The 115,343-nt window shown below is 48.3% G+C and carries 99 protein-coding genes, 2 tRNA genes and 3 riboswitches (1 of these 104 running past the window's edge); of the genes, 8 read left to right on the top strand and 93 right to left on the bottom strand.

Annotated features, from left to right (window positions below; genetic code table 11):
- Positions 1-623 carry the 5' portion of a LysR family transcriptional regulator gene (locus H9L42_RS06200; RefSeq protein ID WP_187302520.1) on the bottom strand. 244 nt of this gene lie to the left of the window's left edge, so the window shows 623 of its 867 coding nt (coding positions 1-623); its start codon is at positions 621-623; the stop codon falls past the left edge of the window.
- Positions 624-752: 129 nt separating this feature from the next.
- Here H9L42_RS06200 and H9L42_RS06195 point away from each other — a divergent pair, with 129 nt between their 5' ends.
- Entirely contained in the window at positions 753-1,604 is an 852-nt protein-coding gene (locus tag H9L42_RS06195) for an aldo/keto reductase (RefSeq protein WP_187302519.1), read from the top strand.
- 149 nt (positions 1,605-1,753) lie between these two features.
- On the opposite strand, the gene H9L42_RS06190 is transcribed toward H9L42_RS06195, so the two are convergent.
- The 9 genes from H9L42_RS06190 to H9L42_RS06150 form a co-directional block, all read right to left on the bottom strand.
- Positions 1,754-2,686: a TDT family transporter gene (locus tag H9L42_RS06190; protein ID WP_187302518.1), complete on the bottom strand. Its 933-nt coding sequence runs from the start codon at positions 2,684-2,686 to the stop codon at positions 1,754-1,756.
- Between the two features lie 64 nt (positions 2,687-2,750).
- On the bottom strand, positions 2,751-3,746 hold the full coding sequence (locus H9L42_RS06185; RefSeq protein ID WP_187302517.1) for a lipoate--protein ligase: 996 nt from the start codon (positions 3,744-3,746) through the stop codon (positions 2,751-2,753).
- Positions 3,747-3,818: 72 nt separating this feature from the next.
- Positions 3,819-5,435, bottom strand: coding sequence for a DUF975 family protein (locus H9L42_RS06180; protein WP_187302516.1), 1,617 nt, complete (start codon positions 5,433-5,435; stop codon positions 3,819-3,821).
- A 255-nt stretch (positions 5,436-5,690) separates the two neighbouring features.
- Positions 5,691-5,954, bottom strand: coding sequence for a hypothetical protein (locus H9L42_RS06175; protein WP_187302515.1), 264 nt, complete (start codon positions 5,952-5,954; stop codon positions 5,691-5,693).
- Between the two features lie 41 nt (positions 5,955-5,995).
- Entirely contained in the window at positions 5,996-9,436 is a 3,441-nt protein-coding gene (locus H9L42_RS06170; protein ID WP_187302514.1) for a pyruvate carboxylase, read from the bottom strand.
- A gap of 77 nt (positions 9,437-9,513) precedes the next feature.
- On the bottom strand, positions 9,514-10,320 hold the full coding sequence (locus tag H9L42_RS06165) for a mechanosensitive ion channel family protein (protein WP_187302513.1): 807 nt from the start codon (positions 10,318-10,320) through the stop codon (positions 9,514-9,516).
- An 8-nt stretch (positions 10,321-10,328) separates the two neighbouring features.
- Complete coding sequence (typA, locus tag H9L42_RS06160) at positions 10,329-12,209, bottom strand: translational GTPase TypA (protein ID WP_187302512.1); 1,881 nt, start codon at positions 12,207-12,209, stop codon at positions 10,329-10,331.
- A 526-nt stretch (positions 12,210-12,735) separates the two neighbouring features.
- Positions 12,736-13,122 (bottom strand): hypothetical protein, encoded by a 387-nt coding sequence (locus tag H9L42_RS06155; protein WP_346726289.1) that lies wholly within the window; start codon positions 13,120-13,122, stop codon positions 12,736-12,738.
- A 68-nt stretch (positions 13,123-13,190) separates the two neighbouring features.
- The gene (locus H9L42_RS06150) at positions 13,191-13,634 is read right to left on the bottom strand and encodes a helix-turn-helix domain-containing protein (protein WP_187302511.1); all 444 of its coding nucleotides are present in this window, start codon (positions 13,632-13,634) and stop codon (positions 13,191-13,193) included.
- A gap of 87 nt (positions 13,635-13,721) precedes the next feature.
- Between H9L42_RS06150 and H9L42_RS06145 the strand changes: the two genes are divergently transcribed.
- Both H9L42_RS06145 and H9L42_RS06140 read left to right on the top strand, forming a co-directional pair.
- Entirely contained in the window at positions 13,722-14,822 is a 1,101-nt protein-coding gene (locus H9L42_RS06145) for a serine/threonine protein kinase (RefSeq protein ID WP_187302510.1), read from the top strand.
- A gap of 73 nt (positions 14,823-14,895) precedes the next feature.
- Complete coding sequence (locus H9L42_RS06140; RefSeq protein ID WP_187302509.1) at positions 14,896-15,426, top strand: N-acetylmuramoyl-L-alanine amidase family protein; 531 nt, start codon at positions 14,896-14,898, stop codon at positions 15,424-15,426.
- Positions 15,427-15,695: 269 nt separating this feature from the next.
- Here the strand turns inward: H9L42_RS06140 and H9L42_RS06135 are convergent, their stop codons facing one another.
- The 20 genes from H9L42_RS06135 to H9L42_RS06040 form a co-directional block, all read right to left on the bottom strand.
- Positions 15,696-16,877: a molybdopterin molybdotransferase MoeA gene (locus tag H9L42_RS06135; protein WP_187302508.1), complete on the bottom strand. Its 1,182-nt coding sequence runs from the start codon at positions 16,875-16,877 to the stop codon at positions 15,696-15,698.
- 130 nt (positions 16,878-17,007) lie between these two features.
- Positions 17,008-19,080 carry a fibronectin type III domain-containing protein gene (locus tag H9L42_RS06130; protein ID WP_187302507.1) on the bottom strand — a complete coding sequence of 691 codons (2,073 nt, stop codon included), beginning with the start codon at positions 19,078-19,080 and terminating at the stop codon, positions 17,008-17,010.
- 16 nt (positions 19,081-19,096) lie between these two features.
- Positions 19,097-20,428 (bottom strand): DUF4129 domain-containing protein, encoded by a 1,332-nt coding sequence (locus H9L42_RS06125; protein WP_187302506.1) that lies wholly within the window; start codon positions 20,426-20,428, stop codon positions 19,097-19,099.
- Positions 20,425-21,702, bottom strand: coding sequence for a DUF58 domain-containing protein (locus tag H9L42_RS06120; RefSeq protein ID WP_187302505.1), 1,278 nt, complete (start codon positions 21,700-21,702; stop codon positions 20,425-20,427). Before H9L42_RS06120 ends, H9L42_RS06125 begins: the two co-directional genes overlap by 4 nt.
- Positions 21,699-22,706 carry an AAA family ATPase gene (locus H9L42_RS06115; protein ID WP_207734930.1) on the bottom strand — a complete coding sequence of 336 codons (1,008 nt, stop codon included), beginning with the start codon at positions 22,704-22,706 and terminating at the stop codon, positions 21,699-21,701. The genes H9L42_RS06120 and H9L42_RS06115 overlap by 4 nt, the downstream gene beginning before the upstream one ends.
- 23 nt (positions 22,707-22,729) lie before the next feature.
- Positions 22,730-23,512 carry an ABC transporter ATP-binding protein gene (locus H9L42_RS06110; RefSeq protein ID WP_187302504.1) on the bottom strand — a complete coding sequence of 261 codons (783 nt, stop codon included), beginning with the start codon at positions 23,510-23,512 and terminating at the stop codon, positions 22,730-22,732.
- On the bottom strand, positions 23,509-24,636 hold the full coding sequence (locus tag H9L42_RS06105; RefSeq protein ID WP_187302503.1) for a FecCD family ABC transporter permease: 1,128 nt from the start codon (positions 24,634-24,636) through the stop codon (positions 23,509-23,511). Before H9L42_RS06105 ends, H9L42_RS06110 begins: the two co-directional genes overlap by 4 nt.
- A complete protein-coding gene (locus H9L42_RS06100; protein ID WP_187302502.1) occupies positions 24,620-25,846 on the bottom strand; it encodes a FecCD family ABC transporter permease in 1,227 nt (408 codons plus the stop codon). Before H9L42_RS06100 ends, H9L42_RS06105 begins: the two co-directional genes overlap by 17 nt.
- 21 nt (positions 25,847-25,867) lie before the next feature.
- Complete coding sequence (locus tag H9L42_RS06095; RefSeq protein WP_187302501.1) at positions 25,868-27,628, bottom strand: TroA family protein; 1,761 nt, start codon at positions 27,626-27,628, stop codon at positions 25,868-25,870.
- Between the two features lie 69 nt (positions 27,629-27,697).
- A riboswitch (molybdenum cofactor riboswitch) is annotated at positions 27,698-27,822 on the bottom strand.
- Between the two features lie 205 nt (positions 27,823-28,027).
- Entirely contained in the window at positions 28,028-28,894 is an 867-nt protein-coding gene (locus tag H9L42_RS06090) for a class I SAM-dependent methyltransferase (RefSeq protein WP_187302500.1), read from the bottom strand.
- Between the two features lie 57 nt (positions 28,895-28,951).
- Positions 28,952-29,073: riboswitch (molybdenum cofactor riboswitch) on the bottom strand.
- Positions 29,074-29,335: 262 nt separating this feature from the next.
- The gene (locus H9L42_RS06085; RefSeq protein ID WP_187302499.1) at positions 29,336-29,761 is read right to left on the bottom strand and encodes an aspartate carbamoyltransferase regulatory subunit; all 426 of its coding nucleotides are present in this window, start codon (positions 29,759-29,761) and stop codon (positions 29,336-29,338) included.
- 12 nt (positions 29,762-29,773) lie between these two features.
- Positions 29,774-30,697 (bottom strand): aspartate carbamoyltransferase, encoded by a 924-nt coding sequence (gene pyrB, locus H9L42_RS06080; RefSeq protein WP_187302498.1) that lies wholly within the window; start codon positions 30,695-30,697, stop codon positions 29,774-29,776.
- Positions 30,698-31,345, bottom strand: coding sequence for an orotate phosphoribosyltransferase (gene pyrE / locus H9L42_RS06075; RefSeq protein WP_187302497.1), 648 nt, complete (start codon positions 31,343-31,345; stop codon positions 30,698-30,700).
- An 11-nt stretch (positions 31,346-31,356) separates the two neighbouring features.
- A complete protein-coding gene (gene pyrF, locus H9L42_RS06070; protein WP_187302496.1) occupies positions 31,357-32,058 on the bottom strand; it encodes an orotidine-5'-phosphate decarboxylase in 702 nt (233 codons plus the stop codon).
- Positions 32,059-32,074: 16 nt separating this feature from the next.
- Entirely contained in the window at positions 32,075-32,986 is a 912-nt protein-coding gene (locus H9L42_RS06065) for a dihydroorotate dehydrogenase (protein ID WP_187302495.1), read from the bottom strand.
- The gene (locus H9L42_RS06060) at positions 32,980-33,711 is read right to left on the bottom strand and encodes a dihydroorotate dehydrogenase electron transfer subunit (RefSeq protein ID WP_187302494.1); all 732 of its coding nucleotides are present in this window, start codon (positions 33,709-33,711) and stop codon (positions 32,980-32,982) included. The genes H9L42_RS06065 and H9L42_RS06060 overlap by 7 nt, the downstream gene beginning before the upstream one ends.
- 3 nt (positions 33,712-33,714) lie before the next feature.
- Positions 33,715-34,974 (bottom strand): dihydroorotase, encoded by a 1,260-nt coding sequence (locus H9L42_RS06055; RefSeq protein WP_187302493.1) that lies wholly within the window; start codon positions 34,972-34,974, stop codon positions 33,715-33,717.
- 114 nt (positions 34,975-35,088) lie between these two features.
- Positions 35,089-36,738 carry a plasmid pRiA4b ORF-3 family protein gene (locus H9L42_RS06050; RefSeq protein ID WP_187302492.1) on the bottom strand — a complete coding sequence of 550 codons (1,650 nt, stop codon included), beginning with the start codon at positions 36,736-36,738 and terminating at the stop codon, positions 35,089-35,091.
- A gap of 150 nt (positions 36,739-36,888) precedes the next feature.
- Positions 36,889-38,334: a basic amino acid/polyamine antiporter gene (locus H9L42_RS06045; protein ID WP_187302491.1), complete on the bottom strand. Its 1,446-nt coding sequence runs from the start codon at positions 38,332-38,334 to the stop codon at positions 36,889-36,891.
- Positions 38,335-38,585: 251 nt separating this feature from the next.
- Positions 38,586-39,356 carry a dimethylarginine dimethylaminohydrolase family protein gene (locus H9L42_RS06040; protein ID WP_187302490.1) on the bottom strand — a complete coding sequence of 257 codons (771 nt, stop codon included), beginning with the start codon at positions 39,354-39,356 and terminating at the stop codon, positions 38,586-38,588.
- A 135-nt stretch (positions 39,357-39,491) separates the two neighbouring features.
- Between H9L42_RS06040 and H9L42_RS06035 the strand changes: the two genes are divergently transcribed.
- Positions 39,492-40,142: a GntR family transcriptional regulator gene (locus H9L42_RS06035; RefSeq protein ID WP_187302489.1), complete on the top strand. Its 651-nt coding sequence runs from the start codon at positions 39,492-39,494 to the stop codon at positions 40,140-40,142.
- Positions 40,143-40,151: 9 nt separating this feature from the next.
- On the opposite strand, the gene hypE is transcribed toward H9L42_RS06035, so the two are convergent.
- The 8 genes from hypE to H9L42_RS05995 all read right to left on the bottom strand — a co-directional run bounded on the left by hypE (position 40,152) and on the right by H9L42_RS05995 (position 47,036).
- Positions 40,152-41,132, bottom strand: coding sequence for a hydrogenase expression/formation protein HypE (gene hypE, locus H9L42_RS06030; RefSeq protein ID WP_187302488.1), 981 nt, complete (start codon positions 41,130-41,132; stop codon positions 40,152-40,154).
- A gap of 15 nt (positions 41,133-41,147) precedes the next feature.
- The gene (hypD, locus tag H9L42_RS06025; RefSeq protein WP_187302487.1) at positions 41,148-42,182 is read right to left on the bottom strand and encodes a hydrogenase formation protein HypD; all 1,035 of its coding nucleotides are present in this window, start codon (positions 42,180-42,182) and stop codon (positions 41,148-41,150) included.
- 4 nt (positions 42,183-42,186) lie between these two features.
- On the bottom strand, positions 42,187-42,396 hold the full coding sequence (locus H9L42_RS06020) for a HypC/HybG/HupF family hydrogenase formation chaperone (RefSeq protein WP_187302486.1): 210 nt from the start codon (positions 42,394-42,396) through the stop codon (positions 42,187-42,189).
- 3 nt (positions 42,397-42,399) lie between these two features.
- Positions 42,400-42,882, bottom strand: a complete 483-nt coding sequence (locus H9L42_RS06015; protein ID WP_187302485.1) for a YbaK/EbsC family protein — start codon at positions 42,880-42,882, stop codon at positions 42,400-42,402.
- Positions 42,872-45,067 (bottom strand): carbamoyltransferase HypF, encoded by a 2,196-nt coding sequence (hypF, locus tag H9L42_RS06010; protein WP_187302484.1) that lies wholly within the window; start codon positions 45,065-45,067, stop codon positions 42,872-42,874. Before hypF ends, H9L42_RS06015 begins: the two co-directional genes overlap by 11 nt.
- Positions 45,054-45,752, bottom strand: coding sequence for a hydrogenase nickel incorporation protein HypB (hypB, locus tag H9L42_RS06005; RefSeq protein WP_187302483.1), 699 nt, complete (start codon positions 45,750-45,752; stop codon positions 45,054-45,056). Before hypB ends, hypF begins: the two co-directional genes overlap by 14 nt.
- Before the next feature lie 42 nt (positions 45,753-45,794).
- A complete protein-coding gene (hypA, locus tag H9L42_RS06000; protein ID WP_187302482.1) occupies positions 45,795-46,136 on the bottom strand; it encodes a hydrogenase maturation nickel metallochaperone HypA in 342 nt (113 codons plus the stop codon).
- Between the two features lie 108 nt (positions 46,137-46,244).
- Complete coding sequence (locus tag H9L42_RS05995) at positions 46,245-47,036, bottom strand: response regulator transcription factor (RefSeq protein ID WP_187302481.1); 792 nt, start codon at positions 47,034-47,036, stop codon at positions 46,245-46,247.
- Between the two features lie 120 nt (positions 47,037-47,156).
- Between H9L42_RS05995 and speB the strand changes: the two genes are divergently transcribed.
- The gene (gene speB, locus H9L42_RS05990; protein WP_187302480.1) at positions 47,157-48,044 is read left to right on the top strand and encodes an agmatinase; all 888 of its coding nucleotides are present in this window, start codon (positions 47,157-47,159) and stop codon (positions 48,042-48,044) included.
- Positions 48,045-48,229: 185 nt separating this feature from the next.
- Positions 48,230-48,574, top strand: a complete 345-nt coding sequence (locus H9L42_RS05985; protein ID WP_187302479.1) for a helix-turn-helix domain-containing protein — start codon at positions 48,230-48,232, stop codon at positions 48,572-48,574.
- Positions 48,575-48,711: 137 nt separating this feature from the next.
- Here the strand turns inward: H9L42_RS05985 and nifJ are convergent, their stop codons facing one another.
- The 37 genes from nifJ to H9L42_RS05800 all read right to left on the bottom strand — a co-directional run bounded on the left by nifJ (position 48,712) and on the right by H9L42_RS05800 (position 89,988).
- Positions 48,712-52,236: a pyruvate:ferredoxin (flavodoxin) oxidoreductase gene (gene nifJ, locus H9L42_RS05980; RefSeq protein ID WP_187302478.1), complete on the bottom strand. Its 3,525-nt coding sequence runs from the start codon at positions 52,234-52,236 to the stop codon at positions 48,712-48,714.
- A gap of 360 nt (positions 52,237-52,596) precedes the next feature.
- The gene (gene tuf / locus H9L42_RS05975; RefSeq protein WP_187302477.1) at positions 52,597-53,790 is read right to left on the bottom strand and encodes an elongation factor Tu; all 1,194 of its coding nucleotides are present in this window, start codon (positions 53,788-53,790) and stop codon (positions 52,597-52,599) included.
- A gap of 43 nt (positions 53,791-53,833) precedes the next feature.
- Positions 53,834-53,910, bottom strand: a tRNA-Thr gene (locus tag H9L42_RS05970).
- Between the two features lie 73 nt (positions 53,911-53,983).
- Entirely contained in the window at positions 53,984-54,595 is a 612-nt protein-coding gene (gene sigH, locus H9L42_RS05965; protein WP_187302476.1) for an RNA polymerase sporulation sigma factor SigH, read from the bottom strand.
- A complete protein-coding gene (gene rlmB / locus H9L42_RS05960) occupies positions 54,576-55,313 on the bottom strand; it encodes a 23S rRNA (guanosine(2251)-2'-O)-methyltransferase RlmB (RefSeq protein WP_187302475.1) in 738 nt (245 codons plus the stop codon). The genes sigH and rlmB overlap by 20 nt, the downstream gene beginning before the upstream one ends.
- A 1-nt stretch (position 55,314) precedes the next feature.
- Entirely contained in the window at positions 55,315-55,800 is a 486-nt protein-coding gene (locus H9L42_RS05955) for a dihydrofolate reductase (RefSeq protein ID WP_187302474.1), read from the bottom strand.
- Positions 55,801-55,809: 9 nt separating this feature from the next.
- Positions 55,810-56,640 (bottom strand): thymidylate synthase, encoded by an 831-nt coding sequence (gene thyA, locus H9L42_RS05950; RefSeq protein WP_187302473.1) that lies wholly within the window; start codon positions 56,638-56,640, stop codon positions 55,810-55,812.
- A gap of 12 nt (positions 56,641-56,652) precedes the next feature.
- Positions 56,653-56,871 (bottom strand): hypothetical protein, encoded by a 219-nt coding sequence (locus H9L42_RS05945; RefSeq protein WP_187302472.1) that lies wholly within the window; start codon positions 56,869-56,871, stop codon positions 56,653-56,655.
- Positions 56,819-57,244, bottom strand: coding sequence for a Mini-ribonuclease 3 (locus H9L42_RS05940; RefSeq protein ID WP_207734929.1), 426 nt, complete (start codon positions 57,242-57,244; stop codon positions 56,819-56,821). The genes H9L42_RS05945 and H9L42_RS05940 overlap by 53 nt, the downstream gene beginning before the upstream one ends.
- A gap of 23 nt (positions 57,245-57,267) precedes the next feature.
- Positions 57,268-58,668, bottom strand: coding sequence for a cysteine--tRNA ligase (cysS, locus tag H9L42_RS05935; RefSeq protein WP_187302470.1), 1,401 nt, complete (start codon positions 58,666-58,668; stop codon positions 57,268-57,270).
- Positions 58,655-59,314 (bottom strand): serine O-acetyltransferase, encoded by a 660-nt coding sequence (gene cysE, locus H9L42_RS05930; RefSeq protein ID WP_187302469.1) that lies wholly within the window; start codon positions 59,312-59,314, stop codon positions 58,655-58,657. The genes cysS and cysE overlap by 14 nt, the downstream gene beginning before the upstream one ends.
- A gap of 135 nt (positions 59,315-59,449) precedes the next feature.
- On the bottom strand, positions 59,450-60,511 hold the full coding sequence (locus H9L42_RS05925; protein ID WP_187302468.1) for a peptidoglycan DD-metalloendopeptidase family protein: 1,062 nt from the start codon (positions 60,509-60,511) through the stop codon (positions 59,450-59,452).
- Between the two features lie 140 nt (positions 60,512-60,651).
- The gene (locus tag H9L42_RS05920) at positions 60,652-61,452 is read right to left on the bottom strand and encodes a PHP domain-containing protein (protein ID WP_187302467.1); all 801 of its coding nucleotides are present in this window, start codon (positions 61,450-61,452) and stop codon (positions 60,652-60,654) included.
- Positions 61,437-61,985, bottom strand: a complete 549-nt coding sequence (locus tag H9L42_RS05915) for a DJ-1 family glyoxalase III (protein WP_187302466.1) — start codon at positions 61,983-61,985, stop codon at positions 61,437-61,439. The genes H9L42_RS05920 and H9L42_RS05915 overlap by 16 nt, the downstream gene beginning before the upstream one ends.
- 100 nt (positions 61,986-62,085) lie before the next feature.
- Positions 62,086-62,946 carry a carboxylating nicotinate-nucleotide diphosphorylase gene (gene nadC / locus H9L42_RS05910; protein ID WP_187302465.1) on the bottom strand — a complete coding sequence of 287 codons (861 nt, stop codon included), beginning with the start codon at positions 62,944-62,946 and terminating at the stop codon, positions 62,086-62,088.
- On the bottom strand, positions 62,918-64,231 hold the full coding sequence (locus H9L42_RS05905; protein ID WP_187302464.1) for an L-aspartate oxidase: 1,314 nt from the start codon (positions 64,229-64,231) through the stop codon (positions 62,918-62,920). The genes nadC and H9L42_RS05905 overlap by 29 nt, the downstream gene beginning before the upstream one ends.
- Before the next feature lie 16 nt (positions 64,232-64,247).
- The gene (nadA, locus tag H9L42_RS05900; protein ID WP_187302463.1) at positions 64,248-65,156 is read right to left on the bottom strand and encodes a quinolinate synthase NadA; all 909 of its coding nucleotides are present in this window, start codon (positions 65,154-65,156) and stop codon (positions 64,248-64,250) included.
- 227 nt (positions 65,157-65,383) lie between these two features.
- On the bottom strand, positions 65,384-66,310 hold the full coding sequence (locus tag H9L42_RS05895) for an ABC transporter permease (protein WP_187302462.1): 927 nt from the start codon (positions 66,308-66,310) through the stop codon (positions 65,384-65,386).
- A gap of 3 nt (positions 66,311-66,313) precedes the next feature.
- On the bottom strand, positions 66,314-67,390 hold the full coding sequence (locus H9L42_RS05890) for an ABC transporter permease (RefSeq protein WP_187302461.1): 1,077 nt from the start codon (positions 67,388-67,390) through the stop codon (positions 66,314-66,316).
- A complete protein-coding gene (locus tag H9L42_RS05885; protein WP_346726288.1) occupies positions 67,390-68,910 on the bottom strand; it encodes an ABC transporter ATP-binding protein in 1,521 nt (506 codons plus the stop codon). The genes H9L42_RS05890 and H9L42_RS05885 overlap by 1 nt, the downstream gene beginning before the upstream one ends.
- Positions 68,911-68,999: 89 nt before the next feature.
- Entirely contained in the window at positions 69,000-70,118 is a 1,119-nt protein-coding gene (locus H9L42_RS05880; RefSeq protein ID WP_187302459.1) for a BMP family ABC transporter substrate-binding protein, read from the bottom strand.
- Positions 70,119-70,225: 107 nt separating this feature from the next.
- Positions 70,226-70,798 carry a xanthine phosphoribosyltransferase gene (locus H9L42_RS05875; RefSeq protein WP_187302458.1) on the bottom strand — a complete coding sequence of 191 codons (573 nt, stop codon included), beginning with the start codon at positions 70,796-70,798 and terminating at the stop codon, positions 70,226-70,228.
- 10 nt (positions 70,799-70,808) lie between these two features.
- Entirely contained in the window at positions 70,809-71,480 is a 672-nt protein-coding gene (gene lepB, locus H9L42_RS05870; protein WP_187302457.1) for a signal peptidase I, read from the bottom strand.
- A gap of 16 nt (positions 71,481-71,496) precedes the next feature.
- The gene (locus H9L42_RS05865) at positions 71,497-73,104 is read right to left on the bottom strand and encodes a coiled-coil domain-containing protein (protein ID WP_187302456.1); all 1,608 of its coding nucleotides are present in this window, start codon (positions 73,102-73,104) and stop codon (positions 71,497-71,499) included.
- A gap of 270 nt (positions 73,105-73,374) precedes the next feature.
- Positions 73,375-73,450, bottom strand: a tRNA-Ala gene (locus tag H9L42_RS05860).
- 51 nt (positions 73,451-73,501) lie between these two features.
- Positions 73,502-73,762, bottom strand: coding sequence for a DUF2321 domain-containing protein (locus tag H9L42_RS05855; protein WP_187302455.1), 261 nt, complete (start codon positions 73,760-73,762; stop codon positions 73,502-73,504).
- Positions 73,763-73,951: a DVU_1557 family redox protein gene (locus tag H9L42_RS05850; protein WP_187302454.1), complete on the bottom strand. Its 189-nt coding sequence runs from the start codon at positions 73,949-73,951 to the stop codon at positions 73,763-73,765.
- Positions 73,929-76,268 (bottom strand): pyridine nucleotide-disulfide oxidoreductase/dicluster-binding protein, encoded by a 2,340-nt coding sequence (locus tag H9L42_RS05845; protein WP_187302453.1) that lies wholly within the window; start codon positions 76,266-76,268, stop codon positions 73,929-73,931. The genes H9L42_RS05850 and H9L42_RS05845 overlap by 23 nt, the downstream gene beginning before the upstream one ends.
- 179 nt (positions 76,269-76,447) lie before the next feature.
- The gene (locus H9L42_RS05840; protein WP_187302452.1) at positions 76,448-79,396 is read right to left on the bottom strand and encodes a molybdopterin-dependent oxidoreductase; all 2,949 of its coding nucleotides are present in this window, start codon (positions 79,394-79,396) and stop codon (positions 76,448-76,450) included.
- Between the two features lie 163 nt (positions 79,397-79,559).
- A riboswitch (molybdenum cofactor riboswitch) is annotated at positions 79,560-79,685 on the bottom strand.
- A gap of 157 nt (positions 79,686-79,842) precedes the next feature.
- Positions 79,843-83,145, bottom strand: coding sequence for a PD-(D/E)XK nuclease family protein (locus H9L42_RS05835; RefSeq protein ID WP_187302451.1), 3,303 nt, complete (start codon positions 83,143-83,145; stop codon positions 79,843-79,845).
- Positions 83,146-83,168: 23 nt separating this feature from the next.
- Complete coding sequence (locus tag H9L42_RS05830; protein WP_187302450.1) at positions 83,169-84,620, bottom strand: nitronate monooxygenase; 1,452 nt, start codon at positions 84,618-84,620, stop codon at positions 83,169-83,171.
- A 13-nt stretch (positions 84,621-84,633) separates the two neighbouring features.
- Positions 84,634-85,059, bottom strand: a complete 426-nt coding sequence (gene fabZ, locus H9L42_RS05825) for a 3-hydroxyacyl-ACP dehydratase FabZ (RefSeq protein ID WP_187302449.1) — start codon at positions 85,057-85,059, stop codon at positions 84,634-84,636.
- A gap of 8 nt (positions 85,060-85,067) precedes the next feature.
- Positions 85,068-86,300 carry a beta-ketoacyl-ACP synthase II gene (fabF, locus tag H9L42_RS05820; RefSeq protein ID WP_187302448.1) on the bottom strand — a complete coding sequence of 411 codons (1,233 nt, stop codon included), beginning with the start codon at positions 86,298-86,300 and terminating at the stop codon, positions 85,068-85,070.
- Positions 86,301-86,326: 26 nt separating this feature from the next.
- Positions 86,327-87,067, bottom strand: coding sequence for a 3-oxoacyl-[acyl-carrier-protein] reductase (gene fabG / locus H9L42_RS05815; RefSeq protein ID WP_187302447.1), 741 nt, complete (start codon positions 87,065-87,067; stop codon positions 86,327-86,329).
- 10 nt (positions 87,068-87,077) lie between these two features.
- Positions 87,078-88,067 carry an ACP S-malonyltransferase gene (locus tag H9L42_RS05810; protein WP_187302446.1) on the bottom strand — a complete coding sequence of 330 codons (990 nt, stop codon included), beginning with the start codon at positions 88,065-88,067 and terminating at the stop codon, positions 87,078-87,080.
- Complete coding sequence (fabK, locus tag H9L42_RS05805; RefSeq protein WP_187302445.1) at positions 88,012-88,977, bottom strand: enoyl-[acyl-carrier-protein] reductase FabK; 966 nt, start codon at positions 88,975-88,977, stop codon at positions 88,012-88,014. Before fabK ends, H9L42_RS05810 begins: the two co-directional genes overlap by 56 nt.
- Before the next feature lie 18 nt (positions 88,978-88,995).
- Complete coding sequence (locus tag H9L42_RS05800; RefSeq protein WP_187302444.1) at positions 88,996-89,988, bottom strand: 3-oxoacyl-ACP synthase III family protein; 993 nt, start codon at positions 89,986-89,988, stop codon at positions 88,996-88,998.
- Between the two features lie 177 nt (positions 89,989-90,165).
- Here H9L42_RS05800 and H9L42_RS05795 point away from each other — a divergent pair, with 177 nt between their 5' ends.
- Complete coding sequence (locus H9L42_RS05795) at positions 90,166-91,722, top strand: ABC-F family ATP-binding cassette domain-containing protein (RefSeq protein WP_187302443.1); 1,557 nt, start codon at positions 90,166-90,168, stop codon at positions 91,720-91,722.
- A 73-nt stretch (positions 91,723-91,795) separates the two neighbouring features.
- Here H9L42_RS05795 and H9L42_RS05790 read toward each other — a convergent pair whose 3' ends face one another.
- Positions 91,796-92,440 (bottom strand): HAD family hydrolase, encoded by a 645-nt coding sequence (locus tag H9L42_RS05790; protein WP_187302442.1) that lies wholly within the window; start codon positions 92,438-92,440, stop codon positions 91,796-91,798.
- A 433-nt stretch (positions 92,441-92,873) separates the two neighbouring features.
- Positions 92,874-93,302: an Hsp20/alpha crystallin family protein gene (locus H9L42_RS05785; protein ID WP_187302441.1), complete on the bottom strand. Its 429-nt coding sequence runs from the start codon at positions 93,300-93,302 to the stop codon at positions 92,874-92,876.
- A 418-nt stretch (positions 93,303-93,720) separates the two neighbouring features.
- On the opposite strand from H9L42_RS05785, the gene H9L42_RS05780 reads away from it, so the two are divergent.
- Positions 93,721-93,963, top strand: a complete 243-nt coding sequence (locus H9L42_RS05780) for a helix-turn-helix domain-containing protein (RefSeq protein ID WP_187302440.1) — start codon at positions 93,721-93,723, stop codon at positions 93,961-93,963.
- A gap of 88 nt (positions 93,964-94,051) precedes the next feature.
- On the opposite strand, the gene yaaA is transcribed toward H9L42_RS05780, so the two are convergent.
- From yaaA to secA, 16 genes are all read right to left on the bottom strand, one after another.
- Entirely contained in the window at positions 94,052-94,807 is a 756-nt protein-coding gene (yaaA, locus tag H9L42_RS05775; RefSeq protein ID WP_187302439.1) for a peroxide stress protein YaaA, read from the bottom strand.
- Positions 94,808-95,260 (bottom strand): peroxiredoxin, encoded by a 453-nt coding sequence (locus H9L42_RS05770; protein WP_187302438.1) that lies wholly within the window; start codon positions 95,258-95,260, stop codon positions 94,808-94,810. It lies immediately after the preceding gene.
- A gap of 1,097 nt (positions 95,261-96,357) precedes the next feature.
- Complete coding sequence (locus tag H9L42_RS05765) at positions 96,358-97,356, bottom strand: hypothetical protein (RefSeq protein WP_187302437.1); 999 nt, start codon at positions 97,354-97,356, stop codon at positions 96,358-96,360.
- 85 nt (positions 97,357-97,441) lie between these two features.
- Positions 97,442-99,355 (bottom strand): DUF1430 domain-containing protein, encoded by a 1,914-nt coding sequence (locus H9L42_RS05760; RefSeq protein WP_187302436.1) that lies wholly within the window; start codon positions 99,353-99,355, stop codon positions 97,442-97,444.
- A 17-nt stretch (positions 99,356-99,372) separates the two neighbouring features.
- The gene (locus H9L42_RS05755; protein WP_187302435.1) at positions 99,373-99,981 is read right to left on the bottom strand and encodes an ABC transporter ATP-binding protein; all 609 of its coding nucleotides are present in this window, start codon (positions 99,979-99,981) and stop codon (positions 99,373-99,375) included.
- Positions 99,978-101,240 carry a sensor histidine kinase gene (locus H9L42_RS05750; RefSeq protein ID WP_187302434.1) on the bottom strand — a complete coding sequence of 421 codons (1,263 nt, stop codon included), beginning with the start codon at positions 101,238-101,240 and terminating at the stop codon, positions 99,978-99,980. The genes H9L42_RS05755 and H9L42_RS05750 overlap by 4 nt, the downstream gene beginning before the upstream one ends.
- A gap of 158 nt (positions 101,241-101,398) precedes the next feature.
- Entirely contained in the window at positions 101,399-102,106 is a 708-nt protein-coding gene (locus tag H9L42_RS17260) for a LytTR family transcriptional regulator DNA-binding domain-containing protein (RefSeq protein WP_187302433.1), read from the bottom strand.
- A gap of 291 nt (positions 102,107-102,397) precedes the next feature.
- Complete coding sequence (locus tag H9L42_RS17435; protein ID WP_465270649.1) at positions 102,398-102,715, bottom strand: hypothetical protein; 318 nt, start codon at positions 102,713-102,715, stop codon at positions 102,398-102,400.
- A 17-nt stretch (positions 102,716-102,732) separates the two neighbouring features.
- Positions 102,733-103,248 (bottom strand): helix-turn-helix domain-containing protein, encoded by a 516-nt coding sequence (locus H9L42_RS05735; RefSeq protein ID WP_187302432.1) that lies wholly within the window; start codon positions 103,246-103,248, stop codon positions 102,733-102,735.
- 118 nt (positions 103,249-103,366) lie between these two features.
- Entirely contained in the window at positions 103,367-104,065 is a 699-nt protein-coding gene (locus H9L42_RS05730; protein WP_207734928.1) for a response regulator, read from the bottom strand.
- Positions 104,040-106,715, bottom strand: coding sequence for an ATP-binding protein (locus tag H9L42_RS05725; protein ID WP_207734927.1), 2,676 nt, complete (start codon positions 106,713-106,715; stop codon positions 104,040-104,042). The genes H9L42_RS05730 and H9L42_RS05725 overlap by 26 nt, the downstream gene beginning before the upstream one ends.
- A 104-nt stretch (positions 106,716-106,819) precedes the next feature.
- Complete coding sequence (locus H9L42_RS05720; RefSeq protein ID WP_187302431.1) at positions 106,820-107,146, bottom strand: hypothetical protein; 327 nt, start codon at positions 107,144-107,146, stop codon at positions 106,820-106,822.
- 194 nt (positions 107,147-107,340) lie between these two features.
- Complete coding sequence (locus tag H9L42_RS05715) at positions 107,341-108,492, bottom strand: sodium ion-translocating decarboxylase subunit beta (RefSeq protein WP_187302430.1); 1,152 nt, start codon at positions 108,490-108,492, stop codon at positions 107,341-107,343.
- 127 nt (positions 108,493-108,619) lie between these two features.
- A complete protein-coding gene (locus H9L42_RS05710; RefSeq protein ID WP_187302429.1) occupies positions 108,620-110,878 on the bottom strand; it encodes a Tex family protein in 2,259 nt (752 codons plus the stop codon).
- Between the two features lie 10 nt (positions 110,879-110,888).
- A protein-coding gene (gene prfB / locus H9L42_RS05705) for a peptide chain release factor 2 (protein ID WP_187302428.1) occupies positions 110,889-111,993 on the bottom strand; the annotation gives its coding sequence in 2 pieces (ribosomal slippage) (positions 110,889-111,917 and positions 111,919-111,993; 1,104 coding nt in all).
- Between the two features lie 287 nt (positions 111,994-112,280).
- Positions 112,281-115,034: a preprotein translocase subunit SecA gene (gene secA / locus H9L42_RS05700; RefSeq protein ID WP_187302427.1), complete on the bottom strand. Its 2,754-nt coding sequence runs from the start codon at positions 115,032-115,034 to the stop codon at positions 112,281-112,283.
- Positions 115,035-115,343 lie beyond the last annotated feature (309 nt).

Here is a 115,343-nt window from a genome sequence, read left to right as displayed (position 1 = left end):
TTGGGGAGCTTCTGGCGGCATAACTCGTACCAGAAGCCTATCTTGGTATACAGCAGCAGGTTCTGCCCGTCAATTTCCTGAAGATACAGCTGTTCTTTCGCGGAAAGGGGATGGTTTTCCGGCAGCTGCAGCATCAGATGTTCCTCTCGGTAAGCTTCAAAATACAGCTCTTCTCCCTCCGGCTTTTCATGGAGGACAAGGATCTGATACTGATTCTTCTCCAATCCCGCGAGAAGCTCCTCATCGCTGTTTCGAATTTCGGAGGCTATGGTCATGCCGCTGTAAACTCGCGAAAGAATCGGCACCAGATCCGCCACGGGAACCGGAGCGCAGGCTCCCAGGGTAATGGTTCTGCGGCTCTGATCCAGCAGACGCACCCGCTCGATCATCTCCCTCTCCTGTTCTAAAATTTTAGCCGCGCAGTCGGCCGTCAGCTTTCCGTTCTCATTCAGGGCGATCCGGTTTTTCGTACGTTCAAACAGTGGGACACCCATGAGTTCTTCCAGCTTCTGCATGGAATGGCTGAGGGCGGGCTGGGAAACATGCAGCTTTTCCGACGCCGCGGAAAGGGTTCCGCACTGGGAAAAAGCCAGCAGCTGTTCTAATAAGTACATCTCGATCATAGATGACCTCCTGATTTCACTATTCATTTCAATTATAGCACGTTTTTCAATCCGTATTGTGCTTTTTTATCGGCAGGCGGTAAAATAAGGGCAGAAAACAGGAATAATAAACTTAGGGAGGTATTGAAAATGGAATATGTAACACTGAATAATGGAATAAAAATGCCGCAGGAAGGATTCGGAGTTTTTCAGGTTCCGGATCCCAGGCAATGTGAAGAAGCGGTGCTGGACGCGATAAACAGCGGTTACCGTCTCATCGATACAGCCGCTGCCTACATGAACGAAGCCGCTGTCGGGCAGGCGATTGCCAAATGCGGCATTCCCCGGGAGGAACTGTTCATTACTACCAAACTGTGGGTGCAGGACGCCAGCTATGAAGGCGCGAAGCAGGCAATCGAGACTTCTTTGAAAAATCTGGGACTGGATTATCTGGATCTGTATCTGATTCATCAGCCTATGAAGGATTATATCGGCGCTTACCGCGCTATGGAAGAAGCCTATAAAGACGGAAAGCTGAAAGCCATCGGTGTCTGCAATTTCTATCCCAACCGCTTGGCGGATCTGTGTGAAACTGTAGAGGTTATCCCGGCAGTCAATCAGGTAGAGCTTCATCCTTTCTTCCAGCAGGAAAACGCTCTGGCTCTGATGAAGGAATACGGCGTGCAGCCGCAGGCCTGGGGTCCTTTCGCGGAAGGAAACCACGGAATCTTCACCCACCCGGTTCTGACGAAAATCGGGGAAAAGTACGGAAAAAGCGCCGCTCAGGTGGCTCTCCGCTGGAATACGCAGCGCGGCGTTGTCGTTATTCCGAAATCGGTCCATAAAAACCGCATGGAGCAGAACATCGACATCTGGGATTTCTCCCTCAGCGATGAGGATATGCGGGAAATCGCCAAGCTGGATCTGGGACACAGCGAAATCGTAGACCACAGCGATCCGGGCTTTGTAAAAATGCTGCACGGCATGAAAATCCACGACTAAAAGGCGCCCCGCGCTGCCGCAAATTCCGGCAGGCAGGAATACAGGCCGTATCTCCTGCCTGCTGTTTCTTTGTCATCAGCAGTATGGATGCTCCGGCGGCCTGCGCACTGCACGAACACATGGATTTGGAAAAGATTCCTTCTGTGCTTTCATTCTTTCGTACTGCCGACCCGCAGAAAAAAAAGAAGATAACGGGTGCACACATAAGCTAACAGGAGCACCGCAATTCCGGTCTGTGCCATCGCGATGATGCTGACCACTTCTTCTAACCCACCTTGTCCTGCCAGATAGCCTGCAGTCGCTTTGGATGCTGCCGCGCTGATAACAAATGGAAAGGAAAAGGCGGCGTAGCTTGGAAAAAACGGAAGTTTCAGGCATCGCAGAAGATACAGAAACGCAATCAGATACGAAAGAAGCCCCGCCAGATACAGGACTGCCACCATTCCGCAGGAAGATGCGGCTTCCAGTGACAAATAGCCTGTCAGACAAATATTGGGCGGCGCGGCGTAAATGCAAAACAGCGGCTGGAGGGGCTGCGGCACTTTTGGATACCGGATATAGCGCAGCGTTACCGGTATCAGGAGAAGAAAAAAGCTGAACAGGCTGAACCAAAACGTCGCTGCGCCGATCCTGCTCTGTTCGAATGGCACTGATGAAATCGCCGCAGCCACAAGTCCGACGTATACAATAAAGTAACTGGGCACCATGCTTTCGAGTTTAAAGTTCAGAATAAACCGTTTTGTAAAAAATACCATGATGACAAGCTGCAGAATAATCGCTGCCAGCCAGATGCACATAGCCGCCGAAAACGCAAGTGGCGCGATATAAGTGCTCAGAATCATCAGCGCCATGGGAAAGGTTGCCGATATTCCCGCCAGCGCCGGATTTTTCAGTTCTTCCTTCAGCACATTGGCAAAGCAGATTCCTTTCAGCAGCATGAAGAACAGCAGCACCGCCGCCAATGCCCCACAGAGACCTTTTAATTCTCCGATTCCGTAAGTTTGCAGCAAATTGCCTGAAGACGCCAGTCCCAGAGCCAATCCGCAGACAGGCAGCGGAAATTGTTTGATAAACTGTTTCATAACGTGTTCCCTTTCCTGATCATTTACAACAATTCTCTCAGCTTTTTCCACGCTCCATCGCATTCTACACGATCACATCCGCCAGTTCTTCCGCCGTCACATCTCCCAGATAGCTTCCAAGCTCCGCGTTCTGCAAAACAGCCAGAATTCCTTCCCTGTCATAGGAAACGCCCGCGAACATGGCTTCCAGTTCTTCAATGTCTTTGCTGGCAAAAAAGTCCCCTGTGATTTTCACTTCCTGAATCCGATGCTCTGAAATAGCAAAATGGAATTCCACCTGTCCACATCGGAAAAAATCCCCTCTGACAATGTCCGCCCTGGGAGAACGTCCAAAATTCCACCCATCGGTGGCGAACTTTTCTTTCTGCAGCAGCTCGATTTCCCGTTTCTGGTCTTCGGTCAGTTCCACGGTTTTTAAGTCGTATTCCCGGCCAAACCAGTCCAGCAGCAGCTTCTTAAATTCAAGAACGGTCATATCCTTTCCGCCGTTCTGCTCGAAAAAAAGCGGCTTTAGATTGGTGACCCGGCTGCGCACCGACTTGGTGGCCTTTGATTTGAATTTTCCGGCTTTTACGTTCAGAGCGTCCGCTACATCCTCCATATGTACATCAAACATCAGGGTCCCATGGTGCAGCAGCTTGTGTCCGCTGAACTGTTGGGCGTTTCCGGAAAATTTTCTGCCGCCTGCCAGAATATCGTTACGTCCGGTCTGTTCGGCGTCAATTCCATAAGATCGGAGCGCCTTTACGATAGGCGTGGTAAAGGTTTTAAAATCCACTTTCATCTCCACATCGGGAATGATAAACGAATAATTCAGGTTTCCCAGGTCATGGTAAACCGCGCCCCCACCGGTATTTCGCCGCACGACTTTAATGCCTTTTTCCCGAATATAATCATAGTTGATTTCCTCTAAAGTGTTCTGAAACTTTCCCACAATCACAGAAGGACCGTTCTGCCAGAGCAGCAATATTGGTTCGTCATACTTGGTTTTTGCAAATACATATTCTTCAAAGGCCAGATTATAGGTAGGATCATGACTGTTATTTTCGATATAAATCATAACATAATATCTCCTTTTTATTTTTTGAACACGCGGCAAATGGTCCTCTCATTCTCACATATAGGTCTTTGTCTACTGCAGCTCCAAAGGCTTCCCGCCCTCCGGCAGTTTTTTTTCCACATGATGCTCATAGTCGGTAATTCCCTTTCCGCTATTGGGCGACATGATAGAGTAAACGGTATCGGCAATAAATATGACAATCAGGGCCACACAGAGCACGGTCATAATCCTTTTGGGAATCCTCTTGAAAATTTCATCAAAGAGCGGAGCCAGCAGGTAAATCATCGCGCATCCGCCCAGTCCGAATACAATCACGCCTTCCGCGCAAATCCTGCCCTGGAGATTAAGGAAATAGCCGGTGTAATTCCACCAGTACATGTGCTGCGTCTCCCACAGGAACCAGGCTACCATATATTCCACAAAACCGCAGACCCCTACTGCCGCCAGGAATAAAAGCAGCGGCTTGTCCGCCAGGCGTTTCAGCAGTACCAGCACCAGAACGCCTCCCGCTCCGTAAATCGGCAGCCACGGGCCGTGAAAAAAACCGCGATTTACAAACTCACCGTCGCCGAACAGATGCAGAGATACTTCCCAGAGCCATCCGACAAAGGAGAATGAGAAAAACATTAAAATGATAGATGATACCGAATAGGTTCTGTGATAATCCAGCTTCAGCCATCTCTTCGTCTGCTCCCTGTACAGCGGATAGGTTTCAACCGGATACTCAGAAGATACCGCCTGCGTGGGTTCCACATACAAGGATGGATCATTGAGAAACGATGCCAACGGCATTTTTTGTTCAATCGCTTCTTTTCTCAGCCTGTAGTACAACTCTCCATATATCATATCTACATAAGGGTTGATAAACAGCCATCTCAGCAGTCCCAAAGTCAGAACGTTCAGCAGACGCCATCCGATCAATGACAGATCCAGTAAAAACGTTCTGAATTTGTTTCCATTCATCATCTGCCGGGAAAGCAGGAATGCGGATTTATGATCAATATCCGGATTTTCCGCCAGAATATACGGGATCATTTTATAGGAGTAATTTTTTATAAAGCCGCCGATAATCGTCAGATCCCAAAGGAACTGGAACACCGATTTTTTGAACATAACGAAAGAAACCCGCCGCCATCTGCGGACACGCCACGGAAACATCAGCCTCCCGAAGCGGCTGTCCGGATAACAGCGGTTTTCCATAATAAAACGACACTGCCCTACCAGCAGAACATTTACGATTAGAACATAAAAAAACGCCATCAGCACCACGCCTGCCAGAATAATCATTCCCTGTCCAAAGCGGTCTTTAAACGCCATGTTATTGATACTGTTCAGAATCCCGTAAAAAACGGATCGATCCTCTGTCACCCGGTTATACACCTTGGCCAACACTCCCTTTTTGGGCGTATAGCGATTTCCAAAAAAGGTAAGTACCTTTGCCTCTCCATCCTCAACAACAACGCTTCCCGTGCTGAATACCCAGTCATTGATTACATCGGAGTTGGTGGTCGCGTAGAGCCGTCCGCCCATGGTATCGCCCGCGAAATGAACCACCGCGCGATCTAAATGGGAATCAACCTTCATGCCGCCCACGATAAAGGCAATCAGTAAGCTGATTCCCAAAATACGCCAGTAATTCTTCTTCATTGTCCGGAAAGCATTCTTTTTTACATCTTTTCTCTGCCACATTGTCTGCTGTCTCCTTTATTAAATACACTTGCAATTTAGATGCGTCTTCCTCAACGCCTTTCATATTCAAAGTTGGATATCCGCCTGATCATTATAGCATATCTATTGGTTTATGAGTGGATTCTTTTAAAACTTTTGTTCTAAACTGTTTTCCGGAAAGCATCATCCCAGAGGTGCCCATTACGCTGTAACTCCGTGTTCATATAAAAATCTCCCCGCCGACACAGCCATCCTGTCATTGGGGAGATTTTTGTATCATCTTTTTTTCTTCTTATGATTGTGGTTCGGTTTCGGTCTGCTATTTTTCATTGCCGCCTGTTTTTCCGCTTCCCTCTGAGCCGCCTTTTTCTTGCCCTTCGCCCGCAGGAGATTCCAGCCCACATAGATGAAGGCCATGGAAATGCTCAGCACCGCCATATTCGAGGCGGTATCGGCAATCCCCAGAATCCTGGCCATGAAAAGACCGCCGATCAGGAAGATCCAGAAATAGATAAATTTCGCAATGATGCCATCGCCCATAACAAACTCCTTTTCTTAAAACCTGCCCAAAAGCCGCGCGTTTACTTCAGCTTGGCAACCAATTCGCCCGCTTTCACCTGCTGGCCTTCTTTTACGTAGATCTTATCGACCTCGCCGGCCATCGGTGACAGAATATTGGTTTCCATCTTCATAGCCTCAATCACCGCGATCGGCTGTTTTTCCTCTACTTTTTCGCCTTCTTTTACCAACACCTTCAGGATGTTGCCCGGGATATTGGCGCCGATTTCCGACGGATCTTCCGCGTTGGCGTAGAGAATCTGAGAAGATGTAGCGACGATGCTCGCGTCCTTATCCTTGATCCGTACCGCGCTGCGGTTTCCGTTTACTTCAAAGACAACGTCGCGGAAGCCTTCTTCATCCGTATCTCTGGCGTTAATCAGCTTGATCACCAGTTCTTTTCCTTCGGCGATCTTCACTTCGCAGGTCTCGCCTTCCGACAGGCCATGGAAGAAGATATCGCTTCCCATGAGGCGGAAGTTTCCTTCCTTCTTCAGGCTCTTTACATAATCCTCGAATACTTTCGGATAGAGAGCATAGCTGAGCGCCTCTCTTTCGGTTCCTTCCAGTCCCAGTTCATCCTGCAGCTTTTTCTTGATTCCATCGAAGTCTTCCGGCGGAAGCAGTTCTCCAGGTCTGCAGGTAATCGGATCTTTTCCGTGAAGCACCAGCTTCTGCAGTTTTTCCGGGAAACCGCCCTCCGGCTGTCCCATCATTCCTTCAAAGTAGGATACGATGGAATCCGGGAAGTCAATGTCCTTCGCCTTTTCGTAAATGTTTTCCGGCGTCAGGTCGTTCTGCACCATGAAGATGGCCATATCGCCCACTGCCTTGGAAGACGGCGTTACTTTGACGATATCGCCCAGCATTTCGTTAACCGTCTTATACATGTCTTTCACTTCTTCAAATTTATGTCCCAGACCAAAGCTTTCCACCTGCGGTTTGAGGTTGGAATACTGACCTCCCGGAATTTCATATTTGTAAATTTCCGCGGAGCTTGCCAGCAGTTCGGACTCAAAGCTCTTGTAAACCGGTCTTACCGCTGCCCAGTAATCGGAAATCTTCTGGATTCCGTCCGGATCAATTCCCGTTTCGCGCTCTGTATTTTCAAGAGCCGCGACTACGGAGTTCAGCGCCGGCTGGCTGGTCAGTCCTGACATGCTGTTGAACGCGGCGTCCACAACATCCACTCCCGCGCTGGCCGCCATCAGAATCGTCGCGATTCCGTTTCCGCTGGTATCGTGGGTATGCAGATGGATCGGAATGCTGATTTCCTGTTTCAGCGCGTCGATCAGCTTTCTCGCCGCCATCGGTTTGATCAGTCCGGACATATCCTTAATGCCCAGAATATGAGATCCTCTCTTTTCCAGCTCTTTCGCCATCTTCACATAGTAGCTGAGGTTATATTTTTCTCTGCTGTCATCCAGAATATCTCCGGTGTAGCACAGGCACGCTTCCGCGACCTTGCCCTGGTTGAGAACTTCATCCAGAGCCACTTCCATGCCTTCGATCCAGTTGAGGGAGTCAAAGATACGGAAGATATCGATTCCGGAATTGGCCGATTCCTTGACAAATCTGCGGATGACATTATCCGGATAGTTCTTGTAGCCTACGCCGTTGGCGCCGCGGATCAGCATCTGGAACAGGATATTCGGCATCTTCTTGCGCAGCGTATCCAGCCGTTCCCACGGAGATTCTTTCAGGAAACGGTAGGATGTGTCAAAAGTGGCTCCTCCCCACATTTCCAGGGAAAAGAGATCTTTTCCGTAGTACGCGACCGCCGGCGCGATTTTTTCCATGTCCACGGTTCTCACTCTGGTAGCCATCAGGGACTGCTGCGCGTCACGCATGGTTGTATCGGTCAGCAGCAGTTTTTTCTGTTCCAGAATCCATTTCGCCAGTCCTTCCGGTCCCTTCTCATCCAGGATCTGCTTTGTTCCGGTCAGGCCGTCAATCACATCCTGTTTGATTCTCGGGAACACCGGCACGTCGAATTCCGGCTTGATTCCTTTATTTTCATTGACAAATTTTTCTCCCAGGAAATTCAACACCTTCAGTTCCTTATCTTCCCTGGCGCGAATATTGAGAAGTTCCGGATTATCCGCGATAAAGCCCGTATCACACTGTCCCGCCCGGAACGTCGGGTGGTTCAGCACGTTGAGCAGGAAAGCGGCGTTAGTCTTAACACCTGTGATCTTCATTTCCCGCAGGGCGCGGATCGCCTTGTTTGTCGCATCCTTAAAAGATCTCGCCCAGGAGGTTACTTTTACCAGCAGGCTGTCGTAGTACGGAGAAATGGTCGAATCCGTGAAAGCGTTTCCTCCGTCCAGACGAATACCAAATCCGGAAGCGCTGCGGTACATGGTAATCACACCGGTATCCGGCGCGAATCCGTTAATCGGGTCTTCGGTTGTGACACGGCACTGAATCGCGTAGCCTCTCGGCCGGATGGTATCCTGGCCCTTGATATTTACTTCGTCGGAATCCAACTTGTATCCTTCTGCAATCAAAATCTGCGACTGAACGATATCAATTCCTGTCGTCATTTCCGTTACGGTATGTTCTACCTGGATTCGCGGGTTCATTTCAATAAAGTAGTGATCTCCATTTTTATCAACCAGGAATTCCACCGTTCCCGCGCTGCGGTAATTGACCGCGCTGGCGATTTTCAGCGCGTCCGCGCAGATCTTTTCTCTCTGTTCATCGGAAATGCAGATCGCCGGAGTGAACTCTACGACTTTCTGATGTCTTCTCTGAATGGAACAGTCTCTTTCATATAAGTGAACCAGATTTCCATAATTATCTCCCAGCACCTGTACTTCAATGTGCTTTGGACGTTCCAAGTATTTCTCTATGAAAATATCGTCAATGCCGAAGGCTTTTTTGGCTTCGCTTTTGGCGCTGCGAAACTGTGGCAGCAGTTCTTCCGGCGTCCTTACAATCCGCATTCCTCTTCCGCCGCCGCCTGCCGCCGCTTTGAGCATAACCGGATATCCGCAGAATTCCGCGTATTTTACCGCCTCTTCCTCAGTCCGGATCGCTTCTTCCACGCCTGGAATCGTCGGAACGCCTACTTTATTGGCCACGATCTTGGACTGGATCTTGTCCCCCAGATGTTCCATCATCTCATATGTAGGTCCGATGAATACGATTCCCGCTTCTTCACAGGCTCTGGCAAAAGCCACATTTTCAGAAAGGAATCCATATCCCGGATGAATCGCGTCTACGCCTTTCGCTTTTGCCAGCTCGATGATTTCATCAATCGCCAGATAAGCGTCTACCGGTGATTTTCCCTTTCCTACTCGATAGGATTCATCTGCTTTTGTCCGGAAAAGCGTATTTTTATCTTCTTCAGAATAAATCGCTACGCTTCTGATACCAAGTTCTTTGCAGGCTCTGAATATTCGGATGGCGATTTCTCCTCGATTCGCCACCAGTACTCTTTTAAACTTTCTGTTTTCCATATTCGGAGTCTCCTTTCTTTATCCTCATATTTTATTTTTATCATTTCTCGCGGATTTCCGCTACAATTAACACAGTTTCACTCTTTTTCCCGGATATGCACGTCCATCTGGGGGAAGGGAATAGTAATGCCCGCTTTATCAAAAGCCAGCTTTACATTTTCTTCTAAAAAGTACTTTACATCCCAGTAATCATCGGTTTCGCACCAGACTTTCAGATCAATGGACACGCAGTTGTCATTCTGTCCCGCCACGCCGATAATCGGAGGCGGATCGGTATGAATCAGCGGGTTCGCTTCCGCGATAGACGCCAGAATATCTTTTGCCTGCTGAATGTCGTCATTATACCCGATGCCAAAACAGCAGTCCACCCGCCGCTTACTTTCTTTTGTATAGTTAATCAGCACTGACGTATTGACCATGCCGTTGGGAATGGTAATAACCTTGTTGTCATAGGTCTTCAGATGGGTCACAAACAGGTCAATATCCCGCACTTTACCGGTCGTTCCGTTGATGTCAATAAAATCGTCCTGGGCAAAGGGCTTGTTGATCAGAATCATAATGCCCCCCGCCACATTGGCCAGGCTGTCTTTCAGCGCCAAGGCAATGGCTGCTCCGGCTGCCGCCAGAACCGTAATCAGGCTGCTCATTTTGAAACCGAACCGTTCCATAATGGTGAGAGCCAGAATGATCCACATCACGATTCTCAAAATTTTTAAAATGAATCGGTACAGCACCGGATCCAGGGAAGTTCGGTCCAATGCTTTGCGCGCGATGCGTATGATAAATTTTATTACAATCCATCCTACCGCCAGAATCACAATCGACAGCCCCAGGTTTATCAGCTGATCGATTGTCTTCTCGGTAATACCAAGCTCGTTCAGCATAAGACCTCCTAATCAATCCTTCTTCCGCTTCTTCTACGATCCAGTTCTTTTAGTAGTTTCTTACGGAGACGGATATCATCAGGAACAATTTCCACCAGCTCGTCATCGGCGATGAACTCCAGAGCTTCCTCCAGAGTAAAGGTTCTCGCCGGCGCCAGTTTGATGTTTTCGTCGCTTCCCGCGGCCCTCATATTAGTTGCCTTCTTTGCCTTGCATGGGTTTACTACCATGTCATCGCCGCGGCTGTTCATACCTACAATCATGCCTTCATAAACCTTTGTCCCCGGCTCGATGAACATCTGCACCCGCTCGCTGATATTAAACAGCGCGTACGGGGTCGCCACTCCTTCTTCCTGGGCGATAGCTACACCGTTGGTTCTGTGGGGGATCTCCCCTTTATATTCATCAAAGCTGTCAAAACGGCGCACCATGGTTCCCTCACCTCTGGTATCGTTAATAAATTCTGTCCGATATCCCAAAAGGCCTCTGGTCGGAACCAGGTATTCCAGTCTGGTAAACCCGTTTTCCGCGGCCATTTCTTTCATGATGCCCTTTCTCAGGTTCAATTTAGAGATGACCGATCCGGAATACTCGTCCGGCACGGAAATCACCACTTCCTCAATGGGTTCCAGTACTTTGCCTCTTTCATCTCTGTGCATAATGACTTCCGGCTTGGAAACCGCCAGTTCGTAGCCTTCCCTTCTCATGTTTTCAATGAGGATGGAAAGGTGCAGCTCCCCTCGCCCGGATACTTTGAAGCTGTCTGTGGAGTCGGTTTCTTCCACCATCAGTCCCACATTGACCTCCAGTTCCCGGTTCAGCCGTTCTTTGATATGGCGGGAGGTTACAAACTTTCCTACTTTCCCCGCGAACGGACTCTTGTTTACCATGAAATTCATGGACAGCGTCGGCTCCTCAATATGAATCATCTCCATCGGCTGAGGATCGGTTTCATCGCAGATGGTTTCTCCGATGGAAATATCCGCGATTCCGGAAACCACCACAATATCGCCGGCCTGGGCTTCGTCTACCGCGACCCGCTTCAGTCCCCGGTAGATGAATACCTGATTGATTTTTCTCTGTACCAGCTGTCCGTCGCCTTTTGCCACAACCACGTTCTGGGCGGCTTTCAGGGTACCTTTTGTGATTCTTCCGATTCCCAGCCTTCCGATGTAATCATCGTAACCCAGGGTGGAAATCTGAAGCTGCAGCGGTTCTTCCGTCCGATCCGGATAAGGCTGCACGTGGTTGATAATGGTATCAAACAGCGGCGTGATGTCCAGACCGTTCATGCCCTTGGCGCTCTTTTTCGTTTTCTTGTCCTCCGGGCCGATATCGATTCCCTCCGCGTCTTTCGGATCGTAGACAACGATTCCCTGTCTCGCGATTCCGTAAAGAATCGGGAAGTCCAGCTGTTCGTCATTTGCTTCCAGATCCATAAACAGCTCGTAGACCTCGTCTACGACTTCTTCGATTCTCGCGTCCTTTTTATCAATTTTATTAATTAAAAGGATCGGGTTGATTCCCTGCTCCAGGGATTTTTTCAGTACAAAACGCGTCTGAGGCATCGGTCCTTCGCTGGAATCTACCAAAAGGATAACCGTATCGACGGTTTTCATGATTCGTTCCACTTCGGAAGAAAAATCCGCGTGTCCCGGTGTGTCTACAATATTAATTTTTACATCTCCGTGCATAACTGAACAGTTTTTTGAATAAATAGTTATTCCCCGTTCCCGTTCGATGTCATCGCTGTCCATGACACAGTCCACGACTTCCTCGTTGTCCCTGAAAACGCCGCTCTGGTTGAGAAATGCGTCTACCAGTGTGGATTTTCCCGCGTCAACGTGAGCGATCACCGCGATGTTGATAATTTTCTGTCTTTCTGCCATTTCTGTATTCCCTGCTTCCCTTTATCCATGTTTCATTTATAATCATACATAAAATTGTAACCGTATAATTTTATCATATAATTTCGGAAATTGCAAGTTTTGGCGAATAGTCCGGGTTGGAATCGGGCGCGGTTCGCAGTCTCCTTGAAAAGCCGGAACACGCGCGAACAAATGGCCGCATATTCCAGGCGAAAGGCGCGGCGCGCGAACAAGCTTTCCTAAATAGAGGGAAAAGGTGCATTTTTCTTCTATATTTCGGGAAGTGGCTCGGATTTACAGGCCCGATTGTATAATTTTATCCATAATATGGTATTTTTTAACGAAATTCTGCATCTTTTATTATCAAGGAGCGAGAATGTTCGCGTTTGAAAAACTGCTTTGGATACCTTATCCTTAAATGCAATAAAGCGAAGCTGCGCAAATGGCAGTCTTCGCTTTATACTGTGTTTCGTCAGCTCTTTTAATCCTGTAAAATTTTATATTGAATTTCTGCTTTTTTCAACGCAGTCACAAGGAAAGAAAAAAGCTAATTTTGTTTTCGTTTCCGTTCCACCAGTGTCCCAATAATAAACACCAGTCCAAACGCCACGCACACACCTGCCCAGATATTCAGATCCGTGTAACTTCCCGCGTTTGTAAATCCCAAAATAGCGGCGAGCAAATAAAATCCCCCTGCGGTAAAGGCGCCTCCTCCGCTGCTATTTCTTGTAACCACGCCGATAATTCCCGCTGCCAGCATGCAGATCGCTACCATCAGCCCAGCAGTTCCGCTGACTTCCCCGCTTTCCTCCAGGGTATTACTAACACCTGCCGCACAGGACTGAAAAATAACAAATAAACACAAAACCATCGAAATAATTCCCAGCACTAACTTGGCCGTCTTCATTAAGATATCCTCTCTTTCTTTTTTCATAATTAACTCTATCTTAAAGAACTCGGTCGTCTTGTTGTTGTGCTGCCAGCACGATTCGTCTTTTCTGCCTATATATCCAGAGAGGCCACCCCCTTTTCTTCCAGCATCAGATTCACTTTCAAAACATCTCCAATCTCCCTGTTCAGAGCTACTGCAATCCATATATCCCGTTCATCTTTCGCGTAGAGGATTCCCGCGCCGGCTATCTTCAAGGCACGATTTGTCTCAGAAAAAGAAAGCTTGGCCGCAATACAGATTGCGAGGATTTTATCTCTTCCCGGATTGCTCCTGCGCCCATTCAGAATCTGATACACGTAATTCCTACTGATTCCGCTTGCCGCAATTACCTCTTTTAGCTCCAGATTCTTCTGCGCAATCATTTCATTCATATAGGAAGAAAATGTTTTTCTGCCGTTTCCGCCCGTGTGTTCATTCACAAACTGCCGCGCGCCGCTTTCGCTGTTTATCTGGCGGAGCATATTTTCCAGCCGCCCGGTTGTTTCATATTCCATCTTAAATTCACCCTTTGTTGTACGATCTCTTTCTTCAAACTATGATATAATGGTTTCAGTGAAAAATCAATGTCAGGAGGTCGTTTTATGAAACCGGAAGACGCATTGAACCTCTCTTTTTATCGGGAGGTCGCTGTAATTGAAGAAAAAGAAAACACCCGGATTCTGCTGGTTCAGCATGTGGAGAATCGAGATTTTTTTGTTAAAAAGATTCTTACCTCCTATGATCCCAGCGTTTACCGGATGCTACAGGCACGCCATTTTTCCGGTATTCCTCAGATTTTTTACTGTGTGGAAGAAAATGGGACACTTATCCTCATTGAAGAATATATAAAGGGGTCATCCCTTTCCAAAATCTTAGACAGCAGCGATTTCTTTAGCGAAACAGAGGCAGCCGCACTTATTGTCCGCTTATGTGATATCCTGTCTCCTCTGCACACTTTAAATCCTCCTGTTATTCATCGTGACATCAAACCGGCCAATATTCTAATCAGCTCTGACGGCGTACCCAAGCTGATTGATTTTAACGCGGCAAAACAGGTCCAGTCAGAAAAGACCAGAGACACAATTCTGATGGGTACCGCCGATTACGCGGCTCCGGAACAATATGGATTCCGTCAGTCTGATCCCCGTACGGATATTTATGCCCTTGGTGTCCTGCTCAACCGGATCCTTATTGGAAAAGTGCCCAGAGACGCTCTTTACCAAGGAACTTTAACCGGCATTATCAGGCGCTGTACAGAGCTGAACCCGGACCGTCGGTACCAATCCGCAGAGGATTTAAAAAGGTCTCTTCAGCACGCAGCAAAAAAAATCGATTCCTGCCGTGCGGTTCAGGATGAGAAAGCACGCAGCTTTCTGCCTCCTGGATTTCGAAAAAGTAGTTTTCCCTGCCGCCTGCTTTCAGCCGCAGGATACTTTTTTGTGCTGTATCTTTGCGCATCACTGACTCTGGAAGAACCCATTCCCACCTCCCAGCTATATCTGAACCGTATTTTTACAGGGATTGCCTTTTTCGCTCTCATTGCCTTTTTGGGGAACTACCGGGGGATTCAGCGTTTTTTCCCTCTAATGAAACGTTCGGGTCTTATACGGCTCCTCGGATACCTGATTGGCATAATCCTAATCCTCTTTTGCGTGTTTGGGGTCCTTGTATTCCTGGAGTCCATCTTCTGGCCCGCCTCCTGAACTGCTGTTTCGCGGCGAAACACCTTTCTGCCCTTCCATGCATAATTTAAAAGAAAAAAGGAGGATTCCTCTCATGCCCAGCGTGTACCTCAGCCCCTCCCTACAGGATCATCATATCTATGTGTCCGGCGCCGGAAACGAAGAATACCATATGAATCGCATCGCTGACGCTATGGCTCCCTTGCTGCGTGAAAAGGGTATTTCCTTTGCGAGAAACAGCCCCTATGATACCCTGCCGCAGATTATCGCCCGTTCCAACGCGGAAAATCCGGATCTTCATCTCGCTCTCCATTCCAACTCAGCGCCTGAGAATCTATCCGGGCTTATTCAGGGACCAGATATCTATTACTTCGCGGGAAGCTCTCAGGGGGAAAAAGCCGCAAAGCATTTCGCGGAGAACCTAAAAAAAATCTATCCAACTCCCGCTCTGGTAGCCGTCATCCCAAACGCGTCTCTCGCAGAGTTAAAAAAGACAAAATCCCCCGCAATTCTCGCGGAATTAGCCTACCATGACAACGAAGAAGACGCCCAATGGCTGGTTCGTCATACCGAAGAAATCGCGCAGGCCCTGGCCCTTTCGCTTGTGGAATTCCTGCACCTGTAAATAAAATAATCGAATAAAAGACGCCCCGTCGGTGCGGGGCGCGAACATTTCTCAAGTCTTGAATATTTGGTTGCGATTGATATCCATATTTTTCTATATGTTTGAATATAATGGTCAAATTCCTCAAAAAAGAAAGAATTTCAAAAGATTATTCCCAAACTTTCGCTAAAAAACGCAATTTTCGATTGCTTTTTAACGGTTTGGTCGCGGGGCGCGTCCTTGGGTTCAAACTTTCAGGGATTTGTTCGCGCGGCGCTCTTTCATCTGCGCTAATCCAGCCATTCCACTTCGATGATCTCGCCTTTTTTCAGACCTCCTTTTCCCAGCGAGGACACAAATATTCCGTCTGACGACATAGCGTGCCGCCTTCCTTTTTCACCGCGCTCATGAGACTTCGCAAAATACGTTCCGTCCTTTTCACTCAGTTCTATAAAGACCAGTCGCTCCAAAAAGGGCGGCGCCGGAAGGTCTTCTAAAAGTTCCGCCTGAACCACCGGACGCTTTGGAAGAGGGATACCCAACCATCTGCAAACGATGCCACGTATCATCCAATCCAATCCGTAAAAAGCGGCCATAGACGGACCCGGTATATTAATCACCGCTTTTCCCTCAATCACTGCTACGCCCATCGGCCGTCCCGGAACCGCGGCGACTCCGTGACACAGCAGCTTTCCTTTAGAGCGCAACAGTCTTGTGTTGAAATCTTCTTTCCCTTTGGAAGAGCCCGCGTTGATAATCACAATGTCACATTCGGAAAGGGCCTTGTCCAGAGCCTGGGACAACTCGTCCTGGCGGTCCTTCACAATGGGATAACAGATCGGCTCCGCTCCCATTTCCCGCAGCATGGATTTTGCTAAAATGCTGTTACTGTCAATATTCTGTCCTCGCCGCGGCGTTGTTCCCGCGGGAATCAGCTCGCTTCCTGTAGGAATAAAACCAACCCTGGGCTTGCGTATCACCGGGACCTGACACACGCCGCCGGATGCCAGGGCTGCTAAATGTCTTCCCTGAAGCCGCGTACCCTTTTCTGCCAGAAGCTGACCTTCCCACAACATAGAGCCCTTTCCCAGAACATGCATCCCTTTCTCAATTTTCACATCCGCATCCAGAGAAAGTCCGCCCTGCTCCAATATCGTGACCCGTTCGATGGGAATAACCGTGTCATAGGCGTCGTCAAAGTCGTCTCCCGTATCCGCGCGTACATATTCCCTTCCTTCTATCCAGCCTGATGTATCCGGAATTCCCTCCGAGAAATCATCGTATCGCACCGCGATTCCATCCATTCCTGACGCCCGTACAACTGGGATGGAAAAAGCAGCATATTGGTTTTCCGCAAGCACGTATCCCTCCGCGTCGTCCAGTTCCACAAATTCTGTCTCCGGCCGCGGCGCCCAGTTTTCCAGTAATAAATCCATTGCTTCGTTTCGTTTTTTTAGTTTGCTGAAGTCCATAAGTTACCTCTCTTTTCCATTCTAAATCGAACAAAAGGGCTGCGGCAACTGATTATATTTCCTGTTGCTGCAGCCCTCACACAGCTCTGCCGGACTAACTTTGCTGTTTATCTTATCAAATTGTTACAACTTACCGCTTAATCTTCGCTGATTTTTTAACCTTGCTGTATGCTCCATAAACCTTCTTGCCGTTAATCTTTTTGTAAGCTCTTACCTTTACATAGTATCTCTTACCTCTCTTCAGCTTTTTGAAGGTTTTGGAAGTGGTCTTATTTCTGGTAACATTAATCACTTTTCTATTCTTTGTGGTCGCTCTGTTGGTTCCCACTACTACCTGATAGCCGGTCGCCATAGTCTGACGTTTCCAAGTCACCGTCAGGCGTCTGTTCTTCTTCACCTTTGTCTTTTTCATGCTCGCCTTTTTCGGTGAAATGTTAAAGTAAGCTTTCTTTGTATCCGTGTAATTCCCGATTCCTGTTACTGTAATGGTCGCTCTTCCCGGTCTCAAATTATTGGAGTAAGTTACCTTATAGTCTGTTCCGTTTCTCAGCGTCTTTGCTCCCAGAACTACCTTTACATTTGGCTTTTTCCGCTTTCCGGTGTAAGCGCTGGCTTTAGATGGGACTCCTGTGATAGTCGCATTGCGGATGGAAGTTTTAGTTGGAGTTGTCGGAGTTTCCGCTTCCTTGATTCCAAGGTTTTCAGTCGGAACCAGTTTTGGATTGGTCTGCTTGATGGAAGAAGCATGAGCGCTGTAGTATGCGAAGCCTTCGTCCACCATCTGTTCAATTTTATTACTGTCATAACCAGCTGCCGTTACTCCCTGTGGAACATCCACGCCTGTTTCGTTGAAGTTAGCGTTAATCAACGCGTTAAGGTTTGCGCTATCTGTGTGCCAGAAGTTCTCATAGATATACATAGCTCCATGATACATATTGACTGTTTCCGGATACAGCGAACCCAGTATTACCGGTATTCCCATAACATTTTCTACTGAGTTCATGACAATTCCAAAGATTCCATCAGGTGCAGTCGTGAAAAAGGAAACATCTTTCAGATCCTCATCCGTCCAGCCATCTGCCCTCAGCTTCTCCGTCATTCCCTCTTCTGTAGTCGGTGTATTACGCTGACCAATTGTGATAATCACATCCGCCTGTTTTAACTGTTCCGCAGTCAGATAATAAACAGGGGCGCCTTCACTGCCTTCATCTTTAACGTTCAGCACATTTACCAGATTGTCAGACACATTTTCTGCATATTCCGCAGCTCTCTGTGAATCTGCGGTTCCCTGGGAAACGTCACTTGTAAAAGCTGCATATCGGTTATTCAGCCCTTCTGTACCAGAACCAGCAGCGTCGATTACCGCAACCTTCTTTTTCTGAATCTCACCGGATGCAATCTTGCTCATTACATAAAGCTGGAGCCCCTTCTGCAGGCGTTCATACTTTTTCGCGATTTCCATCGGATCGCCGTATCTTCCATGCTTTCCTTCCACTTGGTTCATGGCTTTCGCCAAATCATACATCGTTTCCGTCTGATTTACAATAGATCCGGATTTTGCCTGCACCTGAATCGGATTATAGTTCGCATCGCCTTCTTTTGCATCCTTCGCCCGAATATCTTCAATCAGGCTGTTATAATTTTGAGTATCGTTTCCAATGCCATAGAGGATTTCCGGTCTCCGATCCAGGGTATAGGATGTCCCCAGCTCCTCAATAATCGTTGTATCTGCAGAAGTTGGTCCCATTTGCTGCGGAATCAGATATACAGCATCGTTCGATTTTTCTTTATTATTTGCATCAGCATAAAGATTATAAAAATAGTTCCACAGATAGGGATCCGGATTGGATGTCAATTTGGACCCGAAGATCGTCAAATTCAGTCCGGATTTTGCGTTTTCCAGTTTTTGGGCAGCTGATAAGCCTGCTGAGTTTTCACCCTCTCCATATGCGCCACCTTCTTTATCAAAATCCGATCCTCTTTCGGTCACCAGATTTCCGCCCAGATAATGCACGGCTGTCGTTGCTGCCGCATGAGCGCCTATTTTGATAATATTATTATCTACCTCCATTGGTTCCGTCGGCACTAAGCTGTCATCGATGGTATACGCGCTCGCGGAAAGCGGCGTAATCAGCGTTGCCAGCATGGCAACCGCTACAACCAGCGCCAACACTTTTTTTCTCGATGTATGTACGAGATTCATTTTTTTCTCCTTTCCGTTATAAATAGAAAAACTTTAGTATATATTTAAACCTTCCCAGGTACTGCCGGCAGTTCTTATAAAATACCTGATAAAAGTTCAAATAACTCTGAAACTCCGAATCACTGATGTCCTCCTTACCATAACTGGCGCGGACGTAAAGAGCCGTCAGTTTTCGGAAATCCGTATCTCCGGCGGTAAAATGCTGAAGCGGGCTTCCGGCTTTCTCCACAAACTGGAACAGCGTATCCTCCGGCGCTTTGCGGATCTTCATGCGCCGCAGCCGTTTCATATAATACTGATACATTTCCACCACTTTAATCCGGTTATTTTCCGGTTCCAGCTTCTGCATCCAGCGCTTTCTGGACCAGATTTTGGCGAAAATCGCTCCCGCGATAAGAAGGAGCAGCAAAATCGGGAACAGCACCCATAAATGGGTTTTCTTTAAATAGTTCACCACATTGAAAGCCGGATCTTCACGGCTGTCCAAGCGGTTGGGATCTTTCTGATCCTTATTCTGCACTTCCCGTTTCTGGTTGTTTCCCTCAGCTTGTTCCTCTTTCTTTTCCTTCTCTTCTTTCGCCTTGCGCTCCTGATCGCTGGTGTTTTTCGTCGTCTTATCATAATCCGGCAAGGCGCTTAAGTCCGCGATTCCCACTTTCTGCAAAGTTTCCAAAGCCATATATTTGGTAATCAGCTTCAATTCCCTGGCCTGTGGATCGAAGGCTTTAGCAATTCCGTAAAAAATTCCGGTTCCCAGCAGGGTCAGCACCAGACACAAGGCAATGGAGAATATAAACATCCTGCCAAAAGCGGTTCTCACGGTCTGCGATTCCAAAACACTTTTATAGTAATTCTTGTACAGCAGCATGGCGCCGCAAGCCAGAATAAACAGAAACAGTGCAATCAGATGATTGCTCCTGTATAAAAACTGGATCATCGCCAGTGTGAACGCCCCTGCTATAAAAAGGGCCGCAGTCCCTGTCCTGGTTCTGGTAAGCAGGAACACAATGACAGTCGCAATCACAGAAATAATAAAGTACAGGTATGGATTGCCTTCCTGATCGTGGAAAATATTTGCCCCTCCGCTGCTCTGCCTGGCAATGATCAGAAAAGCAACGGCCATCACCACAAACGCGCCTGCCGCGATAAGCACGCTCCTGCGATTGTAGCTCCCCGCAAAGAGCAGGGCACACAGCGCACAGGACATCCCGATCAGCAGCACATAATTATCCTGCAGATTATCCGATATATAAAATCCGCTGAAAATCGTCCGGTTCACACAGCAGCACATCACCGCGCAAAAAATATATTCCCATACCGAATATCGCAAGTAGCGGGTAAAACTCATATTTTTTCACCTCCGCCCAGTTCCTTTGCCGAGGATAGAATATAAAAGACAATTTTGGCATTGTCCAGAATTCTCAGAGGCCGCAGGAATTTATCCCTCTCCTCATCACGCATAGAATCCGGTACAATGGCAAACAAAATCGGATTTTTCTTCCTGTTTTTCAGTTCTAGCAGCACATTGGTCATTTCCTCGGTAATATTGGCGCTGCAGAATGCGATATTCCCATGGGAGTATCTGGCGTTTCCTTCTTCCCGCAGCAGATCCAAAGCTTTTCGCTCGCCTTTTTCAGCGACACTGATCTTTGGCATATCACCGATCAGCTCCATCAGATCTGTAATATAACCGGCGCTGAATTTCTTCTTTTCCCCATGGCGGCTATTATAAACAAGTTCATATTCAAGCCCGGTTTCTTTCGCATAGTCCGCTACCGAAAGCCCGATTTCCACAATACTATCAAAAATGGACATGAGGGTTTCCCTGTCATAGGACGGCGAATAAAAGTCCAGTATAATGGAAAGCCCTACGGTGCCATAGCTTTCAAATTGTTTTGTCATATAGGTCTCTGTTCTGGCGGACAGCTTCCAATGGATCGTTTTGATCGGGTCGCCCCATACATATTCTCTGACTCCCGCATAATCGCTCCCATCAATGACAGTCGGCACAATCATCTTCTCGCTTTCCGTAAGCGCGGAATTAGAAATTTTCAGACTTGCCACATCGAAAATCTTTGGCTTGACATTCACCTGATAGTCATTTTTGTTTTCAATGGTATGGGAGAAAAGTCCCAGCAAATCGAAAATCTGTATTTTTTTCAGACCCGCGCTGTAGCTTCCGATATGATCAAAACGCACGGAAAAAGAGAAATTCCGTTCTTCAAAGGGAGCTAAGGTTATCACCTCTTCCGTAACGGTATCGTCTGCTCCAAACAAATCGGAAATGTAAAAGCTGGGCTTCAGCCTTGTAAAAATCAATGGCGACTTGTTCTTCAGCTTTACGGTAAAATCGACGCTGGTCCCTCTCTGGCAGTTGGATAAATCCGATAGTTCGTCATAGCTCAGTGACCGCTTCAAAACCTGCAGATAGCCATAGGAAGCAGCCACCATCAAAAGGGCGACAATTACCGGCAGGTAACCGAAAATCGAATTGAGAAAAACAGCCGGTATAACCAGAACGACCAGAGCCATGACACAAAACAGCACCAGAAGAATTCGCTTTTTCTGTTCCTTTTTCAGATTCAGGCGGAAGCGTTTTATTCCTATCTTCTTTTTCTTCATTTGATTGCCTGCTTCAGTTGGACTCCCGCACCGGTAGACTCTCCTACTGGAACGACTACACTGTTTAAAATATCGTCCAAAATCATCTGGGATGTTTTTCCCGCGATCTTTGCCTCATGGGAAAGGGCCACTCTGTGGCAGATGACATAAGGAGCCAGGTATTTTACATCGTCTGGAATCACATAATTTCTTCCTTTGTACATGGCATACGCCCTGCACAGGTTGTAAAGGGCAATGCATCCACGGGGACTGCTCCCCAGCTGAATATCCGGATGGGTTCTTGTAGATGTTACAATTTCCACAATATAACGCACCACCATAGGGTCCACATAAACCCGTTCTGCATCCTGCTTCAGCCGGACCACATCCTGCCCCGAGATGACAGCTTTAATTGCCTGCTTTGCTTTTTTCCCCATTGCCACGACTTTCACTTCCTCATCGAAAGAAGGATATCCGATGGATACTTTAATAAGGAAACGGTCGATCTGCGCTTCCGGAAGAGGGTAGGTCCCATAGGATTCCAGTGGATTCTGGGTAGCCAGAACCATAAAAGGTTCCTGTAGTTTATATGTTTTGGAATCTACCGTGATCTGCCGTTCTTCCATGACTTCCAGAAGACTGGACTGAGTCTTGGCAGAAGCACGGTTGATCTCGTCCGCCAACACGATATTACTGATCACCGCGCCCGGACGAAATTCAAATTCTCGTGTCTTCTGATTGAAAATAGAAAATCCGGTTACATCTGACGGCATGATATCCGGTGTAAACTGAATTCTCTTAAAATGGCAGGCGATCGATTTGGAAAGGGCGGATACCAGACTGGTCTTGCCCACGCCGGGAACGTCCTCAATCAGTACATGTCCTCCCGCAATCAGAGACAGAACGACCAGCTCCACAACGCTTCGCTTACCGATGATGACAGTCTCAATATTTGCCACTACACCGGCAATCTGCCTGGCGTCTCTCACTAACTCCTGCTCGCTTAATCTTGTTTGTACATTCATTTTTTCCTTTTCTTCCTCCCGCATTAAAATGTCGGTGCGCACATGCGCACTCTTTGCCCGTTTTCATCTACAAACTGAATAATTTTTACATCAACTTTATATGCTTCCTTCAAATTTTTTCTAGTAATAATCTCCATTGCGTCACCGAATTTAACCGGCGCGCTTCTCTGGAGGAGCGCCACCTTTGAGCGGCACATAAACGCCTGATCCGGACTATGTGTTGTCATAATGACGCCGTACCCCTTTTCCTTTAACTTCACAATTTGCCGCATGACACGAATCATATTGCCATAATCGAGGCTCGCTGTCGGTTCGTCCAGCACTAACATGTCCGGTTCCTGAGCCAGGGCCCTCGCAATCATTACAAGCTGGCGCTCTCCTCCGGAAATGTCAGTATAGACTTCGTCCCTGAGATGGCGAACACCCATATCTTCCATGGCCTGCTCGGCAATCTGATAATCCTGTTTTTTCGGTTGGCCGAAATAGCCAACGCTGTTCATCCGTCCCAGTAATACCACATCCTTCACATAATAAGGAAACGGCGGTACATGAAACTGGGACACATAAGCCAGGTGCTTCGCCAGCCGGGCAGGTGACCAGCGAGCAATATCCTCGCCGTCAATCCGCACTTCGCCGCCCAAAGGCTTTAAAAGCTTTAAAATCGTTTTAAAGAGCGTCGTTTTACCGACTCCGTTGGGTCCCAGCAGACAGCAAATCTCGCCTGTATTGACTTCAAAATTAATCTGCTCCAGTATCTCCTTTTCCTCGCTGTACCCGCAGGCAAGATTTCTCAATTCCAGCTTCATTCCCAGGTCCTCCTCTGCGAAAATAGAATCAGAACAAAAATAGGCAGGGTCACAAATTCCACCACTGTCCCCACCGGAAGCCCGTCGCCTCCGAATTTCACCATAGACGCCACATCCCGGCAAAGCACCAACAACGTACCTCCAATCAGTAAATTGCCCCAAAAGGTCCTGCGAAACTCTGCCCCGAAAATGCCTCTGCTGATAAAAGGTACAATTAAAGACACCATCCCCACAGAACCACAATGCACCATAGCCGCGGTAATCATCAGTGTTCCTAAAAGCAATGCTATAATCTTGAGCCTTCCAACTGAGATCCCCATGCAGGAAGATTCCTCGTTGTCAAAACTGATCGCGTTAAAACTGAAGCGCATCAGATAGACCGGGACCAGACTGATCACAAGGGCCAGGAGTAATGCCAAGAAGGAAACCGGTTCGATATTCACACTCATGGCTTTGGAAATTTGCTGGTATAATAGCAATTCTTCATTTTCCATGCTGACCGTATAATAGCTAATGGCAGCTCCCACAATCTGTGAAAGCACTGCGCTGACAAGCAGCAGGTCAAAGACGGAAAACTTCTTTTTCCCGCTGGAGAGTTTACCTGCGAACATAACCAGCGCCAGCATACAGACAGCTCCGATATAGCAGTATTCATATTTTTCCAGCGGCATGCTCAGCGCCATAGCGCCATAATTGTTAATCAAGATCAGAATTCCCAGCTGCACACCGGTGGAGACTCCCAGCATCGTCGGCGCCGCAATTGGATTACGGAACACACTCTGAAAAAGCATCCCCGAAAGCGCCAGCAGCATGCCGCACAAAAAGGTAATTACTGTAATCTTGAGGCGCCCCACGCTTTCCGGATAGGTGTCCATATCCCGTAGCAAGGAAAAACGCTCCAAATAAATAGGCCAGTTGAATGCCTTTCCCAGATTGAGGTGAATCCATGTCTTCAGGTTGACAAAAGTTTCAACCGGGGATACAAAACCAACTCCAATATGGCGGACACACAGAGACACAAGCAATACAGCTACTGTTATCAAAATCAGCAGTTTCATTTTCCTTCGATAATCTTTCTGATCTCCGATTCTGATTTTTTCCGCGTCTTTAAGCCCAATCTGCATTGCGTCCACTCCTAAACCGAATTAACATTGCTAAGAAAATCGCTCCTCCCACTACGCTAGTCATAACATTTATATTGGATGTATATCCGACAATACCAGCAACATGGTAAACGATCGTCATACACAGCGCCCCCATCAGGGCGGAAGCCGGCATCAGATATCGGAAATCGGACCCGGTAATTCTCCTTGTCATATGGGGTACAATAAATCCGACAAATCCGATCATTCCGCAGAAAGAAATGACAATCGCCGTCAAAGCCGTCACAATTCCTACCATCAGATTTCTTGTAAACTCTACCCGCATCCCCATGCTCCTTGCCTCATCCTCGCCGAAAACCAGCAGGTTCAGCTTTCCCCGCAGAACCATCATCGCCGTGATCCCCGCCAGAATAGGGATACCCACCATTGCCAGATGCTCCAGGGTAAAAGTATTATCAAAGGTACCCATCATCATATAACGGAGCGCCGTTGTCTTCGTATCATCGGTATGACGCAGCAACATATAATACTGAACCAGTTCCAGTACACCGCCAATTACGGAGCTGAATACCGATCCACACAGAATTAGCGCCAGAGAGGACAGCTTACCGCGCCCTGCTAGTTTTGACAGACTGACAATCAGCGCCACCGTGCCCAAACAGCCTGCAAGAATAAAAAAGCTCTGAGCGTAGCGTTCCAGTAGGTTCATTTGCTGGAGTTGCTCATGCACCTCCAGATAAGTGGTAATAGCCGGTCCTTCTTTCATAAAAAAGAGGATATAAATCGATCCGCCCAGCACGCCGCCGGTCTGGACACCCAATGTAGTTGGCGAGGCCAGCGCATTTCGGAAAGAACCCTGATAGACGGTTCCACTGACCGCCAGCGCCGCTCCTACCAGCGCCACTATCAGATAGCGATAAACGATATATTTCATCCAGGAATGAGTATCACCGCCAAGCCAGTTTCCCAGTTCCTCAATATTCGCCTTTGTCTGATTCACATACCAGGCCGGCGAGAGATTAATATTATTGGCAAGTACGCCGTTAGGCAGCATCACAGCCAGAACAAAGGCGACCAGCAGGCAGATCAGCAGGATCACCTGTGTCCGCTTTCGTTTTTCCATCTGAAAGCGCCGTTTCTGCTCGTCCCGGAATATATTCCGATCCGCTTCTGTTATCTTCATCTGGATTTTCGATTCAGAAGGGTTCTGTTGTTTCTTCGGTTCTGTCATAATCTGTTTTTCGCTTTCTGTTTATTTTCCGTTCAGAATATCATTCAGTTCGCTTTCTGACAGGGTATGCCCATAAAAGCGGGAATAAAAATCGCTGATTTTATCCCGCACTTCGCTTTCTGAGTACTCTCCGCTGAACTTCCAGGCCGCCCATACGCTTTCCAACACGCTTTCAATGGATCCTTTCGACCAGCTGCAGACACCTTCCGGGTTCACGTAGATGTCATAGTCTCCTTTCGAAAAGGAGCGAATCAAAGTGCCGTTGCTTTCAAATCCAATATCGGTCTCATTTCCAACCTTAATACGATCCCGTTTTTTCCACATTTCTGAAGATTCAATACTGGATTTTACAGATTCACTTTCTACGATAATCGCCGGGAATTCATTCTGTCCGCTAGCCTGTTCTCCCAGGCTCACATCGATGTCTCCTGCTTTTGCCCGAAGGAAACTCTCCGTCCGTACATTATAGATACTCAGTGAGCTTCCATTAATCTCCGGATTCTGCCCGTTAATAACCAGTGGGATGGCTGCATATTCGTCTTCTGATCCTCTTGAAAAGCGCGCTCCGTTGTTGCAGACGCCCGCCACGCTGAGATAATAGCTGAGCGGACTGTTGGAATAGCCCTTCGGCGCTACCGCTACTCCCTTCTCTTTATAGATCACACTGCCGCCTTCGCTCATTTGAAAGGTTGCAGAGCTATCCCAGTCAGATACATACAAGGTATAACTACCCTCCGTTGAAGCATTGCTGACCCTCTTGAGGCCACTTACAGAAAGATCGTTGTTAAAATCAATATTATTCCAAGTAAATAACCCCGTCTTTCCTGTTACCTCATCCACCAAATTCTGGCAATAGTCAATATACTCGGCGGCTTTTTCTTTGGCGTTAAGGCCTCCGCGCTTACTACGGTCGCCGATCAGGTCTCCCATCATTGTAACCGCGTTTTCAATATTATCCGCCGTATTCATACGCGGAATCGCCATATAGTAAATTCCTGCCTTCTGCAGTTTTTTTAGTTGCTCATCACTGAAATTGCTTTCGCCCCCCATGCCAATGCACACATCCGGTTTCATACGCAACACTTCCTCGAAGCTACTGTCACTCATGGGAGTCGTCCCATCCCCGCTCCAAAGCTGTTTCGCATTACCGATGCCTTGACCGGAGAATACACTCTGCGCCAGACTGTTGTTAGCGAAGCTTTCCGAAGTTCCTGCCAGAATATCACTTCCTCCCAACATCTGGACCAAACCAGCACCGCTACCTGCTACTACAACGGAATCGACTTTTTCCGGCTTTTTCACTTGGTTTCCAGATTCATCGTTAATTGGCCTTTTATTGGGATCTTTGGAAGCGCCACCTCCATTCTGGCCTTCGGCTGCTTCCCCTTCCCCTTTTCCCTTTCCGTCTTTTTTCTTTTTCTTGTTTGACTTGCCGTCTTTCGCTTTCTCGTCGCCAACTTCTTTCGCTGCTTTTCCCTCATTTTTGCCGGTTCCTTTTTTGGCTGCCACCTTTTTCTGATCCGCATCCCGTTTACTTTTATCGATCTTTTTCTTTGACAGATTCGGATCCTTTTCCTTGTTATTTTCATCATTATTAGCAACCTTTGTCAGATTATCATAATCGATATCCTCCGATGCCTGGTCATATAGAATCTCCTGAATCACTTTACTTTCCCGGCATCCTGACAGGGAAAACAGCATAAAAAACGCTAGCAGCATAACTGCTGCCCGCAAGACGAATTTCTCTGCCCTGCCTGACCCTGTACTTTTCTTCAAATTCATCTTTTCATCACCCAATTCCTAAATCAGTACAACAAAAAGGACTCTCCCACATCCGTGAAAGAGCCTTACTATCTACTTTAAAACATTCCTTTCCAAATGATGCGGGAGGCAGCTCCGTTTCCAGAACTACCCATCGACGCGGATCCATAAGCTTTTCACTCTCCAGGCTTTCGCGTTCGGAATTTTCCTAATTATTTATTCCATATTTCTCTAAAACTTCCATACTACAAAGAGTATTTTATCACATTTTTTCTTCCGTTTTCGTTTCCATACGAACATTTTTGAAGAAAAAACATCTTTTTCTTCAAACTTTCTCCCTAGTTCGACCTTCTATTCATCACTTTTTCCTTCCAAAAAAACCGACTCAAGGACTCTTTCCATTCAGCCGGTTTTCTTTTCCTATTCCTGTACCTCCGGCTTCCACCAAAGAACGATACTCTTTGTTTTTGCCAGGAAGGTAACGCTGCCGTCCTGGTTTTCTGTCAGGAATTCATCGGTATTCTTTTTGAAAATCGGAAGCTTTTCTTCCGCAAGCTCCGGCCAGAGTTTGCGCAGTTCTTCATAAGCCTGTTGCCTGTTTTCAAAGGTTCTGGTAAATCCGTCCTCCACAATATTCAGATTCGGGTCAAAGCCCAGATCGTACACCCGGTTGTACCACAAATTGTTTCCCAGACGCCGATCACGATGCTGAGGCGGCCCCGGCATAGGTCTTTCTTCGGTTCCTTTAAACAGCTTCCCGACAATCCCGGGGATACTTGGGTATCCATGGGCCCAGATTACAATCGCTACATATTTTTCCGCCAAACTGGAAAGCCGCGCCAGATCCTGCAGAGCGACCGTTCTGGAAGCAATGACAATATCAAATTTTCCCAAGGTGGAAATATCTTCTGTTTCCCAGTCGAACAATTTCGTCGTTACATTATCCAGCCCCGCTTCTCTGGCGTTTGCCGCGCAGAATTCCAACATCTTCGGAGACGCGTCCAAAGACATAACGGATTTTGCACGCTTTGCCATCGGCACGGTGATTCTTCCCGGTCCGCAGCCCACATCCAGAACCGTATCCTCTTTTGATGTATCAAAACAATTAATCTGGTTCAGCGTAAACTCCGCTTCCATCTTAGCCATCCGGTTATAAAATTCCGCCTGATTGTCCCAACCGCCATATCCCCTTTTCGGACCTCTGTCACCAGAGTCTTCCGCCCGTTTAGGCGGCGCGGGCATGGCAAGCTTGGCCAGTTCTTCCCAGTTGATAAATGGTTTGCTCATAATTCCTCCTTAAAACAGAAAAGAGATCCTTTTCCCGTTATTCTGAGAAAGAACCTCTGATTTTTTTGCTTCATTCCTTTCCAAAACACGGGAGGCAACGCCGTTTCCCGCGCTACCCATCGACGCTCGGCCATAGATAGGTTCTCCACAGGCCTCTGCGTTCGGAATTGTCATTCTGTTTTTCTTATCCCGTGCTTATTATAGTCTTCTAAATTCCGTGAATCAAGACAAAAATCTCATTTTTTTACAAATTCTCCATAGAAAAATCCGCCGAATTTAAAAATCACTCCGCAGAAAAAAAGAAAAAATGTGTCCGCACAATCTCTTTTCAGAGAATGGCCACACAATTGCAGTCCACTTTGGAAGCTCCGTCTTTTTTCCTAATGCGAAAAGACATGGGAACCTCCAAATTCCGCTCCCATGCCTTTGTCTTTTGAGAAACTATTTATATTCCTTATGCTCCACATCGCAGTAAGCGCAGCGGTAAATCTTCTTTTCCCGATCCGCCAGCTTAAAAATATGCGTAATTTCCTGCTCCGTGGAAGTGATGCATCTGGGGTTTTTACATTTAATCACATCGGTCAGAGTCTCCGGCAGTTCCAGATGCTCCTTTTTCTGCAGCTTTCCGTCTTTAACCCGGTTAATGGTGATATTGCTGTCTATGTAGCCCAGCATTTCAAAATCCAGTTCAATCTCATCGTCAATCTTGATGATGTCCTTTTTTCCGTATTTGCTGCTGCGTACATTCTGGACAACCGCCACGCTGCAGTCCAGCTTATCCAGCCGCAGGTAGTTATAAATCTCCATGCTCTTTCCCGCTTTGATATGGTCCAGAACAATTCCTGTATTTACGCCGTCAATATTCATTCCTCGTACCTCCTATTTGATTCCCAGTAAATCCAAAATCAGCGCCATCCGGATATGTTTGCCGCACAGAGCCTGTTCAAAATAGCAGGCCCGCGGATCATCGTCCACCTTTACGGAAATTTCGTTTACCCTCGGCAGCGGATGCATGATAGTCAGATCCGGCTTGGCGTTTTCCAGCTTCTCCATATCCAGAATATAAGTGTCTTTCAGCCTTACATAATCCTCTTCATTGAAGAACCGTTCTCTCTGCACTCTGGTCATGTACAGCACGTCCAGCTCCGGCATGACTTCTTCCATGCTTTCTACCTCACACCACTGCGCTCCCGCTTCCCGGAGCTTTTCCCGGATGTATTCCGGAACACGCAGTTCTTCCGGCGAAATGAGCACAAACTTCACATTCGGATAGCGGAGCATGGCTTCGATCAGGGAGTGAACCGTTCTTCCGAACTGCAGGTCTCCGCACAGTCCCAGTGTAATGTTGCCCAGTTCCCCTTTCTTTCTCTTAATGGTCAGAAGGTCGGTCAGGGTCTGGGTCGGATGGAAATGTCCGCCGTCTCCCGCGTTGATAATAGGAACTGTCGTTCTTCTGGAAGCGACCAGCGGCGCACCTTCCTTCGGGTGGCGCATAGCGATAATATCCGCGTAGCAGCCTACGGTCCGCACGGTGTCGCTTACACTTTCGCCCTTAGCCGCGGAGCTGGAGGACGCTTCGGAAAAGCCCAGCACACTGCCGCCAAGTTCCAGCATAGCCGCTTCAAAGCTGAGTCTTGTTCTGGTACTCGGTTCAAAGAACAGCGTGGCCAGCTTTTTCCCTCTGCAGATTTCCGTGTAGTCATCGTGATTTGCCACAATATCATCCGCCACCTCGATGAGATGATCGATTTCCTCCACAGACATGTCCAAAATACTGATTAGATTACGAATTGCTTCTGCCATTTATTTGTCTCCTTTCATCCATCCCTCATCCGAAGGGTTATCCCGGAACGCGATTAAGCGTTCCACATCCTCTTTTTTAATATAGCCTTCCTCTGCCGCCACTTCCACTAACGTGTCCAGATCGCAGAGGCTGATATTCTGAATGTCCGCCGCGGCCATACGCTCTTTTCCCTTTGCCATCCCGTAAGTAAAGATGCTGGCGATTCCCAGAACCTCCGCTCCCGCTTCCCGCAGAGCTTTTACGGTATCCAGAACCGATCCCGCCGTAGAAATCAGATCTTCAATGACAACCACTTTCTGTCCTTTTTCCAGCTTTCCTTCAATCTGGTTGGTACGCCCGTGATCTTTGGCGGAACCCCGCACATAGCCCATAGGCAGCCCCATGATGTGACCGGTAATCGCCGCGTGAGCGATTCCCGCCGTGCTGGTTCCCATCAGCACTTCACATTCCGGATAATGCTCCCGGATGGTTTCCGCCAGGCCTTCCTCCACTTTAATCCGTACTTCCGGCGCCGTCAGCGTCAGGCGATTGTCACAGTAAATCGGGCTTTTGATTCCGCTGGCCCAGGTAAAGGGCTCGTCCGGGCGCAGGAAGACCGCCCCGATGGATAAAAGACCTTTCGCGATTTCTTGTTTTCTGTCTGCCATTTTCCTACCTCCTATGCGTTCACAAATTCACTTACACAACGTTCATAGGCAGCCACCGGATCCTCCGCCTGGGTAATGGGCCGCCCTACTACAATATAATCGGATCCCAGCTCCTTTGCTTTGGCCGGAGTGGTTACTCTCACCTGATCCCCCTTGCTGGCGTCGTCAAAGCGCACCCCCGGCGTTACGGTCAGAAATCCGCTGCCGCAGGCTTCATGGATCTTGCCTGATTCCAGAGGAGAACATACAACTCCGTCAAGGCCGGCCTCCGCCGCGTTTTTCGCGTACTGAATGACTACCTGATCCAGTTCTTCGGGGATCAGCAGCTCTTTCTGCATCCGTTCCTGACTGGTGGAAGTAAGCTGCGTTACCGCAATAAGAAGCGGTCTTGTGCCATCCTCTCTGGTCAGTCCCCGCAGAGCCGCCTTCATCATTTCAATGGTACCCGCCGCGTGCAGATTCACCATATCCACATCCAGCCGGGACAGTACCGCCATGGCCTTTTCCACAGTATTGGGAATGTCGTGAAGCTTTAAATCCAGGAACAGTTTGTGTCCCCGCTTCTTGATTTCCCGGATAATCGACGGACCTTCCGCATAGTAAAGCTCCATTCCCACCTTTACATAAAGCTGCTTTCCTGTAAACTGATCGAGAAAGCTCAGCGCTTCCTCACCGCTCTTGAAGTCAAGAGCCACCATTACATCTTTTCCCATCTGCTGCCTCCTTTTCTTAATCTATGATTCCGATAATATCTCTCAGATTCTCAATTCCCAGTTCTTCCATAACCGCCGGAAGTTCTTCGATGATTTCTTTGCAGGCGTAAGGGTTCACCAGATTGGCCGCTCCTACCTGCACTGCTGAGGCTCCCGCCATCATCATTTCAATCACGTCTCTCGCGCTGGAGACGCCGCCCATTCCGATAACCGGTATATCCACCGCTTTGGAAACCTGATATACCATGCGCACCGCTACCGGGAAAATGGCCGGGCCCGAAAAGCCGCCCATTTTATTGGCAATCACCGGCTGCCTTCTTTTGATATCGATCCGCATTCCCAGCAGAGTGTTAATCAGGCTCAGTCCGTCCGCTCCCGCCTCTTCACAGGCTTTGGCGATGGAAACAATATCCGTCACGTTGGGACTCAGCTTGATGTACACCGGCTTTGCGGCAACTTCCTTAACGGCCTTTGTCACTGCCGCCGCGCTTTCCGGCAGTACGCCGAACGCCATTCCGCCATCGTGAACGTTGGGACAGCTTACATTGACCTCCAGGATTCCCACCTGAGATACATCGTTCATCGCCTTTGCGCACTGTACGTATTCTTCAATAGAAAATCCGCTGATATTGGCGATTACCGGCTTTTTATATATCTTTGAAAGTTCCGGAAGTTCTTTCTCAATCACCGCCGCAAGCCCCGGATTCTGCAGTCCTACCGAATTGATCATCCCTTCCGCGCATTCGGCGATTCTCGGCTGGGGATTTCCGAACCGCTCTTCCCGCGTAGTCCCCTTAAAAGAAAGGGATCCCAGAATATTAATATCATAAAGTTCCGCGTACTCCTTTCCGTACCCGAAGGTTCCGCTTGCCGGAATCACCGGGTTGGAAAGAGTCAGTCCACTTAAAGATACACTTAAATCTACCACAGGATTTCCCCTCTTTCCAGAACCGGACCATCTTTGCAGATCCGTTTGCTTCCGTATTTTGTCTTGCAGCTGCAGCCCATACAGCCGCCAAAGCCGCAGGCCATTCTGGCCTCAAAGCTGAACTGTCCGTCCTCGGCCTTCTCCCATACCGCCTTCAGCATAGGCTCCGGTCCACAGGCGCAGGCATAATCCGCAGCGTCAAAGCCGTCCGTCACAAAGCCCTGTTTCCCATAGCTTCCGTCTGCCGTCATTACGGTTACCGCAAGTCCCAGAGCCCGAAATTCCTCTTCATAAAAGATCTCGTCCTTCGTGTTAAATCCCAGAACAACCTGCGGCCGCAGCCCTCTGGCCAGCAACGATTTCGCCAGGCCGTACATAGGCGGGATTCCCACGCCGCCTCCCGCAAGCAGCGGCGTATCCGAAGCCTGGGCGATCTTATCCAGATCATAACCGTTTCCAAGGGGGCAAAGAAGATCCAGCACGCCGCCTTCTTTCATCTCCGCCATGGCTTTTGTTCCCTGTCCGACAACTTTATAAAGAATCGTAAGTTCCCCGTCCTTCCAGTCGCAGATGGAAATGGGCCTTCTCAGATAAAAGCCGTCCAGTTTGATATTCACAAACTGTCCGGGCGCGGAAATTTCCGATGTATCTCCGCCGAGTTTCATTTCATAAACTTCCCGGGTCAGCGGCCGGTTTTCGATTATTGTATACTTGTTCCTTTTCATTGCTTATCTCCTGCTGTATACCTGTTTTCCATTTACAAAGGTCATCACGTTTTCTCCCTGAACCTCCAGTCCCGCGAAAGGTGTGCTGCGCCCCTTTGAAAGGAACCGATCCGGCTGAACATTTCCGGAGGCTTTCAGATCCAATACTGCCAGATCCGCGATCTGTCCCTCTTTCAGATATCCGCCTTCTATGCCAAATACCCGGCGGGGAGCGATGGCCATCCGCTCAATTAACGTTTCCAGTGAAAGAATGCCTTTTTTTACGAGGAAGGTGTACAGTACCGGAAACGCGGTTTCCAGGCCCACAATGCCGAAGGCGCTGTCCGCCAGTCCCCGGCTCTTTTCTTCCTCGCTGTGGGGAGCGTGATCCGTAGCGATCATGTCGATGGTTCCATCCTGAATTCCCTCAATCAGCGCCGCTTTATCCGCGGAAGACCGCAGCGGCGGATTCATTTTGAAACGTCCGTCCTCCCGCAGATCATCCTCGCACAGAATCAGATAATGGGGCGCGGTCTCACAGGTAACCGGCAGACCGTCCTCCTTGGCCTGTCGAACCAGCGCTACCGTTTCCTTTGTGGAAATGTGACATACATGATAGCGCGCGCCGGTCTTTTTACAGAGATCCAGGTCCCGCTCCACCTGCTTCCATTCGCTTTCCGAACAGATTCCTTTATGTCCGTGAGCCGCGGCGTAAGCGCCTTTGTGGATGTACCCTCCTTCCAGCAGGCTTTCATCCTCGCAGTGAGCGACAATGATTTTGCCCAGAGCTTTTGCCTTCCTCATGGCTTCTTCCATCCGCTCCGCCGTCTGCACACCCTTTCCGTCATCCGAATAGGCGATGACAAAGTCCTTCATGGCTTCCATGTCTGAAAGTTCGCTCCTGCCGTTCTGCTCTTTCGTAATCGTCCCGTAGGGATAGACTTTTACAACCGCGTCCCGCCGGATAATCTCCAGCTGTTTTTCCAGAGCCTCCAGACTGGATGGCGCCGGGTCCAGATTCGGCATGGTGCAGACCGCCGTATAGCCGCCCCTGGCCGCCGCCTGAGTTCCGGTTTTGATCGTTTCCTTATAAAAAAAACCAGGTTCCCGGAAGTGTACATGTACATCGGTAAAACCTGGAATTAAAAGGAAAGAATCACAGTCGATGCTTTCATCATATGTAGAAAAATCAGAAAAGGATAGACGATCGTCAACTACAAAAACGTCTCTTTTTTCAAATCCCTTTTCCGTGAAAATGTGCCCGTTTTTCAGTAAGGTTTTCATCCCTGCTCCTTTCCATTTCCGTTTTCAGCCTAAATCTTCGATATTATATCACAAGGGATTTTTCTCGTCAATAGGAAAAGAGCAATTGATCGAAATCTGTAAAATCAGAAAGAATTATTCCTTCTGCTGTCCCGGAAAAGGAATGATGTTGTCCGGGATCTCTCCGCCTTCTGTTCCCGAACTTTCCATACCTTTCATTTCATTGGGGGTAAACCCGCGGTTTGTCACCATTCTGGTACAGTTCCACGCGTCCATCAGAAGATCCGCCATCTGTATCATCTGCCTTTCCGTCGGTTCCGGCACCTGAAACTCTCCAAGAGTTTCGAAAACCGTATCGGGATCTCCACCCACATGGACAATCATCTGCAGTTCATGGCACAAAAATTCCGCGTCAAAATCCTTTAATCGCATTTCTTTTTTGAAAAAGCGCTCCACTGCCTTCCATGCCAACGGCTTTTCACAATAGTCCGGATCCGCGTAGCGCAGAAACGCTTCCTGCCGCGGTACGTAATAGGGTTTCCCCATCTGCTCCTGCAAAATAGCGTCGAAGATATCCCACTGAATCGCGCTGTCGCAAAGATACGCCAGACCGCACACTACGCATCGCTCTTCTTCATCCTCCTGCAGAGCCAGCACCGCGAACAGCTCCCCCTTCTCCAGCGGGGTTTCATTCTGACCATTAAAAATTTCAATCAATTTGTCTATCTCAACAATGCCGTACAGGTTGACTGCCGCCATACAGTAATCCAGAATCCGGCGGGCCCGCCGCCGCTTTTCTTCAAACACCGCTCGATTCATCCGTCTGTAACATTCTTTAATTTCTTTTGGAACAAAGAAAATAAGCTCTTCTGTAAGGAAAACATATCCCTTTTCCATAAAAAGACCGGCCTGCGCGTGCGCCTCCCGGGTCAACTCAAAAGCATACACGGGGTTCTCCTGAAGGGTTTCAAAGAACGCGAGCGATTCTTCCCGAATCGCGCAAAGCTTCCCGCTCATAGTGTCCGGATCAGTCAGAACTTCTGCCAGCCTATCCGCAAGTTCCTGCTTCCGCAAGCCGCTGTAGCCTTTCATCTCCCATTTTTTCCACAGCGCTTTCAGATCCGCCGCCCGGTAAGACATCAGAGATTCCGATAGATTTGGCAGCAGCTTCGGATCCACTGACAGAATATCCAGATCTCCATCGCAGAGCGCTTCCGGCAGTTTCGAAAACGCCTCTCCTCCATAAACTGCCTTAAGAAATTCATTGGTTCTTTCCAGATCAAATGGCTCCATTTCTTCCCTGTACATGTCCGCAAGTTCCTGCTCCACATCCGAAGGGCGCTCCATCAGTTCCATAAAAACCGCCGCTCCGCCGCAATCCTCCGGCGGACAGCTCCCTTCTCCCATAAGAATCCGCGGATAAACTTCCTTCGCTGCTTCTCTTTTTTCAATTTCCACCCTGTGCTCCCAGCTATCTCCCAGATCATAAATATAAAGAAAGTCTTTGTTGTTACAAAAGACCTCATCAATTTCCTGCCCGCCTCCGGTCATTCCCTGCTCTTCAAGGACAAAATCATCCGGTTCTTCCTCAGCTCCCTCGGGCGCTCCGGACACATGAAACCCTGAAGATGTTACCAGCGCGTAAAGATGGGTGCCCGACCAGCCCATAATATCGTTCAACATTGCCGCCATTCGGGAGAAAGAGATTCCTCCCGGAATAATCGCTCTTCTCCAGACCTGTGGGACAACATCTTCCAGCGAAATTTTGATTTGATATGCGTACATATGGTTTTACCTCTTTTCTCTTCCCTTGCTGCATTTATTATATGGGGTACCGACCCGTCCGGCAAGTGTCTGTTCAAAAAGAAACCGGAACCGAAAAAAGCATGCTTTCAGTTCCGGCTGTCCGGCCCCATAGTTCATGAACTTTAATTTCTAAAACATCTGAATCGTACCGTTTGCCATGAACATGATTGACAGAACAAACGCAACGACAACCACAACAACTGCAACTGTATCAACCACTCTTGGAAAAATTTTCTCTGCTTTCTGCCTTTGTGTATAGGCATAAAGCAAAATTCCCGGTCCAAACAGCACCGCGGAAGATAATACCGCCTGCCAGCCGCTGGCGTAAAGCATCCACGCTCCGTATACCGCGCCGATAACGGCGATGATCCATGTTCCTGCCTTCGCGCCGCCGCTGAGTCCCTCCAGCGTTTCACCCTTGAAGGTAATTTTCAGGCAATACAGCCCGGACAGGAAATACGGGAACATAATCATACTGGTGGAAAGAGAGTAACAGATCTGATAAGTAGAATCATTAAAATAAATAATGATCAGAAAGATCTGAATTACAACCGTTGACAGCAGCAGTGAGGTAACCGGGGTCCCCCGCTCGTTTACTCTAGCGAAAAACTTCGGAAAACACCCCTTTGACGCCGGCGCGTAAGCGCTGTCCACGCATAAAATCGTATAGGTAAACAGCGCGCCCGCTATGGATATGATCACCGCTACGTTCACCAGGGTCGCGCCCCAGCTGCCGACAACCGCTTCCAGCACTCCAGCCATAGAAGGAGTCGAAAGCTCCGCCAGTTCTTCCGTTGGAAGCACACCCATGCTCAGCACGGATATCATCATATACAGCGCCAGCATGCACAGAAAGCAGATTACGGTCGCTCTTCCCGCGTCCTTTGTCGTCTTCGCTCGCTGAGAAATTACAACCGCTCCTTCAATCCCGATGAAGATCCATACGGTGATAAAGGTGGTTCCCTTTACCTGTTCTATCAGCGTCATACCGGAACCCTCTCCGGTAAAGTTTGCCATAAACACATCGGGGTCAAAGGCTCTCGCGAAGATAATCGCCACCAGCAGTACCAAAATAGGCAGCAGTTTTGCCAGTACCACGATAACATTAATCGTCACAGCCTGATTGATTCCTCTTGAAATGAGGAAGGCCAGCACCCATACAATTACAGAAGCTGTAACGATTGAGGTTAAATTGTTTCCGGCTCCAAAGGCACCGGGGAAGAAATGCCCCAGTGAGGAAAACAGCATTGTAAGGAAAGAAATCTGCGCCAGAATCGCGCTGATCCAGTACCCCCAGGCAGAACAAAACCCGATAAACTCGCCAAACCCTTCTCTCGCGTAAGTGTAAAGCCCGCTAGTAAGCTGCGGTTTTACAATACTGAGCCGGAAATAACAAAGACACAAGGAAAGCATTCCGACGCCGGTAATTCCCCATCCAATCAGCGATGCCAGAGGATACGCCCCCGCAGCCGCGAAATCTCCGGGAATCGCAAAAGCGCCGCTGGCCAGAATCAGCCCGATACCGAACATGGTCAGCCTCAGCGTGCCGAGCCCCTTTTCTTTTGGATTTTCCATAATAATTCACGTCCTTCTTTTATTCATTTAATAAAGGTATAATTGCCTGTCAGTTGAGAGCCGCAAAACGACAAGGGCCGGACGCTTTTAAAGCCGCTCTTTCACTCTGACAGTTTCATTATATTCGACAGGCAGTTACCTGTCAATATTTTCCTCATCTTTGGATAAATTATACACAAAACACACAAAAAAAGGAAAAACCCGTATCCATGTTCTAAGGATACAGGTTTTTGGCTCTTCTTGCTTGTCTCTTAGAAACGCAGCGACAGGCAGCTCAGTCCACCGTCCAGCTTTCTGTATTCGGAAGTATCTACCAGCAGAACTTCATATCCCGCGTCTTTTACTGCCTTCTCTACAGCCGGATATCCTTCCGGTACAATTACTTTGTCGTTTACCCAGATACAGTTGGCAGCATATGCTTCCTCTTCCGGAATTACAATTTTATTGTATTTCGCGAAATCCGGCTTATCAATAAATTCACCGGATACCAGCATGTTATTGTTCTCAATGTAGTTTACTCCGGTCTTCAGATGAAGCACTTTTTCAAGAGGAACTTCGGAGCCGCTGAGTCCGTGCTTTTCCAGAATCGCGATAAACTGTTTGATGCCCTCTTCATTGGTTCTCGCGGAACGCCCCACATAGAAATGGTCACCCACCATCATAACGTCGCCGCCTTCTAACGTTCCCGGAGCCTTGATATATTCGATCTTGTCTTCCGGGAAGAATTTTCTTACGGCGCCGATAATTTCATCCTTTTCTCCGTTTCTGGACGGAGCTCCCGGATTTGTAATGATTGCGCATTTTCTTGTGATAACTGCCGGATCTTCCACAAAGCAGGAATCCGGATAGCGTTCGTCCGCTTCCAGAACCGTTACTTCCACGCCGCACTTTTTCAGAGCCGCGATATAGTCATCATGCTGTTTCAGCGCCAGTTCATAATCGGGCTTTCCAAGTTCCGGGGCAGATGTGATTCCGTCTACCATAGCTTTGCACGGTCTTCTTACGATTACATTTTTGAACATTGTCGATTACCTCCCTCTTCGGTTTCCTGAATATTATTAAATATATAATATATTATATTTTATATTCTGTCAACATTGCCTTTCCACTGATTTAATGATATCATAATCTTACTATTCGTAAAGAGGTTCGAATCTATGTATAAATTTTTATCATTAAAGGATCATGTCTATCAGTATATCGCGGAACAAATTTCCAAGGAAGAACTGGTTCCCGGCGAAAAAATCAACGAGAATGAAATCTGCCGGGAGCTGAGTATCAGCCGCACGCCGGTTCGGGAAGCTCTGATCCAGCTTTCCAGCGAAGGCGTTTTAGAAAACGTTCCCAGAAAAGGATTTATCATCAAGCAGATGAAAGAGACCGAGGCCCGCCAGCTTTATGAAGTGATCGGCGTACTGGACGGCCTGGCCGCGCAGCTTGCCTGTCCGAAACTTACGGAAAAGCACTTGAAGGATATGGCCTTTTACATTGACAGTATGGAGCTCGCCATCAATTCCGGCAATTATGAAATGTACTACAAACAGCAGGAAATCTTTCACGGCATTTATCTGCAGGAATGTGGAAATGACGTTCTCATCGGCGTACTGTCACAGCTGAAAAACAAATTTGTTTCCAAAACATACGCCCTTTCTACAGACAGCGAAGATAAAGAAGTTCTGCGTACGACCAATTCCGAGCATCGTGTGATTCTGGACTTGTTTTACAAAAAAGATTCCAGCGGGCTGCTGAAATATCTTCAGGAAACCCACTGGAATCCGGAACTGGCCTGCACGGAAGTTACCGAATAGCCCCGCGCGTCAGCAGATGCGCGGCAGGCCTTCACCGTAAAGCACGTCCAGCACGCGGCTCGCGCCCAGCCTTGTTGTAAGGAAAGTTCCATTCCCTTCTTTTATCTCTCCTATGATCGCCGCGTCCTTTCCATGTTCCGTCCCGCGCATAAGCTCCAGCGCTTTTTCCGCCTGCGCCGCAGGTACGACAGCGACCATTTTTCCTTCATTTCCCATATACAGCGGATCCAGTCCCAGAATATCCGCAAATCCGCGTACTTCATCGCTGACCGGTATGGATTCTTCCGAAAGCTCGATCCTGCAGCGGGAAGTATCCGCGATTTCATTGAGGATCGTTCCCAATCCGCCCCTTGTTACGTCCCGCATCGTGCGCACTTCGATTCCCGCGCCGAAAAGCGCCTCGGTGATATCCTTCAGGCATCCGCAGTCACTGTGAATTTCGTTGTCAATTTCCATACGGGCGCTGAGGATACAGGCGTGATGATCCCCCAGATTTCCGGACAAAAGAATTTTATCGCCTGCCCTGCAGTTTGCGGCGCTTACATCTCTGCCTTCGGGAATCAGGCCGATTCCGGTGGTATTGATATAGAGACCTCCGCTTCCTTCGACTACTTTTGTATCCCCCGCCGCGATAAGGACTCCCGCTTCCCGCGCCTGCGCCGCCATTGAGCGGACGATTTGGTCGAGAAGATCGATATCCAGCCCCTCTTCCATAATAAAGCCGCAGGTCAGGTACTTCGGTTCGGCCCCCATCATCAGCAGATCGTTAACCGTTCCGCAGACACACAGCTTCCCAATGTCGCCGCCTTTAAACACCAGGGGTGTCACCACAAAAGAGTCCGTGCTGAAAGCTGCCTTTCCGTGAAGTTCCAGGACTGCCGCGTCCTCCATTTTATCGAGAATGGGATTTTTAAAATGTTTTCCAAAAACTGATTCCATGAGTTCCGCCGAGGTACGTCCTCCGCTCCCATGGGCCATCGTAATTTTCATGGGTTCCTCCAATTTCTATTTATTCCGGTACCAGATTCCGCAGGCCCCTTCCGCCGATACCATGCACGGACCAAAGGGGTTCATAGGGCTGCACTGGGTTTTAAACATCGGACACTGATCCGGATTGATCCTGCCTACAATGACATCCCCGCACCGGCACCCTTCCGGAAGCTTCATATCCTGCACCAGCCCCCTGCTTCCTCCGTCATAAGAAGAATCTTTCAGATACAGGCCGGAATTTTCAATCATTCCCAGCCCCCTCCACATGGCGGGCCCCGGTTCGAAATAAGTCTTCAGTACATCCAGCGCTTTCTGGTTTCCTGCCGTATGAACCGCGTTTGTATACAGGTTTTTTACCTTTGCTTCTTTTTTCTCAATCTGTCTTACCAGATCGTAAATAACCGCCAGAATATGTTCCGCCTCAAAGCCGGCAATCACAAAGGGCTTTTTGTATTCCCGAGCCAAAGCTTCATACGGTTTGCTTCCGATAATCACACTCACATGTCCCGGGCAGATGAATCCGTCAATGTCCATCTGATTTTCACAGATCCACCGCAGAGCCGGAATTACGGTTTTCAAGGCTGTCACCAGACGAATATTCCGGATTCCTTTCTCTACAGCCTGCTGCATCATCAGCGCATAGGAAGGAGCGGTAGTTTCAAAGCCGACCGCGGCTACCACCCACGTTATATCCGGGTGTCTTTCCGCTTTTTCAACCGCTTCAAAAGGAGAGTACATCAGCTCCACTTTCGCGCCTTTTCCCTTCATGTCGGAAAGGCTTCCTTCTGTTCCCGGCACCTTCATCATATCGCCAAAAGTCAGCAATACATGATTTTCCTGCATCGCATAGCGGATGCACTGATCGATATAGGCCGTCGGCGTAACGCATACCGGGCATCCCGGTCCGGAAATCAGTGTAATTTTCGGAGAAATCAGGCTGCGGATTCCATTTTTGAAAATACTGCTTGTATGGGTGCCGCAGACTTCCATCAGCTTGATGGGGGGCCCGTCATAGGCCTTCAGATAATCGATTACATTCTGAATATCCACCTCTTTATGCCTCCAGTTCCGCAAACAGCTCAATAATTTCTTCCGCCTTGTCCTTTTCCATCACTTCAATGGCGCATCCGGCATGAACCAGAACATACTGACCCGGCTGCGGATCTACAAGACCCACATTTACATTCACTGTATTTCCTTTAAAATCCACTTGTGCCATTGTTCCCTCTACAGAAAGAACTTTTCCTGGTATCGCAACACACATATTTTATTCCTCCTCCGGTATCTTGCAGACGTCGATCCACGAAAGCGAACCAGAATGCTGATACAGTTCCTCACAGGTCAGTTCAATGGCGCTGTTAGCGCTGCCGCAGGCCGGAAAAACCGTATCAAACCGCCGCAAAGATACGTCCGCGTAAATTTTCACATCTTTATTTTCAATAGCAAAGGCGCAGATCCCCCCTACCGCGTGTCCGGTAAGCGCGAGGGCGTCTTCCGGGGAAAGCATCTTTGCCTTAAATCCAAACTGCTTTTTAAACTTTCCGTTATTCACCTTCGCGTCTCCAGCTGCCTGAATCAGCACGCATCCGCCTTCCGGATCCACGAAAGACAGGGTTTTGCAGATTCTTGCCGGAATTACGCCCACCGCTTTAGCGGCTAGTTCCACCGTCGCGCTGGAAACATCGAATTCCTGAATCCGCTCTTCCATCCCCTGCTTTCTGAAATATTCTCTTACTTTTTCAATCGCCATAACCCGCCTCCTTCTTTTTCAACGCGATATAGGCCTGTCCCAGGGCAATGCCACCGTCATTTGGACTTACCGAAATATTATAATAGGGAGAAAATCCATGTTTTCGCAAAAGCTCCAGGCTTTCCTCCATGAGAATCTTATTCTGGAAGACTCCACCTGTCAAAGCGACCTGGGAAACGCCCCGCTCTTTTCGGATTTCTTCACAGGTGTTTAAAATCAGTTTTGCAATCCGGTGATGAAAGTCTCGTGCCAGTTTACCTGCCCTGCCCGGAGCTGGATCCGCCGCCGCGTCTTCCAGCATAATGGCGCACTGCCCTTCATAATCGTTTCGATCTTTGATTCCCAAAAGCGCCGCCACCCCATCGAAGAGACGTCCCATACTGGAGCTTTGAATGGTATTGATTCCGGCGCTTATGGCTTTTCTCGCCAATTCTTCACCCTGCCAGCTTCGCTCTTTTTGAGTGCCGGCAAATTCCATAATCTCCGACAGATCCACTGCCAGCCCTTCTTTCTCATCCGCGTATCCGTTTTCCCAGGCGACAAGATAGCTTACCGCGGATTTCCAGCCTTCTTTCATAGAGGAATCACCTCCCAGCATCTTCACATACCGCAGATGGTCAATCCGCTCGAATTCGCCGCCCTCACACAGAAGGAACTCGCCGCCCCAGATAGCGCCGTCTGTTCCGTATCCGGTACCGTCAAAGCTGACTCCGATGACCGGTCCTTTCAGATCATGCTCCGCCATAACCGAAGCCACATGAGCATGATGATGCTGGACCCTCAGCAGGGGCAATCCCGTCTTTTCCCCATAGGCTGTCGTATAATACAAGGGGTGCAGATCGCATACCGCAAGCTGAGGCTGTATCCGAAACAAACCGCCCATCCGATCTATCTGTTCTTCATAAATTCGCTGATTTTCCACACTGTCCATATCGCCGAAATACTGACTCATATAGACAAAAGGCCCCTTCGTCAGGGCAAAGGAATTTTTCAGCTGTCCTCCGACAGCCAAAATCTGTCCGTCAAAATCCGTATTTACATAGAGCGGTACCGGCGCGTACCCCTTGGATCTGCGGATCATCTGCGGCTGCCCATCGATAACTCTGGCCACCGAATCATCGACCCGCACCTGAATCCGCCGCTTATTGGAAATGCTCCCTTTAATCAAAGGCTGCCGCCTCATCATGGCCTCCATCTCTTCGTCATCCTTGATAATCGGCATTTCCGAAAGATTGGCGCTGGTTACAATCAGCGGGCTGATTTGATCCAACAACAGGTACTGGGCTCCCATACTCGGCAGGAAGGAGCCGATGAACCGGCTCCTGTTGATTTCCTTTGAATCGGACGGCCTGTGTTCTAAAAGGAGAATCGGCCTTGCCGATGAAGAAAGCAGACGCTCTTCGGTTTCGGAAACATAACAGAATTCCCGAATCTGCTGCAGATCTCGAAACATGACCGCAAAAGGTTTCTGTTCTCTCTTTTTAATCTCCCGCAGCTTTTCCACCGCCCGGTCGTTTAAAGGATCGCAGAGCAGATTGTATCCGCCCATGCTTTTAAAGGCGATGACTTCTCCTGCCTTCAAAAGCGCGGCTCCCTCTTCCACCGACATGCTCAGAACCGGTCCGCAGTTGTGGCAGGAAATGGTCTGGGCATGGTATCTGCGGTCGTGAAGATTCGTATATTCCCCCTCACAAAAATCACACATCGGAAAGTCGATCATGGTCGTATTGTCCCTGTCGTAAGGAATCCGATCGATAATCGTATAGCGGGGTCCGCAAATCATACAACTGATAAACGGGTGGCGGTACCGGGGATTGTCCGGGTCCCGCAGTTCCTTCTGACATTGAGGGCAGATGGCCAGATCCGCCGGAATCATAGCTGCCTCGTCATCTCCGTAGCCGCTGTCTAAAATCGTAAAGCCTGAAAATTCCTGTACCGGCTGACGGCTCCTTTTGATATGGACGATTTCCGCCGGTGCCGGCTTTTCCTCTTCAATGGTCCGAACAAACGCGTCTATCTGCCGCGGTTCGTCGGTCACTGTAATTTCTACAAGTCCTCCGATATTGAGGACTTCTCCCTTCATTCCCAGGCGATCCGCGATCTTAGCCACAAAGGGGCGGAATCCAACTCCCTGGACAATTCCCCACAGTTTGATTTTCTCCGTTACAAGCTTATTTGTGCTCATGGTGGTGATGGTGATGTTCCTTTATTTCCAGCTTTCCTGCCCGCTGCATAAGCCAATTCGCCACATCTTCAAAGCCTTCGCCCGTCTTTCCGGACACTTTGAAAACCGGCACGTCTTTATTGAGGGCTCTCACGCCTTTCATAAAGAACTCCTCGTCAAAATCCAGATATGGCATCAAATCCACTTTGTTCAAAATAATCAGATCCGCTTTTTCAAAGGCCAGCGGATATTTGTAAGGTTTGTCGCTGCCTTCGGTTACCGTGGAAACCAGCATCATCACATGCTCCCCGATGCTGAACTCCGCCGGACACACCAGGTTGCCGATATTTTCAATGAAGAGGATTCCCCTTTCATCAAAATTCATATGGTCCACCATATGATCGATCATCGGCGCGTCCAGATGGCAGGCGCCGTAAGTATTGATCTGATGGGTATCAATCCCCAGGTTCTTCAGATCCTGCGTATCCAGATCCGATTCAATATCCCCCTCAATGACATAAGGTTTAAATCCCTTTAAATGTTTAAAAATATTTTTTAAAGTCGTGGTCTTCCCCACTCCCGGCGCTCCCATTTCGTTGACAGCCAGGATTCCATGGGCAGCCAGATGCTCGTTTATATGTTCCGCAATATGATCGTTTTCGTCCAGAATTCCTTCCATTACATCAATTTTTCTGACGTCATGCATACTGTTTTTTCCTCCCGTTTCTTGCGTTTTTATTGCTTTCTATTATTCTACCTCAATACTGTCGATATAAAACTCTTTTCCAATATCTGTCGGTTCACCGTCTGTCCCGCACTGCGGACAGGCAAAGGACATCATCTTTTTTTCAAAAAGGCATCCGCAGGACGGGCATTTAAGCTTGGGTTTGACATGAACAATTTCCACCTCCGCTCCTTCGCACAGAGTGCCCTCCGCAATCAAGTCGAAATACATATGGACCGAATCACCCACATAGCCGGAATAATCGCCGATTACCAGCTTTACTTTCGTTACTTTTTCCGCCTCCGCTTCTCTGCAGTGCTTTTCCGCGATTTTTACAATCTGCTCCGTAATTGGATACTCGTGCATTTCCCATTTTCCTTCCCGCAAAATATTACCCTATTATTATAGTAGTTTTCGTCCGGATATACAAACTCTTTTTTCCTTGCCGCAAAGCCCTTGCAATGTGCAGAGCTTCTATCCGAGCAGCGGACTGGCAATCCCCTTTTCCATCAGCAGACGAAAAAGCTGCGTCCGTGACTTTACTCCTGTCTTTCCAAAAATATCAGCCACTTGACTTTTTACCGTATTCTGAGATATCCCGCGTGCTTCGGCAATTTCTCCATTGCTGCAGCCTTGCAAAATCAGGCAAAGAACATCCATCTCCTTTCTGGTAATGCCATACTGATATTTCAAAATTCGCACGGCTTCATTCCGCTCTTTTTCTTCTTTTTCCTCCTGCCCCAATACATTTTGCAGATGCGGCATCAGTTTTTCCAGAATATAAAGATCCCGATCCGTAAAATCTCCGTTTTTTTCACTCTTATACAGTGTGACCGCGCCTTTCAGCTTCTCTCCTCCAATGATACTAATGCCCGCTACGCTTCCCAAGTCGTATTTCGCAAGATAATCTCTGTAAAAAAGGGATTCCTTTCTCACCTTGTCGTCAATCAGATCCGATTCTCGGTACACCATGGATTTAGGATGCGTGAAAATCCAACTCACGTAATCCAGCTTGTAGTATCCCAACTGATAAAGCTCCGCTAATCCTTTCTCCCTCTGCTTGTCAAACCGACTTACAACTACCGGATCTTCCAGACGGTAGGGTTCTTCGTCCTGCTGCGCCGCCAGAGAGAAATCCGCTAGTTCAAATGAAATCAGTGTCATCAGGCGGCTGAGAAATGCCCGGCGCATAGAATCTTTGTTTCTCGTTCCATACAGCGCCACCGCCATTTCATTGATAATTTCCCATTCTCGATTCTCAATCATTCTTCGCTTTTTCATACTTTTAGGTGAAATAACTTTACATTTTTCATACTTTTTACTGTTTATTTAACGATATAACAAAACTATAATATTGTCAAATGTATCTGTAACAGGGAGGTAATTATGAACGAATATTGGAGAGAAATTTCTACAGACAACTGCGAAGAAGCAGATTTATGTATTCTTGGCATTCCTTTTGACGGGGCGGCCAGCGTTGGAAAAGGCGCTGCTCTGGCGCCAGACGCAGTCCGTGTCTGCACCAAGGTGCTTCCTCCGGTAAACAGCACCGGCCTGCGTTTCCCTGAAATCCGCGTGTTCGATCAGGGAGATGTCGCGTTTTCTTTAGACTGGAAGGCATTTTTTCAGGAAGTGGAAGACGAAGCTTTTTCTCTGCTCAACTCAGGGAAGTTCTGTCTGTTCATCGGAGGCGATCATTCTGTAACAATCCCGCTGGCAAACGCTTTTGCCCGTAAATATGAAGGAGAAAAAATCGGTTTCATCCATTTTGACTCTCATCCGGATCTCTGCGACGAATATGAAGGCAGCCGCTGGTCTCACGCCTGCCCTTTGCGCCGAGTCTTAGAAGATCATATTTCACCACGGGATCTTGCCCAAATCGGAATCCGCTCTTACGAAAGTGAAGAAATCGATCTTTACAGGGAGCATCCTGAACTCTTAGTCATTAAAGCTTATGATATATTTAAAAACGGATATCAAGAGGCGATTAACCGGATTGTATCCCACTTTAAAGGATACGACGCCCTCTATCTCACTTTGGATATCGATGTACTGGATCCTGCTTTCGCGCCAGGGACAGGAACACCGGAAGCCGGGGGACTTTCATCCCGGGAACTCTTGGAAATCCTGAATCAACTAATGGAACAACTTCCTATAAAAGCTATGGATCTAGTGGAAATTTCGCCATCTCTCGACACAACAAATCAGATCACGTCTTGGGCCGGCGCCAAAATTATCTATGAAATATTAGGGCAGCTTCATAAGAAAAAATAAGGCCACATCCTTTTCTTTTTGGGAAACCCGTGGGAAATTAATAAACGATGCGTCTTTCCTCCCGCCTTTTATACTCTATTTTTACGGTGATGTGCCCCTGCCGGAATAATAGTACAAGATTCCACTTTAACAAGCTGTATTTTTGGGTTCATCTCCCGTATCATTGTAGAAGGGAGTGATGATTTGTGACATTACAGAAAAACCTGTCGAACACGATGAATGCCCTGCGCGTAAGCCGCAGGCAGTCGATTGCTGAATTCTCCGAGGAACTGGGAATCTCCCGCTCTTCGATGCAAGAGTTGCTGAAAGGGAACGGGAATCCCAGAATGGATACAATAGAACATATTGCAGCCAGGCTCCAGATGGATCCAGCGGCTCTGCTGTCCTGCTCCTTTTCCCAAGGACAGATGGAAACCGCGCTGCTGCTTCTTCAGGCAATTGATACGTTCTCCGCCCTCTCTGATGAAAAAAGAAAACGAGCCGCAGCATTGCTGCAAGAACTAATTCTCATAATAGGACCGGAAGAATGATCAAAAGATACGGCAGGACCGCATAATACCGCTCCACCCCATATAACAAAGAACCCGCAAGGCTCTTGCGGGTTCTTCGCTGGTATTATTGTAGAAAGGAATTGTTTCCTTTTTCTGTATTACCACAATGGCACAAGTTACTCTGCCATCTTCTTATAACTCTCATAACGCTCTTTAGCGTTTTCTTCTGTAAGCGCGAACAGTTTATCCGCAACATCCGGGAATTCTTTGGCAAGGGATGAATAACGAATCTGATCCATGATGAAGGAACGGAAATCAGCCGTCGGTTCTTTGGAATCCAAAGTAAACGGATTCTGACCCTTCTTCTTCAGTTCCGGATTATAGCGATACAGGTGCCAGTATCCTGCTTCTACCGCGTCTTTAATGTTCTCCTGGGACTTGCCCATTCCCTTCTTCAAGCCATGGTTAATACATGGCGCATAGGCAATAATCAGAGATGGGCCATCATACGCTTCCGCTTCCAGCATTGCCTTCATCAGCTGATTCTTATCTGCTCCCATTCCAACCTGCGCTACATATACATAGCCGTAGGACATGGCCATCATGCCCAGATCCTTCTTCTTAATACGCTTTCCGGAAGCCGCAAATTTCGCGATTGCCGCTGTCGGAGTCGCCTTGGACGCCTGGCCTCCTGTGTTGGAGTATACTTCGGTATCAAATACCAGAATGTTAATATTTTCACCGGAAGCAAGAACATGGTCTAACCCGCCATATCCGATATCGTAGGCCCAGCCGTCTCCACCCAGTGCCCAGATAGACTTCTTCACCAGATAGTCCTTTAAGTCCATAATTCGAGCACACAGCGCCCGTACGACCGTATCATCCGTCCTCAGGTTCTGGATCGCTTCTACCACTTTATCACTCTTTGCTCTGGACTCTTTGCCGTCATCTTTGAATTCCAGCCATTCTTCCATCGCTTCTTTCAGCGTTTCGTCCACATCCAGTTCCAGCAGCGCTCTCATATTATGTTCGATTTTTTCCCTGTGCTGTTTACTCGCCAGCGCCATACCATATCCGTATTCGGCGTTATCTTCAAACAGCGAATTTGCCCATGCCGGACCTCTTCCGTTTTCGTCTTTGCAGTATGGCATAGACGGTGCGGACGCGCCCCAGATAGAGGAGCAGCCTGTCGCGTTAGCGATCAGCATCCGATCCCCAAAGAGCTGGGTCGCCAACTTAATATATGGTGTTTCACCGCAGCCTGCGCATGCGCCAGAGAACTCAATATATGGTTTCGCGAACTGGCTGCCCTTAACGGTATCCGGAGAAATCCGGTCGTCTTTTCTCGGCAGTTCAATTCCGTAGTTCCAGTTTTCAGATTCTTTGATTTCCTCCGCGTAAGGCTTCATGACCAGAGCTTTTTCTTTAGACGGACAGATATCCGCGCAGTTTCCGCAGCCCAAGCAGTCCAAAGGAGAAATCTGCATCCTGTACTGCAGCCCCTCCAGTCCTTTTCCCTTTGCGTCCGCAGTTACAAATCCAAACGGAGCGGCCGCTTTTTCTTCCTCTGTCAGCAACATTGGACGAATCGCCGCATGAGGACATACGAAGGAACACTGATTGCACTGGATACATTTTTCCGCATCCCATTCCGGCAGGTTAATCGCGACGCCGCGCTTCTCATAAGCAGCTGTTCCGGACGGGAAGGTTCCGTCTTCCCTTCCGCTGAAGGCGCTGACCGGAAGGTCATCGCCCTCCTGGCGGTTCATCGGAATCAAAATTTCCTCGATGAACTCCGGCAGCTCTTCATATTTTTCTTTCGGATCTTCCGCATTTGCCCAGCTGTCCGGCACGTTAATCTTCTTAATCGCGGAAACACCCATATCAACAGCCTTGCAGTTCATATCTACAATTTTCTGGCCTTTTTTCTTATAAGTCTTATCGATTCCTTCTTTCAGGTATTTGATGGCATCATCAACCGGCATAACTTCCGCCAGTTTGAAGAAGGCTGCCTGCATTACCATGTTGATTCGGCTTCCCAGTCCAACTTCACCCGCGATCTTCCACGCGTCAATGATGTAGAAGTTAATATTCTTCTTTGCCAGATCCCGTTTTACTTTTGCCGGCAGCTTTTCTCCGATTTCCTTTTCGGAATACATGCAGTTCAGCAAGAAGGTTCCGCCTTTTTTCAAATCCTTCAGCATATCATACTGGCGCAGATAAGCCTGATTGTGGCAAGCTACAAAATCCGCCTGGTTAATCAGGTATGTAGACTGAATCGGATGTTCCCCGAACCGCAGATGGGAAACTGTCAGACCTCCGGATTTCTTAGAGTCATACGCAAAATATCCCTGCGCGTACAAGTTGGTCTTATCTCCGATGATCTTAATCGCAGTTTTGTTCGCGCCAACAGTACCGTCGGAACCCAGACCCCAGAATTTACATTTGATTGTACCTTCCGGTTCTCTGGCGATGCCTTCTGTATATGGAAGGGATGTGCCCGTCACATCATCCTCAATTCCGATTGTAAAATGATCTTTTGGCTTTTTATGATACAGATTGTCGTAAATAGCATGCACCATGCCTGGAGTCGTATCCTTGGAACCCAATCCGTATCTTCCTCCATATACTTCCGGCGCGTTTCTCTGCCCGTACAACATCGTCTTTACGTCCTGGTAAAGCGGTTCGCCCAGAGCGCCCGGTTCTTTTGTCCGATCCAGAACCGCGATTCTCTCGACCGTCTTTGGCAGAACGTCCATAAAATATTTCTTCACGAAAGGACGGTAAAGCCTTACTTTGATCAGTCCGACTCTGTGTCCTTCGGAAATCAGCTTGTTCATGGTTTCTTCGATGGTTTCACATACAGAACCCATAGCTACGATAACATTTTCCGCATCTGGAGCGCCTACGTAGTCAAAAGGCTTATAGCTTCTTCCTGTCAGTTCGCTGACTTTATTCATATATTCCACTACGATTTCCGGAATCGCTTCGTAGTATTTATTGGCGGCTTCTCTTCCCTGGAAAAAGATATCCGGATTCTGAGCAGTTCCCCGAATTACCGGATGTTCCGGATTCAGCGCTCTATCCCGGAATTCCTGTACGGCGTCCCAATCCACCAGCTTTTTAAAATCATCATAAGCGAACACTTCGATCTTCTGAATTTCATGTGACGTCCGGAATCCATCGAAGAAATGAAGGAATGGAACCCTACCTTTGATAGCTGCCAGATGTGCGATTCCTCCCAAATCCATAACTTCCTGAACGGAACCGGAAGCAAGCATCGCAAAACCAGTCTGGCGGCAAGCCATAACGTCCGAATGGTCCCCGAAAATACAAAGCGCATGGGTCGAAACGCTTCTGGCCGCTACGTGGAAAACGCCTGGCAGAAGTTCTCCTGCAATTTTATACATGTTCGGAATCATCAGCAGAAGGCCCTGAGAAGCCGTAAAGGTTGTCGACAGCGCGCCTGCCGCAAGAGAGCCGTGTACCGCGCCTGCCGCGCCAGCTTCGGACTGCATCTCCGCAACTTTTACTGTCTGCCCGAAAATATTCTTTCTTCCATAAGCTGCCCATTCATCTACGACTTCAGCCATTGTAGATGACGGAGTAATTGGATAGATGGAAGCAACATCGGTGAACGCATAGGATACATGCGCCGCCGCGGTATTGCCATCCATTGTTTTCATTCTTCTCTGTGTCATTTTTCCCTCCAAACAATAGTACCACTATTTTATCACAATATACCGTATATTTTACCTTAATCCTCTGGAAACGTCAAGGTTGTACGAAAAGTTATACAAAATACACAAAAAAACTTAATTGCCATCAACCGTAGTTTTTCCATGGCTTCCAAGAAAAAATAAGAAAGAGTCCTTCGTAAAATCTCCCTTATTTCATAAAAAAAGCATCCACAGACACTCGTAAATTTATTCAAGAAAAAGCAGAAACATACGGACAAAAAGAGCAAACTTATGTCTATGTTTCGATTCCATATCTCTACTAGCAAAACAGGCAGGCCGCCTGGCCTGCCCGAATTTCTCTTTTCTCTTCTGTAATCCGAATTACTCGATGATTCCGGATACTACTCCGGATCCTACCGTTCTTCCGCCTTCACGAATCGCGAATCTCAGTCCTTCTTCGATGGCGATCGGGGTGATCAGAGAGATCGTCATGGAGATGTTATCTCCAGGCATGCACATCTCTGTTCCTTCCGGCAGCTGCAGATCTCCTGTTACATCGGTTGTCCGGAAGTAGAACTGCGGTCTGTATCCGTTAAAGAACGGCGTATGTCTTCCGCCTTCTTCCTTCTTCAGTACGTATACTTCTCCCGTGAACTTTGTATGCGGATGAATCGTTCCCGGCGCCGCCAGTACCTGTCCTCTTTCGATTTCATCTCTCTGCACGCCTCTCAGCAGCGCTCCGATGTTATCTCCTGTTTCCGCTACATCCAGCAGTTTACGGAACATTTCGATTCCCGTTACAACGACCTTTCTCTTTTCGTCTGTCAGTCCTACGATTTCTACTTCTTCTCCGACTTTCAGGCTTCCTCTTTCCACTCTTCCGGTCGCTACCGTTCCACGGCCTGTGATGGAGAATACGTCCTCTACCGGCATGATGAACGGCTTGTCGTTATCTCTCTGCGGTTCCGGAATGTAGCTGTCTACCGCTTCCATCAGTTCGATGATCTTATCTCCCCACGGTCCTTCCGGATTGTTCAGCGCTTCCAGCGCGGATCCGCGGATGATCGGCGTGTCGTCTCCCGGGAATTCATATTCGTCCAGCAGCTCTCTTACTTCCATTTCTACCAGATCCAGCAGTTCTTCGTCGTCTACCATGTCGCATTTGTTCAGGAATACGATGATATACGGTACCCCTACCTGTCTGGACAGCAGAATGTGTTCTCTTGTCTGCGGCATCGGTCCGTCTGTCGCCGCTACTACCAGGATCGCTCCGTCCATCTGCGCCGCTCCTGTGATCATGTTCTTTACATAGTCCGCGTGTCCCGGGCAGTCTACGTGCGCGTAGTGTCTGTTCGGTGTTTCATATTCTACGTGCGCAGTCGCGATCGTGATTCCTCTTTCTTTTTCTTCCGGAGCCTTGTCGATCTGGTCGAACGCTACTTTTTCTCCCAGCTGATATCTCTGCTGCAGCGTAGTTGTGATTGCCGCTGTCAGCGTAGTCTTTCCGTGGTCTACGTGACCAATGGTTCCGATATTAATATGCGGTTTCGTTCTTTCAAACTTTTCCTTTGCCATTTTTCAATTTCCCTCCTAAAATGTATCTTCCCTTAAAAAAAATTGGAGCTGTTGAGCAGACTTGAACTGCCGAACCTCTTCCTTACCAAGGAAGCGCTCTACCACCTGAGCTACAACAGCACACCGATTAATTCCTATAGTACTATATTTTAGACCCTGTGTCAACAAAATAACGTTTCAAATTATACAATTATTAGGACAGCCAGGTTATAATTTTTTTCTTTGTTCTCTGCATAGCATTATCTACTGCTTTTGTGCTTTTTCCCAGGTCTTCCGCAATCTGTCGATAGCTCTTTCCCTGCAGATATTCGTTCCAGACCTGCAATTCAAAAGCGCTGAACAGATTCCCCTCGTTGCTGCGGATCATTTTCGCCACATCCTTTAACATCAGCTGAGCCTCCGGTTCTGAATTGCTGTCCGACCGAAGTGTTTCTTCCAGAGTTCCCTCCGGATCCTCATCCGACAGAGGTCGGTTCAGGGATACGGAAGTGTTAAGCGGGGAGTGCTTTCTCCTGCTTGCCTGGCGAATCGCTGTTAAAATCTGACGGTTGATACAGAGTTCCGCAAAGGTATGAAAAGAAGTCTCCCTTCTGGCGTCATAGCTCCGAATTGCCTTAAAAAGGCCGATCATTCCCTCTTGGACAACATCTTCCCCATCTGCGCCCATAATGAAGTAAAGCTGCGATCGGGTACGCACCACTTCTTTATATTTTCGTATCAAATATTCTTCCGCGTCCAGGCTTCCATTTTGCGCCTGCTTTGCCAATTGTTCGTCTGTCAGACCATCATAACGCTTGTCTTTCACGCTGTCTTACCACCTCATACATTAAAATCGCCGCCGCGTTCGACGCATTAAGAGATGTAATCTTTCCTTTCATAGGGATGGATACCACAAAATCACACTTTTCCCGAACCAGCCTGCTAATTCCTGTCCCCTCACTTCCGATTACCACAGCCAGGCTTCCCGTCAGGTCCTGCTCCGTATAAGCCTTTCCCCCCATATCGCAGGCAGCCACCCACATTCCCCGTTCTTTCAGCTGATCAATGGCCTGTCCGATATTGGAGACTCTGGCGCACAGCATATATTCCACCGCGCCTGCCGATGCCTTTGCCACCGTCTCTGTAATGCCCGCAGAACGTCTCTTGGGAATTACAATCCCATGAGCGCCGCAACACTCCGCGGTTCGCATAACCGCTCCCAGGTTGTGGGGATCTTCCAATCCATCAAGAATCATGATAAAGGGATCTTCCCCCCGCTCTTCGGCCCGGCGCAAAATATCATCCAGCGTGCAGTAAGTATACTCCGACACCTGGGCAATAACGCCCTGATGACTGTTCCTGCCCGCTATACGATCTAGCGCCGCTTTTTCCCGATACTGGATCGGTATTTTTTTGTCCTTGGCCATTCCTGTAATTTTCCGGATGGAACCTTCCGCGCCTTTAGCGACAATCAGCTTTTCAATTTCCCGATCGCTTTTCAGCGCTTCCAACACAGCGTTTCTGCCTGTAATCATATCTGCCATTTTAGTTCCTCACATATTGAAAGGATTGATAACGAATTCCCTTTTCCTCCTGGACTTCGCTCTCCCACACAATAGAAAATTCTCCGCCTTCATCCAGATTCGGAAAGGAACGATCTGCGGGAAATGCCGCGTAAATCTTGGTCAGAAAAACCGTATCACAATCCGCGAGAAATTCTCGGTAGATAGATTCTCCGCCGGCGACAAATACTTCTTCCCCAGCTTCTCCAAGAAGCTCCAGCACATCTTTTTTAGAGTGGCAGATGCTGCAGCCCTCCGCGCTGTAATCCTTCTGCTTTGTAAGTACAATGTTTCTCCTTCCGGGAAGCGGCTTTTTTCCGGGAAAAGATTCCAGCGTTTTTCTTCCCATAACAATCGTTTTTCCATAAGTCCGTTCTTTAAAGTACTTCAGCTCGCCGGACAGATGCACCAGCAGTCCTCCGTCCCGTCCAATTTTCCAATTTTCATCCACTACTACAATCGCGTTCATGCCATTCTCCTAAATTGCTACCGGAATATTTTTAATTTGAGGATTCTTCTTATAATCCTCAATTCGAATATCATCCACTGTAAAATCGTAAAAATTCCGGATTTCCGGATTGAGAGAAAATTTAGGAGCCGGGTATTGCGGACGCTCCAGCATTTCCCGTATAAGCGGCACATGACGGTCGTAAATATGCGCATCCGCGATAACATGTACCAATTCGCCCGGAATCAGACCGGATACCTGCGCAAACATATGGAGCAGTACCGAATACTGGACTACATTCCAGTTATTTGCAGTTAAAATATCCTGGGATCTCTGATTGAGAATCGCATTCAATCTGTTTCCTGTCACATTAAACGTCATACTGTAAGCACAGGGTTCTAACCCCATCTCGGATAAGTCGGCGAAGTTGTAGATATTGGTCATAATCCTTCTGGAATACGGAGTATGGGAAAGCTGCCAGAGAACATTGTCCACCTGATCCATTTCCCCATGAGGAAATTTATATTTCACTCCCAGCTGATATCCGTAAGCTTTCCCGATGGACCCGGTTTCGTCCGCCCATTCGTCCCAGATATGACTGTTTAAATCTCGGATATTATTGGACTTTTTCTGCCAGATCCAAAGAATTTCATCCACAGCCGATTTAATCGCTGTAGGGCGCAGTGTCAGCGCCGGAAATTCCTCCTGAAGATCATAACGGTTGACCACGCCAAAGCTCTTGATCGTATGAGCCGGAGTTCCATCCGCCCATCTGGCTCGTACACTCTGCCCTTCTGAGGAGTATCCATCCTTCAGAATTCTTTCACACATTGTTACAAATAATTTATCCGCCCTGCTCATCACTTCCTCCTTTTAAAAAACGACATATCGAAAGAAAATACCGATCAGCCCCAGTATAATGACAGTTAGATACAGCTTTTCCGTAGGACTCCAGTTTTTCAATCCCTTTTCCTTTTTTTCTTGTTCTTTCTGCCGCTCACGGTTTTCTCTCGTATATTGGGTATTCGTTTTATAATAATCACCGATGACATCCCGCGCTCTGTTGCGGACTTTCCGCTTTTTCGCTGTCATATCCTGCTCCATTCTCACTTATGACGGTAAGCGCCCGATCAATAAACCATTCCATGCGTTCCCTATCGCCAGTCAGATACAGATATCCAACAAAGGCCTCAAACGCTGTTGAAAGCTTGTAGGTGACCGGAGCCGCGTGCTTCGGCTTTGACGTAATCCGCCGATTTCGCGCCCGGCGAACCAGGGACTGTTCTTCTTCAGTCAGTTCCGGCATAATTGCTTTCAGTGCCTTGGCCTGTCCTTCGGCGCAGACAAATTTAATAGCAAGGCGGTGAAGTCGATCCGCATGCTGCTGACCGCTTTTCATCACAAAACCGCGAACTGCCACCTCATAGACCGCGTCTCCCAAATAAGCCAGCGCGGTTGTATTCATTCTCTTTACTTCTGTCGCATCCATTACTCTTTTATAATCTGCACTCCCTGAGGTGTATCTTTTAACGTAATCCCGCGCTCTTTCAAAAGATCACGGATTTCATCAGCTCTTGCGAAGTTCTTGTTCTTTCTCGCTTCCTGCCGCTCCTCAACCAGCGCTTTTATTTCATCGTCAATCGGGGCTTCTTCTTTATCCTGCTGCAGAAGGCCTAAAACGTCTGCCAGTTCCATCAAGGTTTCCATGGATTTTTCCGCGAATTCTTTGCTGGAGCCATCTTTCACCGCTGTATTAATCGCCGTAATCAGTTCAAAAATAGCCGAAATCGCGTCAGCTGTATTCAAATCATCATCCATAGCGCGGATAAATTCCTGCCGATATTTATCAAAGCCCTCCAGAGCAGTCCTTTCTTTTTCTGTCATCTTTCCCTGGCAGGTATGAATCAGATGATTCAGATTGCTCTTAGCATTGCGCATTCTGCTCAGAGCGTTCTGGGCCTGTTCCATCAGACTGTCGCTAAAGTTGATTGGATTTCTGTAATGTCCGGACAGCAGGAAAAAGCGGATGACCTCTCCATCATAGCTTTTCAGGATGTCCCGTACTGTAAAAAAATTCCCTTTGGATTTGGACATCTTTTCATTGTCAATAGTAATATAACCGTTGTGCATCCAATAGTTCGCGAACTTCTTTCCACTATGGGCTTCGGACTGAGCAATTTCGTTCTCATGGTGGGGAAACGCCAAATCTTGTCCCCCCGCGTGAATATCAATCGTATCTCCAAGATACCGTTTTGACATAGTGGAGCATTCAATGTGCCATCCGGGCCTTCCCATTCCCCACGGGGATTCCCAGGCAATTTCATCTTCTGTTTTTCTCGCCTTCCAGAGAGCAAAGTCCAGGGGGTCTTTCTTCTTTTCTCCCACTTCTATACGGGCACCCGCTTCCAGATCTTCAATATTCTGACCGGACAGTTTGCCGTACTCTTTAAAAGCCCGGGTGCTGTAATAGACATCGCCGTCTACTTCATAGGCATATCCCAGATCGATCAGATCTTTTACAAAGGCAATAATCTGATCCATATTCTCGGTTACCTTCGGATGAACCGTCGCTTTCTTTACATTAAGAGACGCGGCGTCCTTGTAATATTCCTCAATATATTTTTCACTGACTTCTCCTGCGGGAACCCCTTCTTCCCGGGCTTTATTAATAATCTTATCGTCTACATCCGTAAAATTCTGAACGAATTTCACATTGTAGCCGCGGTATTCCAGATATTTCCTCAATGTGTCGAATACAACAAACGGCCTCGCATTGCCAATATGGAAATAATTGTACACCGTCGGGCCGCAGACATAAATCTTCACTTCATCTTTATCGATCGGCACAAATTCTTCTTTTTTTCTTGTAAGGGTATTATAAATCTTCATCTTGACTTCCTTTCTCTCTTTCCCGCAATTTATTTTCAAGCATTACAACACGCCTTCTGAGACACTCCATTTCTACGGCGATCGGATCCGGCAGATCGACCTGATTCAAATCTTCATTCGTCGGTTTGCTTCTCTTTACAATGGTTCCGGGAATTCCTACCACCGTACAGCCATCGGGAATTTCTTTTAAAACCACGGATCCGGCTCCGATTTTTACGTCATTTCCGACTTTAAAGGGTCCCAGAACCTTGGCTCCGGAGCTTACAATAACCCGGTTTCCGATAGTCGGATGTCGCTTTCCCGTATCCTTTCCCGTTCCTCCCAGAGTAACGCCCTGATAGATCGTCACGTCATCGCCGATCTCCGTCGTTTCTCCGATTACCACCGCCATGCCGTGGTCGATAAAGCATCTCCTGCCAATCGTAGCTCCCGGATGAATTTCGATACCGGTAAACCAGCGGGTTGCCTGGGAAATAATTCTCGCCAGCAACTTCATATGATGATTATAGCACCAGTGAGCAGGTTTATGCCAAATCAGGGCCCACACTCCCGGATAACATAAAAGGACCTCAAAGCCGTTCCTCGCAGCCGGGTCTTTTTGCAATACCGTTTTAATATCTTCTCTAATCGCCCTGAAAAATGCCATACCGTATCCTCTTTCATAAAAACTAATATAAGACAGGTGCACATACCTGCCTTATATTATACAACGGACCTTTCTGTTTGTCATCCTTTGTTTTTTGCCGTTTTCGCCTCTGAAAGCTCTGACAAAAAGTGCATTTTAAAAGTAATTCATGGGATCCACGTTTTCTCCATTCATCCTCACTTCAAAATGAAGATGTGGCCCTGTGGAATTTCCTGTCGAACCCACTTCCGCAATTACCTCTCCCCTTTCCACAGCCTGTCCCTGTTCCGCGAGAACTCTACTGCAATGGGCGTAATAAGTGATCATCCCATTTCCATGATCCACTTTTACAAGATTCCCGTAACTCCCGGAATAGCCTGTAAAAATTACAGTTCCCGCGTCTGCCGCGGAAATAGGGGCACCGGAAGGCATTCCCAAGTCCACCCCAAGATGGGTTCTCCCCCATCTTGGTCCAAAACCGGAAGTTACATTCATAGAAGATACCGGAGCTGTCAGCTCGCCGCTTCCTTCCTGCTTCACATCCGCAGCGGCAGTAAAAGCATCTTCCTCCTGCCGCTTGGTTCCGGATAGCACAATTCTCGTCTGAGGTTCTTTCAGCACTGCCTCATAAATCAGGTTTTCCTCTATCGTTTCCCCGTTCTCCTTTGTAACCTCTTTTGTTACTTCCTTGAGGCCTTCGCTGCCTTTTTGTTTCACCTTTCTCTGCCCAACATAAAGTTTGTCCGTTTTTTTCGTTACTTTTTTAAACTCTACCGGTTCTTTCTCTGTAACAACTTCGGTTGTCTTTACGGTAAGTTCCTGTTTCGCGGTTATCTCCGCCGCGGCCTCCTCTGGGGTCAAGATTTCCGGCTTTTCATCCCCATTTTCCAGATCCATTTCCGCGGTAGAGGTCTGTTCTTCTATTTCGATATTTACGGTCTCTTCATTTTTGTAATGATCCGCTGCCAGTTTTACGGCTTCTCTGGCGTCTTCCTCACTGTCCACGAGAGCGACCCGCTCTCCTTCAACCGTGACATACCAGGGTGGTGTGATGATTTCTCCGTTCGCTAACATTACAGGTACTTCAAAGTCTGACGGTACTATGGCAGTTCCGGCGGCAATGGAAACAGCTGCCAGCACCGCGGATGCTGTTCCGAGAACCGCCTTTTTCCTCTTCTTCAGGAATAAAAGACTCCTGTTACCGGGTAATTCTTTCATAATATCGCTTCCTTTTTATCTCGCCCTTTTCAGGGCACTGAGTATTTGGATGCCTTTCCGGATGGTTTCACAAAACACTCCGGTTTCAGGCATACGATATATAGTATTCCCAGTTTGTCCCAATTATACGTCTTTTTTCTTTATTTGTACTCGCTCCCGTGAAAATCCGATCCTCTTGTTATGCGCAAACCCTGTTTTTTCGCTATCCGCGCGAAACGCTCTGACTCTTCCGGACTCTGATCCGGATGGAAGCATTCCAGCCCTCCAAGGCCTTCTTTTTTCAGCTCCTCGATCAGTTTTTCCGTCTTCTGGTAAAAGGCTTCGCTTCCCGGCTCACCGAAGTCCCGTATCTGTATGGGATGGGCCAGCACCGCGGTTCCTCCCGCCTGCCGAATCAGGTGAATGGCATCAGCCGTATTCAATTTTTCTTTTTTGACTTTTTTCGCTTCCGGTGATTCCAAAAATTTTCCTTTTTCAAAAGCGTCTTTCGGCTTTTGGACATAACCTTTTTTCACCATGGCTCTGGCGATAATCGGTTTTCCGACAAACCTCTGCCCCTCACGCAGGGTCAGATCCTTCATGCTCAGAGGATATCCCATGTTTTTCAACACTGCCAGCAGCTTTTGATTGCGCGTTTCTCTCTTTTTCCTCAAATCCGCCAGAATCTCCTGAAAATGCGGGTCGTTCCGATCAAATCCATATCCCAGGATATGAAGCTCGGTTCCATCTGCGGTTTCCGTTGCCAACTCAATTCCGGGAATCACGCGAATCCCTTCCTGTTCGCCGGCTTCCAAAGCTTCCTCCAGTCCATCAACACCATCATGATCCGTAATGGCTATTTTATCATACCCTGCTTCCTTTGCCCGTTTTACAATATCCGTCGGTGAGCTTGCTCCGTCCGAAAACCAGGTATGAATATGAAGATCTATCTTAGGTTCCATAACAGATCCTGCTCAAGCTGTGAAGAAACTTCTTTTCCCTTCAGAATTTCCACCAGTTTCAATGCAAAGGGCATCGCGGTAGCCGGTCCTCTGGATGTGATGACGGTTCCATCCTCGACAACCAGATCGCTTTGTGGCCGCGCGCCTTTCAGCAGTTCTTCCATCCCCGGGTAAATCGTTGCCTTCTTCCCTTCCAATACGCCCTGAGCGCCAAATACCATCGGCGCCGCGCAGATGGCGGCAAGATATTTTCCGTTTTCCGCGAAGCAGCGGATATGGCTGGTCAGGCCTTCATGATTCCCCAGGTGCTCCGCGCCGGGAAGGCCGCCCGGAAGCACGATCATCTGACAGTTCTCGTAATCTGCCTCCTCATAGAGAATATCCGCCTCTACCGGGACACCGTGAGTTCCTACTACCCGCTTTTCTCCTGTAATGGAAACGGTCTGAACTTCGATGTTGGCGCGCCGCAGAAGATCTACGATAGTCAGCGCCTCGATTTCTTCAAAACCGGTTGCCAAGTGTACATAAACCATATTACTACCTCCTGTATCGTTTTTTTCTTTTAGTATTGTAACATATTATGCGACTTGTGTGAAAAAAAAGAACCGCCACAAAATGCGGCGGCCTGCTATCCTATATTTCAATCGGCCTCAGATTCTTTAACGAAAGATCCATAATCGGTGCGCCGTAGGTCAGCGCTCCGGCGGATACATAATCCACTCCGATTTCTGCAATTATCTTTAATCGTTCCTTTGTCACATTTCCGGAACATTCCAGCTGCGCTCTTCCAGCTGTCCGCTTTACCGCTTCCCGCATGGTATCATCGTCCATATTATCCAGCATGATGATATCGGCTTCCGCCTCAAGGGCTTCCTGCAGCTGCTCCAGGTTCTCGACTTCCACTTCGATTTTGCGGACAAAGGGCGCGTACTCTCTTGCCATCTTTACAGCCGCCGCGACGCTTCCCGCGGCCCCTATATGATTGTCTTTCAAAAGGACGCCGTCAGACAGATTATAACGGTGATTCCGCGCGCCGCCAACCTTTACCGCGTATTTTTCAAAGATACGCATATTGGGCGTTGTCTTTCTCGTATCTAAAAGCTTCGTCCCGCTGCCGGAAAGTTCCTGAACCATCTCCCTTGTAAAGGTGGCGATACCGCTCATACGCTGCAGATAGTTGAGGGCTGTCCGCTCTCCGGAAAGCAGCACCTGGATATTTCCAGTCACCGTTCCGATCACATCTCCCTTTTTCACCGCGTCACCATCCCGGAAATCCGTTTGGAACACCGTTTCCTCATCCAGCAGCTGAAAAACCCGTTCAAATACCGCAAGACCACAGAGGATACCGTCCTGCTTGCAGATCAGTTCGGCTGTTCCCCGTCTCGGCTCCGGCATAACCGCGTTTGTCGTCACATCTTCACCTGTAATATCCTCGGCAAGCGCGCTCAGCAGGTACTGGTCAACATTAACCTTTGTGGTGACACCATTGATCATAAAATTTCTCGTCCCTTCTTTTTATTTCGTTCATAATCCGTTTTCTTCCGGCATTCTTCCAGGCCTCCAAATCTTCGTAATCCTCCAGATCCGCCCGAGTTGTTCCGTAAGAAATAAACGGGATCGTCTGTTCGATCTTTTCCGCCGCTCTTCCGGCAAATACCATGCCCTCCAGCAGAGAGTTGCTGGCCAGCCGGTTGGCGCCGTGTACGCCGTTACAGCCGGTCTCTCCTACCGCGTAAAGATTCTTCGCGGAGGTTTCGCCGCTGGTATTGGTTTCGATTCCTCCCATCAGATAATGCTGCGCCGGCGTAACCGGAATCGGTTCGCTGCACAGATCATATCCTTCTTCCAGGCAGGTCTGATAGATATTGGGGAACCGGGTCCGAATCCATTCTTCCGGTTTTCCCTCCAGAGAGAGCCAGACACACTCGCTGTGCGTCTTCTGGATTTCTTCCTGAATCGCGGCCGAAACCACATCCCGCGGAAGCAATTCATCCACAAATCGTGCTCCATTTTTATTGAGCAGGACCGCGCCTTCTCCGCGAACGGATTCCGAAATCAGAAATCCTCTTCCCGGTTTGTTGGTGTAAAGCACCGTTGGGTGAATCTGGATATAGTTGAGGTTTTTAAGGCAGATTCCATGCTTTGCCGCCATAGCGAAGCTGTCGCCCGTAATGTGGCGGAAATTCGTTGAGTGTTCAAACAGTCCGCCCATTCCGCCTGTAGCCAGTATGACTGCTTTGGCATCGATCTGGCGCAGCGTCCCGTCTTCTTCCCGTACAATCATTCCACAGCACCGTCCGCCTTCCATTACCAGATCCATCATCAGGGTGTATTCCTGTATCTCGATATTTTCCCTTTTTCTAGCCGCGGCAATCAGCTTGCTGGTAATTTCCTTTCCCGTTACGTCCTTATGATGCAAAATACGGCAGACGCTGTGGGCTCCTTCTCTCGTATAATCGAAATCTCCATCTTCCTTTTTATCGAATTCCACGCCATAGGAAATCAGTTCCCGGTTTACTTCCGCCGCATGTTCAATCATACAGCGTACGGAAGCCTCGCTGTTTTCGAATCTCCCTGCCCGCATGGTATCTTCAAAAAAGGCATCGTAGTCGCCCGGTTCCTTCAAGGTGCAGATTCCGCCCTGCGCCAGATAAGAATTGCTGTTTTCCGTCTTATCCTTTGTAATCATAAGGACATTTAAATTCCGCGGAAGGCTGAGAGCCGCAAACATCCCCGAAGCTCCTGTGCCCGCCACGATTACATCATATTTATTCTCCATGAGGCTGTCCTCCTTTTTATCTGGCCAGCTCCAGCATCCTGGTCAGGGGCCGCTGCGCTTCCTGCCGGGCGGTTTCGTCCATTTCCACCGGCTCCTGCAGCGTTTCTAAAGTATGTAATACGTTTTCCAGTGTAATCCGTTTCATGCCGGAACAGATCTGCTGTTCCTTTGCCGGGTGAAACTGTTTGTCCGGATTATTTTTTTGCAGCTCGTAAAACACGCCGGTCTCCGTGCAGATGATAAACTCTTTGGCAGAGCTTTCTCCGGCCCTGGCAATGATCCCGGAAGTGCTGCCCACATAATCCGCCTCCTCCAAAACTTCCATGCGGCATTCCGGATGGGCTAAAACCTCGGCGTCTGGCCAGCGCTTTTTTGCATCTAACACGTCTGCTTTTGAAATCTCTTTATGCACATAGCAGTATCCGTCGTTAAAAATAAAGTTTTTTTCCGGAAGTCTGGAAGCGATATATCTTCCCAGATTTTCATCCGGCACAAAAAGAATATTTTTATTAGGCAGCGCGCTTACGATCTTCATGGCATTGGAAGATGTCACACATACATCTGAATACCGTTTCAGCTCCGCGGTAGAATTGATATAGCATACGACCGCCAGATCCTCGTATTCTTCTCTTACTTTGCGGATCTTTTCCGCTGTCGCCATGTGGGCCATAGGACAGTCCGCCTCTTTGTCCGGCATCAGCACCAGTTTGTCCGGATTCAGGATCTTCGCGCTTTCCCCCATAAAGGACACGCCGCAGAACAAAATGACTTTTTCCTTCGCCTCTACGGCTTTTTCGCTGAGATAATAGGAATCGCCAACACAGTCGGCGACTTTCTGAACTTCTTCATCTACATAATAATGCGCCAGAATCAGCACATCCTTTTCCTCTTTCAGCTTTTGTATCTGTCTCACAATTTCTGTCATCGTCTTTCTCCTCAACTCAACTGATAAACATACTAATTCTAATATTACACATTTATTTACAGGTGTCAAGACATTTGTAAAAAAGACCCTCTCGGATTTTTCCATCCGAGAGAGCCTTTCTCTTACGATTCGCCGTCTTTTTTGAAACGAATATGTTCTTTAAGCTGGTTTTCCAGTTCTTCAACTTTCCATCGCAGCTCCGCGATCTCTTCTTCCAGCCGGTCCCGCTACCGTTCTTCCCGGAAGTAATTATTCCCCAGATCTCCCGGCGGCTGGCTTTCCTTTTTCCTCTTATGAGTACTGATAATCACAATAATAATCGTCGCGATATATGGAATCATATCCACCAGGTACTGGGAGATCCCAAGTCCTATGGCCTGAAAACGCAGGCCGATAATGCTGAGTCCGCCGAACAAAGCGGCTCCAAAGAAACCCTTGATCGGGTTCCACGCGACAAAAATGACCAGAGCAACCGCAATCCAGCCGCGCCCGTTTACTACATCCTCCTGCCAGATCGGGATACGTACCAGTGACAGATACGCTCCGCCCAGGCCGCAGAGGGCTCCTCCGATAAGAATATGCACGTATTTATACAGATTAATGTTAATGCCGGAAGCATCGGCTGCCGCTGTATTTTCTCCAAGGGCTTTCAGGTTCATGCCCATTCTGGTCCGGTACAGGTACACCGCGGCTGCCGCGCAGATCACATAACTCAGATACACAAAAACATCCTGCTGGAAAAAAATCGGACCGATGACCGGGATCTGCCCCAGGCCCGGAATGGCGATTTTGCTGAAAAACGAAGTAATTTCAGACGGTGCCATAGATCCCAGAAGAGGCTCTCCCACAAACTGCGCGAAGCCTGTGCCGAAAATCGTAAGCGTCAGGCCAGTTACCACCTGGTTCGCTTTCAGGCTGACCGTTACAAAAGCGTAGATCAGCGCGCCGCCGGCTCCCGCCAGGGCCGCCGCCGCAAGCGCCATAAAGGGGCTTGCCGTATTGAGTCCTGTAAAAAAGCCCATTACCGCTCCCATCAGCATCATACCTTCTACACCCAGGTTCAGATTCCCTGTTTTCTCTGTAATCAGTTCCCCGACGGTGGCAAAAGCCAGAGGGGTTCCCGCAACAACGCAGGCTGCCAGAAATTCGATCATGATTTATGCCACCTCCTTTTCGGAAGGTTTTCCAAAGTGGATTTTATACCGCATGAAAAACTCGCTTCCCAGAACAAAGAACAAGATCAGCCCCTGCACGACATCCGAAACAGCGCTCGGCACCCCCAGAGCGATCTGAATATACTCTCCTCCCTGAATCAGCATCGCGAACACAACGCACACAACCAGCGTGGAGGCCGGATTGAGCTTCGCAAGCCAGGCTGTAATGATAGCGGTAAACCCGTAGTTGTTCGCGATCCCCGCAACCAGTGTTTTTTCAATAGCGGAAGCCTGGATCATACCCACGACGCCGCAGAGGCCTCCGGAAATCAGCATCGCGATTACAATTACCTTGCTGATATTCATGCCCGCATACCTGGCGGTATCCAGACTTTCTCCAACCACCGCGATCTCATATCCTGTTTTCGTATAGTTAATCAGGAAGTAGACGAAAGCAGTCAGCACAATGGCAATCATCCATCCGATATGTACCCCGCCGATAGAAGGCAGCACCGCGTTATCCGAAAAGGTCGCGATCCGCGGGAATCCGTTGGCCGCCGGATCCATCCACGGGCCATATTGCAGATAGGTCACAAATTTAATCGCCACATAGTTCATCATCAGCGTAAATATGGTTTCGTTTGTTCCCATCTTTGCTTTAAAGATCGCCGGAATAAACGCCCAGATTCCTCCGCAGACAGCCGCGGCCACAAACATCAGAAGAAGCATCAGCGGTTTTGGCACGCCATCTCCCATATTAAGCGCGACCCAGCTTGCTCCCAGAGCGCCCATCGTGATTTGCCCTTCCGCCCCGATATTCCAGAACTTCATTTTAAACGCCACGATAATGCCCATGGAGGCAATAATCAGCGGGATTGCCTTAATAATCGTCTGTTTGATACGCAGTCCTGTGCCCACCGATCCCATGATAATCTCCTGAAAAATCTGCAGCGGATTCAGGCCGAAAATGAGCAGAATAATTCCCGCAAATACGATGGACAGCACCACTGCCAGAATCGTAATCAGAATTTCCCGTTTTCTGGGCAGAGCGTCACGTTTTGTAATTCGTATAACATCCATTATGCCAGAGCCTCTCCTTCCTGTTTTCCCGTCATCAGAAGACCAATCTCTTCTTTTGTTACTTTTGCCGGTTCCACAATGCCTGTCACTTCTCCATGGCACAGAACCACCACTTTATCGCAGAGATCCATCAGAACATCCAGATCTTCTCCTACGAACAGCACGCCAACGCCTCGCGCTTTCTGCTCGCTCAGCAGTTCGTAAATCTTGTAGGACGCGCCGATATCCAGACCTCTTACCGCATAGGCGGTAATCAGCACCTTGGGAGCGGAGTCGATCTCTCTTCCTAAGAGCACCTTCTGCACATTCCCCCCGGACAGTTTTTTGACCGGCGTGTAAATGCTGGGAGTCTGAATATCCAGTTCTTCGACGATTTTCTTCGCTTTTTTAATACATTCGCCTCTCTGCAGCAAAATTCCCGGCTGGTTCTGATAGTCTTTGAGAACCATATTATGCACAATATCCATGGAACCCACCAGTCCCATTCCCAGCCGATCCTCCGGAATAAATCCCATGCGGATTCCCAGCCGTATAATCTCCCTCGGCGTTCTTCCCAGAATATTCTCGCCGTCAAAATATACCCGGCCTTTCTGCGCCTTGATAAGTCCCGCGATCACTTCGCAAAGCTCTTTCTGCCCGCTTCCCGCGACGCCCGCGACGCCAACAATTTCGTGGGAATTAATCGTAAAGCTTACGTTGGAAAGCGCCTCTTTTCCTTCCTTATCAAGAACCGTCACTTCATCCAGCCACAAAAGGGGCTTGTTCCCTCGGAACGTCCGCTTTTCGATGGAAAGATCGACCTTTTTTCCGACCATCATCTCAATCAGACTGGAAACTTCCACATCCTTTGTCACGACCGTTTCTATGGATTTCCCTTTCCTGAGCACGGTAACCCGATCGGAGATTTCCATTACCTCATTCAGTTTATGGGTGATGATGACAATGGAACATCCCTGTTCTTTCATATTACGGATGACACGGAACAGCTTTTTGATTTCCTGAGGAGTAAGAACCGCGGTCGGCTCGTCCATAATCAGAATCCTGGCTCCCCGGTACAAAACCTTCATGATTTCCAGCGTCTGTTTTTCCCCTACAGACATGTCATACACTTTTTTATCCGGATCCAAATCCAGGCCGTATTGATCGGATAATTCCTTTATCTGCTTGGACAGCTTCTTTCCATGAACAAACAGGCTCGATGGCTGTCCGATTAGGATATTCTCCTTTGCCGTCATGACATCCACCAGTTTAAAGTGCTGGTGAATCATACCGATTCCCATTTTTATGGAGTCTTTTGGTGATGAGAAATGCACGTCTTTTCCGTTGATCCGAATAGTGCCGGCATCCGGCGTATAAATTCCGGAAAGCATATTCATCAGCGTGGATTTTCCCGCTCCGTTTTCACCGAGCAAAGCATGGACTTCCCCCTGGCGGACAGACAGGTTTACGTCATCGTTCGCCTTGAGTTCTCCGAATGTTTTGCTGATATGTTTCATTTCGATTGCCAGTTCCTGCTGCACGATACTCCTCCAAAACTTCTTCATAAATAGTACAAGGGGGACCTTGCCGGTTCCCCTCTGCACCATTTATTTAATTTCTGTTTTCTCTTTTAGTTGCTTTCATTCGATGTTGCCGTCACGCCCTCTACTTCGCCGGAAATCTTCCAGATCTCCTGATCTGTCAGGGTCTGTCCGTCCTTGCACAGGGTCTTGCCGTTGTTATATTTAATCTCTCCGGAGAACACTTTAAATTCGCCGGCTTTCATCTGTTCTTCCACTTCCGCGATCTTTGTCTTCGCGTCTTCTGGAACCGCGTCTCCCAGTTCATCCAGACAGATCAGGCCGCTCTGCATGGAGCCGTAGCTGCTGAACGGCTGGTTGCCGGTCGGCTTGAAGGTTCCGTCGTTGATTGCCTTGAAGGTCGGGTTGAAGTACGCGTACATATCCCAGTAAGGCGCTGTAATATAGCTGTCTCCCGCGACGTTATTATTATAGTTCCATCCGGTTGTATAAATTCCCGCTTCCTTCGCGGCAAGCTGAGTTGCCGTAGAGTCCGCGTGATAGGTCAGAACATCGCATCCCGCGCTGATCAGCTGTTCTGCCGCGGCTTTTTCAAGCTCCGCGTCACCCCAGGTATTGATATATACAACTTTTACTTCCACATCCGGGTTCACTGCCTGCGCGCCCAGAGTAAACGCGTTGATTCCAATCTGAACTTCCGTATAAGGATACGCCGCTACATAGCCGAGTACGCCGTCTTTGCTGGTAGCTGCCGCTGCCATTCCGGACAGATATCTTGCCTCTTCCATGGAACCGAAGAAGTTTTCCATATTGGTTTCATTCTGATAGTTTCCGGAAAAATGCAGGAATGTGATATTATCATAATCACCGGAATCCGCCAGCTCCTTCAAGGATTCTCCGAATCCGAAGGAACATCCCACGATTACCTCGCATCCCTGGTCAATCAGGTTTGTTGCCGCGTCTCTTGAAGCCTGCTTGTCCGAATCGCTTACATTCTCTTTTTTCACAAGAGTCATTCCGTTTTCTTTGGCCGCTTTTTCCAGGCCCTCATTCATACATTCGGAAAAACCGCCGTCATTGATCGAGCCGATGAAAATACATCCAACCTTTGTTCCATCCGCGCTGCCTTCTTCCTCACTGCTGCCTCCGCAGGCCGCAAGGCTGAAGATCATCACGAACGCCAGCAATACTGCCAAAACTTTTTTCATGTTTTCTTTCTCCTTTGCCTCATATAAGTAAATGAAATAAGATACACCCCATTATATCCATGGATCAATTCGCTTGTAAAGTTCTTTATCGAAAAAACAGCAAAATTTTACACGAATCGTATTTTTCCCTTTTCAATCTTCTCTATGATGGCCAGCGACTCCAGCCGGAAGCCCGCTTTCCGCAGACGATCTCCGCCTCCCTGAAAGCCCTTTTCAATCACCGCTCCAATTCCCGCGACTTCCGCGCCCGCCTGAGATACCAGCTGGGTCATCGCGGTCGCCGCCTCACCGTGGGCCAGGAAATCATCCAAAATCAGAATTCGATCTCCCTGATGAAGATATTTTTTTGATACACGTATAATAGAAACGGTCCCTTTGGTAAACGATCGCGCCTCCGCGCCGTAAAATTCATCGGTCATAGTATTCGGCTTTGTCTTTTTCGCGAACACAACCGGAGGATATCCAAACCATGGCGCAGTCATACAGGCAATGGCAATCCCACTGGCTTCCACAGTCAGAATTTTATCGATCTTAAGATCCGCGAATCGTCTGCGAAATTCCTTTCCGAGCTGGCTCATAAACTGTACATCAATCTGGTGGTTGAGAAAACCGTCGACTTTTACCACTTCTGTGCCGATAGCCTCACCGTCTTTTTTGATTCTTTCTTTTAACGCCTTCATTTTTTCTCTCCTAAAAGCTCCTTATACTCAGCACAACCCGTCCAATAATCTCTTCTTTTTGAACCAAACCAATCTCCTGATTACGGGAATCCTGCGATTTCCCCCGATTGTCACCTAAAACAAAGTAGAAATTTTCATCTACTGTAATCGGATACCGCACATTCTGATCCGTAATTTCGGTTGTTTCATAGATATAATCTTCCTCCGCGGCTTCTCCATTAATGAAAAGTACTCCCTGCGGGCTAATATCTACCGTATCTCCCTCCACAGCGATTACCCGTTTGATTCGCGTTTCCCCCTCAGACGTCCGGAAAACTATGATATCTCCCGGTTCAAAGGATCGTGCCAGTTGGAATATAACAACACGATCTCCATCTTGGATTTCGGGTTTCATGGAATCGCCAGAAACCAGGAAAATATCGAAGATAACGTGAAAAAGGAGCCATACGGTAAAGAATACCAGGACAACCTCTACCGCGAACCATCTCCACCCTTTCCGTATCCAGTTCCAGATTTTCCGCGGGCGTAAGACTCTTCTTGCTTTCTTTTTTGACGGATCCGGCATTCCGCTGTTTCGTTCAATAGCTTCTTTTATTGCCTCACGAAAAAAGGGATCAGGAGCAGTCCACTCCTGATCATTTCTCTTTTTTTCCGGGATTCTGACTTCTCCCTTTTTTAACATTTCCTGTATATTCGGATCATTCTTCATCTACATTTGCGGTATCGGTGGGATTTTCGGAGTTCTGAAGCTCTCCATTTTCCGCGAAATATAACTTGCTGCGGATCCCTTCCAAAGCATCTGTCACATTTCCGATATCGGATTTCACCTTCCCAAACTCACTTTCGATCTTTTCAATATATGTACTGTATTTATATTTCTGCTGCTGCAGCTTCTTTTCTTCCAGTTCCAGATTCTTCCGTTCTGCTTCCAGGCGTTCCTCCAGCTCTTTTTTCTGTTCTTCCATCTCCGCTTTCATTCTGTTGATCTCAGCTCTGGCCATGGATTTTTCATTCTGCATCTCGATCTCCAGATTAGCGCGCATAGTCTGAACTTCAGAGTTAAAATTATCCCGTGCTTGCTGAACGCTCTTCGCCAGATTTTCCTGCACCGCTTTCACTTCCGCGCGGCTCTTGGCGCGAGCATCCTCTACTTCCTGCCGCACTTTTTTCTGTTCCGCTTCTAATTCTGCCTGAACGCGTTCCTGCTTTCTTGCCAGTTCATGGTTAACGCGTTCTTCTCTCGCTTTCAGTTCCGCATTGACGCGATTTGTCTCTGCTGTCAATTGTTCCTTGACTTTCGTCTTTTCTTCTTCCAGTTCTTCTCTTGTTTTCTTCGTTTCCGCCTCCAGCATTTCACGGACTCTGTTCTGTTCCGCTTCCATCTGTTCGGTTAATTTTTTCTGTTTTCCTTCCAGCTCCGCGTTGATCTTCTTTTCTTTCATCTCCAGATCCGCATGAACCTTATTCTGCCTTTCTTCCAGCTGTTCCGCAATTCTCTGCTGTTCACTCTCAAGCTGAACACGGATACGCTTCTGCTCGGCCTCTAACTCCGCGTTGGCCTGCGCTTTTTTCTCGTTAATCTGTTTCTCGGCTTCATTCCATGCAGCTTCGATCTGCATCTGAGATTTTGCCTTTTCCATCTGAATATCTTCTTCCGCCTGCTCTTTCTGTGCCTTCAAAAGAATATCAGCTTCCGTCTTGTCCGATTCCACCTTATCGCGAATCGCCTTCATTTCCATCTCAAAACGGCTGCGGGCGGCCTGGTTTTCTTTTTCAAACTCTTCCTTCTGCTGTTGAATTTCCGTCTGCAGCTTGACCTTCTCCGCCTGAAGCTGCATCCTTTCTTCTTCCTGCTTTTTCTCTTCTTCAGCCAGCTGACGCTTACTTTCTTCCATCATTTCTGTCACTTCCGCTCTTGCTCTGGAAATGATTTCATTGCTGTTCTTTTTTGCCTCCATCATCATATTGATGTAGACATCATTATTGGCTTCATATTTCTGCAGTCGCTGCTGAATCTCGCGGTTTTTTATCTCAGCTTCCTGTTCCGCTTCTTTTTTAGCCGCCGCTACTCTTTGCTGTACAGTCCTTTTTTCTGTATTAAGCTGCTGCTGCAGAACCTGGATATCCTGTCCATACTCTTTTTCCATCTGTGCGATATTCGCTTCGTATAGATTGCAAAGATCCTGCATGCATGTATATACATCATCTTTCGAGAATCCTCCGGCAGCATCTTTTTTTATGTTCATATTCTGAAGTAATTTTACAACCTCTTCTTTTCTCTTTTTCGCGATTTCGTTTCTATCCATACCTGGCCTCTTTCCGAATTACTCAATTTGTATAATTTCATCTTGTTTTATCTTACTAAATTTTTTAAAGGAAAACAAGGGAAATCCGCATTTTGACACGGAAGAACTGCATATTTTTGTCAAATATGTGTTTTTTTCATGACTTGTCTTTAAGCATCCCATTTTATTTCTTCACATTTGAAAACCAAACAGGATCCGCTTCAATACAGGATCCGTTTCACGATATTTCCTGCATTATAAAGAAAGGACGTTGAATTTCCAACGTCCTTATGGTGGAGAATACGGGGCTCGAACCCGTGACCTCTTGACTGCCAGTCAAACGCGCTCCCAGCTGCGCCAATTCCCCTTATGTCATTTTCCGTTACGAGAAATATTTTACTATGCCAAGGGGCAGAAGTCAATCAAAATTTATATTCTTTCCCGCCCAGGGGAATGTATATCCGCATTCTCTACAGGAATCCGGGCGCTGGAACTTTAAGTTTTTGGGCGTCAGATATACCATGCCGTAATAGTGCCACTTCTTTATGACACTGCCGCACTGCGGGCAAGAATCCATCAGGGGAGCACCGCACTCCTTACAGCGCTCCTCTTTTCCGGCTCTCCGATAGGTAATATTCACATGTCCATTCTTGCAGATTCTGGCATAAAACGTACTCATTTATTTATCCTCCATCATAGACTCAACTTCGCTCATCCTTCCGGTCACCAGTTCCTCGGAAAGACAGATCTGCCCGCACATGGGGCACCGACTGACCTTATGGCGAAAACTTTTTCCCAGATAGGAAAACTGCGCCTCCAGTTCTTCCAGTTCCACTTTACATTTATCACAAATCAGTTTTTCTTCCATTCCAGACAGCCTCCAGTTCAATTTTCATTCTATGAGTGTAAAGATTGTAGATCTCATACCCGTGCTCGAAAGGGGCGTATTCTACCCAGCATGTAATATGACCAATCTCTTTATATGCCTTATAATGCCCTGTATTTGGAATCAACGTTTTACGGCCGGTCGTTTCGGCATGCTCAATTACATCGCAGATATCTTCCTCGAGAATTTTTTGTTTGTTTACTTTTTCCCGTACCTCATCCCCCATGAGGAGAGTATACTTACTTTCATATGATTTCATTTCCGATTCTTCTCCCCATATTTCCTTCAGCAACCGCTGCTTTAACCGAATACGGTTCCGTCTCCGCTGTGTCAGATCCGGCTGAGATTTCTTTCCTTCCGGATCGATTCCGAAAAGAAGATCCAGAATATGCACCGTCCGTTTTCCCCTATCGCAGAAAACATCTTTACAGTTGGAGCAATATACGATATAAGGGTCTTCGCTGAGTTCCATGCGCTGTCTGGCTACATATTCCGAAAACTCGGGAGCAGCGATGCTCCCCATGCCGCCAAATCCGCAGCATCCGTGCTTGTCTCCTCGCGGCAGTTCCGTCGCTGTGATTCCCGCGTCCGCGGCAAGGGTTCTTACTGCCTCCCGCGCGGCCTTTTCTCCACGAGCGGAGCACGGATCAAAAACCGCATATGTGCCTCCGGTTGCTTCGTCCGCCTTATCCTTTTTAAATCCCCACTGCCGCAAAATCTCATATAGCGATACGGTCTCGATCTGTGGAAGATATTCCCGTAGATGTTTCCGGCAGGACATACAAGCCATAATCAAAATGGGTTTCCCCAGCTCTTCCCAATCCTGTTTAAGAGAGTTCATTTCCTCCTGGTGTTTTTCGCTGTTCCCATCCCAGTCTACCGGTACGCTGCAGCACCTCAACAGAATAGAAGTATCCGGCTGCTTTTCGAGGATCCATTTGTACGGCTTCAGCACATATTCCGGATCCAACGCGCCCAGATTGCATCCCGGGAAAAAGGCATACCGACCGCCGTTTCCGCTCTTTCGTTTGAGCGCCGCCTGTTCCCCGTTGGCAAATACCATATCCCGCATAAAGTATTGCCGATAAGCTGCCGGAACTTTACCGGCAGCATGCATTTTATGCCGCGCCAGTTTTATCATACCGCAAAGGTCAATATGCTCAGGGCAGCCTTCTGTCATCAATCCGCACATAGTGCAGGCAGCCACATATTTTCGCGCCGGGGACTTATGAACGAGAGATCCTGCCGGCTTGCAGGAAAGAAAAATTTCATCCCGCATTTTGGCTGGCATCTTATTATAATAGGAAACCAGATCGCACTGGCGGACGCACGCGTCGCACTGACAGCGGATACAACGCTCTGCCTCCGCCGCGCATTCCTCTTCTGTTAAAACATCCCCTTCCCGCGGACTCACCGGAGGCGTATTTACCAGCTTATCTTCATCCGGAACACACCCTGTCGGCCGTTCTTGCTTTGGATATTCAAGTTTTTTCGTTTTTAAAAAACTTTCCGCCGATGAGGCGATATTGATTCCGTCTGCCAAAGCATGCATTGGATCTTTTCCGCATACTTCACCGCCGATAAAGACTGCTGTATCTCCGATCCGCATACAGCCGCCGATGTCGCTTTCTGCTGAATCAGAAGATTCACCCGGCAGCGGAACTCCGAAGGTATTTCCATTTTTGCCTGTCGCAACATAAATAATATCAAAGAGTTCTTCCTCCCGCGAATCTAAGACATTCTGTTCGTCCCTGCACAGAGTCCGAAGATCTTCCACCTCCGAATGAAGACGAAGCTCATATTTCTCATTTTGAAACTGCAGTTCAAATTCAGCCATATAAGCTGCCTCATCCATTTTTCCCTCAAGGCTTCCTCCGATTTTTCCACTTTTTTCAAAAACCGTTACGTCATATTTTTTGGAGGCCATCCGAAAAGCGAATCCCATACCGGAAAGACCCGCGCCGATAACCGCGACACGCTTTTTTCTTACGGGAAGGTTATATTTATTAGGAGCCTTCCGTGATGCGTTCGCAACGATAGACTGTTCCAGCAGTCTTATTTGCACCGGCGCGTCCACAATATTTCGGACGCAGATACTTTCACAGTACGCGGGGCAGATCTCGGATACGATCCCAGGAAAAACAACCGCGTCCCGGATGGATTTATAAGCCGCGTTAAAGCGCCCTTTGGCGATCCGTTCCTGTATGGCAAGGATATCCATCTTAAAGGGACATACGTCCGCGCAGGCAGGAATATCCCGCTCTCTGCATGTGTCAAACTGCGTGTAATAATTCTGCATGTTCTCTCCTTCAATTCCAGATGTTATCACTCCGGCACCCGCCAAATCTTTCGATTCTGATGCGCAGCATGATTCCATCTGCCGATCTGTCGCACAGATTTCAATAATATGGAAGAGCGGAGCGCGCAAATCAAAGCACGCTCCGCATGTTAAAGGTCTTTTAGCGAGTTACCATAGAGTTATTTCCACTCAATACCTTCCTTACCCAGTGAACCAAATTCTACATTCTCCGGTTTCGAAGGGCTGAGCGGATTGTTCTTGATTTCTTCGATAGCATCATAGAGATCCGATCCCAGGAAATACGGTTCCGGTACATTCGGATTCGGTTCTCCCTTAGCCAGCGCGTCGATTCCGGCTTTGATCTTAGCCGATGTCGCCGGAAGCTCGTAAACTCTTACTCCGACCGCATTGTTAATCGCGTTGATTACCGCCATATGATCGGAAGACTGGAACGCTTCGGAAGCTCCGGAAGAACCAAATGGTCCACGAGGGTCATGGCCTCCGACATCAATCGAAACCAGCTTATCCGGAACATCTTTAATGTAAGGCACGCCCGCGCCGAACATATTGGCATGTTTCTTCAGGTCGTCATAGTTTTCACTTAACGCAAATCCGATGGAATGGGAGATGCCGCCGTTAACCTGGCCTTCAACAGCCTGGATGTTTCCAGGTTTACCAATCCAATATACACAAGTCATTCCGGTACATGTGGTCTTTCCGGTCGCGACTTCTACATCCACTTCCGCCAGGAAGAGCGCATAAGTATAAGTGTAAGTCGGGTTGCCGCTTCCATCGTTCGGATCCAGATCGTAGAAATAGTCATATTCGTCAACAGTAGCCCAGTCTCCATTGTATCTTGTCGGGATTCCTTCCGCAACCATTTCATCATACGTTCTGTAAGTGCCATCCGGCTTTCTCATAGCGTCCGCGATATTCTTGGCAGCTACGATACTTGCTTTACCGTTGGCGTAATGGGATCTGGAACCCGCGGATTCACCGGTGTTCGGGCAGTACTTGCTGTCTGTCTGAATCAGTTTTACATCATCCGGTGTAATATCCGGGAAGTAAGGCTTCAGAGCTTCCAGTGTACAGATGAGGGAACCCTGGTCTCCGCCCTGTCCCTGATCCTGCCAGGTGTCGTATTTTCTAAACTTCGGTCTGTCTCCAGGCATCAGTTCGATGGCAACATGAGCTTCGTCAACCGCGCCAAGTCCTACGTTGTATCCGCCCCAGGCGATACCTACGCCCTTCTTGATTTCGTCTGTGGATTCCGCCTTTGCTTTCGCAACCGCTTCTTCATACAGCGGCTTCATCTTATCCATCATTTCTTCCATCGGATAATGGAGGAATGGGTACTGGTTAATATTATCCTGTCCCGGTCTCGCGATGTTTTTGTACCGGATTTCAAACGGATCAATTCCCGCCTTTTCCGCCAGCATATCAACCAGAGCTTCCGATGCTGTGAAGGCCTGCGGAGCGCCGTAGCCTCTGTACGCTGTACCAAAGGAATGGTTGGTAGCGGCAACTCTGGAGAGTCCGACTACGTTCGGCATGTAGTACGGGTAGAACATGAATCTGGAAATCTTCGTCAGCTTGTCATCGCCCAGTTCCAGGAACGGACCATGGTCAAGTCCCGCGTCAAATTCGCCGGCGATAAACTTTCCGTCCTTGTCGCACGCCAGTTTCGCGTTGAAGTAAGCCGGAGAACGTTTTCCGGATACTGCCATGAACTGTGCGTAATCCATGGACAGGGAGCAAGGCATTCCTGTTACTTTTGTAGCGATCGCAACCATGGAGTAAGTGTGCGCGCTCATCGCCCATCCGAAGGAACCTCCTGTCGGGTTTTCGATTACTCTCAGGTTTTCAACCGGAACGCCGACTGCTTCGGCGATTTCGTCTCTGTCAAAGTACAGAGTCATGGTCTTGCAGTGTACGCAGAGGTTATTGTCTTCGTCATAGTAACCCTGCATAACGTCGCCTTCGATGGACAGATGCGGTTCTCTGGAGGAGTAGAAGGAGCCTTCTACGGAATAAGCCGCGTCCTCAATGATTTCCGGAACATGTTCATGATCGCCCTTCAGTACCGGCAGTTCGGAATAGATGTTCGCGCCGTAAGTATCCGGCATCCATTTATGAATCTTTTCCGCGTCCGGAGTAACCGCTTCCAGATAGTTCATGTATTCCGGCAGCGGTTCCATTTCGACTTTCACTGCTGCAGCCGCTGCTTTCGCGTGTTCTCTTGTGTCCGCGCATACCAGGGCAACAACGTCTCCATAGTACAGGATTTCATCTTCCGCCAGAACATGATGTCCCTGCTGCAGTTCTACCGTTCTTTCGGAGAACGCGTAAGTCATAAGTCTGTTGGAGCCGCCCTTTTCTTTGATATCCTTGGCAGTCACGATCTGGAATACGCCAGGCATCTTTTCCGCTTCGCTGCAGTCGATGCTGAGGATCTTCGCATGGCTGTATTTTCTCGGCTGAACCAGCTCAACCTTGAGTGTTTCCGCCGGCATGTGCAGTTCGATATCATCGCCGTAGTCGCATACGCCGCATGCTTTCGGCATCGCGTTCGGACGAACGAGCGGTTTGCCGTAGAAGTCGCCGACATCTTTGGACCAGTCATAGGTGATATCTTCGAAGGTCTTTTCTCCGCGCATGATAGCCGCCGCTTCCATAACCGCGTCTACAATCTGCTTGTAACCGGTACATCTGCAGACATTTCTGTGCTTCTGGAACCAGTCGCGGACTTCTTCTCTTGTCGGGTTCGGGTTATCCAACAGCAGCTGGTACGCAGATACGATGAATCCCGGTACGCAGAATCCGCACTGTACAGCGCCCAGATGCACCCATGCGTACTGCAGCGGATGCGGGTTCAGTACGGTACCGATTCCTTCGATCGTTGTAACAGAACTGTATTCCTCTACGTTCTTGATTTTTCTGGTACAGGAACGGATTACTTTTCCGTCCAGGATAACGGAGCACGCGCCGCACACGCCGGTGCCGCATCCTACTTTTGTACCCGTCAGGCCCAGGCGGCGCAGTACGGACGCCAGTGTGTCCTTTTCCGGATCACAGATGAACATACGGTCCGCGCCATTGATGTTCAGGGTCATTTTCTTCAAATTCATAATAGCTTGCCTCCATTTTTTTACTTACTTCAAAAAATAACGACGTAACAACCCTAAAAAGAAAACCCCTTCCGCACGTTCCGAAAGGGGGTGTTTATTTCAACATATCAAAAGCACAGTCACCGCCATTGCGTGCTCTGTCGCCCAAAGCAGACCATGGCAAAGAACTATCGGCATCAATCCTTTCCAAAACGCGGGAGGCCTGCATGTTTCCATACAAACCCTATCGGTCCAGCCTCCATGCCTTGCCAAAGCGAAGGAGGATCAGGACTCGGATCTCTTATTTATTTGTTACATTGTTAATATTCTATCAGCAAGTCCGAAAGTATGTCAACTGCGGATTCTGTTTTTTTGAAACTAATTTGCTGTTTTATGGAAAATTTGTTTGCCCATTTTATAACCTTAAGAATATTTCTCAAAATTGATACTTTTTTCTGTTCTCTTACTTATATAATCTCATAACCGCAGTCTTCAAAGACCGGATCGAATTGGCAAATCCCTTTATATTTGCACCAGGTACAGGCACTGTTCGTTCCAGAACGTTTGGGTCGGATAACGATTTCCCCGGAAAGCAGGCCTTCACAGAGTTCCTTTACCTTTTCCTCTACCGTTTTCTGCAGCTCATGAAAAGTTTCCTCCTCCATCAGCGCGCCGCCCGGAGCCGAAACGCCTTTCTGTGTCCTGCGCACTGCTATAATATCGGAAAAGCCTGTAAAGTCACCTGCGATTTCTTCGATTACCTGTGGATCATCGACCATCACTCCATCCATTTTGCATCCTCGTTTTACCGCCTGTTCCACCTTGTCCTCCAGTTCTTCCGGGGAAAAGCTTTCCGCGCTGACAGACGGTTCGCGAATCAAAAAGTAAAAGACACCAGCCGGTTGACGATCTACTCCCTGGGCTGCCTGCAAATAAAGCATCAGCTGCAGCCGGAACCCTTTTCTTACTTCATTCAGATCGAACTTTTCCGCCCCGGTTTTATAGTCAATGATTTTTACTCTTCCATCCCGCAGCACGTCCACCCGGTCAATTTTACCTTCAATCAAAACATCGCCCTGCCCTGTTTTCACAGTTACAGGCTCAAGGGCCTTTCCTCTTCCAAATTCCTGTTCAAAGGAGATGGATTTCACCTTTCCCTGACGCACGTGTTCGATGAGAATCCAGCTGATTTCACTGCAAATAGCGGCAGCGCGGCGAGTCCGATAAGATTCTTCCTTTCCGCTGGAAAATAACCCCTCACGGTACTCGCCCGCTTGTCGCTCTAAAATTTCTCTTACTTTTTCCTCACACTCCTGCCGCGATACGGTCTGCCATCTGGATTCAGGAGCATCGACAGAAACGCCCTCCTGGGTCAGCCAGGCGGAAAGCTCCATCAGACAGGTATGATACAGATCCCCCAGTTCTCTGCCGCCAATTTCGAAAACCCGCTGTTCTTCCGGCCTAAGGCCGTAATCAATAAAATGTGAAAACGGGCATCTGCTGTAGCGTTCCAGCCTGGATGGGCTCACGGATAATTCCTTTGTCATCTCTCTTTTATAGATCGCTTCTACTAGTTCACGAGAAAGCGCTTCCTGTTTATTTGTAAAAAAGAGGCCTTCCCGCAATTGGGTCAATTTTCCTTTCCCCTGATACCAGGATAGCGCTTCTTTCCACACCGGATCCAGCGCGCCGCCGTCCATGCTCTCCCTCAACGCGGCAGTCAGATGCTCCATCGTCGAATCCTCTGCCTGAAGCAGTTCCCAGGCATCTCCACTGCTGACAATGTCCTGACGACACTCCAGTTCCGCGCAGATTTCCTGGAGTTTTCGGAACACCGGAGAAGGTTTTAGTTCCTTTCCCTCACTGTCCGATACCGAATAACTCATCCACAGACATTCCGAAGGTTTTGACAGGTTTTTATAGATCGCCAGTTTTTCTTCCTGCACACGGATTTCATCCACTTTGCAAATTTCAATTTCCCGCTCAAAAAGAAAGCGTTTTTCATCTTCACTGAGAATGCTGTCCATCCCTGCCGACGCCGGGAGCACCCCTTCATTCGCCCCCAGAATTAACATTCCGCGAACACGGCTGCTCCTGGTTCTCTGCATGGTGCCCAGAATCAATCCATCTGCGGACGGCGGTAAAAGCCCTACCTCAATGGACTCAAGTCCGGATCGCAGAATATCTCCGAAGCTTTCTGCCAGGATGGTTTCGTCGCCTACGATTTCCACAAACTGATCCAGTACATCCATAACAAGGCCCCACACCTGCGCGGTTTCGCCTGCTGCGTTAAGAAGTCCCTCTTCTTCCTGTTCTCGGATCATAACCTCCAGTTTCGCCGGAATCTGATAAACATCTGTCAGGTACCGATACAGCACCGCGACGCGTTCTTTTACCGTCCCCGCCTTCTGAAATTCTGTCCGGAAAGGCTCTACGAAAGATACCACTTTTTGTCTGCCGGATTCTAAATTTTGCAGCGCTTCCAGACCATACTCTTCTTCCCCTTTGGAAAAAGGCGCAGTCCATCGATTTCCCCGAATGCGGTACTTCCTTGCGTAATTCTCCAGTTCCTCCACTTCTTCCCACGAAAGATCCGTCAGTCCGGTTTTCAGAAAGCGGAAGATCGATTCCGTCCCGTATCCTCTGCCGCTCAGTTCCAAAAGGGATAAAAGAAATACCGAGAAAGGGCTGTGAAGGATATTCTGTTTTTTGTCCAGAAACAGTTCAAGGCCGTACTGGGAAAAGACTCTCTTTATGATGGTTCCCCGCACCTCCATATCATTGCAGATCAGAATCAAATCCCGATAAGCCATCCCCTGATCCCGTACAAGGGAAAGAACTTTTTCCGCGGCAGATTCAGCCTCGCTGTAGTAGTTGGCCGCTTTTACTAAGGTGATCCCTTCTGTATTCGCAATGGGCTCCGCCGGAAGCGCGTACAATTCCTGCTCTATCCCCAGTATGCCTTTTTTCTTATTTTTAATGATGTAAGCATCGGGAATTTCCCCGACTTCCCAGGCAACCCCTTCTTCTTCGGCAATTTCTGTAAATCTGCGGATCCAATTTTGCGTCAGGGAAAAAACATCCTGATCCCTGCCTTCCGTACTGCCGGTCATGATTAGATGCACCTGAGGAGCTGTTTTCATCAGCTGCCGGATTACTTCTGTATTTTTCGGAGTAAAGGAGTCAAACCCGTAGATCCAGATCCGGGAGTTTTTCACCATCTGGGACTGGGTAATTTTCTCCGCGTACTGATCTACATAGTCCTCGGTATCCAGATATTTTCCCTGAATCTGTTTTTCGTAGCTGCGGAAGATAATACTGACATCCTGCAATTTTTTGCGCAAAAAGGCACTTTCGCTCAGCTCCTGGGCGATTCGGTCTAACGCATCGGGATCAACCCCATACTGTTTAAGCTCAGAAATGAAATTATTCATCATTTCAATGAAAGACTGTTTTTTTTCCTGACCTCTGTAAATCCCCAAAGCTTCTTTCTTTTCACGCAGAATTTTGGTAAGGAGCATATGACGTCCGTATTTATCAATCATCGGACATCTTCCTCCCCCCGTTTCGGCGAGAACTTTCATACCAAGCCGCGAAATACTGACGACTTCCAGATCCATCAGCCCCTTTGTTCCAAGATAAAAAAAGGCGTCCCTTTCTGCCTGCAGGGTGAACTGATCCGGCACCAGCAGCAAGGTTCTGCCTTTTATGGAGTCAAATAAAAACTGATCTTTATTTTTGTTTTCGCGGCCGTAAAAAATGTGAAGCATTCGTCTTCTTTTCCTTTCCTGACTCATTGAAATTCTTTAAAAATATCGGCCACACGTTCGATTTTTTTCGCTTTATAAATCTTGCTTCCGCAGAAGATCAGACCATTTTCCAGATCTCCCAGAGCCGCGTTTATCAGTCCCTGTGTAATACATCTGGGGTCTTCTCCAATACGGGACACATACGCGTTATCCACTACCCTGCCTGGAAAGCCCTCCGGGCTTGTAATCAGAGTCACATCCTTTTCGCCACATGCCAAGTAGGCCTCTTTATACACATCACTGGCGTCGCATTCCTGGGTTGTTACAAATCTTGTCCCCATCAGAAAACCATCCGCCCCGTAAACATAGGCTTTTTCGGCATCTTCTCTGCTGTAAATACCTCCGCATACAATTAGAGGGCAATGTTCCAGCGTTTCCAGTTCTCCCTTTATATCCGCGATGTTTTTGTAGAATTCTTCGCCTGCCGCATCCATCTGAGACTCTTTTACTCCCAAATATCCACCGGCAAGGGGTCCCTGAAAGATAAACCCATCCGGAGTCCGATTGTATTTCTTGGTCCAGTTGCGGATAATAATATTTGCCGCCCGCTTTGAGGCAACGATGGGAACGAGAGCGACTCTTTTATCCTTACAGTAGCGCGGAAGATTCGTCGGAATTCCGGCGCCGCAGATAATCACTTCCGCTCCCGCCTCTACCGCGGTTTTCACATATTCCCTGCAATTTTTTGAAGACCAGAGGATATTGACCCCAATAGGGCCTCTATTCTCCCGGCTGCCTGCCATTTGCAGCGCCCGCTTAATTTCTCTCCGCAGTGCCCGCTTATTCGCTTCTAAGGGATTCTCCCGAAAATCCCGCTCCCGAAAACCGATCTTAGACGCGGCAATCACACCGACGCCTCCTTCTCTGGCGACGGCGGACGCGAGGCGGCTCATAGACAGACCGATGCTGAGAGCACCCTGAAAAATGGGAACCGGTACATGCACTTTCCCCAGCTCCATTGGTTTCAGAGAAAAAGGGCCCGGGTCTTTGGCCGGCGGATGCTTGCGCATCACCAGATATTCATTGATATTGTCAATCGATTCAATGAACTTGCCAAGCTGCTCCTCCGGAATTTGGGAAACCGCGTCTCGGATCATCGACATATGAAATTCTTCGTGCTCCCGAACCGCGGCAATTCCTTCCTCTGTCAATTTTACTTTGACGATTCGTTTGTCCTCCGGAATGCGAAACCGCTCTGCGTATCCTTTTTTTACTAGTCTGCTTACAGATACGGTCAACGTGCCCACGCTGATCTGCAAAGCGGCCGCAACCTGGCTCATGGTTTTCGGCTTTCCCTCGCCAATTGCGACCAGCGTATGCAGTTCCGTAAGAGATATGTCTCTACGGGTGGATTCTTTCAGTGCCTTCTCCTCCAATTTAAAAACTACATTGAAGAGATTTACTAAGAGGTCATTGATCTTTTTTATGTTATCCACCGTTTCGCGCTCCCTATTCAAACATAAACATGATTTCGCACTTGCAGGCCAGCTTGTCGCCAACCCAGGCTTCCGCTTTCCCGGTTCCCGCCCGGCTTCGCAGCTTTTCAAAACGCACCTTCAGAGTCAGAGTATCTCCCGGTACCACCTGATGCTTGAATTTTGCTTCTTTGATCGATCCAAAGAAAGCCAGTTTTCCTTTGTTTTCCGGAAGGGACAGTACAGCGACCGCTCCGGCCTGGGCCAGAGCTTCCACCTGCAGCACGCCGGGCATTACTTTTCGCTCCGGGAAATGTCCCTGAAAATAATATTCCTCTTCTCTCACATGTTTCAGCGCGGTAATCGACTTTCCGGCCTCCATTTCCAGCACCTCGTCCACAAGGAGGAATGGTTCTCTGTGAGGGATCACTTCTTTTATCTGTTCCTGATTCATCAGCATGGGATCACCTATTCTTCAAATTTCTTAACAATCAGTGTTCCGTTGTGTCCGCCGAATCCTAAAGAATTGGACAGTACATAGGTCAGATCCGCTTTTCTTCCTTCATTCGGCACGTAGTCCAGCGTCAGTTCCGGATCCGGTTTTTCCAGGCCAATGGTCGCCGGAATAAACCCGTCGCGGATGGCTTCGGCGCAAAGTACCGTTTCAATGCCTCCTGCCGCTCCTAAAAGATGTCCGGTCATGCTCTTTGTGGAACTGATTGGAACTTTTGTATCCTCTCCGAATACTTTTTTAACAGCGATGGTTTCAAACAGATCATTATATGGCGTTCCGGTTCCGTGAGCGTTGATATAATCGATCTGATCCGGCGTAATTCCCGCTTCTTCAATGGCCAGAGCCATGGCGTTAGCCGCGCCTTCCCCATCAGAAGCCGGCGCCGTAATATGGTACGCGTCACAGGTCGCGCCATATCCTACGATCTCACCGTAGATCTTCGCGCCTCTCGCTTTGGCGTGTTCCAGTTCTTCCAGAACCAGGAATCCTGCCCCTTCGCCCAGTACGAAGCCGTCTCGCTCTTCATCGAACGGAGTGGAGCATCTGTCCGGGTTTGTTCTCGTAGACATAGCGTTCATGTTGGCAAATCCGGAGAAGCATACCGGAGTAAAGACGGATTCGGAAGATCCGGCCAACAATACATCCGCGTATCCATGCTTGATATTGCGGAACGCTTCGCCAATTCCGTGGGTACCCGACGCGCAGGCAGATACGGTTCCAAAGCAGGGCCCTTTCGCGCTGAATTTAATCGCCAGGTTTCCCGCTACCGCGTTAGGCATTACCATCGGCACCAGCAGAGCGGAGGCTCTGGCGATGGTTCCTTTTTTCACGCATTTTGTGACTTCGCTTTCCAGGGTGGAAATCCCGCCGATTCCGGTCGCTCCAAACACGCCGAAGCGCTCTGCCTTTACGTTTTCACCGCTGACAATACCGGAATCCGTAACCGCTTCTTCCGCGGCAATTAAGGCATACTGGGAAGAAAGATCCAGTCTCTTGGCCGCTCTCTTATCGCCGAAGTCAAAGTTCTTTACTTCCGCTCCCATCTTTACTTTATGAGGTTCTATGTCAAAATGGGTAATTTCCGCAAATCCGTGTTTTCCCGCTTTAATATTTTCCCAGGACTCCGCAAGGGTGTTTCCAACCGGCGTCACCGCTCCTCTTCCTGTAATGACAACTCTCTTTTCCATTTATTCAAAATCCTTTCTCTCATTCTCTACATATTCAGACCGCCATCCACGCAGATGGTCTGTCCGGTAATATAGGCAGCGCCGTCTGACGCCAGAAACAACGCGGTCTTCGCCACATCCTCCGGCTTTCCGGTTCTTCCGAGACTGATGGCCTCCGCGGCCTTCGCTTTCTGGTCATCGGTCATCACTGCCGTCATATCTGTATCAATAAATCCCGGCGCAATGGCGTTTACGGTAATGCCTCTTCTTCCCAGCTCCTTTGCCGCTGACATGGTCATGCCGACAACGCCTGCTTTTGACGCGCTGTAGTTAACCTGTCCCGGATTTCCTTTCACGCCTGCCACCGAAGATAAATTGATGATTCTTCCGGATTTCTGTTTAATCATCACTTTGGCCGCTGCGCTGAGGAAATAGAAGGAACCGTTCAGGTTGGCGCTGATTACGTCTGTAAAATCGGTATCCGACATGCGCATCAAAAGTTTGTCCTTTGTGATGCCCGCGTTGTTAACCAGAATATCCACGCGTCCAAAGCATTCTTTTGCTTTGGCAACTGCCGCTTTGGCAGTCTCCGGGTCCGCCACATCGCCCTTCAGAAGCTCTATCCTGGTTCCAAACCCGGCAAGTTCTTCCGCGGTTTTCCGCGCCTGTTCATCGTTGCTGCGGTAGCACAGCAGCACGTCCGCGCCGTTTTCGCAGAATTCCCTGGCAATGGCTTTTCCGATACCTCTTACGCCGCCTGTAATAATCGCCGCTTTTCCTTTTAACATCTCTGTCTCCTTACTGTTCTGCTTTCAGAGCCTTGAGCCCTTCGATGGTTTCTTTCAGGCTCTCCGCGTTTTCAATGTTAAAGCGCTTCAGATCCGCTTCCGTTTTTTTCGCCAGTCCGGAAAGAGTTTTTCCCGGTCCGATCTCGATGAGTATTTCCGCACCGTCTCTCTTAAAATGATGAACCGTCTCTTCCCAGTAAACCGGGCTCTTCGCCTGTCTGGACATAATGTCGGCCAGGTATTCGCCCGCGTCCTTTCCGTCAAAGTCCTTCATCATATCTTCCGCCGTTACGTTGGCGTAGATTTTCGCGTTTGGAGCTTTCAGTCCCGCTTCTTTGAGAGCAGTTTTCAGCTTATCCGCCGCCGGTATCATCATCGGGCTGTGGAACGCGGTTCCTACCGGAAGTTCTTTTGCCCGGATTTTCTTTTCTTTCGCCACATCCATAAAGCGGGCGATGGCGTCTTTGTCTCCCGCTACCACAGTCTGGGAAGGAGAGTTGAAATTTACGCCCTCCAGGATGCCGTCGCCTCTGGCCTCTTCTACCGCTTCCAGTACCTGGGGTCTCTTTGCCATAGCAGCCGCCATCTTTCCCATAGGCTGTCCGTCTGGACCCAGGCCGGCTTCGTTCATCATCTGACCTCTCTTAGTTACGATTTCCATACCGGTTTTGATTTCCCCGATAGCGCCTGCCGCTGTCAGAGCCGCGTATTCTCCCAGGCTGAATCCCGCGTAGCCGATGATCTCGATGTCGTCTTTCAGACCTTCTTTTTCCAGGGCTTCCAGGAAAGCTTCATAAGCCGCCATGGTTACTGTATAAACCGTTGGCTGCGTTACATGGGTCTGTTTGAGGGTCTCCGCGTCGCCGTCAAAGCACCACTGCTTGATCTGGTCGCCTGCCATATCAAAAACGTTTTTCGCAGCTTCGTAGTTATCATACAGATCTTTACCCATTCCTGGATACTGAGCGCCCTGCCCTGCAAATGTTATTCCGATCTTCATAGATTTCTTCCGCCTCCTTAAACATTTCTTCAATAATCTCCGCTGCCGGCTGTTCTTTCTTCACAAGTCCCGCAATCTGGCCGGACATGATATTTCCATGGTCCGCGTCTCCGCTGAGTACCGCAGCCGCCAGCGTTCCGGTACACAGCTCGTTGATTTTCTCAACGTCCGCGTTCTGCTTTTCAAGGGCGAGGATTTCTCTCGCCAGTTTATTTTTAATGACTCTCACAGGATGTCCTGTGCTGCGCCCGGTAGCTACTGTAGACGAATCCTTCGCTTTGAGGATCGCGTCTTTGTACCCCTGAGCGACAATACATTCATTAGCCACCAGAAAACGGGTGCCCACCTGTATGCCTTTTGCTCCCAGCATATAGGCAGCCGCGATTCCTCTGCCGTCGGCGATTCCGCCTGCCGCCAGAACCGGAATATTTACCGCGTCCACAATCTGTGGAACCAGCGCCATAGTCGCCGTTTCTCCAATATGTCCTCCAGCTTCCGTGCCTTCCGCTACAATGGCGTCGGCTCCGGCCCGTTCCACGCGGATAGCCAGCGCCACATTGGCAACGACCGGAACCACTTTAATTCCGCATTCCTTCATTTTCGCGATATATTTTCCCGGATTTCCCGCTCCTGTTGTCACAACCGGAACTTTTTCCTCGCATACCACGTCGATGAGTTCGTCTACATTGGGAGCCAGCAGCATGATGTTGACGCCAAAAGGCTTGTCTGTCATTTCGCGGGTCTTTTTGATCTGATCCCGCAGCCAGTCCGCGGTTTCTCCGCCGGCGGCGATAATTCCCAGCCCGCCTCCATTGCTGACTGCCGCGGCAAGATTGCATTCCGCGATTCTTGCCATCGCTCCCTGAATGATAGGATACTCGGTTCCTAACACTTCACATACATTTACCATCTTTCATCCTCCTGGTCTTTACCATTCTATAATGGCGGCCGCGGCGCACAGGCCTCCGCCGAACCCCATTACTGCTATTTTATCACCTTTTCTTATTTTACCAGTTTTCTCTAAATCATACAATGCCATTGGAATACTGGCAGCAGAAACATTAGCGCTTTTATTGATGCTAATCTGAAATTTCTCAATCGGCTGGTTCATTTTCTGAGCCGCCGCCTCCATAATCCTGCCATTAGCCTGGTGAGGCACGAACCAGTCGATGTCATCCAGTGTCAGTCCTGCCATTTTCAACACTTCATCAGTTACTTCCTCAATGGAGTTGACGGCAAACCGGAAGACCGCCTTTCCCCGCAGAGCCAGAAGCTGTGTTTTTTCCTCATCTTCCCAGAACGGGATGTCCCGATATTCTTTCCCGCAGGTCAGGACGCCTTTATGGTCGTCGTAGTTTTTTACATAAGTGGCCAGAATGCCTCGCTCCCGCGGCTGATTTTCCAGAACCGCGGCGCCCGCTCCATCGCCGAACAGGATACAGCTGGTACGTTCCTGCCAGTTGGTAATTCTCGAAAGCCGCTCCACACCAATTACCAGAGCTTTGCCAATAGCTACGGTGTTCGCCCCGGGCATGGCGCCGTTTTTCATCAGCGCCTCGGCGGTCCACAGAGCGTACATAAAGCCAGTACACGCCGCGTTCAGATCAAAAGCCACCGCGTTTTCCAGCCCCATCCTTCTCTTTACCTGCGCGGCCGTAATCGGTACAATATCATCCGGCGTCGCTGTCGCTACCAATACCAGTCTAATCTCATCTTTATTCGCTCCCGCGTCCCGCAGCGCTTCTTCCGCCGCCGCGCAGGCCAGATCCGTTCCTGACTCCGTGGTAGCGATATGCCTCTGCTCAATGCCTGTCCGCTCGATGATCCAGTTATGATCCGTATCCACCAGATCGGAGATATCATCATTGGTAACCACTTTTTCCGGAAGACATTTTCCAAGTCCTGTAATTGCAATCCCCATTTTTTATCCCCATTGACTCCCTTCCAAGTTATTTACTTTGATTATCAAACTATTTTATATATTATATCTTATTGGGCTGAAAAGTCAATTATTTTTAGGGGGGTAAACCGGTTCTTGCAAGGCACGCCGCTTTCCGCTATAATCAAGTCTGCGGATTTAAACAGCAAAGGAGTTTTTATGAGTATTTTAACCGTTGAACATTTATCTCATGGCTTTGGCGACAGAGCCATTTTTGATGACGTTTCCTTCCGCCTGCTGAAAGGGGAGCATGTCGGCCTTGTAGGCGCCAATGGAGAAGGAAAGTCAACCTTTTTCAATATTGTAACCGGAAAACTGGCGCCGGATGAAGGCAAAATCCAGTGGGCAAAGAACTGCCGCGTCGGTTACCTGGATCAGCATACCGCCCTTAAGCCCGGACAGACTATGCGGGATGTACTAAAGTCCGCGTTTTCTTACCTATTTAATATGGAAGACCGTATGAACGAAATCTGTGATCTTCTGGGAAGCGCGGGCGAAGAGGAAATGACGGCTCTCATGGAAGAGCTGGGCGAAATTCAGGACATGCTGACCATGCATGATTTTTATATGATTGACGCCAAGGTGGAGGAAGTCGCGCGGGCGCTGGGGCTCCTGGATCTGGGGCTTGATCGGGAGGTTTCGGATCTTTCCGGCGGCCAGCGGACAAAGGTTCTGCTGGCGAAGCTGCTACTGGAAAAACCGGATATTCTTCTGCTGGACGAGCCGACCAATTATCTGGACGAAGAACATATTGAATGGCTCAAGCGTTATCTCACAGAATATGAGAACGCGTTTGTCCTGATTTCCCATGACATTCCCTTTTTAAACAGTGTCATTAATATTATCTACCACATGGAGAACCAGGAACTGAACCGTTATGTGGGCGATTATAATAATTTCCAGGAAGTATATGCCGCCAGACGGGCTCAGCTTGAAGCCGCTTATAAACGGCAGCAGCAGGAAATCAGCGAACTGAAGGATTTTGTAGCGAGAAACAAGGCCCGGGTGGCAACCCGGAATATGGCGATGTCCCGCCAGAAGAAGCTAGATAATATGGAAAAGATCGAGCTTGCCGCGGAAAAGCCCAAGCCGGAATTTCACTTTCAGAAAGGGCGCACCTCCGGAAAGGTCCTGTTTGAAACCGAAGATCTGGTCATCGGGTATGACGAGCCCTTATCGGTTCCCCTCTCCCTTTCTATGGAACGTGGACAGAAAATCGCCCTGATCGGCGCCAACGGAATCGGTAAGACAACGCTTCTGAAAAGTATTCTGGGTCTGATTCCGCCTCTGTCCGGAAGCTGCCGGCTGGGAGATTATCTGGAAATCGGGTATTTCGAGCAGGAAATGCCGCCGGGCAATACCAACACCTGCATCGAAGAAATCTGGAACGAGTTTCCCGGCATGAACCAGTTTGAGGTCCGCTCCGCGCTGGCAAAATGCGGCCTGACTACCCGCCATATCGAAAGTCAGGTCCGGGTCTTAAGCGGCGGCGAACAGGCGAAAGTCCGCCTCTGCAAACTGATTAACCGGGACAGCAACCTGCTGCTCTTAGATGAGCCGACCAACCATCTGGATGTGGACGCCAAGGCAGAATTAAAACGGGCGCTGACGGAATATAAAGGAAGCATCCTGTTAATCTGCCACGAACCGGACTTTTATGAGGATTTCGTAACCGACGTCTGGGACTGCAGTAAATGGACGACAAAAATTCTGTAGCTGCAAGACGGAACAATCAAAAAGCGGCTGCCGCCTTTTCCAAACTTCGAAGGGTCGCTGCCGCTTTTTTCTGTTAGAGAATCTCTTTCAAATCTTCTGCTTTTTCAATGATATAGTCGGGTCTGTCCGGCCCGTTTTTTTCTTCCTCCGTGACTGCCATGGACCAACTTACCAGCACGGACTTCACTCCCGCGTGTCTCGCGCACAGAATGTCAAACATGGTGTCCCCTACCATGACGCTATTTTCCGGCGCTGCCCCCAGCTTTTCCAGGGCAATGTTAAGGGGTTCCGGATCCGGCTTGTGTTTTGTCGTATCGTCGGCCGTTACAATTACTTCAAAATACGGAAGAAGGCCATAAGCCTCCAGCCCCTGCATCGTTGTCTTCCTCAGCCGGGAAGTCACAAGTCCCAGCTTGTAGTTTTTGTCCTTTAATTCCCGGATCAACTCTTTCATACCGGGAAAAACAGAAATCAGCTTTCCAAAATTATCGTAATGGTAGCTTCTGTATATGGCGATGGATTCTTCCACCGGAACATCCGGGAAAAAGTTTTTCATGGTCAGTTCCAGGGGCTCTCCGAAGGTCTTTATAATCGTCTCCGGCTTTTCCTCTCTGTTTTCCAGCGTGCGGAAGGTATGCTGCCAGGAGTTTAAAATTACGTTGTTGGTATCCATGACCGTTCCGTCAAAGTCAAATATTACCGTATCGATTTTCTGCATCGGTTTTCTCCTTTTTCTGTACTGGATATTATTATAGCGGCGCCGGAAATGTTTTGCAATGGGTGAAAGGGACCGTTTTCCGGTAACGGTCGGAAATAATGAAAAGCTGCCTAACCATGTTCACAGGGCGCGCGCGAACAAATGCCCATAAGATTCAAACAGGTGTCGCGGGGCGCGAACAAATTCCCGGGAATTCCATGCAGGCGTCGCGAGGCGCGAACAAAGATCATAATATAGAAAAATAATTGCGTTTTTCAAGCTGAAATGATTCAATTTCCTGCTTTTTTCTGTAAAAACTCCTTGTTTCGGCTGTATTTTCGATGAAATTCGCACTTGCACCTCCGAACAGCCGAAGATGTTCGCGTTTCCATTTCCTGTCCTTTCCATGGGCAAACAAAAACGGGAACCCGTAGGCTCCCGTTTTTATCTTGAGTTATTCTATGGAAATCAGCTTTTTCTGTTCTTCCAGTTTCTTTGGTTCTTCTTTCGGAATCGCAAGATGCAGGGTTCCATCTTTGAAAGACGCTTTAATATCTTCCTCTGTTACGCCTTCTCCTACATAGAAGGTTCTAGAGCAGCTCCCGCTGTAGCGTTCCCTGTGAATGTAGTTTCCATCCTCATCTTTTCTGTCGTTGGATTCATTCTTCTGTGCGGTGATGGTCATGTATCCATCGTGCAGCTCGGCGTTAATATCTTCTTTCTGGAACCCCGGAAGGTCGATATCCATCAGGTACGCGCCGTCCTGTTCTTTAATGTCCGTCTTCATCATCCCATTTTTACTGTCCATTCCGCTGAAGAACGGGTCTTTGAACATTTCATCAAACAAATCAAAACCAAAATTTCTTCTAGGCATCATCAACATATGTCATCCCTCCTCAACATCTTTGATGTTCTTTTCGTTTTTCTTTGTTCCCCCTTTTGGAACAATTATATATTAACTCTTTTTGTTAGCACTGTCAAGAGGTGAGTGCTAATTTTTTCAGAAAATTTTTTCTTGATTTCTGCCGGGCGAACATCTCGCCCGGGCCACACACCTTGTTCGCCCAAAAAGCCTTAAAGTGGAGTCGGGTCGCCTCCTGCGGGCGAACATCTTATCTGAAATCTGGCGCTTGTTTGCCCACCCGCGCTTTCTGGCAGCGAATTTCTTTCTCCCGGGCAAACATCTCGCCCGAGCCGCACGCCTTGTTTGCCCGAAAGCCTCAAAGCGGAGTGATACAATATGTAATGGCTAAATGTCTTTTGTAAAATATCCTTATGAATAGGAAAGGAGCGTCGCATGAATGAATACCTATGAGGCCGTTATCAAAAGAATCGAAGAATTATGCCAGGAACGTGAACTCACTTGCAATGGGCTGAGTTATTGTGCGGGAGTCTCCCAGTCTACGATCAAAAGCATTATGAATGGGGAAAGTCAAAATTCCGGAATTGTTACTCTGAAAAAGCTCTGTGACGGCCTGAATATTTCCCTGACGGATTTCTTTGACACGGAATATTTCCATAATTTAGAACAAGAATTGAAATAACAAAATCCCAAAGCCAGTTTCCCTGTTTTCAACTCCATCCGCACATAACTCTTCAGCTCAATATTGATAAAAGCAGATGCTCTCTCTTCTATTTGACGAAAACCAGTCTGTCCCGCTCCGATAACTCTTCCGAATATTGAAATCCGAACCCGGTATAGTTCTTAACTCCTTCCACATCTGTGATATTGCCTTCCGCTAAAAATCTTACCATATCTCCGCGGGCCATTTTGGCCGGAGTCGCTTTCTGCTTCACTTTACCGCCGACCAGTTCTCCAAAATCTACGGTCACAAATCTGCATTCCGGACCGACATAGGGTTCTATCACCTGAGAATACTCTTTTGACGCCAGATTTAAAATCGTAAAAGGTTCCGTTTCGCCGCACTCATCTGCGATGGCTTCATAAATCTTTCCGCCCCAGAATTGGTAAAGCTCCTTACATCCGTCTACAGAAAGCTTGGCCTGCATTTCAAGGCGGTAAGGGACCACGCCGTCAAAGGGCCCGAGGATGCCGTAAAACCCGGACAATATTCGCAGACGCGCTCCGATGTATGTAAGCGCTCCGCAGGAAAAGACTCCGGGTCCCATGTTTTGGTACTGAAGTCCCTCATAAGAGAACACCGCCGGCGTCAATGCCTTCTCCAGATCCATTTCCGCAAAACGCTGAACATTCAGCTCTGTCAGCTTATCGCTGCACTTCCACAGACGCTTTGCCTCATCAAAGGAAAGCTTTTTAATCGCTTCCATCAGGATCCTGGTTTCCTCCAAAAAGCGCGGGAGCCCCTTGACTTCATAAGCCTCTCGGTCAACACGCATCGTCTTTGCGGGAGAAATGATAATTTTCATCTACAGTTCCTCCAGCATTTGAGCGGGGTTATCCGCCGCTTTTACTTTTCCAAATGCTTTCAGGATTATACCCTCTTCATCGATCAGGTAGGTGGTCCGAACTACGCCCATGGACACCTTTCCCGCAGTTTTCTTTTCCTTCCAGACATCATAGGCTTTGATAACTTCCAGTTCCGGATCCGAAAGCAGCGTAAAGGGAAGGCTGTATTTTTCCTCGAACCGTTTGTGAGAAGCGACGCTGTCTTTGCTGACCCCGATGACAACAGCATCCTTTTCCTGGAAATGGGGATAAAGTTCCGCAAACCCGCACGCCTGCTTGCTGCAGCCTGCTGTGTTGTCCTTGGGGTAGAAGTACAAAACAACTTTTCTTCCTCTGTATTCCGTCAATTTACGTATTTGCCCGTTCTGATCCCTGAGCGCAAAATCAGGTGCTTTTGTTCCTGGCTCTAACATAACATTTACCTCTTTTCGTTTTTTCTTTTGGTGTCCTCTCCGGCTCCATGAGCGGTACTTGCTTTCGGACATACACCTCTATATATTATATCCCTATTCTATATTTTTAAGACATAAAAATGTAATATTTTACATTTTTCACGATAAAAATAGGCTATACTCTCTGGTTTTATTTAGTTCCACACCATCTTTTTCATAAAAATGTTCTCCATGGATTTCGAAGAATTTCTCTGGTCTCATCTCCTACATGTCATCTTTTATTTCCAGGCTAACCTACCTTTAATTCGACGATCGATTCCATTATGAAATTGACAATACTGAATACCAGGATAGTTAATCCTATTGAAAATACCGTAACAGAAAAAATGCGATCCAGATTTTGGAATCTTTTTCTTATTGTAATACTGGAAATTATTAATAATATCGCTACGATACTTATTAGTATTGAAATGCTTAATTGTAATACAGGATAGTTTCCTATTCCACTCATTGCTATTCCTCCATTTCTGATGGTCAAATATTTCTGACTGGATTTGTAATGAAATCTGCCACACCTATTACGAGAAGTACGATTCCAGCCAGAAGCACTGTACAGCATAATGTCTTATCAAGATGATACTTTTTCCACATCTTAATAGAACTGATCATAATTAGAATTGCAGTTACTATAAGTAATGGGGACATTATCAGCCGCAAGAATAAATCTAATTGAACAAGGCTCATGATTCCACCTCCTTCCTATATATTAAGACGAAGAAAGATGCGTTATTGGTTCAAAAAAGAGAAAAGAGAGGCTTGCTAAATATGATGTTGATGATGTAACCGATGTTTTTTACTGTCATTCTATCCTCAAAAACGCTCCCGGCTGCAGGACGCTGCTCCCGAGTATCACGCGCTGTTGGAAACAAAACGGCATTCACGCAATTTGTTTCCAAAAACAACTGGGTTCCAGCGCGCAAAAAGGCGCCGATTTCGAAAATTTCCCTGCGAAAGCCTGCTTTTGCTCATTTCGTCGCCGGAACCCGTTGAAAAAATTGTAACAAATCGAGAAAACTACCTTTTGTTACACCTGTTTTTTCTCCAGTGGCACCGCCCTTTTATGGCAGCCGAGAAATATCCAGCTGTCCCACCAGACTTTCAAACTCCGTGTCGGACAGATTCTGGGCAGATGATTCCAGCACGTAGAAAAGGAACACCTGATAGTTTTCGGTAAAGACGATCGCCTGAAAATATCGCTCTTTCTGCGGACTTTCACCTTCATCGCCTATCGTATCAACATAGGAAGCCGCTTTGGCCGCATATCCTTCCTTTGTGACAAAATCCCATTCCCGAAATTCCGGTTTTCTTTTGTCTTCGGAAGTCAGAAAAGTACGATGTCCATTATACAGGTTCCGTTTTTGTAAATGAAGCTCCCAGTATGCCTCTCCCTGTTCGCCGCCTCCTACCAGATTTACAGAGCCCTGATCCGTATAAATATAATAACCACAATACTTGTCTTTTCCCGTCAGTTTTAATTGCCTGATATCCTTAAAATCCCCCAGGATATTGGCGATTCCCGCGCCAGCGAAAGCTTCCTCCGCGGAATTCACATAATAATGAACTCGTTCATATTCCAAATGATACTGATCGAGAATTTTCTGTATTTTCTTCTGTGGAGCACAGAAGGTAACAGAATGGGTTCTTTCATCATAAACTCCTGTATCCTCAAAGGCTCCTTTTCCCCATTGTTCATCGTCTATTTTCCTCCATTCCTCCGGAGGAATACCCTTTTCGTAATTATAGACCTCCTGCTCCGCTTTGTGGAGAGAGGAACCGTGTGCTGCGGCGGTCTCATCGCCTTCGACATCCCCCAGACGCAGCCATCCCGCTGCGCCTGCAATCGCACCAAAGGCCATTATCACACACAGCGCCGCAACTGCAAGGAGCATTCTCCGTACAGGCTTTCTCCGCGATATGACACAGGGCGCCGCAGGCTCTTTCTCTCCAATACTCTGATAGAAACGGGAAAGATACGCCTGCTCCTCGTCTCTGGTCAGCTTTCGCTCCGGCTCTTTTAAAAACACTTCAAAATGAATACTTTCATATCTGTTTCTCATCGTACCATACCTCCGTTCTGACATTCCAGAGAGTGATTTCACACAAAAAATGAGAAATGGCAAAAAAAGACAGCACTTTCAGCCCTCACAGCATGCCACCCTTTAAAATACGCTGTAAATTCCTATGTTCCAGCTTTCGGATCAGATACAGGATCAGAGCAGTCTCCACCAGCAGAACTCCTGCTGCCGCGGCAGCCATGGCCCCCGGCGGTTCCCGAAAGTGAAAATAGTTGGACACGGACACGGCTCCGCCTCCTGCCGCTGTGCAAATCAGGGTCAGCGTCAGAAGTCCCCGGTAACGCCGGATGAATGAGTAGCCGTGCAGTTTTTTCAGCAGCAGTTCCCTGCCGCGGACATAGAACTCATATTTCAGGATCTGATAAAGGAGGATGCCCTCCATCAGGAACATGCACACAATCAGCGCCGCGCTGAAAATAATGCTCCCTTTCTTTACATTCCACTGGTTCAAATAATTCTCCCAGGCGTTTGTTTTATAAATCGGCTCCTGGCGGATGCCGTTTTCTTCCGCGAAGGCTTCCCATTCCGCGTCTGAAATTTCCAGCATCGCGGACTGGAGGATATAGGGATCAACAGTTCCCGTATCTCTGGTAATCAGGTTCAGGAGAATTACCGGATTTTCCTTTATTTTTGTTGTCCCTACGCCGACGCTTCCCATAGAACCGTCACAGGCTATAAGCTTCACGTCCTCTTCATAGGTGAGGTTTCTCATTTGATACGGCCCGTCATAATAGGTTTCAAAGACTTCCTGTGACGCGTCGCCCTGTTTGTTTCCCGTTTTTTCATAGTTTGCAGGGGAAATTCGATATACGGTCTGTTCCCGCAAATCCATTTTCGAAAGTTCGGGAATCGTCCCGCGCAAGTAAGGCAGCGCCCCCGCGTCCGCGTAAATGTAGTTGGCATCATAGGACCCCGGGTCCTGCAGCTCCACCATAGCAAAGGTTTTCTTTTTCTGCAGATATTCCTGATAGAGTTTCAGGCACAGTCTGTCCGCCCGATCCCCGTCGCCGCTGTCGCTGTCCACATTCATCTGGTAATAGGAATAGTCTTTATAATGGGAAAAGACCTCTTTTGGCTGGTAAAAAGGCGCCGCCTCCGAGATGGTCCGGACGCAGCCCGTGATGACCGCGAGAGTCAGGATAATTCCAACGGCTTTATACACATAGCTGACTTTGAGAACCCGCCGCGCCCGTACTCCAATATACATATCTTTTTTGTAATCCGTAAACAGCAGCAGAAGGTGCAAACTCCCATTGCACACTGCCAGCAGGAAGAACCATGGTCCGGTGTTTTTCAGGTAATATTCCGGGGAAGACAGAAGGCTGAACAGCAGGAGAAAAAGGAGAAAACAGCCTCCGTAAAAGATAAATTCTCTGGCCGCATGACGGAGGATGAACTGTCGCAGATCCTGGCCGGAAATTATGCGCAGGAGCACTTCTCTGCGCAGTAACGCAATCTGATACAAGGTCAGAAGCGCTGCGGCGCCCAACGCAAAAATCCAGTATATCACATACTGGTTTTCCGCCTCCGGGGAGCCGTCTGTTTCAAAGGGTTCCCCTCCTGTTTCCTGGCAAAACCGCCGCATATCCTCCCGCGATCCATGCAAATAATAGACCGTCGCTTTCCCTTGAGCCTCAAATTCCTCAAGGGGAAATATAGAAATTACTGTATCACCGGACAGCAGGCTTTTACAGGACCCTTCCCGGATCATAGAACGCTGGCGCAGCACCCTCTCCATTCCTTCTGAACAATACAGATTGACCCGGTGTGTAAAGATATCGTCAAATCGATATTCTTCCGCGAAAATTTTCACTCCTGCTTTCCGGCTCAGATTCTCCAGTTGCTCCCCTGAAGCTTCTCTGAGTACAATCCCCGGATAAGCCGCGCTGAAGGAAAAGGTATACTGAACGTAACCCTCGGCAATCGCCAGCGTGATAAAGACAATCAGCAGAAAGCTGATGATGTATTTCACAGTTCCCATAGATCACTCCGTCTCCGTTACAGTTCGATAATCCGCCCGCCCTGTTTTTTGATTTCCTCATCATGGGTCACCAAAATCATTGTTTTTCCATAGTGGTTTAAAATGTTCAAAATACCCATAACCAGCTTCGCGTTGCTACGATCCAGTGAACCTGTCGGCTCATCAGCTAAAATCAGAGAACACTTTTTTACCAGCAGTCTTGCCAGAGCCACTCGTTGCTGCTCACCGCCTGACAGAGTGTATACCTTGCTGTCGGCTTTGTCCCCCATTTTTACCAACTCCAGAGCCTTCTCAATGGAAATCTTTGTTCGGTTTTTCTGCTGGATAATCTCCAGGTTCTGCCTGACCGTCTTTTCCTCCATTAAGACAAAATTCTGGAAAATAAATCCGACTTTTCTGCTAAAATAGTCCAGTCTGTTTTTCTTCCTGCTGATATCGATTCCATCAACAAGAATTTCGCCTTCATCGAAAGGTTCCAGGGCTCCGATCATGTTCAGCAGTGTGGTTTTCCCGCAACCGCTGGGGCCGGAAAAAACAACGAATTCGCCGGATTGGATTTCCATATTCAAATTCTGAAAAAGGATATGATCGCCGTACGCTTTGCAGAGATTTTTAATTGTAATCATAAAAACACCACCAGTCTCACCGAAAACAAATCTTCCGTATAGTCGATTTCCATCTGTCCATGATACTCGTCTACTACCCGCTGGACATTTTTCAGCCCGATTCCATGGCCGTCTTTTTTCGCTTTGGTTGTCCGAAGCGCAGTACCGACTTTGTGAATTGTCCCGTTATAGGAATTTGTCACTTCGATTAACAGGATGCCCCGTTCCTGACTCATACGGATGGTAAGAAGCTTGCGTCCCGTATCGCAAAGAGACAGGGCCCGCAGCGCGTTATCCAGAAGGTTTCCTAAAATAATAATAAGATCTTTTGCCGCAATAGGCATGTTTTCTGAAATATTCAGCTCTGTTTTGATGTCCGCGCTCAAAGCGGCGGCTTCGTTTAATTTCAGATTCACAAATCCGTCGATCACCGGGTTTCCGGTAGACGCCATCTGGGTCTGCCCTTCGTCCAATGTCTGCAGTTCCTGTATGTAACGGACAATTTCCTCACATTGATTCTGCTCTGCCAGCTGATTCAACACGAAAAAATGGTTTTTCAGATCGTGCCTGAGAGCGGAAATTTTTTCCTCTGAATCCCGCAGCAGATCCATCTGGCTTTCATAAGCCTGGTTCTGCTGTTCCAAAAGCGCGAAACTTAACTGACTGCGATACATTTCCTGTATCCGATCCAGCAGAAAAAACAGCAGTACATTTATCAGAATCATGCTGAGACCGCCGATTACCACGGTGATTTCATCTTTACATTCATCCAGGACGGCAATGGATATCAGCAGGCTGCATACCGGGATTACGATAACCGCAACCCATTCCAGAAATGTAAATTCTTTTCCATGCCTTAAATCTATCGCTTTCTGCAGCAAAAGCACAATCATGAATGAAAGAAAATTGGTTACAAGAACGCAGATTATTCTCAGATACTCTATATGGAGATTCCGCAGATAATAGTAGACCGCGTCTTCACAGACAATTCCCACCGCGAGAATCAGTGTCACAGCGCAGAGTCGGTGCTTCCAGCTGCCTTTATAACTCCAGGAAACCAGCAGGCATCCGAAAACATTCGAAAGAATAATGAAAGGCGGCGGCCCGTGGAAATAAAAAGAAACCATGCTGTTGAAAGCATAGTAAAACGCATAACAGAAAAATCTCAGCCATTTTCTTTTTTCAGAACCCTCGGTCTCGAAAAAAATCGAAAAGAAGCGGCTGATAATATAAATACCAAATAAATTGCCTGCCAGGCACATAACCAGTTCCAGATCCAAATGTTTCTCCCCCTATTATCCGCCGCTTATAACATCACTTACACACTTTTTTGTCAGCCGCTGTTTTTCATTGTAGCAGTTTCACAATTCAGAAAAAAGCGCTTTGTCAAAAACACCCTGTTTATTTGCTAAAAATACGAAGCGGTACCCTCATGTTTTTACAAATCGCTCCATTTTCGCAGCAGCTGCTGTTTCACCTGTTTTCGGCAGGATTCGCTGATGGGAAGCGTTCGGGAATTTAAAAGATGTACCTGATGATATTCATAACAGGCGATAAACTGCGGATTCACAAGGTAGGACTGGTGGATACGCAGAAAATGATGCCCGGTGGCATCTTCCACCTGATTTAGTTTGCCGTAAAAAAGATACTCCTCATTTTCTGTATGCAAGCTAATCTTTCTGGCTTTGCTTTCAAAATACCAGATTTCTCCGTAGCGGATTTTATGATAGGTCTGATCGATTTTAAATTCAAAGGTGTCCTGATAACGGATCGAAAGACGCATCGCCTTTTCCAGGACTTCGATAATCTGCTTTCTCGTAAAAGGTTTTGTCAGAAAATGCAGAGGGCGAATCGCGAACAGTTCCATGGCGTATTCCGTTTTTCCTGAAATAAAGACAATGTGAACCTCCTCGTCACAAAGCTCTTCGCGGATCTTCTGGCCTACCGCCACGCCGCTCATCAGCTTCAGTTCAATATCCAGGAAAATCAGATCAAACCGTGTTCCCGCGGAAACCGCCTCATACAGCGCTTCTCCGCTAGTGAAAATATGTACCTCAAACTCGCCCTTCTTGCAATATGGCTCTAAAAACGATTTGATTTGCTGGCAAACCGTTTTTTCATCATCACAGACTGCGACACAAAACACACTGAATGCTCCTCTCTCGGCTTTTCTCCATTATATCATACCCCGCCTCCAAGTGAAAGCCGGGATGCTCCTGCCGAAATACCGGCTTTTCTTTACATCTCGCGCATGCTCCCGTCTCCCCCTCGCGGAAAAGAATCTGTATACATTCGAAATCACAGTTCTGCTCTTTCTGTTCAAAGGAAACGGGTACAATTTGAAAAAAACAGCTTACGTGTACACATTTTTCTATCCGTGGAGAAGGGAACCGCAAGGGTCGCTAGAATAATCAAAAGATATTATGTATAAATAGTCTTAATTCGACTCAAATCGACAAAATTTGACGGCAAATCTCCGAAAAAGACCGGAAGCCAGAAATCGCAGTTGTGTACAAAAAGGCTCTGCAAGTATATTTGTACACATTTTACGAATTCCTGCCCCAAAAAAATGATAGTTCACTATATCCCTCATAATAATAACTGTGGTCAAGGCATTTTTTAACAGATGCTTGATTTCAATATCTTTAATCGGACTGCGCTCCATAGCCAGCAGATAGTCTTCTTTATCAATCTTGCTCCAGTCAACGACCCTCTGAATTTCCGCTTTGAATATAAGATCAAGCCAGATACGCATGCTGCCCCCCTCCAAAATCAAAACTGCTTCCTTTCGAGTGTTAAGATGCTTCCGATGAACGCCCCTGCGAAAATAACCGGAGCCACCCTTACAAAGACCCACTCAAATCCATGAAACGCCACTCCCACAACGGCAGTTTCAGGATCGCTATAATCCCAGCCCAGGTAAGAGCTGCCCAATGCTGCCAAAACCACAAATCCCATTACTGCGATCGCGCACAGTGAGAGAAACAGCCAGTGAAGCATTTTCCTTCTTCTGCGCTTCCTCTGCGCGAGCTGCAGATTTATGAGTTCCAGCTTTTCCGAAATCACTTTTAACTCATCGGCCTTCGGCGGCTCAATCGTTTCTCCCAGCAAAACGCTTACAGGTGTTTCAAGAGCTTCTGATAGAGTAAGCAGCATATCCGAATCCGGAACGGACAATCCCTGCTCCCATTTTGAAATCGTCTGACGCACCACGTTCAGCCTGATGGCCAGTTCCTGCTGTGAAAGGCCTTTTGATTTTCGGATAGCTTTCAGATTTTCGTTCAACATTAGAAATCCCCTCCTCGTTTAGATATCACAACAATTCTATGAGGATCTGCCCGTTGCCGCAAGCAACGTATTGTAACATTCCAGCTTTACAGCTGCGATTTTCCCGCCCCCAATGGCATTATCCTTCCATCCGGACCATCTTATACCCCACGCCCACATGGGTCTCGATATACTTCGGCCCTCCCTTTTTCTCAATTTTTTTCCGCAGGGTGGCCATAAAAACCCGAAGGGAGGCGACGTCGCTCTCATAGGCAGCTCCCCATAGCTCTTTCAGAATATAGCTGTGCGTCAAAACGCGGCCTACGTTTTTCGTAAGCAGGCAGATCAGCTTGTACTCCATTGGCGTCAGATGAACCAGCTTTCCATCTACCGCCACTGTTCCCGCGGCATAGTCGATAGTAAGACCTCCATTTTGAAAAACAGAAGATTCCGCTGCGCTGTTTTTCCGCAATTCCGCGATTTTCCGCTGGGCCACCCGAAGTCTTGCCAGCAGTTCCTCCATACTGAAGGGCTTTGTCAGATAGTCGTCCGCCCCGGCGTCCAGCGCCGTGATTTTATCCCGATCCTCGCTTCTCGCGCTCACCACCAGGATCGGGCAGCTGGACCAGCTTCGAATCCGGGTAATAAGCTCCACTCCGTCCATATCCGGCAGCCCCAGATCGAGGATCAGGATATCGGGATTTTTGGCAGTTGCCAGGAAAATCGCCTTTTCTCCTGTCTCCGCTGTAAAGCACTGATAGGAATTGGCGTCCAGAGTAGCTGACAGCAGATTCTGGATTGCCTTATCATCCTCAACGATTAGAATTGAAGTTTTCATAATTCTTTACCTCCGCCAGTGGTAATGTAAATTCAAAAATCGCGCCGCGCGGCACATTATCCTTGATGCAGATCCTGCCCCCATGCGCCTCCACGATGGATTTGCAGAGAGCGAGTCCCAGTCCCATTCCCCTGCGGGAATCGCTTTTTTCCCGGCTGCCGCCAGTGTAGAACATCTGAAAAACCGCCTCTTTTTCAGAATCCGGGACACCGTTTCCGTCGTCCGCGACCTGCACCACCGCCTGTCCATTTTCAGAAAAGGCCCGTATCTGAATCTTCGATCCCTTAGGCGTGTATTCGACAGCATTATTAATCAGGTTCACGAGTACCTGCACGATCAGAGTCACATCTACTTCCGCCATCAGCAGGGGATCTTCTACTTCTGAGGAAACAATATGCTCAATGGATTTCCGCGTCATATGGTTCATCGCCTCTTCAATGACTTCCTCAAGAAGCTGCGGCTCCTTCCTGGCTTCGATTTTATCTCCGTCAAACCTGGAAATGGCCAGGAGATTTTCCACCAGCTCGATGAGCCAGATAGAATCTTCGTAGATCCCCTGTGTCAGCTTTTTTCTTGTTTCGGGCGCGAAATCCGTCGACAGCAGGGAACTGGCGCTGCCGGAAATACTGGTAAGAGGCGTCCGCAGATCGTGGGAGATAGATCGCAGCAGATTGGCGCGGAACCGTTCCCGCTCCGCCTCCACTTCGGTTTCCCGCTTTTTCCGTTCACTGTAATAGTTCTCCAGCGCAAAGGCGATTTGCCCTAGCAGCGCGGAAAGAAGGGAGCGCTCCATATCTTCCAGAGGAACCGAATCGTCCAGCACCAAGCCGACGACAGCCAGCACCTCGTTATGTCCGTCCTTGACCGGAATATAATACGCTTTTGCGCCCGGCAGAGTATCGGTCCGCTTTCCTGCCTTTTTCTTATTCCGGATTACCCACTTTACCACAGCCTGTTCTTCCCCGGTCATATAAAGCTCGTTCACCGGCCGCTCCTGCTGGGAATCATAGGAGTAGATATTGGCAATCTCGCCTTTTTCCACAGTGTAAAAAAGAACCGGCTTTTTCATGATTTTATAAATCTGCCGTTCGGATTCAATCACAATCTCATCCAGCGACTCCGCGTGCTGCAGGCGGCTGCCGGCATCCAGCAGAATATCCGTGCGGTATACATTGAGAGCGGAAGCGCTGGCCTGGCTGTGCGCTCTGCTGGTCAGCGTACTTGTAATAAGCGCTGCCGCGAGCATCACAAGAAACGTAACCGCGTATTCAGCATTCGCGTACAATGTAAATCGGGGACTGATGAAAAAAAAGTTAAACAGCAGTACTCCCGCCAGAGAAGCCATTACCCCGTAAATTCTTCCGTTCGTCTGGTTCGCTGTAACAAGTACTCCCAGAATCAGAATCGTCACCGCGTTCGCGTCCCGCATCCCCATGTATTGAAAGAGTAACCCGGCAGCGGCCGCCGCGGCCATAATAAGAACCGTTTTGCAGAAATCTTTCATGGAAAATGAAAGCTTCCTGCCGCGCCACGAGAGCAGACCTTCCCGTCGCAAATCCGGTTCTTCATCCGGAATCACAAAGACTTCCAGATCCGGAGCCAGGCTGAGAATGCGATCGATAAATCCGGCATTTCCCGAAAAAAAGCGTTTCAGTCCTTTTGCCTGTTTCTGCCTGCCGATTACGATTTTGGAGATTCCGCTTACCCTTGCGAATTCCACAATCTGATAAGGAATATCATCGCTGTACGTCGTTGTCAATTTTGCGCCGAGGATTTCCGCCAGATGAAGATTTTCGTGAATCTGCTTTTTCATCTCGTCAGAAAAGGTTTCGAAATCCGGCGTTTCCACATACATCGCGGTAAAACGGCCATGAAACGCGCTCGCCATACGGGCCGCGGTACGTATTACTTTTTTGCTGCTGGGCGACGGCCCTACACAGACCAGAATATGCTCGTTCAACTGGTATCGGCTGCCGCCCGTTCTGGAATTCTTGATCGTCTCCAGTTCCTGATTGACCTGATCTGCCGTGTAGCGGAGCGAAATTTCCCGCAGCGCCACCAGATTGTCCGGAGTAAAAAAAGGCGCCAGTTCCCGCTCTGCCTGCCCCGCTTTATAAACATTTCCATCTTTGAGGCGCTGCAGGAGTTCTTCCGGCTCGATGTCCACCAACTCCAGCTGTTCGGCCCGATCAAAAATCGAATCCGGAACCCGCTCCTCAACGATAACCTGAGTAATCGAAGCCACCAGGTCGTTCAGGCTTTCCACATGCTGCACATTGACAGTTGTAAAAACATGAATCCCCGCGTTCAGGAGTTCCTCAATATCCGAATATCTTTTTGTATGTCGCAGTCCCCGCGCGTTTGTATGGGCAAGTTCATCCACGAGAATCAACTCAGGTTTTCTTTTCAGCGCAGCGTCCAGATCAAACTCACCGGATGCTGCGCCTTCCGCCTTAAGTGGCGGCAGGACTTCCATCCCCTCAAGAAGCGCCATGGTTTCCGGCCGTGTATGCGGATCGATCACGCCAACTACCACATCAACGCCCGATTTCGCGACAGCCCGCGCTTCCTCCAGCATCGCGTAGGTTTTTCCCGCGCCCGCCGCGTAACCGAAAAAGATTTTCAGTTCTCCTCTGGCTTCCCGCTTCACTCCTCTTTCCTCCTTTAATCGGCTGCTTTCCCTTGAAATAGTATAAAAGATAGCCGCCCGTTTTACAAGGGCAGCTATCTTCTTTTCATCAAGGATATGGAGGATTACCGTTTTCTGCAGGCCGCCACGCGTCTGCCACGATATTTATCGTTCATATGCGCGAGCTGTGAGGCCGCAGGCGTGTTTTTCTTTATTGCTGCGGCATGCTGCTTTTTCTTCCTTTTTTCTTTCCGCTCCTCGGCTTTGCAGAACGCGTCGAAAGCCACGGCGATACACCAGAGCAAAATCGCGGATCCCAGCATAACGCCGCTGGCGCTTGCCCGCATTTCCAGCGCAGTAACAAGGAACAGACAAGATATGAAGAACGCCGCAAAATAAAGGATAATAACAGACAGCCGCTTTTTTCTTATTGTGTGGTAAAAGTTACGCATTATGGTTTCCCTTCTTTTAAACTTCCTGCCTTTATTATAGCCTTCTCCGGATAAAAACGGGATTAAAAGTATCTCTTCCGGCATTAAGATTGTATAAAGATATACGGATTGCCGCTGTATACCCGTGTCTGTTCCTGAAAAAAAAGACTCACACAGCACTGCTTCACTGCACGAGTCTTTCATTCCTTTAAAAATCAGTATCCGCCAAACATAGAAAGCATGACAGATGCCGCGACCGCGGAGCCGATTACGCCTGCCACATTTGGTCCCATAGCGTGCATCAGCAGGAAGTTTGCCGGATTATCCGCCTGCCCGACCTTCTGAGATACGCGAGCGGCCATCGGTACCGCCGACACGCCCGCGGAACCGATCAGCGGATTGATCTTTTTCTTTAAAAACAAATTCATCAGCTTCGCAATCAGCACGCCGCCGGCAGTTCCCACCGCAAAGGCGCATACACCCAGCACGACAATCTTCAAAGTCTCTGCTTTAATAAAGGTGGTTCCGGTAGCGGAAGCTCCAACCGCGAGCCCCAGCATAATGGTTACGATATTCATCAGCGCGTTCTGCGCGGTATCGGACAGCCGATCCGTCTGCCCGCATTCCTTTAACAGATTCCCCAGCATCAGGAAGCCGATCAGCGGCGCCGCGGACGGCAGAAGCAGTACCACAAGGACAGTAACAACGATTGGGAACAGAATCTTTTCCTTCTGGCTTACCACTCTCAACTGCTCCATTTTAATCATACGCTCTTTTTTCGTGGTAAGAGCTTTCATAATCGGCGGCTGTATAATCGGCACAAGCGCCATATAGGAGTACGCGGCCACCGCGATCGCGCCCAGCAGATGCGGCGCCAGTTTGCCTGTCAGGTAAATAGCGGTCGGACCGTCAGCCCCTCCGATAATTCCGATGGAAGCCGCTTCCTGCGCGTTAAATCCTAACAAAACCGCCGCGCACAGCGCGAAGAAAATTCCCAGCTGCGCCGCGGCTCCCATGATCAGAGATTTCGGGTTCGCGATCAGCGGCCCGAAGTCCGTCATAGCCCCTACGCCCAGGAAAATAATCGACGGTATAATCGGTTTTAATGCATAGAACACAGTCAAGATTCCAACATCCGGCAGCTGATTCGAGGAGGTGATCTCCGCGCCCTCGACGAACATTCCGCTGATCGGCAGATTGGACAATAACATACCCATGGCAATGGGCACCAGCAGAAGCGGTTCGAACCCGTGTCTTATGGCCAGATAAAGAAAGATAAACGAAACCACGATCATGATGACATTCTGATATGCCAAATTCGCCAGACCGGTATCCTGCCAGAAATTACTGAGTGTCTCAAATAGCATTTTTCTCGTCTCCTTTTCTATAATGACGTAATGTGCAAATCCTGCACCAATTATAAAAAGTCTAACATGTCTGACGATTTATTACAACCAGGCTGACGGATAAATACTGTATACAACTGGCCTCTATCTACAGCCGCATGGTCAGCCCGATTTTCTGCTTCTCATAGTCGATACTGATGATTTTTACCTTTACGGTATCCCCGACTGAAACCACATCCATAGGGTGCTTGACGTACTTGTTGCTGAGCTGGGAAATGTGGACCAATCCGTCATTTTTGACTCCAATATCCACGAAGGCACCGAAATCCACCACATTGCGCACCGTTCCCGTCAGCTCCATATCCACCTTTAAATCCTCAAAGCTGCGGACGTCGTTCCGGAACACAACAGCAGGGGCGTCTTCTCTGGGATCTCTTCCCGGCTTTTTGATTTCCTCAATGATATCTTTCAGCGTCATGGCGCCGATATCCAGTTCCGCGGACAGCTTTTCGATAGCTTTCCCCAGATTCTTTTTCGGGGATTCCTTTGGCTTTGACAGTTCTGCCAGAGCCGCCAGACCCTTTTTCCTGGTGCCGCTCTGTTTTGGCTTTTCGTCCGCCGCGTAAAGCAGACTGATTTTTTCTTCAATATCCGCCGCGCCGCCTTGGGCAATGGCGTCTTTGTCAATGTGCAGCTTTTCCAGCATAGCCTCCGCCGCCGGATAGGATTCCGGATGCACGGAGGTGGCGTCCAGCGGATTGGTTCCGTCGGAAATCCGCATAAAGCCCGCGCACTGCTTGAAGGTTTTTTCGCCCAGCTTGGAAACTTTTTTCAGCTCTTTCCGGTTGGTGAAAGCTCCCTGTTCTTCCCGGTAGGCGACAATGTTTTTCGCGATTCCCATGTTAATCCCCGCCACATGGGCAAGAAGAGACGGGGAAGCGGTATTGAGATCAACTCCTACCCGGTTTACACAGTCTTCCACCACATTGTCCAGCGCCGCTTCCAAAAGCCCCTGATTGATATCATGCTGGTACTGTCCTACGCCGATACTTTTAGTCGGGATCTTTACCAGCTCCGCTAGCGGGTCCTGCAGCCTGCGTCCTAAAGACATGGCGCCTCTTGTGGTGACATCCAGATCCGGATACTCTTCGGTCGCCAGTTTGGAAGCCGAATAGACGGAGGCTCCCGCTTCATTTACGATGGTGTAGCTGATGGGCAGATGATTCTTTTTAATAAAGTCCGCCACCACTTCCTCGGTTTCTCTCGATCCGGTACCGTTGCCGATGACAATGACATTGATCTTGTATTTGTCCGCCAGCTTTTTCAGCACCTTCTCCGTTCCCGCCACATCATTTTTGGGCTGGGTCGGGTAAACGGTGGTATAGGCGAGAAGCTTTCCGGTTTCATTGATGACCGCCACTTTGCATCCGGTCCGGTACCCCGGGTCGATACTGATAATGCGGGCGCCCTTTACCGGCGGCACCATCAGCAGTTTTTCCGTATTTTTAGCGAAGACTTTTACTGCCTCTGTTTCCGCCCGTTCCGTAAGCATATTACGCATTTCCCGTTCAACAGACGGCGCCATCAGCCGCTTGTACGCGTCGGCCACCGTCTCTTTCAGAAGCTCTGTAAAAATGGATTTGGCGTTTGTAATGACGGCTTTTTCCAAAAGCGCCTGTATGTCCTCCACCGGCACAGAAACTTTGACTTTCAGCTTCTTTTCCTTTTCTCCCCGGTTGATGGCGAGAATCCGGTGGTTTGGAATTTTTTTGATGGCTTCCTGGTACTCGTAGTACATTTCGTAAACCGTTTTTTCTTCCGGATCCTGAGCTTCGGTCACGATCAGGCCTGTGTTCTGGGTCTTTTCCCTCACCTGCGCGGTCAGTTCCGGATCATCGGAAATCATTTCCGCGATAATATCCTTGGCGCCGTCGATGGCAGCCTGCGCATCCGGCACTTCCTTTTCCTCACTGACAAAGGCTGCCGCGAAGTCCTCCGGACTGCCTTCTTCCTTTTCCTGGGCCCGGAAGATAAGGGCAAGAGGTTCCAGCCCTCTTGCCTTTGCTTTTGACGCTCTGGTCGCTTTTTTCTGTTTGTATGGTTTGTACAGGTCTTCCACTCTCTGAAGAACCTGGGCTTCCTGAATTTTTTCCTTCAGTTCTTCGGTCAGCTTTCCCTGTTCCTCGATAAGGCGGATGACTTCTTCCTTCCTGTCTTCCAGATTTCGCAGGTAGGTGAGGCGTTCATCCAGATCCCGAAGGGTCACGTCGGACAGTCCCCCGGTGACTTCTTTCCGGTATCTTGCGATAAAAGGGATGGTGTTCCCCTCATCAATCAGTTCCACCGTATGCTCTACCTGCTGGGGGTTCAGATGAAATTCACCTGCCAGTGTTTCGATGATGTTCATAAAGCTTTGTTTACCTTTCTTTCTGTTTGAGCTTTTCGTTGATAAAGTAGTCGAGATCCCCGTCCATCACCGCCTGAACATTTCCCACTTCCGCGCCGGTTCGGTGGTCTTTGACCATCGTATACGGATGGAATACATAGGATCGGATCTGACTGCCCCAGGTGATCTGGCTGTAGTCGCCCTGCAGTTCTTTCAGATTTTCCTTATGTTCCTGTTCTTTGAGTTCCACCAGCTTTGACATGAGCAGCTTCATGGCGGTTTCCCGGTTCTGGTGCTGGGATCGCTCGTTCTGGCAGGAAACGACGATGTTCGTCGGAATGTGGGTGATCCGGATCGCGGAGTCCGTCTTATTGACATGCTGGCCGCCCGCTCCGCTGGATCGGAAGGTGTCGATCCGGAGATCGTCGGGATCGATTTCAATGGTCATGTCATCGTCAATTTCCGGAATTACGTCCATGGACGCGAAGGAAGTATGTCTCCTTCCCGATGAGTCATAGGGAGAAATCCGCACAAGACGGTGGACGCCTTTTTCGTTTTTCAGATACCCGTAGGCGTTCTCCCCTTCCACCAGGGCGGTAGCGCTGTTGATGCCGCCTTCCTTTTCCTCCTGATAGTCCAGGATCTTTACTTTGTAGCCCTTCCGTTCCGCCCAGCGCAGATACATGCGGAACAGCATCTCCGCCCAGTCCTTGGCGTCGGTCCCGCCGGAACCTCCATGGACAGAAATAATCGCGTTATTTTTGTCGTATTCTCCGGTCAGAAGCGTGGCAAGCCGCAGAGCTTCCAGCTTTTCCGCCGCCGCTTCATAACTTTCCGTAATTTCCTTTACCATAGAGGCGTCATCCGCTTCCTCGGCAAGGGAAATCAGCACTTCCACGTCTTCAATCTCCGTGGCCAGCGCTTCGTATTCTTCGATTTTATTTTCGATGGACTTTTTCTCTTTCATCACTTTCTGGGCGTTCTCGTGGTCCTCCCAGAATCCTTCCGCCTGTGTCTTTTCATCCAGGCTTTTTAATGTTTCCCTCAGACCGGCCAGGTCAAAGGGACTCACCTGCCTCTTTCAGTTTGCCTTTCAGGCCCGGCAGTTCGGATTTTATCGAATCCAGTTCGATCATAATTCACTACCCTCTTTCTGTTTTTTCTGAGCCAAAACCTGTTTTTGGCCCGATGCTTTAGTATACCTTATGGCGGCCCTGTTTTTCAAGTGCGGATCAGCCCTTGTCCCCGTAAGTTTCAAAAAACTCCCGCGCCAGCTGTGCTCTCCTTGTTACTTCCGAAGGGCATTCGTTTCTCTTATCCGACGATTGAGTCGATTTATCAACAAATGAGGAAATTTCTCATTTGTTACTAAAGGGGCTGTCCGCATCCGAATTTACCGAATGGGACAGCCCCCGCTTTCTTCTTATTCGTTTCTGCCGCAGCAGTTCTTATATTTCTTTCCCGAACCGCATGGACACGGATCATTTCTTCCGATTTTCGGATGCTCTCTTCGATAAGGCTGCTGCTTGACTTCCCGTTCTGGAATTTCTCCCTCTTCCGGAAATTCTCCTTCTTCCACAATCGGCCCTTCGTCTACAAATTCGTCTTTCCGCTCCTTGCCGGTGCCGATCACGTCTCTTCTCTCTGTTCTGGTCTGAACCGTTACGCTGTAGCAGAATTTAACGGTATCTTCTTTAATCGACTGAACCATCAGCTCGAACATGTCAAAACCTTCCTGGGCGTAAGCGGCAGCCGGATCCTGCTGTCCCAGAGCCCGCAGGCCGATTCCGTTCCGCAGCTGGTCCATAGCGTCAATATGATCCATCCATTTGTTGTCTACAACACGAATCAGAATCATGCGCTCGATCTCACGCATTTTGTCTACGCCGATTTCTTCTTCTTTTTCCTGGTACAGCTTTTCAAACAGATCGTAAATATCCTGCTTGAGACTCTCCGCTCCCAGTCCATTGCGTTCTTCCTCCGAATACTCAAGCGGTCGGAAATTTGGCGACAGCTTTTTCAGACCCTCGTTAAGGGCGTCAAAATCCCATTCTTCTGAGAAGCGGGAAGCCACAGTAATCGGCTCTACAATTTCATCGATCAACTCGTGAGTCATGCTCACAATATCGTCCCGCAAGTCTTCCCCGAACAGTACTTTTTTGCGCTCTCCGTAAATAATTTCACGCTGTTTGTTCATAACATTGTCATACTGGAGTACATATTTACGGATGGAGAAGTTGCGGCCTTCCACCTTTTTCTGAGCCCCTTCAATGGAACGGGTAATCATCTTCGCCTCAATCGGCTCGTCCTCTTCTACGCCGAGACGTTTTACTACGCTCTGCATTTTTTCTCCGCCGAACAGGCGCATCAGCTCATCCTCCAAAGAAATGCAGAATTGGGTACGACCCGGGTCACCCTGTCTTCCGGAACGTCCACGAAGCTGGTTATCAATTCTTCGGGATTCATGACGCTCCGTACCGATGATGCACAGCCCGCCCAGTTCACGTACCTTTTCCTGCTCTTCTTTTCTTTCTTCCTTATATTTCTCATGAAGCCGGTTGAATTCTTCTCTCGCCTTCAGGAGTTCCGGTTCTTCGGTCTGTACAAATCCGGTGGCAAAGGCGATGGTTTCAGCGTCATATCCCAGTTTTTTCATTTCCTTTCGCGCTTCAAATTCAGGGTTTCCGCCCAGGATGATGTCCGTACCACGGCCTGCCATATTGGTCGCGATGGTAATCGTTCCGAGACGTCCGGCTTCGGCGATAATCTCCGCCTCCTGCTCATGATGCTTAGCGTTAAGGACATTAAACTTTTTAATCCCCCTCTTTTTCAGAGCGTTAGCGATAATCTCCGACTTCTCAATGGAAACCGTACCGACCAGAACCGGCTGTCCGGTTTCATGGGCCGCGATTACCTTGTTCACAATCGATTTATATTTGCCTTTTTCCGTGCTGTATACCGCGTCCTGCAGATCCTCTCTGATGATCGGCAGATTTGTCGGCACTACTACAACGTCCATGTTGTAGATATCGCGGAACTCGTCTTCCTCTGTCTTAGCTGTACCGGTCATCCCCGCCAGCTTCTGGTACATGCGGAAGTAGTTCTGCAGGGTAATCGTCGCCAGGGTTCTTGATTCGGAGCGGACCAACACCCCTTCTTTGGCCTCAATGGCCTGATGCAGCCCGTCGCTGTAACGCCTTCCGAACATGAGCCGACCGGTAAATTCGTCAACGATAATGATTTCCCCGTCCTTAATAATATAGTCTACGTCACGCTTCATCAGGTTCCTGGCTTTCAGGGCCTGCAGCACATGGTGATTGATTTCCATATTTTCCGGATCTGAAAAATTTTCTACGTCAAAGTAGGCTTCACATTTGCTGACGCCTTCTTCGGTCAGAGAAACCTGCTTTTCCTTTTCTTCGATGGTAAAATCCGTATCCACATGCAGATCTCTTACAAAGCGATCCGCCGTTTTATACATATCTGTGGATTTTCCGCCTTCTCCGGAAATGATCAGCGGCGTTCTCGCTTCGTCGATCAGAATGGAGTCCACCTCATCGACAATGGCGAAATTAAGCTCCCTCTGCATCATGTCTTCTTTGTAAAGCACCATGTTGTCCCGCAGATAGTCAAAACCGTATTCGTTATTTGTACCGTAAGTAATATCCGCGTTATAGGCGGCTTTTCTTTCTTCTTCACTGATACCGTGGATCACGCAGCCTACCGACAGGCCCAGGAAGTTATAGAGTTTTCCCATCCACTCCATATCTCGCTTTGCCAGATAGTCGTTGACTGTTACAACATGGACGCCCTTGCCTTCCAGCGCGTTCAAATATACCGGAAGCGTCGCCACCAACGTCTTACCTTCACCGGTTTTCATCTCGGCGATACGTCCCTGGTGGAGTACAATACCACCGATGATCTGCACACGGAACGGCTTCATTCCAAGACTTCTTACGGATGCTTCCCGGCATACAGCAAACGCTTCCGGCAAAATATCATCCAGTGTCTCGCCATTTTTCAGGCGTTCTTTGAACTCATCCGTCTTATCTCGCAGCTGCTGATCGGACATTTCCTGCATTTGTTGGTCATAAGCCTCAACTTTATCCGCAATTTTAGCAACCTTCTTTACCTCCTTCGCGTTCAGGTCGCCAAAAATTTTTTCCATGAAACTCATTTTTTCTGATTCCCCTTTCCTTTCTCTCTCAGACACTCTCTTCTCAATTTGCAAGAGCTATGTTCAAAAGCCCTGCGGCCTTTCTTTTCTCTCTGATGTTTTTGATATAACAATTTCAATACTTTAGTATATCTTATTTTTTTACGGATGAAAAGGGGAAAGTTGGTGATTTTACAGGGATTTTACAAGGAGTAACTTGTAAAAGTAACATCCACCCGTTCTTCGGTGCACATGGAAGTTATTAATTCTAAACAAGGTGGGTGGAATTTAATAGCTCGGAATGATAGAATCTATCTATTCATCCACTTC

Source organism: Zhenpiania hominis (assembly GCF_014333425.1).
Lineage (GTDB): Bacteria > Bacillota > Clostridia > Peptostreptococcales > Anaerovoracaceae > Hominibacterium > Hominibacterium hominis.
This window is presented reverse-complemented; position numbering and strand designations above follow the sequence as displayed.

Excerpts from the sequence above, each read along its gene's own strand:
- H9L42_RS05845 (WP_187302453.1), bottom strand. The coding sequence starts at position 76,268 with ATGCAGAATTATTACACGCAGTTTGACACATGCAGAGAGCGGGATATT.
- nadC (WP_187302465.1), bottom strand. The coding sequence starts at position 62,946 with ATGATCAATGGTGTCACCACAAAGGTTAATGTTGACCAGTACCTGCTG.
- H9L42_RS05760 (WP_187302436.1), bottom strand. The coding sequence starts at position 99,355 with ATGGGAACTGTGAAATACATCATCAGCTTTCTGCTGATTGTCTTTATC.
- H9L42_RS05715 (WP_187302430.1), bottom strand. The coding sequence starts at position 108,492 with ATGCTATTTGAGACACTCAGTAATTTCTGGCAGGATACCGGTCTGGCG.
- H9L42_RS05800 (WP_187302444.1), bottom strand. The coding sequence starts at position 89,988 with ATGGGGATTGCAATTACAGGACTTGGAAAATGTCTTCCGGAAAAAGTG.
- H9L42_RS05890 (WP_187302461.1), bottom strand. The coding sequence starts at position 67,390 with ATGGATGTTATACGAATTACAAAACGTGACGCTCTGCCCAGAAAACGG.
- H9L42_RS06150 (WP_187302511.1), bottom strand. The coding sequence starts at position 13,634 with ATGGAATATGAAACAACCGGGCGGCTGGAAAATATGCTCCGCCAGATA.
- H9L42_RS06175 (WP_187302515.1), bottom strand. The coding sequence starts at position 5,954 with ATGGGCGATGGCATCATTGCGAAATTTATCTATTTCTGGATCTTCCTG.
- nadA (WP_187302463.1), bottom strand. The coding sequence starts at position 65,156 with ATGACAGAAATTGTGAGACAGATACAAAAGCTGAAAGAGGAAAAGGAT.
- H9L42_RS05735 (WP_187302432.1), bottom strand. The coding sequence starts at position 103,248 with ATGTTGAACGAAAATCTGAAAGCTATCCGAAAATCAAAAGGCCTTTCA.
- cysE (WP_187302469.1), bottom strand. The coding sequence starts at position 59,314 with ATGGCATTTTTCAGGGCGATTAGAGAAGATATTAAAACGGTATTGCAA.
- pyrE (WP_187302497.1), bottom strand. The coding sequence starts at position 31,345 with ATGGCAGACAGAAAACAAGAAATCGCGAAAGGTCTTTTATCCATCGGG.
- hypA (WP_187302482.1), bottom strand. The coding sequence starts at position 46,136 with ATGCACGAGTATCCAATTACGGAGCAGATTGTAAAAATCGCGGAAAAG.
- H9L42_RS06180 (WP_187302516.1), bottom strand. The coding sequence starts at position 5,435 with ATGTGGCAGAGAAAAGATGTAAAAAAGAATGCTTTCCGGACAATGAAG.
- H9L42_RS06165 (WP_187302513.1), bottom strand. The coding sequence starts at position 10,320 with ATGCTGAACGAGCTTGGTATTACCGAGAAGACAATCGATCAGCTGATA.
- H9L42_RS06060 (WP_187302494.1), bottom strand. The coding sequence starts at position 33,711 with ATGAAAAGGAACAAGTATACAATAATCGAAAACCGGCCGCTGACCCGG.
- H9L42_RS05850 (WP_187302454.1), bottom strand. The coding sequence starts at position 73,951 with ATGGAAGAAAAACTGATTTGTGATAAATGTAAAGTGGAACTGGAAGAA.
- H9L42_RS17435 (WP_465270649.1), bottom strand. The coding sequence starts at position 102,715 with ATGCGTATCTGGCTTGATCTTATATTCAAAGCGGAAATTCAGAGGGTC.
- lepB (WP_187302457.1), bottom strand. The coding sequence starts at position 71,480 with ATGTTAAAAAAGGGAGAAGTCAGAATCCCGGAAAAAAAGAGAAATGAT.
- H9L42_RS06055 (WP_187302493.1), bottom strand. The coding sequence starts at position 34,974 with ATGAAAACCTTACTGAAAAACGGGCACATTTTCACGGAAAAGGGATTT.
- H9L42_RS06110 (WP_187302504.1), bottom strand. The coding sequence starts at position 23,512 with ATGAAGCTGGAATTGAGAAATCTTGCCTGCGGGTACAGCGAGGAAAAG.
- H9L42_RS06115 (WP_207734930.1), bottom strand. The coding sequence starts at position 22,706 with ATGAATGTACAAACAAGATTAAGCGAGCAGGAGTTAGTGAGAGACGCC.
- H9L42_RS05840 (WP_187302452.1), bottom strand. The coding sequence starts at position 79,396 with ATGAATTTGAAGAAAATGACCCTGAACATCAATGGCGCGGACCGTATG.
- H9L42_RS06170 (WP_187302514.1), bottom strand. The coding sequence starts at position 9,436 with ATGGAAAACAGAAAGTTTAAAAGAGTACTGGTGGCGAATCGAGGAGAA.
- H9L42_RS05925 (WP_187302468.1), bottom strand. The coding sequence starts at position 60,511 with ATGAAAGAATTACCCGGTAACAGGAGTCTTTTATTCCTGAAGAAGAGG.
- rlmB (WP_187302475.1), bottom strand. The coding sequence starts at position 55,313 with ATGGCAGATATGATTACAGGCAGAAACGCTGTGTTGGAAGCGCTGAAA.
- H9L42_RS06185 (WP_187302517.1), bottom strand. The coding sequence starts at position 3,746 with ATGATTTATATCGAAAATAACAGTCATGATCCTACCTATAATCTGGCC.
- H9L42_RS05770 (WP_187302438.1), bottom strand. The coding sequence starts at position 95,260 with ATGTTAGAGCCAGGAACAAAAGCACCTGATTTTGCGCTCAGGGATCAG.
- H9L42_RS06145 (WP_187302510.1), top strand. The coding sequence starts at position 13,722 with ATGAAACCGGAAGACGCATTGAACCTCTCTTTTTATCGGGAGGTCGCT.
- H9L42_RS06040 (WP_187302490.1), bottom strand. The coding sequence starts at position 39,356 with ATGTTCAAAAATGTAATCGTAAGAAGACCGTGCAAAGCTATGGTAGAC.
- H9L42_RS06195 (WP_187302519.1), top strand. The coding sequence starts at position 753 with ATGGAATATGTAACACTGAATAATGGAATAAAAATGCCGCAGGAAGGA.
- H9L42_RS06140 (WP_187302509.1), top strand. The coding sequence starts at position 14,896 with ATGCCCAGCGTGTACCTCAGCCCCTCCCTACAGGATCATCATATCTAT.
- H9L42_RS05835 (WP_187302451.1), bottom strand. The coding sequence starts at position 83,145 with ATGCTTCACATTTTTTACGGCCGCGAAAACAAAAATAAAGATCAGTTT.
- H9L42_RS06035 (WP_187302489.1), top strand. The coding sequence starts at position 39,492 with ATGTATAAATTTTTATCATTAAAGGATCATGTCTATCAGTATATCGCG.
- H9L42_RS05945 (WP_187302472.1), bottom strand. The coding sequence starts at position 56,871 with ATGACAGCGAAAAAGCGGAAAGTCCGCAACAGAGCGCGGGATGTCATC.
- H9L42_RS05780 (WP_187302440.1), top strand. The coding sequence starts at position 93,721 with ATGAATACCTATGAGGCCGTTATCAAAAGAATCGAAGAATTATGCCAG.
- H9L42_RS05810 (WP_187302446.1), bottom strand. The coding sequence starts at position 88,067 with ATGAAGATCGGAATAACATTTGCAGGGCAGGGCGCTCAGTATCCAGGA.
- H9L42_RS05995 (WP_187302481.1), bottom strand. The coding sequence starts at position 47,036 with ATGATTGAGAATCGAGAATGGGAAATTATCAATGAAATGGCGGTGGCG.
- thyA (WP_187302473.1), bottom strand. The coding sequence starts at position 56,640 with ATGAGCAGGGCGGATAAATTATTTGTAACAATGTGTGAAAGAATTCTG.
- speB (WP_187302480.1), top strand. The coding sequence starts at position 47,157 with ATGAACGAATATTGGAGAGAAATTTCTACAGACAACTGCGAAGAAGCA.
- H9L42_RS06105 (WP_187302503.1), bottom strand. The coding sequence starts at position 24,636 with ATGCAGATTGGGCTTAAAGACGCGGAAAAAATCAGAATCGGAGATCAG.
- H9L42_RS05905 (WP_187302464.1), bottom strand. The coding sequence starts at position 64,231 with ATGGAGAATAAATATGATGTAATCGTGGCGGGCACAGGAGCTTCGGGG.
- H9L42_RS05865 (WP_187302456.1), bottom strand. The coding sequence starts at position 73,104 with ATGGATAGAAACGAAATCGCGAAAAAGAGAAAAGAAGAGGTTGTAAAA.
- H9L42_RS05790 (WP_187302442.1), bottom strand. The coding sequence starts at position 92,440 with ATGCAGAAAATCGATACGGTAATATTTGACTTTGACGGAACGGTCATG.
- H9L42_RS06085 (WP_187302499.1), bottom strand. The coding sequence starts at position 29,761 with ATGAATATTGACGGCGTAAATACAGGAATTGTTCTGGACCATATCAAA.
- H9L42_RS05710 (WP_187302429.1), bottom strand. The coding sequence starts at position 110,878 with ATGAACATCATCGAAACACTGGCAGGTGAATTTCATCTGAACCCCCAG.
- H9L42_RS06050 (WP_187302492.1), bottom strand. The coding sequence starts at position 36,738 with ATGTACGCATATCAAATCAAAATTTCGCTGGAAGATGTTGTCCCACAG.
- H9L42_RS05785 (WP_187302441.1), bottom strand. The coding sequence starts at position 93,302 with ATGTTGATGATGCCTAGAAGAAATTTTGGTTTTGATTTGTTTGATGAA.
- pyrF (WP_187302496.1), bottom strand. The coding sequence starts at position 32,058 with ATGGGAAAAGATGTAATGGTGGCTCTTGACTTCAAGAGCGGTGAGGAA.
- secA (WP_187302427.1), bottom strand. The coding sequence starts at position 115,034 with ATGAGTTTCATGGAAAAAATTTTTGGCGACCTGAACGCGAAGGAGGTA.
- tuf (WP_187302477.1), bottom strand. The coding sequence starts at position 53,790 with ATGGCAAAGGAAAAGTTTGAAAGAACGAAACCGCATATTAATATCGGA.
- H9L42_RS06130 (WP_187302507.1), bottom strand. The coding sequence starts at position 19,080 with ATGAATCTCGTACATACATCGAGAAAAAAAGTGTTGGCGCTGGTTGTA.
- cysS (WP_187302470.1), bottom strand. The coding sequence starts at position 58,668 with ATGAAGATTTATAATACCCTTACAAGAAAAAAAGAAGAATTTGTGCCG.
- H9L42_RS06045 (WP_187302491.1), bottom strand. The coding sequence starts at position 38,334 with ATGGAAAATCCAAAAGAAAAGGGGCTCGGCACGCTGAGGCTGACCATG.
- hypF (WP_187302484.1), bottom strand. The coding sequence starts at position 45,067 with ATGAGCACAAATAAGCTTGTAACGGAGAAAATCAAACTGTGGGGAATT.
- H9L42_RS06020 (WP_187302486.1), bottom strand. The coding sequence starts at position 42,396 with ATGTGTGTTGCGATACCAGGAAAAGTTCTTTCTGTAGAGGGAACAATG.
- yaaA (WP_187302439.1), bottom strand. The coding sequence starts at position 94,807 with ATGAAAATTATCATTTCTCCCGCAAAGACGATGCGTGTTGACCGAGAG.
- fabZ (WP_187302449.1), bottom strand. The coding sequence starts at position 85,059 with ATGCTGATGAATCAGGAACAGATAAAAGAAGTGATCCCTCACAGAGAA.
- H9L42_RS06090 (WP_187302500.1), bottom strand. The coding sequence starts at position 28,894 with ATGAGCAAACCATTTATCAACTGGGAAGAACTGGCCAAGCTTGCCATG.
- H9L42_RS05765 (WP_187302437.1), bottom strand. The coding sequence starts at position 97,356 with ATGAGAAACAGATATGAAAGTATTCATTTTGAAGTGTTTTTAAAAGAG.
- hypE (WP_187302488.1), bottom strand. The coding sequence starts at position 41,132 with ATGAAAATTACGATGGCCCATGGGAGCGGAGGACGTACCTCGGCGGAA.
- H9L42_RS06155 (WP_346726289.1), bottom strand. The coding sequence starts at position 13,122 with ATGAAAAAAGAAAGAGAGGATATCTTAATGAAGACGGCCAAGTTAGTG.
- H9L42_RS06015 (WP_187302485.1), bottom strand. The coding sequence starts at position 42,882 with ATGGCGATTGAAAAAGTAAGAGAATATTTCAGAAAGCAGGGGATGGAA.
- H9L42_RS05875 (WP_187302458.1), bottom strand. The coding sequence starts at position 70,798 with ATGAAGGCGTTAAAAGAAAGAATCAAAAAAGACGGTGAGGCTATCGGC.
- typA (WP_187302512.1), bottom strand. The coding sequence starts at position 12,209 with ATGGCAGAAAGACAGAAAATTATCAACATCGCGGTGATCGCTCACGTT.
- H9L42_RS05795 (WP_187302443.1), top strand. The coding sequence starts at position 90,166 with ATGAGTATTTTAACCGTTGAACATTTATCTCATGGCTTTGGCGACAGA.
- pyrB (WP_187302498.1), bottom strand. The coding sequence starts at position 30,697 with ATGGCAGAAGCAATTCGTAATCTAATCAGTATTTTGGACATGTCTGTG.
- H9L42_RS06095 (WP_187302501.1), bottom strand. The coding sequence starts at position 27,628 with ATGAATTTGAAGAAAAGTACAGGGTCAGGCAGGGCAGAGAAATTCGTC.
- H9L42_RS05955 (WP_187302474.1), bottom strand. The coding sequence starts at position 55,800 with ATGAACGCGATTGTAGTAGTGGATGAAAATTGGAAAATTGGACGGGAC.
- H9L42_RS05940 (WP_207734929.1), bottom strand. The coding sequence starts at position 57,244 with ATGAATACAACCGCGCTGGCTTATTTGGGAGACGCGGTCTATGAGGTG.
- fabK (WP_187302445.1), bottom strand. The coding sequence starts at position 88,977 with ATGGTAAATGTATGTGAAGTGTTAGGAACCGAGTATCCTATCATTCAG.
- H9L42_RS06125 (WP_187302506.1), bottom strand. The coding sequence starts at position 20,428 with ATGAGTTTTACCCGCTACTTGCGATATTCGGTATGGGAATATATTTTT.
- nifJ (WP_187302478.1), bottom strand. The coding sequence starts at position 52,236 with ATGACACAGAGAAGAATGAAAACAATGGATGGCAATACCGCGGCGGCG.
- H9L42_RS05855 (WP_187302455.1), bottom strand. The coding sequence starts at position 73,762 with ATGAGTACGTTTTATGCCAGAATCTGCAAGAATGGACATGTGAATATT.
- H9L42_RS06120 (WP_187302505.1), bottom strand. The coding sequence starts at position 21,702 with ATGAAGAAAAAGAAGATAGGAATAAAACGCTTCCGCCTGAATCTGAAA.
- H9L42_RS05730 (WP_207734928.1), bottom strand. The coding sequence starts at position 104,065 with ATGAAAACTTCAATTCTAATCGTTGAGGATGATAAGGCAATCCAGAAT.
- H9L42_RS06135 (WP_187302508.1), bottom strand. The coding sequence starts at position 16,877 with ATGGACTTCAGCAAACTAAAAAAACGAAACGAAGCAATGGATTTATTA.
- H9L42_RS06100 (WP_187302502.1), bottom strand. The coding sequence starts at position 25,846 with ATGACAGAACCGAAGAAACAACAGAACCCTTCTGAATCGAAAATCCAG.
- H9L42_RS05915 (WP_187302466.1), bottom strand. The coding sequence starts at position 61,985 with ATGGTTTATGTACACTTGGCAACCGGTTTTGAAGAAATCGAGGCGCTG.
- H9L42_RS05895 (WP_187302462.1), bottom strand. The coding sequence starts at position 66,310 with ATGATCGAATTTCTGGCAGCCTGCGTTGTTGCGGGAACCCCTCTGGCT.
- H9L42_RS05720 (WP_187302431.1), bottom strand. The coding sequence starts at position 107,146 with ATGCGTAACTTTTACCACACAATAAGAAAAAAGCGGCTGTCTGTTATT.
- fabG (WP_187302447.1), bottom strand. The coding sequence starts at position 87,067 with ATGTTAAAAGGAAAAGCGGCGATTATTACAGGCGGCGTAAGAGGTATC.
- fabF (WP_187302448.1), bottom strand. The coding sequence starts at position 86,300 with ATGGAAAAGAGAGTTGTCATTACAGGAAGAGGAGCGGTGACGCCGGTT.
- H9L42_RS05755 (WP_187302435.1), bottom strand. The coding sequence starts at position 99,981 with ATGATTACAATTAAAAATCTCTGCAAAGCGTACGGCGATCATATCCTT.
- H9L42_RS05920 (WP_187302467.1), bottom strand. The coding sequence starts at position 61,452 with ATGGAACCTAAGATAGATCTTCATATTCATACCTGGTTTTCGGACGGA.
- hypB (WP_187302483.1), bottom strand. The coding sequence starts at position 45,752 with ATGCATGACGTCAGAAAAATTGATGTAATGGAAGGAATTCTGGACGAA.
- H9L42_RS06190 (WP_187302518.1), bottom strand. The coding sequence starts at position 2,686 with ATGAAACAGTTTATCAAACAATTTCCGCTGCCTGTCTGCGGATTGGCT.
- H9L42_RS05880 (WP_187302459.1), bottom strand. The coding sequence starts at position 70,118 with ATGAAAAAAGTTTTGGCAGTATTGCTGGCGTTCGTGATGATCTTCAGC.